The organism is Methanobacteriaceae archaeon, from assembly GCA_030656015.1.
GTDB lineage: Archaea > Methanobacteriota > Methanobacteria > Methanobacteriales > Methanobacteriaceae > UBA349.
Genome location: JAUSNX010000014.1, coordinates 230686 through 346028, shown reverse-complemented (window position 1 = coordinate 346028; position 115343 = coordinate 230686). Strand labels below are relative to the sequence as shown.

Sequence of the window (115343 nt, the reverse complement as noted above, 5' to 3'; positions counted from 1 at the left end):
GGGTTTTCACTCATGCTCCCGCTAACTTTAAAGCTAGCATCATATCCCAGGGCAGTCAAAACTCCCAAAGCCGTGGTTGTTCCAGCAGGAGTGCTTTCACCAATTATTAAGTGCTCCGTGAGCTTTGAAAGTGTTTTTCCTAGAATTTTCCCATTTTCAAATATTTTTTGAGGGTTTTCTACAGCCTTTCCGGTACGTATATCTTCTCCAGCTGAATCACCCAGTTTTACATAAGGAACCGACGGTTTTATTGCTGAACCAGCATCGGCCACTAAAAATGGTATATCTGCTATTTGGAGTGCTGCCTTGGTAATAACTGCTGGTGTGGGGGCGGCACCCCCTTCTACAATCGTCTGAGGAATTTCATCCAGACATAAAGGTTTATCATGGATAATTAATTCTACATCTGCTGCCGGAGTATATTCCGTTAATTCCGGGCTGACACCCGCCCCAGTAATTCCAGGGATTTTTGAAGTGGCCGTGGTAGCTATCGTGCAAACAAATAGAGATTTCTTCTCCACTACCTTACCTAAAAATTCTGTTGAACCATAAATATTCAAACCATCACACATTATTTCACCTATAATTATACAATAGAATTAGTATTAACTAGTATATTATTGTTTAAAAAAATGCACTAAATATTTAATGATATTATATTAAATAAACCTTCAAAGAATTTAAAATTAAGTTTACAAACGTTTAAAACCTTTCCCCAGGTAATAAATAATAATATAAATAGAGGTACATTTCAACTGTAAAAAAAAACTTTTATATAAAAAAAAATTTTATATTAAGATTTTTAAATATTTAAAAATTAAATTAAAGCATACAAATAATTAATAAAAAAATATTCTAATCACGAGGAAACTTAATGTCAAATTTTATTTGTTTAGGAATCGAGGGTACAGCTGAAAAAACTGGAGTAGGTTTAGTTGATAAAGAAGGTCAAATTTTAGCCTCTGTTGGTAAACCCCTAATTCCAGAATCAGGAGGAATCCATCCTCGAGAAGCAGCAGAACATCACACCCAATGGATACCAATTCTAATTAAAAAAGCACTGGAAGATTCAAATCTAGATTTAGAAGATATAAATCTAATTGCTTTTTCTCGTGGCCCAGGATTAGGTCCTGCGCTGCGTACTGTAGCCACCGCTGCTAGAACTTTAGCATTATCTCTCAAAATACCAATTGTAGGAGTAAACCACTGCTTGGGACACGTAGAAATTGGCCGGCTAACTACTGGGGCAAAAGATCCGGTTTCATTATATGCTAGTGGTGGTAACACTCAAGTCATTGCCTTTGAGGGAGGTCGTTACCGAGTATTTGGAGAAACCCTGGACATTGCCGTGGGAAATATGCTGGACCAATTCAGCAGAGAAGTAGATTTAGGCCATCCCGGAGGTCCTGTTGTAGAAAAACTGGCCCGAAAATCTCGAAATTATTTAAAACTCCCGTATGCCGTTAAAGGAATGGATCTTTCATTTTCAGGTCTTTTAACAGCTTCTCAAAGGAAGTATGAAAAGAGAGTTTCCATGGAAGATCTGTGTTACAGTTTGCAAGAAACTGCTTTTTCCATGATGGTGGAAGTAACTGAAAGAGCATTAGCTCATACCCAGAAAAAAGAGGTTATGTTGTGTGGGGGAGTGGCAGCCAATACCCGTTTAAGAGATATGCTGTCACGAATGGCCGAAGAACATTATGCTGGGTTTTTTATGCCTCCAGTAGAATATTGTGGGGATAATGGGGCCATGATTGCCTGGATGGGTCAAAAGGTTTACGCAGAAAGTGGTGGTCATCCTATAGGAAAAACCACCGTCATTCAGCGCTATCGGACAGATCAAGTGGATGTACCTTGGATGAAGAGTACCGAACACTTTTTAAAACTTCCTGATGAATTAAGGGCCAAAGGGGCGGAGGCCAATATTTACGATGGCCAGTGGTTAGGGGAAGACGTAGTTGTAAAGAAAAGAGTTCCTAAAGGTTACCGCATAAGCGAAATAGACCAGCGCCTTCGAATATCCAGAACCAAAAAAGAAGCCCGTTTGCTGTCCCAGGCCAAGCGTTATGGTGTGAGAACCCCAGTCCTTTGGGACATAGATCTAGAAAATGCTTCACTGGTAATGGAAAAAATTAATGGGCCTCAAATTAAAGACGTTTTAAGTAAGGTAAGTGAAAAATCTCGGGAAAATATATGTAAAAAATTGGGAGAAAACATAGCACGACTTCACGAAGGTGGGATAATTCATGGAGATTTAACCACATCAAATCTTATTTTAAAAGATGATGAAATTTTTTTCATAGATTTTGGCCTTGGAAAATCATCAGACCTAGCAGAAGACAAAGGTGTAGATCTTTTAGTTCTTAAAAAGGCCCTGCAGAGCATACACTACCAGATTGCAGAGGTATGTTTCCAGTGTATCTTGGAGGGCTATGAAGAATTTTCAGGAAATGATAAAATTAGGGGTAAAATAAGTGAAATACATGCCCGGGGCCGTTATATTTAAAATTATACTTTTAATAACCCAAGAATGAATAAAGAAATGAAAAGAAATAAAAAAATGAAATTGGGTAAAATTATTTCAAATAATAAAATTAAAATTTCGATAATGAAGTGTATAAAATGAAGGTAACATTTATAACTGGTAACCAACACAAAGTAGAAGAAGCAGAAAAAATATTCGAGAAGTTTGGCATACAACTAAAACATGTTGACCTGGGCTATCCAGAACTTCAGGGAACCCTGGAGGAAGTGGCCCGGTACGGCGCACAACATGTTGCCAATCGTCTGGGAGAACCCGTTATTGTTGAAGATGCGGGACTGTTCATAAAATCTTTGAAATGGTTTCCAGGACCATATTCTGCCCATGTGCAGGATACAATTGGAAATTCTGGTATTTTAAAGCTAATGGAAAATGTTAAAGACCGATATGCCGAGTTCAGGTCGGTGGTTGGGTACAGTGCCCCCAATGCCGAGCCCGAGATTTTTTTAGGTGCGGTTAAAGGACATATTTCTACAAAAGAGAAAGGAAATTACGGTTTTGCTTTCGATCCACTGTTCTATTCAGAAGAGAAACGAAAGACCTTTGGTGAACTTACTACTCTCGAAAAAAATGAGTTTTCTCATCGTAGAAGATCATTAGAGCAGTTTGCTATATGGTACAAGTCTCAGAAATAAGAAATAGTTATTTGATGTATTTGAGTATTAAAAAGTAATCTAATTTAGATATATAATTTCTCAAAATTGATTTAATTCACTCGAATCAAATAATATATCAAAAGACAGTCATTGATCGAATATTATAATTTTAGTAATTTTAATTAAATTCTAGTCGAAAAAGAATAAAATCGACAAATATTTTTAAAAATAAATAATAGAGGTATGATTAAATGGCAAATAAACCTGATTGGGTAGAATACTCCAATGAAGAAATTGAAGAATTAATATTAAAACTGACTAAAGAAGGAAACTCCACCAGTAAAATTGGTATCATCTTAAGAGACCAATACGGTATCCCTAATGTTAAATTAGTCACCGGTGATAAAATTACTCAAATTTTGGAAAAACACGGCCAAAAGCCAGAATATCCAGAAGACATAATGAACCTCATTAGAAAAGCAGTTAACATAAGGGACCACTTACAAGAAAACCATAAAGATTTGCACACCAAACGTGGATTACAGATTATTGAATCCCAAATCCGACGTCTTGGAAGGTACTATGTCCGAGAAGGCGTAATGCCAGAAGGATGGAGATATGACCCACAAAAAGCAGCACTCCTTGTTAAATAAAGGTGATGAAGCCTGCCAGGTCCTCAAAGAGCATCTGGAAAAAGGAAGCATTATTAGGATCATATCCCACAATGATGCAGACGGCATATCTGCCGCGGGAGTGGCAGCCAATGCCATATCCCAAGAAGATGGCCAGTACCACATTAGTATCGTTCCCCGTTTAAGGGACAGTTTTATTCAAAAACTGACCAAGGAACGATACCAGCTTTTCTTTTTTTGTGATATGGGTAGTGCCTATTTAGATTCAATTTCTCGGATAAAAGGAGATATAATCATTGCCGACCATCACCAGCCCATGGAATTTGAAACTAAAGAAAATATAACCCATGTTAACCCCCACTTATTCGGAGTAGATGGTAGTAAAGAAGTTAGTGCTTCTGGAGTTACTTATTTAACTGTTCGAGGAATGGAAAAACAATCCCTGGCCCCCATGGCCTTAGCCGGTGCTTTTGGTGACATGCAGTACTATGATGGTTTTTTAGGTATTAATAAGTTCATACTGGATGAAGGATTAGAATATGGTTCTGTAGAAATGCATAAAGATTTAAAAATTGCTTCTAAAAATGAAGAACCACTTTACAAAGCTCTAGCTTATAGTTTCAGTCCAATTCTTCCCGGATTATCCGGAGATTTAGAAGCGTCCATGGCATTTTTAGAAAAACTGGGAGTTTCTTATGGAGTTAAATTTTCTGATTTAGGCCCTGAAGAGCGAGATATCCTTAAAGATGAATTATTGCGTATCAATCCTGAAATTTTCTCTGATGTCTATAGTAATCCTAAAGAAAAACCAACTTTAAGAGACATTGAGGATTATTCGAGGATTTTAGATGCTTGTGGAAAAAACAAGAAGTATGGTCTTGGTTTGGGAATTTGTCTGGGTGAAAAGAGCGATGCACTGGATGTAGCCCTTGATCTACAGCGAAAATACCGGCAAAATCTAGTTAATGGATTGAGCTGGATAAAGAGAGAAGGCTCCAATGTAATGGAGAACATCCAATATCTTTACGCTGAAGAAAAAGCTCGAAAAAGTGTTATGGGAACCATTGCCAGTATAGCACTATCAATGGAAACTTTAGACCCTGAGCTACCAATTCTGGCATTCTCCCGAATGGATAACTTGGTCAAAGTATCTAGTAGAACTACTCGTCCCATGGTAGAAAAAGGTGTAGACCTTGGACAGGCCTTAAAAGATGCTTCTAGTAGCTTTGGTGGTACTGGAGGCGGACACGACATAGCGGCAGGAGCTATGGTTTCTTTCAAGGAAATGGATAATTTTTTGAATCTAGTTGATGAAATAGTTGGTTATCAGCTGGCACAGTGAATAAATCCATTTTGAATATTTTTTATTTTTTTAATTAATTCTGTTTGAATTTAATTTCTTAATGATTTTGCTGATTTATGGTTTCTTTAACCATTTAATCTAAAAATCCGATGAATTTAAAATTGCTATATTAAAAAATAATTTATTTAGTTGAATAAAGAAATTAATTATTATAATAAATTCAATTCTAATATGAATTATGATATCTAATAAAAAAATTATAAATTATATAATTATTTAAAAAGGGATTAAAATGCACCTTACCAAAAAAGAAGAAAAAATGTGCCAGGGAGAGTATGGAGAAACCATTAGAAAAAGTATGGAAATTCTAGTGGCCCTAGGCGACATATATGAAGCTGAAAAACTGGTGAATATCACCTCGGCCCAGGTTTCAGGGGTTTCCTACAAAACTATTGGTGATGCTGGGCTAGAGTATCTAGAAGATCTGGCCCAAGATCCTCAGGCCCGTACCAAAATCCCATCCACATTGAATCCTGCTGGAGTAGACCTTGATCAATGGGAAGAGTTAGGATTTTCACCTGAATTCACCACCAGACAGAAGAGAATCGTGGAAGCCTATGGAAAAATGGATGTTATGACTACCTGTACTTGTACACCATACCTTATTGGAAACGTGCCTCTGCAGGGATCACATATCGCCTGGTCAGAATCATCGGCCGTGGCCTATGGAAATTCTGTTCTAGGAGCTAAAACCAATCGGGAAGGAGGGCCTGGAGCCCTGGCCGCAGCCATATGTGGAAAAACACCTGCTTATGGTTATCATCTGGAAGAAAATCGTAAGACCAACTTGATAGTAGATGTGCAGTGTGAACTTAAGGGAGCAGATTACGGTGCTTTAGGATATTTAGTAGGTCAAAAAGTAGGTGATGGAATACCTTACTTTAAAATGAGCAATAGGCCCTTAGTTGATAATCTTAAAGGAATGGGTGCTGCTTTGGCATCTTCAGGAGCAGTAGCTTTGTACCATATAGAAAATATTACTCCAGAATATCAAAATGCTGCTCTTGAAGACGCTAATGATAATATAACCGTTGGTCGTGAAGAAATACAAGAAGTTCGGGAAAAACTTTCCACCAGCAGCGAAAAAGCCGATTTAATATGTTTAGGGTGTCCGCACGCCTCTTTGGACGAGATAAGAGATATAGCAGAGACTTTACATGGTAAAAAATTGAAAAATAAACTCTGGTTATGTACATCTATTAATATGAAGGCTGCAGCTGAGAGAATGGGTTATACCAAAATGATTGAGAATGCAGGAGGTAAACTGGTCTGTGACACTTGTATGGTAGTTTCTCCCATAGAAGAGCTTGGATTTGAAGTAATTGGAGTTGATTCAGCAAAAGCAGCTAATTATGTGCCCAGTATGTGTGGCTTAGAGGTAGTATTTGATGATTTCAAGAATTTGATTGTTGAAAAGTAGTTCATTTCTATTAAAAACATTTTCCAATTAATTCATTACTTATAAACTATTTCTTATAAATTAACTTTAAATTCTTTAAAAAAATTTCCAAAATTTTATCTTTTGGGCGAATTCTAATTTTCAAAAACACATTTTTTATATGTTTCCTTTTTAATATACAAAATCATGGAAAAGTATATCAGCCATTTCCTTGTCCATCCTAACAAGGTTGAGGCCCGTCTTTATCAGCAGTTACTGGCTGCAGATGTTTTAAAAAAAGGGAATACTATGATAGTGGCCCCCACAGCCCTAGGGAAAACTATTGTGGCCGCTTTAGTGGCCGCGGATAGGCTGGAAAAGATCCCTAACTCCAAAGTACTGGTAGTGGCACCTAGTAAACCACTGGTAGTCCAGCATGAGGAAAGCTTCCGGGAGTTCTTAACTGTTAGCTCCACATCCATTACAGGAGCCATAAAACCCGAAGAAAGGACGAAAAGATGGGATGAATCTCAAATAATCTGTGCAACACCACAAACAGTAGAATCCGACCTTATTAATAATCGATACTCCTTAAAAGATGTTTCTTTAATGGTATTTGACGAGTGCCATCGGGGTGTGGGATCATATGCATATGTATACTTGGCCTCTCGCTATTTACCTGATGCACAAAATCCCTTGATTTTAGGTTTAACCGCGTCTCCGGGTTCTGATAAAGATAAAATAAAATGTGTTTGTGAAAATCTCTTCATTCAGGAAGTAATTATTAAAAATGAAGAAGATCCTGATGTATCTCCTTATTTCAACCCCATTGAAGTGGAATGGGTAAGTGTGGAAATGGGAGAAGAGCAAAAAAGGATAAAAGAACATTTAAATAAAGCTCTTAAACAGCGTTTAAAATTACTCAAGAGTATGGAAGTACTGCCTACCATTTCAGTCGGCAAAAAAGATCTATTAATGGCCCGTGGAAAAGTTCAAAACCGTATTGCTCGTAGTACTACTCCACCCAAAGAGTGTTTCCGGGCCATTTCATTGATTGCTGCCTCCATAAATGTGCAACATGCGCTAGAACTTTTGGAAACCCAGGGAATTAGTACCTTACAGCATTATTTCATCAGGCTGGGGAAAAAGAATACTAAAGCTGCCAAAGGATTAATTGTGGATGCAGATTTTGCTCCGGCCATGATTCTCACCAAAAAAGCATATGAAATGGGAGTAGAACATCCTAAATTAAATAAACTTATAAAAATTCTTCAAAAGGAACTAAAAAATAAATCAAAGGTAATTGTATTTACCCAATATCGTGATACACTAGAACAGATTTACCAATGTTGCGAAAAAGAAAATATTAATGCTGTTAAATTCTTTGGACAGGGAAAAAGTAATGGTGAGAAGGGTCTCACTCAAAAAGAGCAAAAAAAAATCATTAAATCTTTTAGAATAGGCACCTATGATGTTTTACTATCAACCAGTGTGGCCGAAGAAGGTATTGACATACCTGCAGTAGATCTAGTGGTGCTTTATGAACCTGTTCCTTCAGAAATTAGAATGATACAACGAAGGGGACGTACTGGAAGGAAAAATACTGGTAAAATGAAAGTTCTTATTACCAAAGGGACTAGGGACGAAGGATATTACTGGTCAAGTATTCATAAAGAGAAAAAAATGAAGGAACAATTAGGAGATGCTTCAGCTTTAAGCAATCTAAAAATAAAACCTTTCCATGGAAATTCTGCTTCATTGAGTTCATTGCAAACTGACGAAAATGATAATACTAAAAATAATTCTAAGATCACAAATTTAGAACTAGAAAAAACTGAAGCCTTAGATAATAATGGAAATGATGGAAATATTGAAGATCTTCCTCCTAAAATACCTTTAAAATCCACTCAATCTCTTAAACCGTTAATATATGCTGATTCTAGAGAAGGAAATTCACGTGTTTTAAGAGAATTGACAAAATTAGGTGTGGATATTGAAATTAAAACTATGGCTGTGGCAGATTATCAAATAACAGATGAGGTAGGAATAGAGAGAAAAACTGCCTCCGATTTTATAAGTTCTATTGCAGATAAAAGATTATATAAACAGGCCAAAGAGATGGTGGAAGAATTTAAAAAGCCTGTACTCATATTAGAAGGGGATAACCTTTATTCTGGATTTATGAATCCCAATGCTATTCGGGGAGCTTTATCAGCTATAGCTGTTGATTTTGGAATACCAATAATTCCCACTCGTTCTTCGGATGATACTGCTGCTATGATAAGGCGTATTGCTATTAGGGAACAGGGCCAAAACAGACCACCAGTTCAAGTACGAACAGAAAAAAAACCATTAACATTTTTAGAACAACAACTTTTTATTGTGGAATCCTTACCTAATGTAGGGCCAGTTAATGCCCGTAAACTTCTTGAAGAATTTGGCTCTATAAAAAAAATAATCAATGCCACGGAAGATGATCTTCAGAAAGTAGATGGGATTGGGAAAAAAATTGCAAAAACCATTAAAAAAGTTGTTGAGGGAGAGCTAAAAAGAATCAAAGTTACTGAAGAAAAGAAACTCATTGATTAGATTAAAGTATTGATTCATGATTAAAATGTTTATAATAAATATATTAATTTAACAAGGTGATAATTTGCTTATTTTAATAGATGAAAGAGGGAAGAAATACATACTTAATTTAGAACAGGATTTTCAGAATGATTTAGGAATAATAAAAAAAGAAGATCTTCAAGATTGTATTCCAGGAGATACTCTAGAAACCCATATGGGAAAACATATCAAAGTAGTTAAGGCCGATGTAAATGATTTAATTGAACTCATGCAACGCAGATGTTCTATTTTACTTCCTAAAGATATAGGGATAGTGATTTCATACACTGGTTTAGGCTGTGGAGATCGTGTAGTAGATGCCGGTACTGGTGCCGGGGCCATAGCTCTTCATTTTGCTAATGTAGTAGGAAATGAGGGAAAAGTTTATAGTTATGAAATTAGAGAGGATTTTGCTCAAATAGCTCAGTCCAATATTGACCAATTTCAATTAAAAAATGTTGAAATTAAAAATAAAGATATTAAAGAGGGTATTGATGAGGAAAATGTTGATTTAGTATTTTTAGATCTTCCAAAGCCATATGAATTACTGGAATCAGTATATGAAAGCTTAAAAACAGGTGGTTGGCTGGCAGTATATGCACCATATATAGAACAAGTACAAATTCTTCATAAAATCTCTAAAAAAGTTGGATTTTCTGAAATAAATACTATTGAATGTATTTTAAGAGAAATTGAGGTTAAAGTTAAAGGAACTAGGCCAAAAACTCGTATGGTTGGTCATACAGGCTATTTAAGTTTTTCTAGGAAGTTATAATTAAAATAAATAGAAATAAATATATTTTTTACTAATTTAATTTTTATTTTTGATTCTAATTTAATGTTAATAATAATTATTTATTTATTTTAGTTTATCACAACTAAAATTAAAAAATTGATTTTAGTGAAATAATATGTTACTAAAATAGAAAATAAAAAATAAATATTTGGATTTTTGATTTTACTGTTTTTTACTGTAAATGATTCCAGACAGCGTACTTAGTAATCCTACAATTAATACTCCTATAGGAACTCCTGTTTTTTGCATAGGAAGTGTTTCAGCATTTACATTAGTACTAAAATTTTTAGATGGCTCTTCTACAGATATATGGAGGTTATCAATGAATAAAGCACTGTCTACTACTCCATCATTCTCGTCAGCTACCCAAAAATCCAATTCTATTTCCTTACCAGCCCATTGAGACACATCAAAGGTAACATGGTAAACACCAGGAGTTGTTGTACCAGTTACATAACCATACTTAACATCATTAGGTGTAAAATTACCAAATACTGTGTTTGAGTATGGTATTGTGCTGTTTACATCTACTGCTTTTCCATCAGGCAATAATAGAATATTATAAGTTTGACCAGCGTAGTTTATCACTACTCGAGCCCAGTCCTGGTAAAATAGTTTTTCAGTCCCATTTTCTGCTGTAGCAAATTTCCAGTCAAAACTGAGAGTTTTAGCGCCTTTAGGTAATTTAATTTTAAAAAAAACATTGGCAATATCATAGGAAAAGTTGTTTCGATTACTGTACTGGCCATTAGTACTGGAATTTCCACTCCCCACATACAAAGATCTGCCTGAAGGAGTTCCATTTATTCCAGATGCGTTTCCAGAACTTATAACTACAAAACTAGATCCATTAGTTGGAAAGCCTTGTAAATTCTGAGTATAGACCTGAAATTGAGTATTATTACCACTTTTACTTCCAGCTTCAGTTATGTATTGCTGACTATCAGGAGTAACTATGGCATCCGAAACTTCTTGAGGACTAGATGCAGAACAAGGCCCTAAAAGGAAAAATATTAGGACCAACAAGCCCATTAAATATTTTTTCAAGTATTCACCCCCTAATAATATTATAAATTTTATTTGATAAATTATTTTCAGTATTAATAATAATAAATTTATCGAGCTATACAACCTTATTTAACACCTGAAACATTTTTACATAAATTAATGAATAAAGTATAATAAATAAAATAAATAAAATAAAAAAATAAAAAAATAAATCGTAAATGGAGGGTATAATGTCCTTTTCACTTAAAAATATTATTTCTATTAAAGATTTTAGTAAAGATGACATAAATTTCATTTTAAAGCAGGCTGAAAAGCTAGAACCCGTGGCCCGGTCTCAGGAAATGTCTCAAAATATGGGGGGTAAAATCCTGGGAATGATGTTTTATGAACCATCCACCAGAACTCGATTATCATTTGAAACATCAATGAAAAGATTAGGTGGTGGAGTAATAGGTTTTGCAGAAACTGGGGCTAGTTCTGTCACAAAAGGAGAAAATTTAGCTGATACTGCTCGTATGGTTGCAGAATATGCTGATGCATTAGTAATAAGACATAATTTAGAAGGTGCAGCACGCTATGTTTCAGATATAGTAGATGTTCCTATTATTAATGCAGGAGATGGTGCAGGTCAGCATCCTACACAAACTTTGCTGGATCTTTATACTATGAAAAGAGTTTTTGGGAAAATAAAAGGCCTCAATGTAGCTTTAATTGGCGATTTAAAATATGGGAGAACTGTGCACTCTCTTTCTTATGCTTTAGGAATGTTCGGGGCAAAAATGAGTTTTGTTTCTCCACCCGAACTTAAAATGCCACAAGAAACTCTTCATGATTTGAAAGGGGCTAAAGCAGTAACCAGAGAAACAGATAATATTCATGATGTTTTAGATGAAGTAGATGTATTATATGTTACTAGAATACAAAAAGAAAGATTCCCAGATCCAGAAGAGTATTCAAGAATTAAAGGAGCTTATCTTATCAATTCTGAACTTTTAAATGGAAAAGATTTGATTGTAATGCATCCATTGCCCAGGGTTGATGAAATATCACCTGATGTTGATGATACCAAATATGGAAAATATTTTGAACAGGCATTTTATGGCGTTCCAGTGCGTATGGCCATTTTAAATGCCTTAATAAAGTCATTTTAGTTATATAGTTACATAGTATAATCTAAAATAATTTTAATTTTTATTATATTATGTTATGTTATGAGAATTTAAAATAAAATAATAAATTAGATATTATTAAGAAATAAAATATCTACATTCCCCAAATAGCCTCTTCAAGAACTGCAGTATCACATTGAAGATCAATTATATTAGTTCTTCCTTTTGCACGTCCTCTAGAAACTGTATTGGTTGAAATTAGACCTAACATCTCTAATTCATTTATAAAGTCAAAAATTCTTCTGTAAGAAACCGTGTCTCCACGAGCAATGTCTTTATAAACCTCATAAAGTCTCCCAGAAGTTATTTCTTCTTTTCTTTTAGTTAGATAAAGTATTGACTCCAAAACACGTTGTTGCTGACTTGGTAAAGTCATTATGATGTCAGTGACTTTATTATGTTCAATATAATCTTTTGCTTCCCTTACGTACTCACCAAGAACAAGTTCTGAATCTTTTTCATCAGCCAACTCACCAGATGTTCTTAAAAGATCTAAAGCATATCTAGCATCTCCTTCTTCCTTAGCAGCCAGTGCAGCACACAATGGTATTACATCATCTTTAAGTGATTCTCCATTAAAAGACAAATTAGAACGTTCTTCAAGGATATCTACAAGTTGTTGAGCACCATAGGGTGGGAATACAATTTCTCTATCCCTTAAACTACTTCGAACACGAGGTTTTATAAATTTTTTAAAATCAACATAATTACTAATGGATAATATTGCTACATTATCAGTACGAGTAAGTGTGTAAAGAAGTCCATCACCATCGTTTCTAAGAAGAATATCTATTTCATCCAATACAACTAATAAAATCAAGTCTTTACCAAAAGCATTCTTTTTAAATAAATTTCTAAAAGTATTTATAACTTCAGCTTTGGTCCATCCTCTATAAGGAACATCACGCCCCATTTGTTGACATAAACGAGCAATAACTTGATATTCAGTTGTATAATCAGTGCATCGAATGTATTCTGTTTTAATATTAATATCTTGTTCTTTAGCCGCCTCTTTGAGTTGTTTCATTGCAAATTTAGCTACAGCTGTTTTTCCAGTTCCTGTTTTTCCATAAATAGTAATATCTGGAGGAGTAACTTCTTTTAAGGCCTCTATCCAATATTTAGCTATAGATTTTATCTGGTCTTCCCTATGCGGAAGTTTGTCTGGTAAAAATCTGTGATCTAAAAACTTTTTATCTTGAAAAACTGTTTGTTTATCCCCTAACTCATCAAATATATTCATAAAGATCACACATCCGATATAAAATCTTGAGATTTATTTGTTAATACCCCAATTCTAACAAAGACATGTACAAAAAGACATGTATCTCTTAAAAAAATTTAAATGACCATTTTCTAAGGTCTCCTGAATTAAAATACCAATCACTGTTAGAATTAATAATCAATAATTAAATTCTGAATTGAATTAATAGACTTCCTAAATAGAAATTATTTATAACTCATGTGATGGTAAGTTTCAAGTGTAAAAATATTATTTTAACTATCAAATAAAAGTTTTTATTATGAAAGTTTAAAATTGTATGTTTTTGTGTTTTTAAATATATATTTTATCATGAGAGACATCAATTTCAAGTGTAAACAAAAAAAATGTAAACAAAAAAATTCACACAGACATCAATTTCAACTGAAAATTGAATTATATAAATTGAAAAAATAAAAAAATATAAAGGCATTATTAATATAATTGAAAAAATTTAAATAAAATAATTTTTAATATTAATAATAACATTTTATGTTTAATTAATATAATTTAAATTAAAAAATATATAAATTTTCTTTTTTCTTAAAAATATTTAATTTATCAATAAATATTTTATTATTTTGATATTATATATCACTAAAAATCAAATTATTTAAATAGTATTAAAACAAACGTTTCAAGAAATTATAAAATAAATTTAAAAAAATAAATAAAATAAAAAAATTTAACATAAGTTTTAAGTGAAAAAATAAATAAAATCTATTTTAAGATCTAAATTAAATATAATAAATTTAAATTATAATATAATATTCAAATATTTTTTAAAAATAAATTTTTAAATTAAATTATATTTTTAATTTACTATTAAAAAATTAATAATAAATATTTTTTTACAGTTGAAATACATGTCTCACTATTTTTTTTACAAGTATTTTTCATAATTTTACACTTGAAATTCACCTCTCACTTTGATTTTAATTAAAATTATTAGTATTCATTAATTAACATTAAATTTTACACTTGAAATATACCTCTCTTTAAATTTTTATTAGCTTGTTTTAATTTTTACAGTTGAAATATAGGTCTCTCTTGTTAAGGAAATATCAAAATTAATTTTAATTCAATTTAAGAATTTTCAAATGATTTTTTACAGTTGAAATATATGTCTTTGAAAAAAATATAAAAATTTTAATAGGAAAATAATTTGGCCATTTGTAAAAAAGTAATTATAGTGATTTATTTAAGTAAAAAATAAAAAAAAATGAATTATAATTAATATTAAATTTAAAATTATTTTTAGTCAAAAATTAAAATTAATTTAAACAAAAATTTTTAAACGTACATACCATCTGGATGACCAGATTCTTTCTCTACTTCACCAAACTTTTGCTGGATCTTCCATAAGCCCTGAAGTTTAGCTCTAAAAATACTTTTTACACTTGAAATTAATCTATCCTTGGTTAAACCATCTTCATAAATTTCAGAACTTACTACATAACTTTGTAAAACATTTTCAGGATGTTGAATTTGAAAATCAACCATTAAACCATTAAGAGCAAATCTAAATTCCCATATGAATTCTTCTTTTTCATCTGAACTCATTTTTTTTATTAGACTTAAGTGTTCTGGACTTACATTAGTTGCACAGCCAATAACTACCATATCATCTTTCCCTTTTGGCTGAATAACATCAATTACATGACCTTCAGGGTAATTTATAATAAAGTGAAAGTTTGAATTTTCATCAGGAACTTTTTGTCTGAAATAACCTTCATCAGCGAGCCATTTTTGTACTTTATCTTGAATATCTGCCATTTACTCACTTCCTATTTTTATATAATCCTTATTACATTTTATTCATACTACATTTTATATTTTTAACAAGCATAGCATTAATAATTCATGTTTTTATATTGTTTATCATGGATACTTTAATTTTCATGATAATAGCTTTAGCAGTTTTCATAGACCTTTTAATGGGCGAACTCCCTTCAAAAATACATCCTGTAGTGTGGATAGGCCAATCAATTTATTTTTTAAAGCAGTATTTAATTAAAATAAAAAGTAAATGGTCTGGTTTCATATTAACATTTGTATTAACTGTTTTTTTTGCTTTATCAACTATAATAATTCTTTATTATACATCATTTAATTATATAATTTATATTTTGATTTCGGGAATTTTGTTATCTACTACTTTCTCTATAAAAATGCTTATTGAATCTTCAAAAGATGTTGCAACTAATTTATCCTTAAATTCAGAAAAAGCCAGACAAAAAGTTTCTTATCTTGTAAGTCGAGACACTAAAAATTTAGAAGATTCTCAACTGATATCCGCTACAATTGAAAGTTTAACGGAAAATATAACTGATTCTATCACCTCACCTATTTTGTTTGCATTTATATTTGGAGTACCTGGTGCAATGTTTTTCAGAATTGTAAATACTTTAGATGCTATGGTTGGATATAAAAATGAAGAAAATGCACTTATTGGTTGGTTTCCGGCTAAATTAGATGATATTCTTAATTATATTCCAGCAAGAGTCACGGGTTTAATAATTGTCATTGCTGCATTTATTTTAAGAATGAATTGGAGAAATAGTTTCAGAATAATGATGCGAGATGCTAGAAATTCTCCAAGCCCTAATTCTGGTTTTACAATGGCTGCTGCAGCTGGAGCACTGGAAATACAATTAGAAAAACCAAATGTATATTTAATTGGAGATAATAAAAAAAATCTAAACATTGAAACAATTCATGCTGCCATAAAACTTACTAAAATGGCTGTGTTTTTATTTTTAATTATTTCAATAAGTTTTTTTGCTTTAATATATTACCTAATATCAATTTATTTAATTTGTAGTGAAAATAATATACTGTTCAAAATATTTTATTAATACCTTAAAGTAAATTTTAATTTAATTCAAAATGTTTCAATATAGAATTTGAAGGAAAAATAATGAAAATAGCAATATTATCTGTTAGTAAACATGGTAAAGAGCTGGCCAATAAGCTTAAAATAAATCTAGAACAAGATTCTACCATAATCCAGGTTCAAATATTCCATAAGAATGCTAAGAACAATCTAATTAAAGTATTTAATGATTTTGACGCAATTATAGGTGTTATGGCTTTAGGTATCATGGTCAGAATTTCTTGTGGATTAATTTCAAATAAAATTACAGATCCTGCTATCATTGTAATTGATGATTGTGGAAATAATGTTATTAGCCTATTGTCCGGCCATTTAGGCGGTGCCAATAATTTAACTATTAAAATAGCTGATTTAATAGATTCTAATCCAGTTATAACCACTTCAACAGATATTCATGGTTTTGTAGGAATTGATGAAATGGCCCGGAAACTTCACTGGGAAATTATGGATCCTAAATTAATTCTTAATTTTAATTCTTTTATTTTAAAAGGAGAAAAAATTGGCTTATTTTCTAATAAAAATATAGATTATTTGTTATATGATCCAAAAATTAGTAAAACATATCAATATTCATCTGGAATGGATTTAAAAGATAATTTCAATATATCTAATCAAATATCTAATAATTTTCAAGAAAATGATATTTTAGCAGTTAATTGCTCTGAAAAACCATATGATGTGGATTTAAATTCAAATGATTCTAATTTAAAAAACGATTTAAATAAAAGCATTTTAAATGAAGATAAAAATATTAATAACTCTGTTTTTTTGATTTTAAGGCCTAAAAAATTAGTAATCGGTATTGGAAGCCGAAAAGGAGTTTCTAAAGATCAAGTAATAATTTCCATAAAAAAAGCTGCTGAAATATTAAACTTGCCTGTGAATAGATTTGATTTAGTGGCCACGGCTGAAATTAAACAAAATGAAAAAGGAATTTTAGAAGCATCTGATGAGTTAAATATTCCTTTGAAAATTGTTAAAATGGATCAAATAAAAGAATTCGAATCAGAACAGATGCATCCTTCAGAGTTTGTAGAAAATACTTTTGGAGTAAAAGGAGTATGTGAACCTGCAGCTCTTTTAATAGCGGGTAATAATTCCAAATTAATATTTAAAAAGACCTCATTCAATGGTGTTACTATTGCAGTTGCAGTTTCTGATAATTAAATATGGATTTTTAAATTTAAATAAAAATTTAAATATTCCTGAATGGATATTAAAATATATACCAAAACCTTTTTAAATAAAGTAACATAAAGCACATTGAATATAACTATTATCTAAATTTTTTTGGAATTATACTTGGAGGAATTATTATGAGTAAGGATGCATTTAATCGCGTTTCTGATATTTTAAAACATATAACTGAAGATACTAGCGTTCCACGTAATATACGCAGGGCTGCAGAAGAATCAAATGAAATATTGAATAATGAAGGGGAAGACTCTACCGTAAGAGCAAGTACTGTGATTTCAATTCTCGATGAGATTAGTAACGACCCAAATATACCAATTCATGCTAGAACATTAATTTGGGAAATTCTAAGTGAATTAGAATCAATTCGGAACTAAATTATTAAATTTTTATTATTTTAATCTTATTTCATTAATTAAAAAATACAATAACTATTAAATATTATATTAAATTATTTCTAGATTAATTTAATTGTATTAAATATAATAATTACTAATTAATTCTTATTTTTAAATAAATCAACACTGATTTTTGCTTATTTTTAGTTTTTATAAATCAGTTTTTGTAAATTTATTTATTATTTATATTGAGAATATGGGATACAAACTGGGTTTTTGCTATTTCTTCTACAAATTCTGCCAGTGAAGCTGCTTCTTTTACATTAATCCCACTAGCTACTACTCCGTGATTTTTTAATATGATTACATCTTCATCTATCATCTTTTCAGCGGTTTCCTGAGCAAGTTCTGTACTGCCTGGCTTTTTATATTCCAATTCTTCTAAATATGGCTTTTTAATTTTACCAAAACCTTCTAATCTTCTTATTTTTTCATCCGAAAATGAGAAACCAGTTGCATACGGAGAATGGGTGTGCACAATTCCCATAATGTCTGGCCTATTTTTATAAATTTCTAAATGTAATAAAATTTCAGAAGAAGGATTTCCTCGGGATAGAGAATTACCATTTAAATCAACTAAAACCACAGTTTCCTGATTAACATCTGCTAATGAAATGCCAGTGGGTGTTATAGCTACAATATCCATTTTATGGTCTTTAAATCTAGCACTAACGTTTCCTGCCTTACCTGAGACAAGTTTTCTGTTAAAAATATAATTTGAAGCGTCTATTACAGATTCTACCAGATTTTTTCCACTCATTTTAAATATCCCCATATCCTGATTATTAAAACAATATTCTATAAATTTCATTTAAAACTAATAATCTCACACAAAAATTAATTAAAAATATCATTCACTAAATTTTAAAAGCTTGAATTCGCCCCTTTGAATCACTGGAACTTCTCCACAAGTAGGAACTATATTAAGCCGTTTCATGAAATCGGTTTGGGACTGGAATGTTCCGGAGTTTATCATATGAACTCCTTTGTAGTTTTTGTAGGAGTTAATATGGACATGACCAGTATGGAATATATGTGGGATATCTTCCATTACTAAATAATCCTCTATTTCAGAAGCTAACGGAGTTCTTTCACCATATATTGGCGCTAAATGTCTTTTTTCAAGAAGTTCTTTCATAATAATGTCAGATCTCTCTTGACTTAATCCTTTAATACTCATGGTAATGTCAAGAAAACTGTTGCCGTGATAAATAAGAGTTTTTATACCATCAAGACTTACAATGGCCGGGCTACTTACAAATTCAGCATTTTTAAGATTGTAAAGAGCCTTAGCATATTCTTCTGGAACTGCTGGCTGGGGTTCAGCTAATCTTGATGCGTCGTGGTTTCCCGGTGCAAAAATTATTTTTATATCTGACCTGATTTGACCAAATAAGCGGGCTGCTTCTTCATATTGTCGAGTTATGTCTTTTATATTAAGATCATCATCTTGATTTGGGTAAACACCAATTCCATCTACTATATCTCCTGCAACCAAGAGATATTTAACATCTTTAGCTATTTCAATTTGCTCAGGACTTCCAAATTCACAATTAATCCATTTTATAAATTTTTCAAATACATCTTCCAAAAAGTTGAGGCTTCCTATATGAACATCAGATATAAAAACAGCAGAAAAATTCATGGGTTTTTCTTCAATTCTTGGAACTCCCGGATGAATAATTTCTGAAGAAATAAATAAATTTCCTTTTCTAATTCCTATAATGCCAATAACTTCATCCCTAACAATGGTTTCCGACTTTTCAAATAGCTTGTGATTATCATTATGTACTAAAACACTGATTTCACCCGTTTCATCTTCTATTTCCAGTATTTTATGCCCATTTTTAGTAGTTCGGAAATCTTTTACCATTCCAATAATTTTAACTTCATCTTTTGTTTGAAAAATGTCTGTAATTGAGATAGAACCTTTTAATTCCCTTCTTTTTGATAATATGCCTTTAATTTTCTCATATCTACTATTAAAATAAGAAATCATATCCTTAATATCTCCACTGGTGTAAGATTTCTTACTAGTATCTTGAATAATCTCGAAATTAAATTCCACATTACTTGGAATATTTAATGACTGGATATCTGCTTCAGAAACAGATTCAGTAACTAAATCAATTTCCGGTGAATAATTACCTAATGAAGAATATTCTGTGTCAATTTCTGGGTTTTCCAGGTTTTCTATTCTTGATTCCAATTTTAAACTAGAATCGAAGTTTGTGGAGTTAGGTTCCGAACTTGAAATTTTTACTTGGCTTATTATACCTTCTTTTTCTAAAAAACGATCTAACATTTCTCCAGTTAAAATTACAAGATCTCTTTTTTTTATTCCTTTTCCAACTAGATCTGTAATTAATGAAGAAGAAATGTGAACAGGATCGTCTAATAAGTTAATTTTGTCGTAAGCAACTTCATTAACTAAAATTCCGGCATCAGCAAACTTAAGTAGAATATTTTGACTCATAATAATCTTTAAATTAATTTTTAAAATGATAAATAGTTAAATATTTTTAACAATAATATCTTAATTAGTGAACTATAATTTAATGTTAGAAATTCTTATATAAAATACTAGTTACAATCATATAAATAGTAAATCTGAGTAGTAATTTTATAAGATAAATTTATAAATAAATTCTAAACAATTATTCAATAACAATCATTAATTAAATTATTTCAAGCCTCTAAAGAATCCATTTAAAAAATAATTAATCTAAATATTTAATTTAAACGGTTTAAGATGTAAAATACTTATTTAAAGCACATAAAATTATTTATATTAATTTATAATAATCTAAACTCTTCTACATAGCAAAAAGGTGGTTATTTGTCAAGAATTTTGAAATTCATAATTTTTCTAGTATTTTTCATAGTTTTTTTTGAAGTGGGATTAGTTAGCTCATACACTATAGTTACTTCACAACCCCCTGATATTGAAAAGTTAATGAACATGCAAGTTGACAGAATTTCTGCAATTTTTAATGTGGGTGGCGATGTGAATAAAGCATTAACTGGCACTCCGGATATTTTGAATATATCAAATACTAATTTAGTGTCTCAATCACTTCAAATTAAGGCTAAATTAGATGGAGTTGACATAAAAACTCTCAATGCCACAAGTTTTGCTGATCAAAGCAAAAGTCCAGTTCCGGTCAACCTTACTATAATGGGTTATAAAGAAAATAGTACTGGTGGTAACAGTACTGGCGGAGGACAAATTGTAATTACCCCTAGTGCAGATTTCATGATTACAGCCACTGCAAATGCTAATAGTACTAGCAAAGGATTTTTAATAGATTTGAACTCTATTAAGATAGTTTCAATTTCTAGAATGTATACCAATAACTGAATAATTAATTCAGTTTAGAGAAATACGCCAGTTAAAAACCCAATAACAACATTCAGAATCAAAAAAAGAGTGAATTTCATGATTAGTATTATAGGCATAGGACCTTCACCTAAGGATATAACTCTGAGGGCATTGGAATCTATAGAAAAAGCGGAAGTAGTCATTGGATATAAAAAGTACATTGATTCGATTGAAGACTTATTAAATGGAAAAGAAGTTATTAAAAAGGGAATGGGTGATGAAATCGCCCGAGTAGAAATGGCCATTCAAAAGCATCTGGATGGTAAACAAGTAGCATTAATCAGTTCTGGGGATCCTGGAATTTTTGGCATGGCCAATGTTTTCTTTCAATTAGCTGGAAAATATAGTGGTATTCAATTCGAAATCGTTCCTGGGGTTACAGCAGCTAACTATGGTGCTTCTTTATTAGGAGCACCGCTACACGACTTTGCAGTTATTAGCTTGAGTGACATATTAACTCCTTTAAGTGAAATAAAGCGTAAAATTAAGCATGCTGCACTAGGAGGCATGGTTATAGCTTTGTATAACCCTATCAGCAAAACCCGAAAATCACCATTTCGAGAAGCTATTAAAATACTTATGAATACTATAAATCCTGCCACTACGGTTGGATTTGTTAAAAGTAGTTCTCAACCACCTCAAATCACAGTTACAACTCTAGAAAACCTAGAAGAAGATCAAATTGACATGTCAACCATAATAATTATTGGTAATTCTACTACCTATGTAGAAAATGGACAGATGATCACTCCCCGAGGATATGTGGTTAAACAACCAATCCACCCTCTTTCAAAAGAGTTTTATGAGAAATTTCTGAATGGAGAAAATATAGACGGGCATAATAGGTCATGTGAATACTATCCCTGCCATCATCATCCTCAAAACTGCACATTTTGCTACTGTCCTTTCTACCCTTGCGGGGATGCTTCAACAGGAGGCCATTGGATCAAAGACAAGGGTTTATGGAGCTGTCAGGACTGTGAGTGGATTCACCAAGATGCTACAGTTAACTGTATAATGGAAAAACTACCTGAAATCTTAGATGATGTTGAAGACCTTAAAAAGAAGAAAAAAGATCTCTTAAAACTGCGAAGGGAATGTATTTTTAAGACTTCTCAAATATAATAATTAATTAAATAACATTCTTTTTTATTAATTTTTAATAACTGCTAGAATCTTTAATTAGATTCATTATACAAATTTGATGGTATTGGATTTAATCACCTATCCATGTTTTTAAAATAAAACTACATGTCTGTGACTTAAAATATTCTGCTTTTAAATAATTAAAATCAGTATTTTTAGGAACAGCAACTAAATAAACTTTAAAAGAATTAATGGTAGTTTCGGGACCAATTACATGGATCCATAGAGTTACATTCTCTTTTTCCCCCATTAAATTTTTTATTTCATCATTTAATTTTATATTAGTTGATTTAAAAGAGTTATTTAAACTAGAAAGATTATATGCAGTGTCTAAAGTCCAGTAAGAAGATTCTCCAACGATGGGTGATGGATCAGTGAGTAAATAATAATCATTTTTTTTCAAATAATCTGCGCTGGTATTGAAGTGATGGCATTCCCATATTTTAGAGGGGGATGTATTTGTGGGTGAAGCATGGCTTTGACTGTCATTTAATTCTTGATGGGGACAAATATCTGATTGTGAATATTTAAATTTGTTAGATACGTTTTGAGAATTATTTAGTTTGTTTTTATTCCAATCCATAATTATAACAGTGTAATTACTCAAAAAATTGCATTGTACTGTTCGATTGATAACGACTATTTCTGAAGATTTAGATGGTATAGGTTCTTCATGAATGATTATTGGATTTATTCGGGGATCTAGAGGATATATAATAATGTTTGATTTGATATTTTTGGGAAAAATTTTGTTTTCTACCAGTTTATCATAATTTTGAGTGAGATTATTTATTTTTTCCCAAGACAATGTATTAGATATGTTCTTAGTAGAATTATTGTAATTTAATGCCAATCCCGGAGATATTCCCTCACAATTAGGAAGTATTTCCCAATTATCTGGAGATCCTGGGGTTTTAATAAGTATGTCTGCAGCTTCCAATGTGCAACGTTCCAGGATCGCTCTGGAATTCTGATCTCCCATAAAACCATTACTATAATCTATGGCATCAGCGGAAATTCCTATTATCACGGTTATCATGATTATTGAAAGCAACAAATCAGTTGAAAATATAAACCCTTTGGAATCATTCAAAATTGATTGGGGATTAAATTTTTTGAACAGGCTTAAAATCTGGAAATACATTATTCTCACATTTTAATTTTTTTATTTTTCATTATTTATTACAAAAATAAAGTCTAAATGGCACCATATTTGGAAGCATGACCATTATCTAAGAATAATAAATAATTTGTTCCATTTTCAATTTTATAAATTATGGCTTTTCCAGGATATGGTTCTCCACCAAAAATAACATGATCTGAGGAACAAGGACCCTCTAAATTAAGGGAACTGCTATTATTATTATTATTATTATTATTCACGGGGGATGGTTGAATAAAAACTTCAAATCCAAAATGAGCACAAAGGCCTTTTCCTTCTAAACGGCAGAGATAACAAGAACCATCACTACTATCGTGATAAAAACCATTTTCCTGACAATTTTTCATGGTATTTTTAGAACCATGACTTAAGTAAGGATCATAGGGACATTTTTTAATTATGAATGGTGAACTTGCATTTTCATATAAACTCGCATTTTTTACGCTATTGTTCGCCAAGTAATTATTTAAACTACTTCCATAACTGGTTCTGGTATTGTTATGAGTTATATATCCATAAGGACGACATTTAACAAAGGGAAGCGGATCAGGTAATCCTTCAATGGAAATCAATTGGGATAAATGTTCTTCATGCTTTAAATTATCTTGAGTTACAATGATTGTAGTGTTGAATTCAATAAAGAAGGAATCTTGTGGTGATGTTTGAACTGAATCCACTTTAAAAGTCACATTAATGCCTTGTTTCATATATTGTGAGCTTAAATTATTAATTTTTATCTGTAACTGATTTTTTATAGATTCTGGGCTGTTTTCAACTGTTTTGTTATTATCAATTATCTCTAATGATATATTTTCCATAGATTGTCTAGCGAGGGTTGGTATATTTCTTTTAAGATCATCTGATGCAAAATTCAAGGTATCTGATTGAATAGACTGGGTAGTAATTTCGTTTTCACCATGAACATAGTTTAATAAGGTTAGAGCAACTAAAATAGCTGGTAAAATCAGTAAAAAAGAAGTTCCTGTCATTACATAACCTTTTTTATCCATGTTTTCACCAGATCGATTTAAATTGTTTATATTTATGTATTAACTTTATATCAATTAATTATTATTATTTATTATATAAAAGTATTACTATTTTAAAGTATGATAAGAAAAGTAATGAATAAGCAAATTTATTTATTTAATAAATAATACTTCAAAAAAACTAAAAATAATAATTGAATGATTATATTAGAATGATAACTAATAATAGTAAGTATTAAAGATTTAAGACTTATAAATAGCACTTAAAATTATTTTTAAGTATTATAAAACGCATTTACTTTTTTCTTCTACCAAAGAATTTAATTATAATGACTTCCAAGATTAAATGAGTAATTTAGAAGTAAAATTTTTTTACTTTATAGTAATATTTGGCCGATTAATACGGCATTTTTTATATAATATAATTCTTAATTAATGAATAACTTGACAACAAAATCTTTAAATTAATGAAATTAAATTATTAAAATAAGAAAGATATTAAGTAATTTTATATTAAAATTTCGATTTTGAAAATATATTAAAATTTTTGAATTTAATTTTTTTATACAAATTAAATCAAATATTAGGCAAAATCAGATTATGGAGGACTAATATGTCAGATACTGTACGAGCATGGCGTCATATTCCACAGCGTTATAATCTAATAGGTTCTAAATGCGCACAATGCGGCACGGTTTTTTTCCCAAGTCGTATCATATGCCCGGAATGTAGGAGAAAAGGGCAACTGGAAGATATACAATTAACCGGAAAAGGTAAAATTTTTACTTACTCCGTCATTACCACACCCACTGATGAATTCAAGGAAATAGCACCTTATGTGGTAGCTATAGTTGAATTAGAAGAAGGAGCAAAAGTCACTACTCAAATAGTGGATTGCAATCCGGAAGATGTTAAAATCGGCGATGAAGTGGAAATGGTATTTAGACGAATCAGAGAAGAAGGCAAGGATGGAGTGATTTCATATGGATTCAAATTCAAGCTCAAAAAGTAAAATTGGTGTATTATTAGTGGGACACGGAAGTAGACTACCCTATGGGGAAGAAGTAATTAATGGGTTGGCGAATATTTATCGGGAACAGGCAGATTATCCGGTGGGTGTTGGATTCATGAATATGAATAAGCCATCCATACCTTCTGCTATAAATGAATTGTCTCAAGCAGGGGTGGAAAAGATTATTGTCACTCCAGTCTTTTTAGCCCATGGTGTACACACTAAACAGGATATTCCACATATATTGGGTCTAGATAATGGCCAAGAAAATGGTCACGGTCATGGACATGATCACAGCCACCAGAATGAAGAAGAAGAGGAAATAAAATTCCAGGGAGAAATTATTTACACCGAACCATTGGGCTCTGACCCTCGTTTGGTTGAAATACTGAAAGATAGGGTTAATAATTCTCTAAACTAAACTCCTTGAATCATTAATTTTTTTCATTTCTTAAAAATTATTTTTTTTAAAGTTAAATTTTATTTTACTTAATATTAATCAAAAATAATAATCAAAAATTATATTTCTAATAGGGGATATAATAGTCATAATGTCCTCTAAAAAACCTTTAATTTCTGATTTAGGTGAAAAAAAGCTGATTGATTTGATCATACAGAAAGCTCGGCTTTGTCAAAAAGACTATTTCTCAACACATCCCCAGATTAGGGACAGCTTAGGAGATGACGCTGCACTAATGGAAGTTAATTCTAAATATCTAGTAAGCACCTCGGATATGCTATTACAGGAATCTCATTTTCCCCCACAAATGACTCATCGCCAAATGGGCTGGAAGATCGTCACGGTGAATGTCAGTGACCTGGCAGCCATGGGGGCCCATCCCAGAGGTATTTTAATATCAATGGGCTTGCCTAGGGACATGACAATGGAACAATTTAATGAACTGGTGGAAGGTATTTTAGATGCCTGTACCTACTATGAAACTCCTTTAATTGGAGGAGACACCAATGAATCTCCTCAAATAGTTTTAAATGGAACTGCACTGGGTGAAGTAAACAATGAAAAGGTTTTAATGAAGAAAACCCCACAGAAAGGAAATTTAATTGCAGTCACCGGGCCATTGGGGCTGGCCGCTGCAGGATTCGAGGTTTTACTCGCTGAGGATAATGATTCTCTCAAAAAAATAGAATTGCTTAAAGGAGAATTTGTGGAAAAAGCTGTAAATCATGCTCTGGAACCCCGGGCCAGAATTAAAGAGGGAATTATAGCATCGGAATCAAAAATAGTAACTGCCTGCACAGATATAACTGATGGCCTCGCCAGTGAACTTTATGAAATGCTAAAACCAGAGAATACTATTGGAATTAGAATATACGAGGATAAAATACCATCTCACTCCTTAGTGGAAGAAGTGGGAAAGATTACTGGAAAAAAACTCCATCAAATGACTTTGTACTATGGGGAAGATTTTGAACTGCTTTTAACTGTAAAAAAAGATGAAATTGGGGTATTAAAGAATCTAATGAATGTTTATGTGATAGGAGAAGTCACTGATTCTGCTCATGTAGAAATAGTAGATAAAGATGGAAAAACAAGTATTTTACCACCTGGAGGCTATCAGCATTTGGGGGGATAAATAATGAAAATTGAAACTTTACTTTATGATAAGTTAGATGAAAATAAGACACAATGTAATGTATGTCAGCGTAAATGCATTATTTCAGATGGAAATTGCGGTTTTTGTTTAACTCGAGAAAATAATAATGGAAATTTATATAATCTTACCTACGGGTCCGTCTCTTCTTCGGGAGTAGATCCCATTGAAAAAAAACCATTATTCCATTTTCTTCCTGGTTCGCAGGTTTATTCTCTGGGAACGGTAGGTTGCAATTTAGGTTGCAAGCACTGTCAAAACTGGAGAATTGCCCGGGCCACGGTGGAAAGTATTTATACTCAGGAAATCTCCCCAGAAACTTCTATAAAACTAGCCCAAGAATATCGGTGCAAATCCATTGCCTGGACCTACAATGAACCAACTATGTGGCTGGAATACACCATAGATTCTGCTAAACTGGCCCAGAAAGAGAATTTAAACACGATTTATGTCACCAATGGATATATGACTCCGGAATCTCTGGAACTTATTGGCCCACATCTTGATGCGGCCAATGTGGATTTAAAGGGTATGTCTGATAAATTCTACCGTGAAATATGTAATGCTCGACTTAATCCAGTACTGGAGAATATTATGTGGATGCATGATAAGGGAATTCATCTGGAAGTTACCAATTTAATAATTCCAGGATATAATGATTCAGAAGAAGATTTAAAATCTTTAATTAAGTTTATGGTCGAAGAAGTAGGTTCAGAGGTTCCTATCCACTTTACCAGATTTTTTCCACACTATAAAATGGAAAATGTGGCCCCTACACCAATTGAAACTCTAATAAAGGCCCGAAAAATAGCCAAGGATGCGGGAATTAAATATGTATATGTGGGCAATGCTCCCGGCCTTGATGGAGAGAATACTTATTGCTATAATTGTGGAAAATTACTGATTGAGAGAAATGGCTATGGATTAGGCCCTATTAGAATTGATGAGAATAAAAAATGTTCTGAATGTGGAGCAAAAATCAACATAAAAATTTAAATTCTAAAATAGAATCTTAATTAAGATATTAATTTTCTAAATATAATAAAAAAAATTGTTTTTAGAAATTTATTTAAAAATAATTTATTTAAAAAATAATATTTGAGTTAATTATTCAGACAAACTAACCCTTTCAAACTTCTCTTTCTTGTCTAAAGGCTTGGTAGCATCTACCCCTACCTTTGTAGTAGTTCCATCGGGTAATGCAGCCGGATCTAAAGAAGAACCACGAGCCTTAGGAACAATAAGAATATCATCATCTCCTTTTACACGAGTGGCCATAGCATATTCCAAATCTTCCGGGTCAAAAATATCAATATCCTCATCAACTACCACTACGTGTTTTAAAGATGGATGGGCGGCTAAAGCAGCCATAATAACATTTTTACCATCGCCTTGTGTCTGTTTTTGAATGGATACTGCTGCATGCAACCAACAGCAACCTCCTTCAGTTAAAACCACATTTTTAACTGTAGGAACAGTATTTTGCACAGCCTGGTAAATTCTTGGCTCTTGAGGAAGGCCTTGTAGTAAGCGGTGCTCAAATCCAGCAGGTAAAATGGCGTGATACATAGCATCATCTTTTATATGCATTTTATCAAGTTCTATAACTGGTTCCTGCCGTATAACATCATAAGTATCTGTTAAATCAACAAATGGTCCTTCATTTGCTCTTTTATTAGCCAAAAGTTTTCCTTCCAATATTATTTCTGCTTCTGGAACTTCTAAATCAGAATTTTCACATTTTACCAGTTTCATATTTCCATTGTGGAAACTGTTGGCCACTTCCATTTCATCAGCAGTAATGGGTATGGATGTAGTAGTGGCCAGTAAAGTCGCTGGATTCATTCCAATGGCAATAGCAATATCCAGATCTTTTCCTAAGGCCTCGGCCCGCTGGTGATAGGTGTATAAATGCCGAGGTACTATTCGAACGGTGAGATGATTATCATCCAGTACCAGCATCCGGTGAATAGAAGCATTTCTAGTTTTACTTTCAGGATCTCGGGCAAAAATAACACCTGCTGTGATATATGGGCCACCATCACGCTGATAATGGGTGATTATAGGTAATTTACTTAAATTGGCCATTGAAGTACTATAATTTTCAGAAATTTTTCCAATATTCTGTACTGCTTTTGGAGTTTCCATTCCCTGAATGATTCTGTGGGTGATTCCTGCTACATCAGTATTTAAAGCCCTAGCAATTTTGTCTCTGGTGTTACAAATACCTGAAATGACCGGAATATCTGATTCTTTCACATTTTCAAGTATAACTGCTTCTTTAGGATGCTCTCTTAATATTTTAGCAGCTTCAAATACGCTAGAAACTTCATTATCTATTCTCACTACTCCAAAATCCTTTTCAATAATTTTTAAAAATTCTTTCATTATATCACCAGAGCTATTAAATTTATAATTTTAATATATTGGATATAATCTCAAATTCTGTTATCATATTATTTAAGAGATTATTTTAAGTAATTAATCATCCAAAGTCAGATGACTTACTTTTTAAGCGTTTAACTCTATTTTCAAGTTTCTGATCCCCTATTCCTAGCATCTCAGCAGCTAAAACTGCAGCATTACCTCCATTTGCCACACCTACCGTACCCACGGGAACACCTGGTGGCATATTTACCATAGATAACAATGCATCTAGTCCACCCATCCTCATAGGACAAGGAACGCCAATAACTGGTTTTTCGCTTAAGGCCACTACTGCCCCAGTAACATGTGCAGAAAGTCCACTTATAGCTATAAATAGTTTAACGTCAGCCATTCTTTCCATATACTCTTCAAATCGACCAGGATATCTTACTGGGGAGATGACGTTCATATCGTAGGATATTCCCATTCTCTCCAAAAACATAGTAGTTTTCTTAGCAATTTTCATGTCGGAATAGCTCCCGGGGATCACTGCAACCATAGGAGTCTCTGAATCAGAATTTTCTGGCGATGAAACTGGAAACAAACCTTTATCAATATCTGGCATTTCAATATTGACTGGGGTGTAATAGTTTCCTTCAATGTTATTTAATAACTGGTACTCATCCCTTTGAACTTTCTCATAGAAACCATGTCTAAGGCCAGAAACTCTCTTTCTAACATCTTTGTCATGAATTCCAATAATTTGGGCTGCTAAAAGAGCCCCATTATCTCCCCTATCAATTCCTACAGTAGCTACTGGCGCTGGAAATGGCATTTGTGATGAGGCAAAAAGGGCATCTAAACCACCTATTTTAACATCAACTGGAACTCCCACCACTGGACGATGAGTATTAGCGGCAATCATCCCTGGAAGGTGGGCCGATAGTCCTGCAATTCCAATAAATACTTCAACACCTCTAAGAGTTGATTCCAGTACAATTTGTTTCACTTTTTCATGGGTACGGTGAGCAGAGGCTATTCTAATGTCATAAGGAATCTCTAACTGCTCTAAAATATCCAGAGCTTTTTCTGCTATTTTAAAATCAGATGCGCTTCCTAGTAATATCATAACTTTAGGTTTCAATTTGTTTCACCTGTTTTTGATTTTTAGATTAATTTATTAGATTTGAAATTTAGCTATGCAATTTATAAATTTTTATAGACTTAATGAAGGAATTAGTCAAATTTTTTGAATTATAGTAGCTAATACTAGCTATTTGCTGATTAGTAAACTATAATATATTATAGTGTAACAAATTATTTAAGTAAGTCGAATAACAATTTAATAATTAAATTCTTATTAAATCATTATAAAAATCAATTGATATATTAAATAAAAAGTGGGTATATTAAATAATTTAAGGCTTCTCTATTAAAAGAATTATAATAAATCTATTATATATTTTCAATATACTGTTTTAAGAATTCTAGTAAATTTAATTCAATAAAATCTATTTAATATCATTTAAAAATATTTTATAGTACTTAAAAGGAATAAATATAAAATAATAAAAATTCTAATAAATTCATCAATAAATATATTAAAATTACTAATTAAAACTACTATCAAAAATCGTGTTAAAAAATACATGCCTTGATTGTAGAGATGAGGTGCAAAATTTGTCCTGCTTGATTCTAATCATCGTTTTCCTATTAGCTGCCATAAAGAATAATGGTAATGGGTCCCACTTGCGAGTTTCTGTGGTAATACCTGCATATAATGAAGAAGAAAATGTGGCGCATGTTGTGAAAACTGCTCTTTCCTGTAAATATGTTCAGGAAGTATTGGTTGTAGATGATGGGTCCTTTGATAATACTTATGAAAAGGCAAAAATAGCAGGGGCCAGTATAATAAGACATACTACCAACCAAGGTAAGGGTGCAGCTCTTAAAACGGGTTTTAAACATTCAAATGGTGATATTGTCGCGTTTATAGATGCAGATTTAGAAAATCTAACCATTAATCAGGTTGATAATATGATCAAACCTATTTTAGATGGAAAAGCAGATATCACCAAAACTAAATTTAAAAGAGAAGGTGGAAGGGTAACGGAATTAACTGCCAAACCTCTTTTGAACTTCTTTTTTCCAGAAGTAAAGTTTGATCAGCCCCTCAGTGGACAATTCGCGGCTAAAAGAACGGCCCTGAATAAAATAAGATTTGAAGAGGACTATGGGGTTGATGTGGGTATTGTACTGGATGCAGATGTTCAGGGTCTTCGCATTAAGGAAGTAGACATAGGAGATATTAAGCACCAGATGTCTAATCTAGCAGACCTGAATGTAGTGGCCAATGAAGTGGTGCGAACTATTGTGGATCGGGCTATGGAATATGGTCGGGTGACCATGATGGATTCCATGGGGAAATACATTCGCATGGGCATATTAGGGCTTTCTTTATCATCTTTAGGTGTTTTTGGAGTATTTTTCATTAGAGTAATTCCAGCTACTATCTGGATAATAATATCTCTAGTGGGCATGGTATTGGCGATATATTACATTTTTAAACTGATTAAAAGGTCTATCCACATGCTGATGCGGCATGAAGGAAGAACTCAGTCACTAAAATCTTTTACATATATGCATTTCCCTATACTGGTGTCAGGAATCATTTTGATTGCCATGCTTTCTACACTTTTAGGGGCAGTGCATGTTGATGACGGTAAAATTTCTATAGAACCAAATTCTGGAAATCTAATTATATGGAAGAATTCTTCTGACAATAGAACATTTGATGTTCGTGGCCCTTATACTGTAGATAGTGCTTTGGAAAATGAAAATATTAGTATAAGGATGTCTAGAGAAGCTATAGCTACTTTAGGTCTTAATTATGGGGATAAACTTTATATTGCTGGACAGGGATATGTTTTGAACCAGCCTCGGCCAGGGGAAGATAATATAATTAGAATACCCTTGCAAGCCCGCCAGAGCTTGTATATTGATGTAGGAGATTCCATACAGGATGGAAATCTGCGTAAAGTTTTTAATAATATTTATGCTCAAAAAAATGTTTCTACTGAGGAATCAACTGCCAATAACATTACTCTCCAAGAAGGAATAATAATTCAAAATAATGAAGCAGTTGGTAGAAAGGTTGATATTTATGTGGATAATGAAAAATTGGCCACTACATCTGGTTTAATGGACAATGGATCTTATAATATTTATATCAATGATTTAAAGGTAAAAACTATTCAATTCACCGATAAACGTAGTTTGAATGAATATTTTGTTCAGTGGGGAACTCATGAGATTAAAATTGAAATCGGAGACTATGCAACCACTGATGTAAAATTTGCAACTGCATCAGTGGGTAAATTTTTAAATTTTAATATAAATGGAACCCTTAACTAAAAATTAAAATTTTCTTTTTTTTCGAATTTTATTATGATGGCTCTTTTTATCATTGATATTTTAAATTAATTTAATTTCAATTTGAAAATAAAAATAAAAATATTAAAAAAATTAATGATAATAAATAGTATCATTAATTATTAATAATAGACTTTCACGGCTTCATCCACATCATCATATAATCCTAATGCCGCAAGTGCACCTATTTTTCCATGTGAACCTGTAACTTCAATTAATTCCACCCCTACCTCTTTGGCAACGGATTCCGCTTCTTCAACAGTTATCATAGATTTTTTAGTTCTTTCAGCATATTCTCTTAGAGCCTTAGGAATTGATATACCTTCTAAAACAGCAATAGATGTTTTTTCGGACAATGTTTTTTCTTTTAAAATTTCCTGAGCTTTTTTAACCAACTTATCTTTTTCGCCAGGTTTTACAGCAAAGGTGAGTGCAATAGAAACGCAATTTTGAGTTTTATGGGGATTGTGAGGATATAATTGTACAATAACATGATCTAAATATTGAAAGCCTTGTTTGGCTAAATCCATAGCCATATTATGGGCCATGGTCCAAGTAGCACCTTCATCTTTAGTATCTGTGTCATCCACACCTAAGACTATTTTTTCAAGTTTAGGGGTTATAACTGCAGCTTTTCCCATTTTTGACCCGCCACCTACATCATATAATTCAACTCTTTTTACTCCCTCGGCCATCCCCCGACACATAGCAGCCCCTACTCCTGCACCAGCTAGTCCCGCATGGACCACACGGACTTCATTTCCTTCTACGGCTACTTCTTCTATTCCTGCAGCATTTATGCTGGCCTTTAATTCCAGAGGTGTTTTCCCTATCTTAGTAATAAAAACGTGTTTATTTCCGTCTCGATAAGATTTTAGGATTAATTCACTGGTTCTTTGATATTGGTGAACTATCCAGTGCGAACCAGATACACAGGGATGATATTCTACGATTTCTACCTGCTCTTGATCAACCATGGTGAGAACTTTTTGATAAGGAGCTATCCAGGGGTCGTTGAATTTTTCTTTTAGATCTTGAGGAGTCAAAATTTCCATTAAAATGCCTCTAAAATTCTTTAAGATATTTTAAAAGTTAATAATTGGACAATAATTTGCCATAATCAACTTTTATTAATTATTCTTATTTAAAAATTTTATATTCATATAATTGAGTTTAATAAATTAATGATTAAAAATTAAAAATCCTAATTAATTCCTATTATTTCCTAAAAATAATCAGAACCATGTTAAATAGGAAATTAAAGTTTAATGTATAATCTCATTTATATAATAAAAATATATAATTTGATTTGAATCAAATTATTTTAAACGGTCACACATCTTAACAACAGCTTCAACAGCTCTTTTACCGTATTCAACTCGTTGATGGGCCTCTATACGTGTCATACCTGGGCCAGAAATTCCTAATGAAACTGGTTTGTCATATTCCAAGGCTAAATCTGCAATCTTCCGGGAAGCATGTTGTACTACGATTTGGTCGTGATCGGTTGATCCCTCAATCACTGCGCCTAAGGTGATTACTGCATCAATATTTTCTTGCTTTAAAAGTTTTTTTATGACCAGAGGCATATCAAAAACTCCCGGAACTGTAATTACTTCAGTTATTTCTGAATCTAAAAACTTCGCATGTTCTTTAGCAAGTTCAAGCATCATGTGAGTTATATCATAATTAAATTCTGCTACTACAGCCCCAATTCTTACATTAACCATTTAATCTACCTCCAAATTAGCGAATATTTATTTTTTTTAAACTGATATTTTAAAGATATTTAAATATATTTTATTTTTTGCTAAAAATTCTTTTTCTAATATTCATAGACTTAATCAGGAATTAAATCCAAAGTAGTGCATAAGCTACAGTACTGAATACCATGATAAATATTATAAAAAGAGCTATTGCCTGAGGTCTTTCCATTTTTTACGCTCCAAATGTTTTTGCAATCTCTCCCACGGTTTTAGCTAGTTTCTGGATTTCTTCTGAGGTATTATAATAATGTACAGACGCACGTACAGTTCCCCCCTGTTCATAGGCGCCAATGTGTTTTATAGCAGGAATTGCGCAGTGATAACCACTTCTTACACATATTCCTCCTATTTCATCCAGAATTTTAGCCACGTCATGGGGATGCATATTATTAATGTTAAAGGATACAATACCATAAATATTTTGGGGATTTCCATAGCAAGTTACATTTTCTATACTGGCTAAGGATGAATAAAGCTCTTGAGTGAGATTTATACTATGTTTTTCTATTTTTCCCATCCCTATTCTATTAATATAGTCAATAGAAGCTCCTAAACCTATAAAACCTGCAATATTTGATGTTCCTCCTTCAAATTTAGCTGGAAATGTTTCTAATTCGAAATCATCTTCTGAAACATCCAGCACTGTTCCACCTCCCAAAGAAGTGGGCTCTAACTCAGAAACTCTTTTCTGGTTGCAGTAGAGAAAACCAGTGCCAACTGGACCTAAAGTACCTTTATGCCCCGGAAAAGCTGCAAAATCTGCATTTATGTCATTAATATCTACGTTCATATGGCCTATGGATTGGGCAGCATCTACTAGATATAATAAATCTTTTTCTCTAGCAATTTTGCCAATTTCATGCACTTCCTGCACAGAACCTATGGCATTGGAAACATGGGTGACTGTAATAATCCTAGTAGTTTCGTCTATTGCTTTTTCAATGGAAGAAGGATTAACTATTCCATTAGAATCTGCTTTGACAATTTTTAAATTAACTCCTTTTTTTCTAAGATTTATCCAGGGTAGAAAATTAGAATGATGCTCTATATTGGGCACAATAATTGAATCTCCTTTTTTAAAGCTTAGGCCATTGGCCACAATATTTATAGCTTCCGTGGTGTTTTTTGTAAAAACAATCTCTTTGGGAGAGGCACTTATGAAACTAGCAACTTTCTGTTTAGCATCTTTCATTTTTTGGGTGGCTTTAATTGATAAAGAGTAAGCTCCCCGCCCGGTATTGGCATTGTAATTATAAAAGTAATCGCACATGGCCTCTACCACTGGTTTGGGTGTAGGGGTTGTGCTAGCGGCATCTAAGTAAATGACTTTTTCTAAAAGAGGAATATCGGCCCTTACTTCACTAGTTTCCATTGTAAACTTCTCCATATTGTGGGAATTAACTAATTATCAATTAATTATAGTTTATAATATAAATAGAATCAATCTAGATTCATTTAATCTACTAATTTAATATTTATACAATTTATTCTTTAATTAATTTCACATTATTATTTTCTTTTCCTTTCTTTATATTCTACTATAATAATTAACTATTGTTATATTTAGGTTTGAAAAAAAATTAGAAAGCAGATATAAAATGATTTTATAAGTTTTCTAATTTGGTTTTAACTTCAGCGGCCATGGCCATGGTAGATGAGTTACCACCTAGATCTTGGGTGACTACTTTTCCTTCTGCCAAGGTTTCAACTATAGCATTTTCCATTTTACGAGCTTCTTCAGTTTCATCCAGATAATCAAGCATCAAAACTGCAGATAACATCATGGCTGCAGGATTAGCAGTTCCTTTTCCAGCATGACGTGGAGCAGAGCCGTGTACTGGTTCAAATAACCCCTGATTGTCTCCAATATTGGCGGAAGGTATTAATCCTAGTCCTCCGACCAGTCCTGCACCTTCATCAGATAAAATATCTCCAAATAGGTTGGTGGTGACTATAACATCAAACATTTCAGGCTTAGTTAGGAAATACATGGCAGTAGCATCCACATAGAAATCATTGGATTCTAATTGTGGAAATTCTTCTGAAACTTTGTAAAAGCTGTCTTTAAATACACCATCTGTCTTTTTTAAGACATTGGCCTTGTGCACAGCAGTTACCCTTTTCCTTCCGGTTTTAACCGCGTATTCAAATCCAAATCTGGAAATTCTCTCAGAAGCCTTACGGGTTATAACTCGCTTGGCAATAGCTCCTTCTTCAGTTTCTTCTTCTAGGCCGATGTACATTCCTTCCGTGTTTTCCCGAACAATTACAAAGTCTAAATTATCAAATAAACTTTTTGTTCCAGGATATGATTTCACGGGCCTTAAATTGACATAGAGATCTAATTCTTGCCTCATTTTAACAATTACGTCTGCAGCGGATTCACCTGCAGCTCCAAATAAACAGGATTGAGAATCTTTTACAATATCAATTGTTTCTGGAGGCAGCGGTATTCCACTCACGGCTTCGTATTCATCACCTGCTTCGGCAAATTCATAATCAAAATCAAGGTCAACAGCTTCTAAAATATGAAGGGCTGCTTCCATTACTTCTTTTCCTATTCCGTCTCCGGGAATAACAGATATTTTGTACATAATAACACCAAGTGTTTAATTTTATTATTTAAAGCTTAAATTAGCATTATTTACTAATTTAATCAATCATAATCAATTTATTATTAATTTTTTAATAAATTTAATTCAATTATTAAATTAAAGAAAAAATGGTTTATTCCATTTGTTCTTTAACATAAGGGATTAAACCACCTTTATCAAGAATTTCTAGCATGAATTCAGGCAATTTTTGGAATTTATATTCTTCTCCAGTTTCTACTTTTCGAATAACTCCTTTGTCCATATCCACTTCGATTTTGTCTCCAGTTTCTAAATGTTTAGATATTCCTGGAGCTTCTAAAAGTGGAATTCCTACATTTATAGAGTTTCTGTAGAAAATTCTGGCAAAGGATTCAGCAATAACTGCTGAAACTCCGGCCCCTTTGAAGGCCAGTGGGGCGTGCTCACGAGATGAACCACATCCAAAATTCTTTCCACCTAATATAAAATCTCCTTCATTAACTTTATTGTGGAAATCAGGGTCTAAACCTTCCATAACATGCTTTGCAAGTTCTTTAGGATCTATAACTACTAAATAACGTCCAGGAATTATGATATCAGTATCAATATCATCTCCGAACTTCCATACGTTTCCTTCCATAATAAACACCGCTATTGTTTTTTTGTTTTATTATTCCTACTTTGCCTTTTTATAGCATCAGAGTTTAATTGAGCTGAATTAATAATAGGATTTTATATTAAAATTTATTAATTAAAATTTAATATTTCTAGGATCAGTAATCTTTCCAGTAATTGCAGAGGCTGCAGCCACAGACGCAGAAGATAAATAAACTTCTCCTTCAGGACTTCCCTGCCGACCTCTGAAATTTCGGTTAGAAGTAGATAAACTGACTTCACCAGGCCCTATAAGCCCTACATGGCCTCCTAAACAAGGACCACAGCAGGGATTGGTCACCAGTGCACCGGCATCTACAAAGGTATTCATAAGTCCTTCATCTAAGGCTTTGGTATAAACTTCTCTGGAAGCAGGTATTACTAGCATTCGAACGCTATCTGACACATGATTTCCTTTTAATATTTTGGCGGCATCCCTTAAATCACTTATACGGCCATTAGTACAGGAACCCAAGAATACTTGGTCTATTTCAATTCCATTTACATCACTAACGGGTTTTACATTATCTACGTGATGAGGACAGGCAATTTGTGGTTCCAGTTCATTCACGTCAATGTGCATGGTTTCTAGAGATGGTGCATCTAAATCAGTTTTCATAACTTCGTAGCTTTTATTAGATCGGGCATTGACATATTGCAGGGTTTTTTCATCAGGTTCCACTAATCCCGTCTTTCCACCCATTTCAATGGCCATGTTACAGAGAACCATTCTATCCGATACATTCATCTCTTTAACAGTATTTCCTGCAAATTCACAGGCCTTGTAAGTGGCCCCATCAGCTCTAATTTGACCGATGATGTTTAATACCACATCTTTGGCAGAAACATAATTTCCGAGAGTTCCTTCTATTTCAAATCGAATGGTTTCTGGAACCTTAAACCATAGCTGGCCAGTGGAAAATACCATAGCCATATCTGTTGACCCTATTCCTGTAGAAAATGCTCCTAGTGCTCCATGAGTACATGTATGGGAATCAGTTCCTACAACTACTTCACCCGGAACTATATGTCCTTTTTCAGGTAGCACTTGATGGCATACTCCTTCCCGAACATCGTAAAAATTTTTTATTTTCTGCTCTTTTACAAACTGGCGCATTACCAAGTGATTATTGGCTGCATCTAGGGAATCTGCGGGGACTTGATGATCGAAGACTATAACTATTTTTTCTGGATCCCACACCTTGGGGGTTCCTATTTTTTCAAAAGACTCTACTGATAATGGTCCAGTGAGGTCGTGTGTCATGGCCACGTCAATGTTGGCCATAACAATTTCTCCAGCTTCTGATTCTTTTTTACCGGCGGATTTGGCCAGTATTTTTTCTGCCATGGTCATGGACATTTTACAATCCTCCTTATTTTCATTTTATTTAATATTCTATTGAATCTATTTTCAAGTGTTGATTTTTTTAAAAATTAGATATAAATTGTTAAAAACATTAAAATCAGGCCATAGTTCCATAATATGGATGGCTATTAATTTACAAAATAATAAAAAAGTTTTTCAAGTGCAAAATACGTAAAACCCTGCTTAAAATTCCGTAATGGACATATTCTATTGAAATAGAATTTAAATTTTGATATAGGGCGTTTTCAGTTTTCATATTAAAAGATTTAAAATATTTTTAAACAGCCTAGCTGTTTGTTAATCTATTATATATTGATAGTATATAAATCTTAAAAAATTTTGCTAATTTTAGAATTATTTCCTTATTTTATTGGGGATCATATCCTTTTTTTAGTTATTTTTAATTAAAAAAAATTAATTATATTTCTATACAATTATTCAATAATAATATCTATCTAGATATCCTATTGATATACATATAAAAAATTTAAAATGAAATCTACGATTAACTTGAATTAATTAATATTTCTTAAATCTATAAAAATTATTAATAAAAATAATAATATTTATATATTTGGTAATACTATTCCTTAATAAGGTGTTACCTAGCTAGTGAAATATATGATTGTGTGCAATAGAAATCATTACTTTTCACAAGCTCTCACTAATATATTATAAAGATAGAAATTGAACATCATTATAAGAGAGGGACCTAAATGAATGAGGAAATAATGCAGGAATATCAGAAAATTGAAGATAAATTATCTGAAACAGAGTTCCTGGAAAAAATGGACGAAATGAAGAAGGACTATGAAGATGTAAGCTTTATGAATGATATTGATATTGCGCGCATGATTGTAGGGCAGTTCATTAGTGAAAAAAATACTCCATTATCCGAAAAAAAAGAACATAGTATGGATAAAATTTCAAAAATGGAGGAAGGGGCAGATAAATTAAAAATTAAAGGTCGAGTAATGAGAGTTTCCAATCCAAAGCCTTTTACCAGTCGTAAAGGAAAAAACGGCAAAGTGGCCAATGTGATTTTGGCTGATGAAACAGAAGAGGTAAGGGTTGTTTTCTGGACTGAAAACATAAAACTCCTTAAAAACATAAAAGAAGGAGATGTAATTGAGATTGATAAGGTGGCAGTAAGAGATGGTTACCAGGGAAGAAAAGAAATTCATCTTCAGCCTAGATCCACTCTGGAAAAAATAGAATCTGAGGATAATTTACCCGATTACAGTGAAAAAATTACTGCTATAGGCTCTATTGAAGAAGATCAGGAAGTAAATGTAATTGCTAGAATAATAAGGCTTCCGGGCATAAGAACCTTTGATAAGGATGGCAAAGAAGGTAAGGTAGCTTCCCTAGAACTTCAGGATGAAACTGGAAAGATTAGTTATACTCTTTGGAACAAGGACACAGATTTAATCGAGGAACTGGGCCTTCAGGAAGGAGATTCTATAAAAATATTGGGTGCTCAAAGCCGTAAGAGAAATGATGAAATTTCTCTAACTCATCCCTGGGTGGGGCGGATAATTAAGGGAGATTATGAAGTTCCTGAAGCTGAAGAAAATGTTTTAAAAATAGGAGACGCCCATGAAGTAAAAGATGTCACGGTTATGGGTCTGGTAACTAAAGTACAGGATGCTATAACATTTGAACGATCAAATGGTAAATCTGGAGCAGTAAAATCAATAGAAATTATTGACGATACTGGATCCATCCGGGTAACTCTTTGGAATGATGATACTAACTTAGAAATTAACAAAGGAGATATAGTAAAAATTACTGGTGGAAACGCCGAATTTGATGAATACTCTCCTTCTGGATATCGTTTGAATACCAATTGGAATACTAGTATTGTTATTAATCCAGAATCTGATGGAAATCTACGGGAAGTTCTTCAAGAATATAAAAAACATTTAGAACCCGTTAAAATCGGAACCATAAGTGAAATGGAAGATGATGGGGAAGAAGTAGATATTGTAGGTCGTGTGGTATCTATTAGTGAAGCTCGAGAATTCCAGAGAGAAGACGGAACTTCAGGATTAGTACGTTCTGCAGATATGGCCGACGAGAGTGGCGCGGTTAAAATTTCATTGTGGGATGAAAAGGCCCATACTAACTTGAAATTAGGGGAAGCTCTCAGAATAGAAAATGCCCGAACCAAGTTAGGACTTTATAGTGTGGATCTCAGCGTGGGAAAAACTGCTAGGGTAATGAATCCTCTGCCTGAAGATTTAGAAGGATTGCCTTCATTGGAAGAATTGGAAGAAATGATTTACACAACTAAAAAAGTTGATGATCTGGAAGAAGACGATCGTAATGTGAGGGTAATTGCTCGGGTTATTGATTTATATGATCCTAATGAGTTCCAACGAAGTGATGGAAGCCCGGGAATTGTCCGGTCCATGGAAATTGCTGATGATACTGGTGCTATTAGGGCATCTCTGTGGGATGAAAAAGCAGAAATTCCAATAACCATTGGGGATGCTATGCGTATAGAAAATCCTAGAGTGACTTTCCGTAATGACAATCTGGAATTGAGTATTGGCAGAAACACCCAAATGGTTAAAGCTAAAGATAAAGACTTAGAGGGCCTGGCCACATTTGAAGAACTGGAAGAGATGATTTATCAGTCCCGAAATATTGAGGATCTGGATGAGGAAGATAGAAACATCAAAGTTTCTGGAGAAATCACAGATGCCTTTGGCGGTCGAGTATTATCTTACAGGTGTCCTAATTGTAATAACCGTTTAGAATCAGTAGAAGAAGAGTATGTTTGTGATTTCTGCGGTGAAACCGCGGAAGAGCCAAAATATCTGCTCATGCTTCCTGCAAGAATTGCTGATGACACTGGAGAAATTAGAGTAACCTTCTTTGGAAAACAGGCTGAAAGGCTGTTGGGCATGACCACTCCAGAAGTTGCAGATATAATTGCCAAAAGTGCAGATGAAGGTGCTTTAGAAGACAAAGTAGAAGATTTAAATGGATTGCATATAACGGTTATTGGTGATGCTAAATTTGATGAATATAATGAAGAAATACGCTTAAATCCTAAAAAAATCCTCGAATTTGAATTATAAGTTATAATCATAGAATTATGATTTAACTTAATTTTTAAATTCAATATAAATTCATTAACATAAATTTCATAAACTAACAAAAAATTCAATAAATTAAGATTTAAGGGAGATTAAACATGGTAGAATTAGAAGATTTGCCTAATGTAGGCGAAAAAACTGCCCAAAAACTTCGAGACGCTGGATTCGCGGACATGATGCGACTTGCAACAGCTACAGCTAAAGAATTATCTGTTAAAGCAGAAATTGGTGAAGGTGTTGCTGAGAAAGTAATTGAAGCAGCCAGAAAATCAGAACAAATTGATTTTGAAACAGCTTTAGACGTAATGGAAAGGCGAAAAGAAATTGGTCGTATAAACACGGGAAGTGAAGGATTAAACGAGCTAATAGGTGGTGGAATAGAAACTCAGGCCATCACTGAAGTTTTCGGTGAATTCGGATCTGGTAAAAGTCAAATTTCGCATGAATTAGCTGTTACAATTCAATTACCTCCAGAACAGGGAGGTTTAGATGCGGAATGTGTCTTTATAGATACTGAAAATACTTTTCGTCCAGAAAGAATCGAGCAAATTGCAGCTGGTTTTGAACTGGATATGGAGGAAGTTTTACAAAAAATCCACATTGCGCGTGCATTTAACTCCAGTCACCAGATATTAATGGCTGAAAAAGTTAATGAATTAATTCAAAGTGGAACCAATATCCGTCTGGTTATAGTGGACTCCTTAACTGCTCACTTTCGGGCTGAATATGTTGGAAGGGAAGCTCTAGCATCCAGACAGCAGAAACTGAACCAGCATTTGCACACACTGCAAAATCTTGCTAACACCTATAACACTGCAGTTTTTGTAACTAATCAGGTTCAAGCCAGGCCAGATGCTTTCTTTGGAAGCCCTACTAAAGCTATTGGTGGTCACGTATTAGGTCACGCAGCTACTTATCGAGTATGGTTGAAGAAAGGATTAGCTGGTAAGAGAATTGCTCGTTTGGTGGACAGTCCTCACTTACCTGAAGGTGAAAGTGTCTTTAAGATCACTACGGAAGGTATTGTGGATTAATTCTACAATTTCATTTTTTTTTATAAGAATTTAAATTAATATCCTTAAATCAATTGTAATCCGATTTTATTGTTTTTAATACGTATTTTCAGGCTTTAGTATCATAATTTTGATTTTTCTTGTTTTTTTGATTTAATTTACATGTTGAATTAATCATTAATTAAATTAGATTTTCAAAAAAAGAATTAATATTGATGAAATTCGCAAATTAAATTAATTGCTTTTAATGTTATTCTATATTAAGTGAGTAAAATGGATTTCAAATTAATAGAAACAATTCTGGCCATAATTATAATGATATTTTTAGGATATGGTATGCGAAGGTCAGGATTATTAAAATATGGTGATGCTAAATTTCTAATTCCTTCTTTAATGCACATACTACTAATATGTATTTTAATAGGCATATTTTCTGGCTTAATAGCCTATTTATGGGGTAAAATGAAAGGATACTCCAAACCCGCTGGAGTATAATGCTGCCGGTTATAATGTTAAATTCTGGGTTTTTAGGATATCCCATAGCTCTTGGTGTTTTTAAAGTTAATGGTCTGGTAAGGCCCATATTTTATGATTTAGGATCTATTTTGGTTTTTATTGGCTTGGGAATAATCCTTTTAGCTAGTTTTGGGGGAAGTAAGAGAGATGTTTTAATGAGGGCTCTGCTATTTCCACCATTATACGGCATAATTTTAGGGCTTATGGTCAATTATTTCAATTTCCCTATTGGTTTTGTGCTTTCTGATGTCCTTACTTTTTTATCAGGAGCAGCTATACCACTTATAATGATATCTTTAGGTCTTTCTATAGATTGAAAGGAATTAAAGAACATTTAACTGACGCGGCATTTGTAAGTGTAGTAAGACTGCTAATTTCACCTGCTTTAACCGTTTTAATTGTATCTATTTCTGGTTTAACCGGCTTAGAACGGACAGTAACTATCATAGAGGCAGTTATGCCTTCGGCTATGCTCAGTGTGGTACTGGCTATTACTTATGATTTGGACATAAAACTTACCGCATCATGTGTATTCTTCAGTACAATTCTGAGTTTAATCAGCTTAACTTTGATATTAAGTATTTTATAACTTTAATAATCATTCATTAATCCTAAATGGACCATAATAAATTAAAAAAGCTTATAAAGCCGCCTCTTATGTTATAGTATATAAACTTTACTCAAAATTATGGATAGAAAGCTTTTTATGTGTTAGTGATACACCTAAATTCACCTAAATTATTCAATATTAGACATAAGATTCAACTTGTACAAGGTGATCTAATGGTAGAAGAAAAAAAAGACCAAACTAAGGAAGAACCAAAGGTTGGTGTTTACGTATGTCACTGTGGTATAAACATCGGTGGTGTGGTGGATATACCAGCAGTTGCAGAATACGCTAAGACCTTACCTAATGTAGTTCTCGCTAACGACTATAAATATTATTGTTCTGATCCAGGACAATTAGAGATTCAAAGGGACATTAAAGAACTAGGATTAAACCGAGTAGTTATGGCTGCTTGTTCTCCAAGGCTCCACGAACCTACATTCAGAAGAGCTGTGGAAGAAGCTGGATTAAATCCGTACTTGTTTGAGTTTGCAAACTTACGTGAGCACGACTCCTGGGTACACCAAAGTGAACCAGAAGCTGCTACTCAAAAAGCTAAAGATTTAGTTCGAATGGCTGTAGCAAAAGCTCGATTATTAGAACCTCTAGAAGCTTCTATAGTGGATGTAAATAACAAAGCTATGGTTATTGGTGGAGGAGTAGCTGGTATTCAAGCTGCACTCGATTTAGCTGATATGGGATTCAAAACCTACATGGTAGAAAAACAACCTACCATTGGTGGAAGAATGGGTCAACTGGATAAGACCTTCCCAACTCTCGATTGTTCCATGTGTATCCTCGCTCCAAAAATGGTGGACGTAGGTAAGCACGAAAACATCGAACTCATGACTTATGCAGAAGTTAAAGAAGTACACGGTTACATCGGTAACTTCACTGTAAAAGTAGAGAAAAAACCAAGATTCATAGACGAAGAACTATGTGTTGGATGCGGTTCTTGTGTAGAAGTATGCCCTATCGAAATGCCTAACTACTTTGATGAAGGTATCGGTATGGTTAAAGCAGCATACATTCCATTCCCACAAGCTGTACCACTATGTGCAACCATAGATAAAGACTACTGTATCGAATGTAAACTCTGTGATCAGATCTGTGAACGGGGAGCCGTTAAACACGATCAAGAACCAGAAGAAATTGAACTCGATCTTGGTACTATTATCGTAGCAACTGGTTACGACCCATACGACCCAACTGAAAAGTTAGAATATGGTTACGGTAGCCACGCTAACGTGATTACTGGTATGGAACTAGAAAGACAGATCAATGCATCCGGACCTACTGAAGGAAAAGTTATCAAACCTTCCGACGGTGAAAAACCAAAACGTGTGGCATTTATCCACTGTGTTGGTTCCCGGGATGAGAAGATCGGTAAACCTTACTGTTCCCGTGTGTGCTGTATGTACGCCATGAAGAACGCTCAGTTAATTAAGGATAAAATGCCTGACACTGAAATAGTTCTCTACTACATGGATATTCGTGCATTCGGTAAAGGATTCGAAGAGTTCTACAAACGATCCCAAGAAAAATACGGAATCAAGTTCGTCAGAGGACGGCCTGCTGAAGTACTGGAAAACCAAGATCTCACTCTCACGGTTAGAGCAGAAGACACATTACTCGGCAAAGTAACTGAATACGACTATGATATGGTTGTTTTAGGTGTAGGTTTAGTACCTCCAGAAGGATCCGAAGATTTAAGACAGACCATAGGTCTATCCAAGTCTGCTGACGGTTTCCTCATGGAAGCTCACCCAAAACTAAGGCCAGTTGACACCTTAACTGATGGTGTATATCTTGCTGGTGTTGCCCAAGGTCCTAAGGATATTCCTGATGCTGTAGCTCAAGGATCTGGTGCTGCTGCTCGAGCAGCTATCCCTATGGTTAAAGGAAAAGTGGCCATTGAGCCTATCATTGCTACCACGGACCTTGATGTTTGTGGTGGATGTGAAGTTTGTGTCGAACTATGCCCATACGGTGCTATAGATCGAACAGATGAAGAACAAGTAAGTGTAAATGTAGCTCTATGTAAAGGATGCGGTACCTGTGTAGCAGCCTGCCCATCTGGAGCAATGGACCAACAGCACTTTAAGACTGAGCAAATATTTGCTCAAATTGAAGCTGCTATTAATGAACCATCAAAATAAGTGTGAGATTTAATCTCTCACCTTAAATTTTTCTTTTTTAATATAATTTCAATTAATTCTTAAATTTAAAATAAAACCATTTTATTCTATAATATCATTAATTGCAATTGTTTAAAACGAAATAATTATCAATTCTTCATTTTTTATTTATCACATATTATTAAAATTTAATATATTGAATGCAATTAATTTTTCAAAATATGAATATTTATAACCATCATCTCACCATCATTAAAATGTGAATGAATTATCCCTACTTATAGATTATGGATGCTGATGAAATATGTCTGAAAATCAAAATTACGTTCAAGAAATACGAAATATCATGAAAGAGCACAATCAGTGGATGGAAAATAGTATGAATCTCATTGCCAGTGAGAATATTACTAGTTCTGCTGTTAAAGAGGCCATGGTCTCTGATTTGTCCCACAGATATGCAGAAGGCCTTCCCTGTGATAGACTATATGAAGGGTGTCATCTCATTGATATTATTGAAAACATAACTATAGATCTTTCTAAAAAGCTTTTCAACGCAGAACATGTCAATGTGCAACCAACTTCTGGTGTTGTAGCTAATTTGGCCTGTTTTTTTGCTTTTGCTAAAGTAAATGACCCTATGATGGCCATGGAAGTACCGTACGGTGGCCATATATCTCATGCTAATGTCAGTGCAGCAGGTATAAGGGGATTAAAAGTTTATACTCATCCTTTTAATCAAGAAACCATGAATATTGATGCGGATGCTATGAAAAAGCAAATTTTGGAGATTAAGCCAAAAATTGTTTTATTAGGTGGTAGCTTATTCTTATTCCCTCACCCTGTAGAAGAAGCTCGTGAAGCTGCCGATGAAGTAGGGGCCAAAGTAATGTACGATGGTGCCCATGTACTTGGATTAATTGCTGGAGGATGCTTCCAGGACCCATTAAAAGAAGGTGCAGATCTTCTGGTGGGAAGTACTCATAAAACATTCCCAGGACCTCAAGGTGGAATCATCCTTTGTAAAGAAGAACTAAAGGAAAAAATTGACGAAGCAGTTTTCCCAGGTGTAGTAAGTAATCATCACCTGCACCATGTGGCTGGGTTAGGAATTTCTACCGCAGAAATGCTGGAATTTGGTCAGGATTATGCTCAACAAATTGTCAAAAATGCAAAAGCACTGGCCCAAAACCTTTATGAACTAGGATTCAATGTGCTATGTGAAGATCTTGGATTTACTGAGTCTCACCAAGTGGCTATGGATGTTTCTGATATTGGAAGAGCAGCAGAACTTTCAAAACGCCTGGAAAGTAACAATATAATTCTGAACAAGAATCTACTCCCATGGGATAATGTTAACCGGTCTGATGATCCATCAGGTATTAGAGTCGGAACTCAAGAGCTTACTCGAAGAGGAATGAAAGAATCTGAAATGATTGAAGTGGCTGAATTCATTAAAAAAGTAGCTGTAGATAACTTAAAAGTTAAAGAAGAAGTTACTGATTTCATGAGTAATTACACTAAAGTACATTATGCATTTTCTAATGATGAGGCCTACAAATACATAGAAATATAAAAAGAAATTTAAAACACATTAAATTTCTATTTATTTATTTTAAGTTTATTTTTAACATTAATTTTAATATAAAAAATTAAATACGTACTGAAATCACATTTTAGGTATTTTTAAGCTAATAACTATAAAATGAATATGATATTATTGTTAATAATCTGAATTTTATTAAATTAATTAAAATTATATTATATTATATTTACAGAAACTTAAAATAATTTACAACATCGAGGAAAAAACATGCGTATTGCTTGGGCATTTACCGGAGCGGGACATCTTCTTTTAGAAAGTGTAGAAGCACTGGAAAAAATAGTTTCAAAACACGAAGTCACAATAATGCTTTCTAGGGCTGGTGAAGAAGTATTAAAGATGTATGGCCTTTATGAAAGAGTAATAAATGTTACGGGTGGTTATTATAGGGAATTGGCCATGGAAAAAGACCAGGAATTTAGTTTTCCCATAACGGGCCGTCTTTCTATGGGACGCTACGATATTTTGGTGGTTTCTCCTACTACTTCTAATACTATCTCTAAAATAGTACATGGGATTGCAGATACATTAGTTACCAATGCCGTGGCCCAGGCAGGTAAAGGTGCTGTAAAAACATTAATAGTCCCGGTTGATATGGAAGCAGGAGATGTAGAAACAGTTTTACCTTCCAAATTGGAATTAGAAGAATGTAAGAACTGTCAACCTTGTGAAGCTGCGGCATCTTGTCCTTCAGGTGCTATAATTCCTGGAACTGAAATCAATCTCTTAAAATGCTTGGGATGTGGGGATTGTCAACAGGCCTGCCCTTTCAATGCAGTTTCTGGAGGTAAAATAATTACTATCCATATGAGGCAATTGGACGTGAAAAATACTCATAAATTGATTCATTTAGAAGAAGTTATTGTTTTAAAGAGCCCGGAACAAGTTTTAAATTATATTTAGAATCTTAAAATTTTTTAGCTCTTTATTGATTTAGATGGATGGATTTAATTTAAATTAGTGGACATTTGAAATCCTTTTATAATTACATAATAAATTTTAATAGTAAAATTAATATTAAATGTATCACAGATTATTTATCATGAGGTGTTTCTATGGCTGAAGAAATGAAAAGAATTGATTTTCTCGTTAAAGAACTGGAAAATGGTGAATGGAATGATAGGGAGGATGCAGCAGAGCTTTTAGCTGAAGTTGGAGACCCTAGGGCAATAGATCCACTCATAAAAGCCCTAGAAGATGAAGATTTCCATGTTAGAGAGGCCGCGGCTCTTGCTTTAGGCACCTTTGATGATTCTAAACCTACACCTAACTTGATTAAATTATTAAAAGACGAAAGTCCGGGTGTTAGGTATGCTGGTGCCCTTAGTTTGTCAATGATTGGAGATGAAAGGGCTCTTGAGGAATTGGAAAATTCAAAAGATGATGAAAATGAAGTAGTTCAAAAAGTAGCACGGCTAGCTATTTCAGAAATTATAAAGAAATCCAATTAATTAATTATTTATAATTTATTTATAAATTTATTTTATTATTAATTCTTATTTCATCATATATTTTGAATTAATCCTTCTATTTTATTTAATCTTTATTTTAATCTTATTTTGTTAAATTAATTTATAATAAAAACTTAATTAAATTTGATAGATTATTTTTAGAGCATAAACTTAAATTAATAATTCCATTATTTAATCATTAAACTCAAGCAAATCACCAATTTTGGTTTCTGAATCTTTAATTAAACCTTTTTCGAGTTCAATTACAAATCTAGCTGCCAATTTTGGAGTATATGTTGTCCAGGGGTCTAGTGAAACCACATCCACTACTTTTAGGTCTTCATCTGTGAATATGACGTCCAGAGGAATTCTCATAAAGAACATGTGTATTGCTGAACCTCTTTTGCCTCGTCCGGATGGAATTTTAAGAATCAAACCTGCTTTTAAATCTTTTTTTAACATTAAACCACGAAATCTGGAAAAAAAGCTATCAGCAAATTCTACAGGTCCTAAATTATTATTTTTGCTTTTATTGACTAAATAAGTTTTAGAATTCATTTAACCACCATATTAATGTAAAATTTATTTGAAGAATAGTTTTAGTTAATTTTTATTAAATAATAACTTTTAAAGATAGATTTAATTATTTAATTTAGATATATGGATTTTATTACTAACTATTCTTTCCTAAAATATATGCTGAAGATATAACAATAGTTATATGTCAAGGTTATCATTAAACTATGTATATTTATATATAATCAATTCAAAATCATATCTACTATAAATGCCAATTATGAAAGACCAGCTTAATTACTATAACTCAAGTTATTCATGGTTTATAATTGGGAGGTATTTAAATGAGAAACATAATTGTAGAAACACTCAACCAAACTCCCATAGAGGAGCAAGATATAGAAATTGTTGAGAGAAAGGGTATAGGGCACCCTGACAGCATAAGCGACGGAATAGCTGAATCTGTGAGCCGTGCACTATGTAATGCTTATATAGAAAAATTCGGAGGCATACTCCACCATAACACTGACGAGGTACAGATTACTGCAGGTGAATCTGATCCTAAATTCGGCGGCGGAGAAATAATAAAGCCTATGGATGTCCTTTTAACTGGAAGGGGAGTTCCAGAATATGAGGGAGAAAAAATTGGAATAGATAGAATAGCTATAGCTGCAGCCAAGGAATATTTAAATGAAAATATCATAAACCTTGATGTGGAAACTTGTGCTGTGGTGGAATGTAAGATTGGACACGGTTCTGGGGACCTGGTGGATGTTTTCCGAAGACAAGGAATGCCTGCTTCCAACGACACATCTTTTGGTGTGGGTTTCGGTCCATTTTCTGAAACTGAACATCTGGTAATGACCACTGAAGAATTACTAAATTCCAGATCATTTAAAAAGAAATATCCTGCCGTAGGAGAAGACATAAAGGTCATGGGCCTAAGGGAAAATGATAAAATTACCCTAACCGTCGCAGCTGCTATGGTATCCAAATATGTGGATGATAAAGATAGCTATATTGCAGTTAAGGATGATTTAAAAAACATAGTATCTGATCTGGCAGCTAAAAATACTGACCGTGATGTGGAAATATTTGTTAACACTGCAGATGATCCTACTTGTGAATCTGAAAAAGGATATTACCTCACTGTAACTGGAACTTCGGCTGAGATGGGAGATGATGGTTCGGTAGGTCGAGGAAATAGAGCTAATGGTTTAATAACTCCTAACCGGCCAATGTCTATGGAAGCAACTTCTGGTAAAAACCCATTAAACCACGTGGGTAAGATATACAACCTTTTATCCAATAAAATGGCAGAAGAAATTGTAAGTTCTGTGGAAGGAGTGGACCAGATTCATATCATGCTTTTAAGTCAAATCGGAAAACCTATTGACCAACCTAAAGCAGCATCCTCTCAGATAATTGTTCAGAATGGATACAAATTGGAAGATGTGCAGAAAAAAGTGGAAAATGTCATGAATACTCAGCTCGAAGAGATATCTAGCATAACAGAACTGCTAGTAAAAGGTGAACTTAGAACCTTCTAAAAACTGGGCTTTATTTAAGCATTAGTAAACATGTTGATGTGGTGATTAAGAACTCATTCTTTTATTTAAAGTGGGGTTTTCATTAAAGAATATTACCACATATTTCTATTTTTAAAAAGTTTTTAGAATCTTTTAAATTAATTATTTTCTTTAATCGTTTTTTTATTTTAGAATTTTTTTGAATTTATATATAAATAATCACAACCTAAGTATAACTATAATTAATTCTAATTATTTTAATGAATTTTAATTATTCAAATAATTAAGAAATTACTTTAAAAATGTTGAATAACATAACTAATTAATAATAACAACATAAATTTATTAATAAATTTCAGGAGCGTTTGTATGCCAATTCAGGAGGCAGAAAAGTCATATCAATCTAAAAAAATAGAAGAACAGGTCCAGAAGTTCTGGGAAGACCGGGATATATATCAGAGGACCAATCAGCTAAGAAAAAATAAGCCAAAATACTCATTTTTAGATGGTCCACCTTATTGCAGTGGCCGTATACACTTGGGAACTGCCTGGAATAAGATTATAAAAGATACCCATTTACGTTTTAAAAGTATGAATGGTTTCAGCATCCGTCGACAGGCAGGATGGGATACCCACGGACTTCCAATTGAACACAAGGTAGAAGGACTTTTAGGCCTCACCAGCAAAAAGCAGATTGAAACTGAAATCGGAATTGAAAATTTTATAAACCAGTGTCGCCAGTTTGCTGTGGAAAATAAGGGCGTAATGACGGAACAATTCCAGAAAATTGGAATATGGATGGATTGGGATGATCCATATGTAACCTTTGATCCTAAATACATGGAATCTTGCTGGTGGACTTTAAAAAAGGCCAATGAAAAGGATTTATTAGTAAATGACCTTCGGGTAATTACTTGGTGTCCTAGATGTGAAACAGCACTGGCCATGGCGGAAATTGATTACGAAAATAAGGATGATCCTTCTATTTATGTGAAATTCCCGTTGGAAACTCCTGAGCTTGCTGAAAATGGAAAAGAATTTGTTCTAGTATGGACTACTACTCCCTGGACTTTACCCGCCAACATGGCCATTTGTGTACATCCTGATTTTGATTATGCCTATGTTAAAGTGGGTGATGAAGTTTATGTAATGGCCGAAGCACTGGTGGATTCTTTATTTGGATCCAGTGAATGCAATTGTGATCATGGGGATAATGCACATTCGGAAGAAGTTCAAGGTGATTCTGATTGTTGTGGTGGGGAAGGAGAAAAGCCCTATGAAATACTTAAAATTGTAAAAGGATCTGAATTACAAGGAAAAGCATATAAACATCCTTTAACTGATGAAATACCTCAACAAAAAGTATTTGAACATAAAATACTCCCTGGTGACCATGTAACTCTTACTGATGGTACTGGTTGTGTTCACACCGCCCCTGGGCACGGTCCAGAGGATTTTGAAATAGGAAAAGAATATGGATTACCTATATTCTGTCCGGTGGATGAAACGGGATTATTTAAAGACGAGGCCGGAAAATACGAGGGCCAGTTTGTGAAAGATGCTGACCAAGGTATAGTTGCTGATCTGGACACGCATGGACTTCTTTTAAAAGCAAGTATTATAAACCACCGGTATGGATTCTGCTGGAGATGTAAAACTCCTATTATTTATCTGGCTACTCAACAGTGGTTCTTAAAAATCACCCAAATAAAAGACCAGATGCTCTCTGAACTGGATAAAGTTAAATGGGTGCCTTCTTGGGCAGGGGAAAGTCGATTTAGAAACTGGGTTGAAAATGCCAGGGACTGGACCATTTCCCGACAGAGATACTGGGGAATACCTATCCCTATCTGGTCCTGTGAAGGCTGTGGAGAAATTACTGTGGTAGGTTCGGTGGCCGAACTTAAAGAAAAAGCCGTAGAAGACACTCTACAAGGAGATTTTATCCACAGGCCTCATGTGGATGACATAATCATCCCCTGCAAGTGTGGCGAAAACATGAAACGTACTCCTGACGTTTTAGATGTTTGGATTGACTCTGGAGTTGCGGGATGGGCTTCTCTTCATTATCCTCAGGAAAAAGAACTCTTTGAAGAATGGTTCCCCTATGATTTCATTACTGAAGGCCACGACCAGACCAGAGGATGGTTTTACTCCCAGCTAGGTACTGGAGTAATTGCCCTGAATCAAACCCCGTATCAAAAGGTTTTAATGCATGGATTTACTCTTGATGAAGATGGAAGAAAAATGAGTAAATCACTGGGTAATGTGGTGGAACCCGGAGAAGTAATAGAACTGTATGGTGCAGATATCATGCGTTTCTATCTCCTATGGGCCAACAAGCCATGGGATGATTTAAAATTCGTGTGGGACGAGTTAAAGAATGTCAGTAAAATGTTTAACATTTTATGGAATGTTTATGTGTTCTCCACTACCTACATGGCCCTGGATAACTTCAGTCCAGAATTTTACACCGAAAAAGATATAAAACTCCGGGATGAGGATTACTGGATACTATCTAGAATTAATTCGGTGGCCCAGGAAGTCAGTGAAGCATTAGATAACCTTTTCTTCCACAAAGCAACCCGAAGTATTAATCACTTCATCTTAGAAGACTTGAGCCGATGGTATGTAAGATTAATCAGGGGCAGGACCTGGGTGGAAAAAGACGATCCTGATAAGTTAGGTGCCTACCATACGCTTTACACTGTTTTAGAGCTTTTAATTACTTTGATGGCTCCAATTGCTCCACATATAACGGAAGACATTTATCAAAATCTGGTAAGGTCTGTGAGAATGAAACATCCAGAGAGTATACACATGCTAGACTGGAATTACTCACCTGAGCTTATTAATCCTGAACTGGAATCTGAAATGGATGTGGCCCGTGAAATTATTGAGGCCTGTGCCCGAGCCAGGGATGTGGCCCGTTACAAGCTTCGATGGCCAGTAAGTGAAATAATTGTGGTTTCTGAAGATGAAAAAGCCCTCCAGGCTGCAAAATCATTAGAAGCAGTACTCAAGGAACAGGCCAACACCAAAACAGTAGTAACTGCATCTGAATTCCCTCAATTAAAATTAAATCCCACTCCTAACCGCAAGACTCTGGGCCCGCGATTAAGGCAAGACGTACCTTTAGTTGGAAAAGAACTGGAAAAAGCCGATGGAATGGAACTAAAGCATAAACTGGATAGTGAGGGCTCAATTACCATTCAGCTGGCTGATAAATCTGTGAAATTGTCTCCAGAAGATGTTATATTTGAAACTGAACTTCCAGAGGATGTGGTGAGTGCTGAATTTGAGGGTGGCAGTGTATTTGTCAATACTCAGCTTACTCCTGAAATTCTCTCAGAATCCATGGCCCGGGAACTTATTCGGAGGATCCAGGACATGAGAAAAGATATGGACTTGGATGTGGAAGCCCATATTAAAGTTTCTGTGGATTGCAGCAGTGAATTTGAAGCTTTGGTGGAAAAACAAATGGAATTTGTTGGCCATGAGGTTCGTGCGGAAAAAATATCATTTAATACAGAAGAAGGGGAATATACAAAAGAATGGAAAATAGAGGAGCATGAACTCAAGGTGTCTATTTTTAAGACATAGGTTTTCCATATTTTTTGTTTTATTCTTTAATTTTATTTTTTTAAATAAACTAAAATAAGTTTTCAAAATATTTCATAAAAAGATTAATTAATCTATTTATTAAACTAAATTATAGGATGAATATTTTATAGAATTTATAGAATTTATATTTAAAATTTAGTTTGGATAGTGAATACAAAGATATTAATTTAAGTAAATATTATTTCATAATCTAATTTAGTCAAGGGTGGTAAAATGGCATTAACTGATTCAGAAATGGATTTTATAAGAGAAAAACTTGGCAGGGAACCTAACTCCCTGGAACACGGTATGTTGGATATTATGTTCTCAGAGCACTGTTCCTACAAGAGCAGCCGACCAGTACTGGGACTATTTCCCACTGAAGGTGAGAATATAATAATGGGGCCTGGAGATGATGCGGGAGTGGTATCCATAACTGATAAGCTGGCTTTGACTGTGGGAATTGAAAGTCACAACCACCCTTCAGCCATAGAACCTTATGGTGGGGCAGGAACTGGTATTGGTGGTATATTAAGGGATATTATTTCTATGGGTGCTATGCCCATAGCTCTTTTAGATTCTCTTCGTTTTGGTCCGCTGGAAGATCAAAAATCATGCTACCTCTTTGAACATGTGGTAAAAGGAATTTCAGATTATGGTAACCGGGTGGGAATACCTACGGTAGGGGGAGAAGTAGAATTTGATGAAAATTTCCGATCTAATCCTCTGGTTAATGTGATGTGTGCCGGTATTGTACCTAAAAAAGACCTGGTAAAAGGAATCGCTCCTAATATAGGTGATGTTTTCTTACTTATGGGTGGCAGAACTGGCCGGGACGGTATTCATGGTGTTACCTTTGCCTCAGAAGAACTTACCACAGCTTCTGAAATAGAGGATCGCCCGGCAGTGCAAATTGGTGATCCATTCACTAAGAAAAAGGTTTTAGAAGCTAGTTTAGAGATTATGGAAAAGCTTCCAGTTACTGGAGTTAAGGATCTTGGTGGTGGGGGCTTGACCTGCTGTATCAGTGAACTGGCCGATAAATGTGGCAACGGGGCCCTGGTGGAACTGACTAAGATACCTCTTCGTGAGGAAGGAATGACTCCTTATGAGATTATGCTTTCTGAATCTCAGGAAAGGATGGTTTTTGTTATTAATCCTGCTCAAACTGATGCGGTACTGGAGATATGTGAAAAATACGAACTTCCGGCAGCAGTAATTGGTGAAGTAACCAATACCAAATTAATGGTAGTGGAAGAAGAAGGGGAAATAATAGCTGATCTACCAGCTAACCTTTTGGCAGATCCTCCAACAGTAGAAAGAGAAGCCATAGCACCAGTGAAAAATGAGGAATATGTGGAAGTAGAGCATCCTTCTGCTGAAGAAGCTCTTTTAAAACTATTGTCTTCTCAGAATATGGCCAGCAAGCGCTGGGTGTACCGTCAGTACGACCACGAAGTTCAAGTTCGAACCATGGTTAAACCAGGAGACGATGCTGCGGTTTTAAGAGTAGATGATGAAAAGGCTGTGGCTTTAACTGCAGATTGTAATAGTATACACACTAAATTGGATCCTTATCATGGTGGAGCAGGATCAGTGGCCGAGGCCATAAGAAATGTGGTATCTATGGGTGCTGAGCCATTATGTGTAGTGGACTGTTTGAACTTTGGAAATCCAGAAAAACCAGAAGTATTCTGGCAATTTAGGGAATGTGTTAAAGGAATGTCTGACATAGCAGGAAAGTTTAAAACTCCAGTTATTAGTGGAAATGTAAGTTTTTACAATGAAACTGAAGGAATCACGGTCAATCCATCTCCCGTAGTGGGCGTAGTGGGAGTGGCCAATATTGGTGATGTGCGGACTATGGACTTCAAAGAAGAAGGGGACCAGATTATTGTAATTGGATGGACCTATAATGAGCTGGATGGCTCTGAATATCAGAGAACTGTGCATGGCCTGGTTCAAGGGTCTGCTCCACAGATAAGGATTGATGATGAAATCCAATCTACCCATAGCATTCTTGATTTATTGAAAGATGATGTGGAAGGTAATATTACGGCTATCCATGACTGTTCTGCTGGAGGAATAGGCATTGCTTTATCTGAAATGGCTATTAAAAGCGGCTTAGGGGCCAATGTGGATATTTCTTTAGCTCCACGGGAAGATATGTCTGAATTTGAGACTTTACTTTCTGAATCACACGCCCGATACATAATCACCGTTAAAAATGATGCGGTTGATGCAATTTTGGAAAAAATTGACGCACCATGTTCGGTCATTGGGGAAGTTAAAGGTAATGTATTAGTTATTGATGAACTTGCCCAAATGAAAGTTGAAAAACTTCAAGAAGCTTATCATGGAGTAATTGAAAAATTCATGGCTTAAAAACCTTTAAAGAGAAAATTGAGGGACTAAGGAGATCATTTTTTAGTCTATTAATTTTTTTATTTTATTTCTTTCTTTATTTATTTTAATTTAATACTCAAAAATAGAATCAGGTGCTAATTATTCATGCAAAAAGAGACTTTAAGACAACTAGTACACGCATCTGGCCTTTTATTTATTTTTCTGGAGCCTTTTTTATCGCTTCCCTATTTAATTGCATTGACCATTTTCGCCACGGTAATGGGGGAAATAATCTATAAAATAGATAAAAAAAGAGATATTTTCCTTTTTTCCATGCTTTTAAACAGTTGTAGAAGAAATGACAATGAAAAAGGGTTTATTTATTTTTTTGCTGGTTTGTCCCTGACCTTGATAATTTTTGGACAAAACCTGGCTGTGGCCAATGCTGCTATATTGACTCTGGCATTGGGTGATTCTCTTTCTACCCTTGTGGGAACGCGATGGGGTAAACATCCTTTGATTTTTAATCCAAAAAAGACATGGGAGGGTTCTTTAACTTTCATAGCAGCAGCCTTTTTAGGGGCCCTAACTCAAGTCTCCCTACTGGCAGCTTTGGCAGGAGCTATCGCTGGTGCAATAACTGAGGCCTACAGCCCTATTGATGATAATTTAACCATTCCTTTGGTAGTGGGGACAGTTATAACTATTTTCATGTATTTTATGTAATTGGAAATTTAAAAAAGAAAATTTTGACTACTTTTTCCATATTATTTCCTAGAATTAATTTTTTTTAAGCCCATTCCAATCCCTTTTCCATTTTCAATTACCAATTCCCTTCTCATTGAAAATTTTCAATACCCTATTAAAATCATATTTTTATAGCCTTATAGCTCCTTCTTTTTTAAAGAAATAAACTGAAAGGCCAAATATTCCTATAGCAATTGCTATGGTTGGTAAAAATGATAGAATAATTAGAGGGTCCAGAACCGGTGTGGATGTCATTCGAACCATAATTATGGTGGGTATCAAGTTTAAAATTCCTTGTAGGGCTGGCATGTCCATGAAAAGCGGCACAAACAGCACAAATGTGGCAAAGAAAAGCAATAGGGTTATGGCTGAATTTGCTTCCTTGGTACTATCCACCAACATGGAAATTATAACTCCTAATCCGATAAAAATTAATCCTACAAAAAATAAGAGCACCAAAAGCAGCAAACTATGGTAAATTGGCACCTTAAGCAGTTCTAATAGTAATATCCATGCCGCGCTCTGCACTAGCGAAAATAAAAGTATAGGCAATATTTTACCAACAACCACCATGGTACTGGACAATGGTGTCATTAAAAGTACTTCAAAGGTTTTTCTCTCTTTTTCACCCACTACACTGTCAGTAACAATATTACTGGCCAAGAAAAATGGTAAAAGTACTATAAATGGTATAATAAATCCATACATTATCTCCACAAAATAAGAACTGTCCAGGGCCAGTGGTGAAGTGGAATTAGCATTAATGGGAACTTCTTTTAAAACCACAGGATTCTCAATAGCGGCAATTTGTGACGTGGAGAGACCTTGTTTAGATAGTTTTTGCTGTAGGCGATATGAATCAAGTGCCTTGGTGATTTTACTGGCCACCACAGAATAAAAAACATTAGCCGTATTGGCATCCAGGCCAATATCTCCTTTGGAGTTTGTTAGATAAATCATGGCCACCATACGCGTCCCCAAAGCATTTTTACCCTCTTGAGCAGTTTTAAAGTAAACTAAATTCAGATTTTGAGCTTTAAGACTTTTTTCAAGGGCAGATCCATTTAAATCCTCGGTTATTCCCACTTTAATTGCTGAGCTGCCCTGCCATTGGTCTATTAAATTAGGGTCACTAATCATGGAGCTTATAAATGCCAGACCAAAGGCCCCCAGTATTATAAAAAGCTGGACAACTACAACAAGCAAGTAAATTTTATTTGAAAGAATGTCCTCAGATTCTTTTTTGGATAAAGCTAATATTCTCATAATTTCCACCCGTATGTGGGATTATATACTTTAAAATGATAAATATGGGCATAAATATGTCTGTAAATTGTTTCTACTAACATTAAGATCCCCTTATCCTTTTCATAATTTTGCTAAATCCAATAAAAGCGATTAAAAGTTTGAATAATCCTGGACGGGGCCCAAATACAATATCATCTCTTCTAAATAACCATATTGCTGCCCAATAGGAAATGGCACTTATTATGAGGATAAATATTAGGGGAATTACAATATCTCCCCAGCCCATAGGGGATCCAGAAAATATCTTTATAATCAAGGTCATAGTGGATAAACTAACGGACTTGCCTTGTTGGGCGACATAAGCCAGTGCTGGAACTATTAAAAATCCAATTATGGCAATGTAGGCAAAGGTTATTCCAATTCCGGCCTCTTTATAATTTTTAGCATAAGCTGCTATAATGGAGGTGAGGCCTACAATGGGTACTGCGGTGATTACTACAATAAGGTAAACCAGCAAGGGATTACCAAGTGTAAAACCTGCTAAAATCATCAATATCATCCACAAAGCCACCTGTACGGCCATTGTCAATACAACAGCCATACTTTTGCCTAAAATGATGTATGTTCTGGATATAGGCATGGCTATTAGTATCTCTCCGGTTTTACGTTCCTTTTCACCAACTATGCTGTCCACTACCAGATTTCCAAAGAGGAACAATGGTAAGAATAATAAAACTGCAGTCATTATTTTGGTTATAAGTTGTAGGGGGAGTGATTCTCCGGTAGATTCTTGTTGAACTTGTGGTTCTGGGGATGATTGTGAAAAATTAGGACTTATACTATTAATTAACTGCTGTGAAATGATTGCTGAAGTTTTATTACCTGCTAATTGGACTTCATCTCTTACCACACTTCTTTTAGGGTCACTATAATCAATAAAAATCTCGCTTTTGAGTGGAGATATGGTATTATTCGATAAACTGACATTTTTTGAAACTAAAAGCAGACCAGTTAATTTTCCCTGGCTGATAAGTTGCAGGGAACTATTTGATACCGGCCCTATTTCAAGTATCTGCGGATTTAGATTATTTTTGAAAATTCCTTGAGAATCAGCCACATCTAATGAGGCAAACCCATTTAAAGAAGGGGTAAGTCCTACTCCTTGCTGAGATTCAATATTGCTCATGAAACCATTAAAAAACAGCACCATCATTAATAGCACTGCTAACTGGAAAAAGAATATTAAAATAAATTTACGGCTTTGAAGCGTGTTCTTCAGTTCCCATCGGGTTATTGTCCAGGATCCCATATTTAAAACCTTTTTATTATAATTAAACAAATAATTATATAAATTGTAAAAGATGTAGCTATGATGTGTTTAATATATTGAATATCTTGAAGTTATGCCCTATTCTCTAATTTCTCTTAATATTACTGACGGTTTGAATAAAAACATCTTCTAAAGTAGGTTCTTTAGTATTCACAGCCATAAGATTGGAACCTATGTGCTTAACAATATCAGAAATATCTTTTCGACTATTTAATGAAATATCTAAATCTTTTCCATTCAAAACAATATTTTCAACACTGGAATAAGATTCTATTGATTTAAAATCACTCTTAGAAAACTGAGAGGGCTCCTTTAAGTTTATTTTCAAAATCAAATTCCCGTGAATTTTTGATTTTAATTCTCCAGGGCTGCCCATATCCAGTATCTGGCCCTGATTTAAAATAGCTACTCTATCACACAATAAATCGGCTTCATCCATGTAATGAGTACATAAAATAATGGTCTTCTCTCCTTTCAAGCCACCAATAAATTCTCGGATGGATATGGCAGTGGCCGGATCCAGGCCCATGGTTGGTTCATCGAATATAATTATTTCTGGATCGTGAACCAGTGCTCGAGCAATCCCAATCCTTTGGCGCAGCCCTTTAGAGAAAGTATTGATTCTGTGATGGGCTCGGTCACTCATTCCTACCAGTTCCAATAATTCCTCAATCCTGGCGTCTAAACGATCTTTAGGAACACCATAAAGTTCACCAAAATATTTTAAAAGATCGTATGCCTTAAAACGCTCGTATAAATTAGGTTCTTCAGGTAAATAGCCAATCATGCTCTTTATTTCTAGGGGATTTTTCATTACGTTGTAACCACCCACCATGACCTTGCCCTGGTCAGGGTGGAGGATGCAGGAAATAATCCGGATAGCAGTGGTTTTACCGGCCCCATTAGGACCAATTATTCCTAAAAGTTCTCCTTTTTTTATATTGAGACTGAGCTCGTTTAAGGCAGTAATCTTACCAAATCTCTTGCTAAGTGAACTTATTTCAATCATGTTTTTTTCATGAGTCAAGAGATAAACCTCTTAAATTTTTTAAAAATGATTAAATTGAATTATTCTAAATAAATATATTTATAATTTATATTCTATTCCATAATTCTATTCCATAATAATTAGCTATTTGCTACAATTTATTATAGTATATATTTTAAAACTAATAAAGTTGTTTCAGGATTTAGAATTAACATAAAATAGAAATTAACATAGATATAAGTGGTTTTGAATAGATACATGATTTTAATAACTCTAATAAAATCAATAAAAACCTTTTCAACAAATTAAAACCAAATTAAATTAATTATTAACTTATATTTATCCATTAAAACACCTTAAAGAGCAAGATAAAATGTTTCTTTCCAAGCTCATTCCTGTAGAAAAAGCCCGGCAAATTATAGAAGAAAATCAGAAAATAATGTCTGAAGAGATAATAAAACTAGAAAAGGCCCATAATCGGGTTAACTGTAGTGAATTCATATCTCAGCATAATTCTCCTCCATTTGATAGATCGGCCATGGATGGCTACGCCCTTCAGGCCCAAGATACCTTTACTTCATCTCCTTCAAATCCAGCCCATCTGACCATTATTGATAGAATTGGTGCTGGGGACTCTTCTTCTGTAGAGATAATATCTGGCCAAGCAGTTAAAATTGCTACGGGCGCGCCCATACCTGCCGGTGCTGATGCGGTGGTCATGGAAGAATACACCTATGAAAAAGGTGATCAACTGGAAGTTCTTGCCACTCTAAGTCCGGGAGAAAACGTTTCTTATGTAGGAGAAGATATTAGTAAAGGCGATAAGATTCTGGGTTCTGGAAGGCTTTTAAGACCTCAAGAGTTGGCCCTCATTGCTTCAGCAGGATATGGTGATGTAGAAGTATATAAAAAACCTAAAGTGGGCGTAATTGTAACTGGTAATGAACTGGTTGATCCTACATTTCACTTAAAAGGAGCAGAAGTAATTAATTCCAATCAATATGCTTTAAGAGCACTGGTGGAGAGTGCTATGGCAGAATGTGAAATAAGTCACTGCAGAGACGATGCACAACTCATGGAAAAGGCCATTTCAGAGGCAGCTGAGAAATATGATGTAATCATTACTACTGGAGGAACGGCCATAAGCAAAGGCGATGTGGTGGTGGATACGGTGGATAAGCTGGGCGAGGTCTTGATTCATGGAGTAGCTGTGAGGCCTGGAAAACCGGTAGGTTTTGGAATAGTCAACGAAAAATCCATATTTATGCTTTCTGGCTATCCGGTGGCAGCTATGGTTTTGTTTGATGTATTTGTAAGAACCTATCTTTTAAAAATGCAGAATATAAATTATGAGCACCAACCCGTGAAAAAAGTGGCCCAGAAAAAAATTCCCTCTAATTTAGGCCGTACTGACTATATTAGAGCTTTTGTAGATGTCAATGGGGTCAGGCCAGTAATGAGTAAGGGCTCTGGTGTTATTAGGGCCATGGTTGATTCTAATGCTTACGTGTTTATTGAAGAGAATCAAGAAGGTGTAGGAGAAGGAGAAGAATGTGATGTGATTCTTTTTGATTCTTTTAAGGTTTAATTAATGATATTTTAATTAATGATATAACTTTAAATTCATGAATTTTAAAAATTTATTCTAAAATCAATTAAGTTCAAGTACTTATGAACTGAATATAAATATGATTTAATACATTCTTATAATTAATAATCTGGTTATTAGTATTTATAAATAGTAATTCGAGTATGATTTAAAGTCAAAAGATATTAATCTCATATATTTAAATTTATAATAAGTAAATGAAAATATTATTTAATTATTCAACGGTGAACTAATGGATGTTTTACAGTTTTATGCTGCGTTATTCATAATTATATGGGTAGTTGCATTTCTTTTCAAAGATAAACTCAAAATTGAGATTCACGGCCCCATATTAATGAGACGGACCACCCGAATGAGAGGCCTTATTGATAGAATTGCCCAAAGACATAAGAAGTTCTGGAGATGGACCATGAATATTGGAATAGTAGTGGCCTTCTTTTTCATGGCAGTAATGTTGTATTTCTTGTTCACTTCACTTCAGAGCTTTTTCACAGCGCCCCAAGCTTCTTTGATATTACCGGGAGTAGATTTACCAGGATCTCAGATATTTGTACCTTTAGGATACGGGATATTGGCCCTGATCACGGTAATGTTTGTTCATGAATTTGGTCATGGGATTATGGCCCGTGTGGAAGGAATAAGCATCAAATCCATTGGAGTGCTTATGTTAGCCATACTTCCCGGAGCATTTGTGGAACCTGATGAAGAAGAAATAAAAAAATCAAAAAGATCTTCAAAACTTAGGATTTATGCTGCGGGATCTGTATTTAATCTCATGTTGGCGGCACTAACTTTCATTGCATTTGTTTGTATTTTGAATTTTGCGGTACCTGCTGCATTTGACGCAGATGGTATTCAGATAAACAGTGTTGTTCCTGGAAGCCCGGCAGTTGGAGTGTTAAAAGAGGGAATGGTAATTGAAAGTATTAATGGTGTTCCCACCAGTAATTTGACCAATTATCAAGAAGAACTATCTAACCTAAAAATCGGCGAAACAGTTGTCCTGGTAACGGATCAGGGGAAATTCAACATTAAAACGGAAAAAAATCCCAATAACTCCTCCCGAGCTTACATTGGTATAAGAAGTTCTGTTAATATGGAAGTAACTGAGAAAGTAGCCAAAAACTATGGGGAACAACTACCTTGGGTGTGGTTGTATCTTCAAGATCTTTTCTACTGGATTTTCTTACTTAATTTTGCAGTAGGTACCTTTAATTTACTTCCTTTTAAGCCACTGGATGGAGGACTCATGCTGGAAGAAGTTCTTAGGTATAAACTTTCAGAAGACCAGATTAAGCCTATTATAATGACTATTTCGGCATTCCTTATATTTATAATAGCTATTAGTGTAATATGGGGAACTGGAAGGGGATTATTAATGATGTTCAAGTAAAAAAGATTAATTTCTTTTTCTTTTTTTAAATAAATATTATACAAAATAGATTAAAATAAAAATAATTTTAACGTTATCTTAAAAACTAGCGAGACTTTTTCTGACAATCAAAACAAGTTCTTCTATCCCTATTAGTTTTGTAAACCTTTCCGCAGGAAGGGCACTGCACGACTTGAGCAGTTTTCTTCTCAATAGGGAATGGCCTATCCTGGCACTGACATTTAATTCCCACCATTTTCTTAGATGAACGTCTTTTTTTCATTTTATCACTATAAAATACATTTAAAGACTATTTATTAAATATTAACAGCTAAATTTACTAAAAACTAAACACTTGATCCATTTCTTCCATTAAATCCACTACTAAATCATCATAATCGTGGAAGAGTTTCGCTCCAGGAATTAAATTCTCTCCCAAGCCCCGGGCCTTTAAATCATTTTCAGATACTGAAACTGAGTGATTTTCAGCCAGGAAATGGATTAAATCGGTATGGACATGCCCATGAACTCCTCCATAAACTCCATTTCCAATTAAATAAATGATTATTTCCGCATGAGCCCGGTAAATGTTTAATAATGTGATAAAATTATTAAAACTTTCTTCCTGAGGAGTTTTAGTTATTATAAATCCAATTTTCATTTTTTTCTCCAGTTATATCTGTTTAGAAGAATTTTTAATCAATATCCTTCCCAGCCCAAGGTATTCATCATTTCTGGACCCAGTAACTTTTCCAGACACTCCACCTGGGCCTGATGCCATGGTTCTTGTAGGGGAAGACACTCATTCAGCGGCTTGTCTCCTGAAAGTACTTTAAAAGAGAAGGCCATGCAAGTTTTTTCACCACATTCTTCACAATCGGTCTGAGGAAGACATTTATAAATATCCATGGGCCCTACTTGTGAAATATTTGGAATATCTAATTTTTCTATAGTTTTAGAATCATTTGAAGATTCTAAATTATCATATGCTTGATTTATGGCTTTCATAACGTCAGTTATTATTTCTACAGCATCTTCTTTATCCAGAGTCTTGTTCATGGTAACTTTACCAGACGGATAAAGTGTAACTAGGCGGCCATATATGGATAGTGTCAATATTTTTTTCTTTTCCACGTAATTAACTTTTCCTGGGGGGTACATGGGAACTAAACTACTAATAATATCTTCTAATGGAGCATCTAACTGCATTAAAACTCTGACCTTACCTTCAGTTGCAATACAGGGTCTTATATTTTTAATGCTAACTTCACTAACCAGAGAACCATTTTCCAGCACTTTATATTTTAATTCTTTCATTTCCAATTCCAGACCTCCTAGAAAGCTGAAATAACGTTTGAAATATTTATTTTATTGGGGAATGATTTTAAATTCTCAAAAATGTAGTATTTTTTGATTTTACAGCCATAATTTCGTATAATTCCTGATCATTTATAATTTCGGCGGCTTCCACCAGATCTTTTTCTTTAAATCCTCGATCTTGCAATGATTTTTCATGAACAAATAGACTTCCTTCTGGAAAAATAAGGTAAGTCAGCTCTTCCACACAAGGGAAATTCAAACGACTCTCACTCTGCTGTCCTCCCAGGGCAGCATAGACTCCGTCACCAATTAAAAGAACATCCGAATCTAATTCTTTGTTTAAGCAGGCAATTGAAACATAAAATCCACTAAAAGCATCTTCATAACCGTAAGGGGCCTTATCAATTATGATGAATGATGATTCCATATTAAACCCCCAAACTAATTACTTGGTGGCTTTCTTTTATCCAACCTGCTAGATCATAAACATTGGTGATTGCCACGCCTTTGATATATGGTTTTTTGGCACAACTATGGCCTCGAGCTGTGGAACATCGCACACAAGCCCTCACATCAGCCCCTTTATTTATGAGATTCCGGAATTTTGCGGCTACATTGGGAAATGAATGGGGATTCTGTTCTTTTTTTGGAATGTGGGTAGCATCCATATATAAAAATAAATTTACCCTGTATTTTTTATTAAGTGCACTCAGTGCTATTTCATAGGCCATATCTGCATACTGGGAGCGATAAGGGCCCTCAGTAAGGACTATGGTTAGAACTTTAGGGGAGTTCTCTATCATAGTATTTATTATGTTTTTTTCAAGATAAATAATTGTCCATGAATAATAATGAGAAATTATTTAATTTATAAGCTGGGGGTTATTTTAAAAATAAAAAAATAATTTAAAAAATTAAATTCATGAAAAATAAGGCCTTTAAAAACCACTTTTCACAAAATACTTTTTCTGGAACCAAAGTGCCACATTAACCAGACCTATAAGTATGGGAACTTCAATTAAGGGCCCTATTACTGTTGCAAATGCCACACTAGAACCAATTCCAAAAACAGCTATGGCCACTGCAATGGCCAGTTCAAAATTATTGCTGGCGGAAGTGAAGGAAATGGCAGTTGTTTTAGAGTAGTCTGCACCTATTCTACGCCCTAAATAGAATGTTACAAAGAACATCACCACAAAGTAAATTAAAAGGGGAATGGCAATTATTATAACATCAAATGGTATCTGCACTATATAATTTCCTTTTAGGCTGAACATGACCACAATAGTAAATAAAAGAGCTATGAGGGTTATAGGACTAATTTTAGGTATGAATTGCTCATGATACCAGATCTTACCTTTTCTTTTAACCAGAATAAATCTGGTTAGCATACCCGCCAGGAAAGGAATGCCCAGATAAATAAAAACACTTTGGGCAATTTCCAAAATGCTTAAATCGATGCTGGTCCCATTTATCCTAAACAGGGCAACAAAACCATGATAAAGAACCAGGCATAAACGCTGTAGAATAAAACCTGAAATACACTGTTAAAAGCGACTAAACTGGCAGCGTACTCATTATTTCCCTGGGCCAGTTCATTCCATACTAAAACCATGGCTATGCAGGGAGCAATACCAATTAATATTAAACATACCACGTACTCTGGATAGTTGGATAAGAATATCACGGCCAGAACAAACATAAAAATGGGCGCTCCTATCCAGTTTTGGAACATGGCCAGTCCCAGCACTTTACAGTCGCGAAAAACATCAGGCAGTTCCCACGAAAAATTGATTTAAGAAAGAATCACATCCAGTTATAAAGTAACCGATGGAAACTCCTAAGATCATGGCCAGGAATATCCATAGTGTAAGATAACGATCCAGAAAACTGAGCCCAGTGGAGTCGCATCTTTTTGAATTATTTATAATTTCTTTAGATTTCATTTAAATACCCTATTGAAACATAATATATTCTTAATTGATTATTGCATGGTTAATAAGAAAATAAGAAGCGAATAAATCACTCTTTTTTAGATTCTTCCAGGCCTCTTTCAAAGGCGTCACGGTGCATATTAGCAGCCATTTCTTTTTTACACTCATCGTCACTTAATAATCGCATTTTAGGTGCCCTGCAGGGGTAGTGTTGAATCCTCAATCCGGCCCGACTGGCCAGCCCTTCAGTATTCCTTCCAATAACGTCTTTGGCCACAAAATCAGTTGCTCCACAGGGAGATCCCCTTATGACTTTCACATCCAAGACTTTATCGCTCTGACAATTAATTTTGACTATGGGTTGGCCAAATTTAGCCACGAATTCATCAAATACTGGATTTCCATTTTCCTCCAGATCGCACATGTTTTCTGGAGCAGTAATATTTCCAAATCGGGTTAACTGCTGTTTGAAACCTTTTCCTCTCCAGGCCCCAACGATTATCCAGTCCACCTTATCGTGGAGATGCTCTACCAGTTCCAGGGTGAGGTCTGGGTGGATTACATAGGTTAAAATAACATTGGCTTCTGTTAATTTTTCTAAAGCATCCTCTGGAACTTCTATTTCATCAATAAATGCACCAACTGGTGGTTCAAGCTCGATAAAATCTGTTTCAAACTCTTCTTTGATGTTTTCATAGGCCCGATCTCCATAAGGCCCGTCAGTTACTATGGCTATTTTAATCATAATGGCCCTCCACTAACTTAAAATCTATTAAAATCATTTTTTAACTATTTTAAATTTCTCTACTAAATTCTTTTTTTATCCATTCCTGGATATTATCTCTTAAATTTCTTAAAGAATTTAACTGGGTGTTATCATCACCTTTAAATTCACGAGGGTCGGGAAATCCCTGATGGATATGGCTTTTACCTCCAATAAAAACCGGACAGGCCCCTTCATCACATAGGGATACCACATAATCAAATTCATGGCCTTGGAATTTTTCCAGACTTTTTGATTTATTTTGAGAGATATCAATACCTATTTCCCTTAGAACTTCTATGGTAAGGGGATTAATTTCCAGAGGTTCTGATCCGGCAGAGTAAACTTCATAATGATTGCTATAGGTATTTTTTAGTAAAGCTTCCGCCAACTGGGACCGTCCTGAATTATTTTTACATATGAAAATGACTTTTTTCTTATTTGATTCCATTTAAACACCTTTTGAAGTGGATAAGTAAATATTAATTTTTTAATTATTTATTCAACACGATCTTTAATTATCTTTTTAATTTCCATCACGCATTTTTCACCAGATTCACCTAAGCGGGCCACGCCACCTGGTTTCAAGTCATTTTCTTGCAGGGGAGTCATTACATTCATACTGTCTGCAACTTTAACTCCTTTACTGGCTAATATCATATCCACACAAGAGTGTTCGCAGCCATTCACGGCCATTATGGGATATTTTTTTATAATTTCCTTAAAACCTTCTTTATCTGCCGATGTAGCAGTAATACAGACTGATATGACATCTGGTGATTCTTCTACAACATCTGAACATGAAGCTCGGGCCACGAGGCCGTAGGGACTCATTCCATTACAGGGACACAGGGCAATTTTTTCTTTTTCCATTCTGATTTCTCCTAATTCGAATAATTATTTATAAGACTCTGGCCACGATTTTTAAATTAAATCACTTAAATTTTCAATTAATTCCAGTAATTGGTCATTGGTGAGCTGGTAATGGATCCATAGTCCTTCTTTACGGCCCTGAATAAAACCAGCTTTTTTTAAAACATTTAAATGATGTGAAATGGTTGATTGAGGTTTTTCCAGAACGTCAGTAATTTCACAAACACACAGCTCACCATCTTGAAGCAAATACAATATTTTAATCCGGGTGGGATCAGAAATTGCCTTGAATATCTCTGACTTATCTTGTAATTGCTTATCCTCTGGAATTTTAGCTATGGTTTCTTTTAATCTTTTAATCTGGCCATTATAATGGTCTCCTTCGCCAGTAATTTCACATGTTTTCAAATAAATCACCTTTAGCTTTCAACTTTTATTTTGGCAATCAGGACAAATATATTCCTCTTTATCAGTTTTATATACCTTATCACATTTTTCACATATGGCATCTTTAAGATGAGATTCTTTTTGCACGTTTATCCCCCATTTACATGAAATGCCACCTCTGCTGTGGGTGTTTTTCATTCTCACCTTTTCATTTTCTTCTTTAACCATCAAATCACACATGTTAAGATTAATAGCACTTATTTTTGTTTTTTTCTCTTAATTTAGCCGTCATTTTGTCAAATTTAATTTTAAGGTGGTCATAACCTTTACTGTGGAAGGGACAATCTTCTATACAGTATGTACAACCCTGGCTACAACCTATACAGAGTTTTTGCACCAGTTTCGTTTCAGTATTTCCACAGCAAGCTTCTTTTTCTAGCAGTGCTTTTTCAGGGCAGGCCTTAACACAGTTGCTGCATCTATTACAGTAATCATTTATCCAGGAATGCTCATTTTCGTTTTTCACAGGTAAATTTGCTATACTGACGAATATAGCAGAAATTTTCAGTCGAGGGCCAAGTTAAGGGGTTATGAGAAGGCCAATTTTTCCTATCTGTACTAATCCTGCTTTTTGAGCCAGCGGGGAGAAATTAATATTACCTTCGTAAGTATGGGCCACCTGGGTGGCGTAACCATTTTTTCGAAGATAATCTGAAATTTTATAGCTTATTTCACCTAATTTAGCATAGGCAGCATTATTTAACTCCTGAGCTTCCTCCCCGGGGGCAGTAGCAATGATATCTTCACCCATGGGCATGGTCAATACAATGGTGTGGGGATAAGGGATGAATTTATCTTTAATTAACAAATCAGAAGTAATTTGGCTGTATCCTATACTACTAATTCCCAGTGATTTAGTATAGCTCTCAAATTCTTTGATAAACTCTTCAGATGCCAGAAATTCTGCATTTTCTGGATTATTAACTTGTGATTGGTCGGGATATTCTACATCTCCACATCCACATCCGGAGTCATTGTTTCTGCTAGTGATTCATCACAACCACATCCACTATTTTCAGGAGATTCTGCCTCGTTTTCTGAGGATTTTTCACTACACAAGCATTCTTCATTTTCTTTAAGTGCATCAAATTTATTTTCTTCTGATTCTGTAGAATATTCATTATTCTCGGACTCGCATCCATATTTATTATTATTATCCATAGTTTAACCTCGTAAATATTTTTAGTTTCAAAATTGTAAATTATTCTTATTTCATGGCTTTGAGTTGTATGCTGGTGATTTTTCCTATAAGACGTTCGTCCATATTAGTTTCGGTGAAAAAATGTTGTTCTATTATTTCCACTTCTTTAAAACCGGCTTTTTTAATGGTACTTAAATAATCTTGCTTCTCCATGGCTCCACCAATACATTCAGACCAGGCCTGGAAGTTTTTTCGTATCTCATGGGGAATATGGCCTTCAGTAACTAGATCCGAGACTAAAATTCTTCCTCCCGGTTTTAAAACCCGATAAACTTCTTGATAGGCCTTATTTTTATCAGGGGTGAGATTTATGACACAGTTACTGATTATAACATCAATAGTGCTCTCTTCAATAGGCAAATTTTCTATTTCACCTAATTTGAATTCTACATTGGTGTATCCACCTTTTTGGGCATTTTTAACGGCAGTTTCAATCATGTCCGGAGTCATGTCCAATCCAATGACTTTTCCTCCATCTCCCACTTTATTGGATGCCAGGAAAACATCTATACCTCCACCGGAACCTAAATCCAGTACGGTCTCCCCATCCTGAATTTCGGCAAGTGCAGTGGGGTTTCCACATCCTAAACCAAATACTGCCTCTTCAGGAATACTTTTAAGTTCTTCGGTACTGTATCCTACTGCCTGAGCCTGTTCAGTAACTGAATCTGCTCCTGAACAGCATGAACAAGAGGAATTTTCTTTTTTTGCTATTTTGGAGTACCTGTCTTTTACGAATTCCTTGATTTCTTTTTCCTGCATTTTAAAACCCTCAAAATTTTAATTTAATCAATTTATGGTGAAATTTTTATTCAACTTATTTCCATATATCCAAATTCATGGATATAATCACTATATCTAAATATATGGATATAGTATATAAATGTTCTGTTGATTCTTAAGAGACAATTATAAGAATTAAATTAAAATCGACCAATTATTATCTTAAATTTAATGGGAACCATTATGGGCTGTTTTATCTAGCTAATTTTTTATTCTTTTAGGCATCCTGAGGATATAATTCCCATAACTTATAAGGCAAAATTTACAGAAATTATATCAAATTTTAATTTCCTACAGGAGAAAAAAACAAAATGAAAGTAGTAGTAATTGGTGGAGGGGCCGGTGGGCTTTCCACAGCTTCCAACATACGTAAATACGACGAAAATGCTGAAATAACCGTTATAACTCGGGAAGAGCACATAGCATACTCTCCATGTGCAATACCCTACGTATTGTGCGGGGAAGTAGATTGCTTTGAAAATATAATCATGCATGAACCAGAGGATTATCTGGAGCGGAATATCGATGTTATAATTCAAGCAGAGGTAGTTGAGGTAAAAGAAGCGGAAAATACTATTAAATACCATCTACAAGAAGGCCAAAATGATGTTGAAAAGGAATTAAAATATGATTATCTAGTAATTGCCACAGGAGGTTCTCCTTTTATTCCACCTATGGAAGGGTGTTACCTGGATGGAGTTTTCAAAATCCGAACAATTAAAGATGGAAAACAAATAATGAGATGGGCTGAAAAAAGCAAAAAAGCTATTGTGGTAGGTGCTGGATTAATTGGCCTGGAAATTGCTTTTGGCCTTAAAAATATGGGCTTGGATGTCACCGTGACCGAAATGCTTCCTCAAATCGTTCCTCGCTCACTGGATCCAGACATGGCCAAAATAGTCCAAAATTACATTGAGAAAAAGGGAATAAATGTAATTTTAGGAACACCTATTGAAAAAATCACTGGGGAAACACAAGTGGAAGGTGCCATATTTGGTGATGAAGAAGAAATAAGAACCGATATGGTTATTTTAGCTACTGGGGTGCGCCCGGAAACCACCATGGCTAAAATGGCGGGTTGTGATTTGGGAAGATGGGCCATCGAAGTAAACGAGAAGATGCAAACCTCGGTTCCCAATATATATGCTGTAGGGGACTGTGTTGAGGTATATGATGCCATAACTGGCCATAATACTCAATCTCCTTTAGGTTCCACTGCAGTAAGACAGGCTAAAATTGCGGCCCGGAATATTGTGGGGATTGATGCTAAATTTAACCCGGTTTTGAACTCCATGGTATCTCAGGTAGGTAATCTGGAATTTGGAGCGGTTGGTTTGACCAAAACATCTGCCTTGCAGAATGGAATAAAAGTAATTTCTGGCAAAAGTAAGGCCCTTACCAAGGCCCGTTATTATCCTGGGGCAAAAAGAATTGATGTAAAAATGATCTGTGATATGAAAGGACGAATCATAGGTTGCCAAATCATCGCTGAAGAGCGAGTGGCCGAAAGAGTGGACACCATGTCTCTGGCCATTGCCCAGGAAATGACTTGTGCAGAATTGGCCAATACAGAATTTTCATATGCTCCTCCAGTTTCTATGGTTATAGATCCTATTATTCTAGCAGCAGAGGATGCTTGCGCTAAACTGCAACGTATGCATAAAAGAAAGGAAAATAAAAAAGATTCAAACCACAATATCTCGAATAATCTTAAATCTTGATTATTTTGGAGATATTTTGAAAATTAAAACCTTTTTACCTTTTTTCTTATTTTTTCCTGTTTATTTTATTTAGCAACAATTTCTTTCTCTTTAGAGCTTAATCCCATTAAATATCCTCCAAATCCAATCAACCACAGCACTATGGGGTAAGCGACCCATCTTTCAACTCCGCCCCCTCCCATAATTGGTATAAAAATAATGGCGGTAAATAAGAAAAACAGGCCAGTAATTCCAAATAAAACGGATAAATATTTAAATGGCGAATTGATCAAGCGGTAGGAGTAAATAGCAGATACTCCTCCGCTGATGAAAGTGGTCAGAGCAAATAGAGGGTGCTGAGGATTCACATTTCCTGGAAATATTCCCACACCTAAAGCTCCTAATCCTAATAATCCTATTAGAATTGTCGCTATTTTATCATTTAAGGCCCTAAATAAGAAATAAGTACCTAAAAGAACTAAAATACCCACTATAATCATGCTAAAATTGAATATGGTGGCGGATGGCTGGGTTATGATACTGTTTGGTGGTTCGGTGGCCCCCAGATCACTAATCATACTATCTGAAGTGGTGTAAGTATATTTTTCAGGATAGAAAGTCTCAGCGGTAATAATCCCCATCAAAATTATAGAACCTACCAGGAAAAAAAGAAGCCCGGAACGGGTGAGATTTAATTTATTAGAATTTTTTATTTTTTCGGTCATAGAATCACAATTTTATATAAAATCTGATTAAAATTATTTTGTAAATTCAATTATTTTTATTTTACAATTTATAAACTAACGTTCGTTAGTAGCAGTGTTTTTCAACCTATATAAAACTAACGTTAGTTCTAAACAACTAGATTTGAATATATGATTAATTTTTTATTATAACCAAAAAATTAAGATAAATTCTGGAATTTAAATTTTTAAAGATAAAAAAAGAATTATAAAAAAATTAAAGGAAATGGAGAGAATTAGATGATTCCTTGGAGGCGGCACATCTTATTAAAAATTAATTGAATGGATTTCAATTAAAAGTATCTCTCCAGTAATCCCTGTAACATTTTGGCGTGTCTTCCTTCATCTCTAGAGCTTTCATCAAAGAAATCATGGGCAGGATCAATATCACATTCTTTAGCCAGTTTGGCTGCCGCCTTTTTCTCATTGTTGGCCATGGTTTCGCCTTCCAACATCATTTCCAGGTTTTCTCTTAAGGAAGTTTTGATAACACCGTTTAATTCAGCAAAATGCGATGCATGTTCTGCTTCTTCCCCGGCAATGGTTTTCAAGGTTTCAGCAATTTCTGGAAGTCCTTCTCTTTGGGCTAATCGGGCCATGGCCAGGTACATTCCCACTTCTTGACATTCACCATTAAAATTGGCTGCTACAGCTTTTTCTAAGTCAGTTCCTTTACAAATTCCAATTTCGTGTTCGTTTATAATTTCCATATTTTATTCCTCCAAATGGTTTATTTTATTTTTGTGAGTTTAATGCCCGGTTCCCCGGGACATTTTATTTTTATATTATTTCGCAAGGTTAGGGGGTTTTAGCGAATATAAAATTAAATTAAATAATTGAATGCTGGTGTTTAACTTATTGATTAAAAAACCAGATTCATCATTTACAATGTTTTAACTTTCTGGGCCAGTTTTTTACCCACTTCAAAGATGGCATCCAGCTCGTCCTGGTCAGGAACATATAATATTTCGTATTGTTCCCTGACATTGAATCCGCAGTCAGTTAAATCCTTGGACAGGCTGGCCGGTGCTCCTCCTTGGCCACCCATGGATCCAAAGGTGACTGCCAATCTTTCTCTTCCAGTACGGTCGAATTTCAATCCTCGGAGATAGTAAATAAGGTCTCCCACACTAGGGAATGGTTCATCATAAATGGTTGGTGCACCCAAGGCGATAGCTTTACTGTCCAGTATAGACTTAACAATCTCACTTCGCTCATCTTCGTGGAGGTAGTAGATTTCCACGTTAATTCCCTCACTCATTACACCTTCAGCCAGTGAATGTGCCAGTTTCTGTGTGGAGGAATGCATGGTATCGTATATGATGGTGACCTTGTCCTCGCACTTTCCAGTGGCCCATTCACTGTAGGCCCCAATAACTTTCATAGGGTCGGTCCAGATTTGACCGTGTGATGGTGCAATCATTTTTATTTGTTCTAATAATCCTAGATCGGTGACTTCCTGGAATTTTTTCAACACTAATTTGGATAATGGTGTAATCAGGTTGGCATAGAACTTTTTAGTGGCATCCATTAGAATGTATTCTGGAATTTGATGATCGTATCTTTGTGGGAAGCACAGATGCTGTCCAAATGCATCATTTGGGAATAATATGCCGTCTTCCACCAGTAAGGTGAACATGCTGTCTGGCCAGTGCAAGAGGAAAGCTTCTAAAAAGGCCAGAGTTTTTCCTCCCAGTTCCAGAGCTTCTCCAGTACCTACTTTCACGAATTCTGCTCCTTCCAGAGCAGGGAAATGCTTTAAAAGACCAGGAATTGCAATTTCTGTGCAGTAAATAGGGGCTTGTGGGAATTTCTTATGTAATTCTACCAGTAATCCACTGTGATCTTTTTCCACGTGGTTTTGAACAATAACATCAATATTAACTTCTCTTCCCTCTTGCTGGAAGGCGTTTTCGATTCTAGCATAGAGTTCTGGGAATTTTCCAGGGTAGGCATTGTCAATTAAGGCCACTTTTTTCTCACCGAAAACCAGGTAGGCATTGTAGCTAGTTCCATTCAAGGTGTATCCATGGTAAGTTCTCAAATCCCAATCTAATACTCCTACCCAGTATACTCCATCAGTAATCTTTGTTGCTTCTGCTTTCATATTTTCACCGTTATAAAACTTTATTATTCTATTTAAATTATTTTAACAATTCAATGAACTCATTGAACAACGATTTCGTGTTATTTATTGATAATTTATTTATTATGTCATTATTTATTGTCATTGTTCAACTTGTTTGTCTTTCCTAGAATATACTATACTATACGAACTAATATATAATATTTTCTGTTCGCTTCTCCTCGAACATTCTATATTGGGCGAACTATTATATACTAAAACCAGCATATCATTATTCAGGTAGATCAAATGGAAACCCCAAAGAACGTGCAGAAAAATATAATGTCGGAAAATAATAATAAAAGCCCTATAAAGATTTTTTCAACTCCAAAAGGACTAAATGTAGTTAAAAGCCCTGTAAAATCCATTATACTTTCTGCTTTAAGAGAAAAGGAACTGAGTTTCGACGAGATAGTGAAGGTGACTGGAAAATCTAAATCCACCGTTTCGGTCCATCTCAAGGCCCTATCTCAAGACGGGGTAATTGGATCTAAAACTCATCCTGCAGATCAACGTAAAAAGATATTTTTCATTAATTCTCGTTATATTGGTGAATTAAACCAGCAAGAAGTCCAGGAAAGAGAAGAAGAAAAAGTAGAATTTCTTATAAAGAATTTAATAAATAATGGGGATCCTTTTGAATTTTTCCGGCTCATGTTCCACACCTTAAGGGTGGCAATGATTAAAGAAGGCATAAATCTGGACCCTATACTTAATCAGACTGGGATGCGCATCGGGGAGGTATTTTATCGACAACTGGAAAATAAAAAAACCAGCGAGCTATTAAAAAATCTGGCCGATTTCTGGGTATCCAATGGCCTGGGTAGGTTGGAGATAGAAAATTTAAATCCTATTACGGTACGGGCCTATGACTGTTTTGAATGTGGCCTTCTTCCTAATGTGGGTGAATCTGCATGTGCAATGGATGCTGGAATATTGGAAGCTGTCTTTTCGGCTCATTTATCTCAGAAAATTATTGTTAATGAAATTAAGTGCTATGCTAAAGGAGATAAGTACTGTTGTTTTGTTATTGGATCTTTGGATGAGCTTTCTGAAGAGTTGTCTCCTGATTAACTTTTTGAATATTAGTTGAATAATAATCTGATTTTGTAGAAAAATTAACTTTATTAATATTTTTTGTTAAATAAGTCAATTTTTATATTTAAAAATTCAAATATTATAATAATAATAATAATAATCGGAACATTTTTCTGATTTTAAATCCATTAAGGAATTTTAAAAGGGGGAATAAATATGGAAAATCAGCAATTTTCAATAGTAATTAATGCTCCAAAAGAAAAGGTCTGGCGCACCATGCTTGATCTGGATACTTACAAAATATGGGCCGAGCCATTTATGCCGGGTTCTTTCTATGAAGGGGACTGGAATCAAGGCAGTAAAATGCTTTTTCTGGCACCGGACGAGAAAGGGAAGATGTCTGGAATGGTGACCCAGATTAAAGAAAGCAGGCCTTATGAGTTCGTTTCTATTGAACCTACAGGTGTGGTGGAAGATAGAAAAGAAAATACTACAGGTGAAGAGGCCAAAGAATGGGCCGGATCACATGAAAATTATACCTTTAAAGAGATTGATGGCAAAACTGAGGTAATAGTGGATTTATCAGCGCCTGAAGAAATAGATGAAGAATTAAAGCAATATCTTCTGGATGCCTGGACAAAAGCTCTACAAATACTAAAAGAACTGGCAGAAAAATAGAAAGAGCTTGATTTGATAGTAAAAAAGGCATCTAATATCTAAAATAAATTAAAATAATTAAATAAATATTTAATTAAATTAAGTTTTTTAAGATTTAATCGATTTTAATCACGGGAAAACTTCACCAGGGTGGTGGAGAGATATTTCTTATTTTTAACAAAACCTTGCACCACTTCTTCATTCTCCATGGTACAGTTCTGCACGGAAATAATTTCTTTATTCCGCTCATCGGCCTCAATAGTGTTCTCTAGCAATTCACCATGGCGGGAAGTTTTCATTATAACGAAGGTATCTCCATCGTCTAGAATGTTTTCCAGTCTATTATCCACTTTAGGAACAATAACTAGTATCTCATCCTTTTCTACCAGTGGAATACCTGCTGCTGAGGCACAACCTGTAAAAGATGTTATGCCTGGAACCATTTCTACATCATATCCTTTCTCCAGGATCCTCTTTTGAAGGTAGGAGAAGGTACTGAATATGGAAGGATCTCCTAAGGTCACAAAGGCCACGTCATCTCCATTTTCTAAATGAATGGCCACCATGTCTGCGGCCTGGTCCCAGTGTTCTTCCAGAGACTTTTTATCCTCAGTCATAGGAAAAACAGGTTCCAGTGTTTCATAATCATCTTTTCTATTACTTAATGTGGGCTGAACAATGGCTAGAGCTATGCTGGGCTTTTCAGGGGCTGATCGAGGGGCACATATCACTGCTACTTCGCTTAAAATTTTTCCGGCCTTGATAGTTAGAAGTTCAGGGTCACCAGGCCCCACTCCCACTCCTATTAATTTTCCTTTTGACATAAAATACACCTAAGGTCCTTATTATTTAAATTAGTTAGTAAATTTTTTGTAAATTAAAAATCATTGATAATTAATATTATATCTGAATTAAACAGTTAATTACTCTAATTAATTCTAATATAGAATAAAATAATGAATTTTAAACTTTAGAATAAGCGTTTAGAATATTAATTTCTATTTTATACACATTGCTTATATTTATTTATTTATAATTTAATTTAATAATTTCAGATTTTTTTTAATCTATTTGCTTAATTAACCATTATAAAATGGAATTTTTAAAGTTTTACAAAGACCAACTGCTTAATACCTCTGGAGAAGAGCTTATTAATACTTTTCAAATGGTCTCTTTAAACTTATTTATAACATCAAAACTAATATATGTGGCATGGCAAACCCTCTTTTTTGTCCTGATTGTGGAATGATGAGAAATCGTTGTATATGCAGTGATAGGAATAAAACTAAAAGTACAAACTCTTTTAAAAGTAAAATAGAATCTTACGTTAGGCCTGAGAGCACAAAACAGGAGAAATCCAGAGATATACTTTATAACAAATCCTATAGAAATTCTTCTCCAAAACCCTCTACCTATACTCCAAAAAAACCTTCCAACAGCACTATTCTTTCATCTTCCCGACGGAACGAAATAAAAAGTAGATTCCCGGACATCGACGAGGAAATTATTAACAATTTCCCTTTTCCAGATCCGAGAGAAGGGCAGCTGGACATTATATCGGATATTAAAAATGCTATTGACGAAGGATTTCGCTACATTGTCCTGGAAGCAGGAACAGGAACTGGTAAATCTGCTATAGCCACCACCTTGGCCAGAATATATGAACCGGCCTATATTTTGACCATGACTAAACAGTTACAGAATCAATATGCGTATGAATTTGATTTTGGCCAGGTAAAAGGTAGGGGCAACTTTTCCTGCAAGACAGATGATCTGGAATCTGGTTGTGACATTGGGACCTGTCAAACCACTCCCAGCTCTAAAAAATTCCATTGTCGCTATGGGGTGAGCAAATCACCAACTATTGGAGCCATTGAAGCATTCGAGGATTCTTTTGGCAATCCAGTATTTTTCCAATCATCAGACCACTGTCATTACTGGGATCAAAAAGCGGATGCAGTTAATAGTGACATCACCCTCATGAATTATGATTATGCCCTTCTGGAACTGAATTACGTGGGGCATTTCGGAGCAAGGGACCTCATGATATTGGATGAGGCCCACAACATTGAAGATAAGCTCATGAGGAGATTAGAAGTGATCGTTTCCAATCAGAGACTGGAAAAAGATATTAAAAAGGTTATTCCTCCAAAAATGGCCACATTCACCGACCCTAACGATTGGATATTGCAGGTGGAGTTTTTAAGAGATTCCTACCAGGATATAAATGTTAAAGACATGCCTAAAAATAAGGCAGATAGAATAAACCATACCGTTTCTCGACTGGGAGATCTGGCTGAAAATCTGGAGAAAGAACCTAAAAATTGGGTAGTAGATCCTAATCAGGGCGGAGTTTCATTTAAGCCACTTAGAGTTCATCATTATGCTGAAGAGAATTTATTCAAACATGCAAAAACCTGTATATTCATGAGTGCTACTATTCTTTCTCATCAGATGTTTTGCAAGTGGTTAGGCCTGGATCCCCGGGAAGTATATTTCGTCAAAGTGGACAGCCCATTTCCCGCATCTAAACGGCCTATTGAATTCAAATTAGCAGGTAAGATGTCTAAAAACCGTATTAAACGGACTGCTCCTGATACTTTACCTATTTTAAACAAGATTCTTAAAAGGCACCAGCACGATAAGGGGCTGATTCATACTCACAATTACCAGTGTCAAAATTATATCATGCAAAAAATTCCTAACTCTCGTTTAACACCCCACAATTCTATGAACCGGGAGCGAGTTTTAAAGCAATTTGAAAATAGTTTATCGCCTCTGGTCCTGGTGAGCCCTTCCATGAGTGAAGGGGTGGATTTGCCCTATGATAAGTGCCGTTTTCAGGTTATTTACAAGGTTCCATTCCCTTATCTGGGCGATAGACAGGTAAACATGCGCCGAAAACGTGACCAGAAATGGTATGCCTATAAAACTGTAATGACTCTTATGCAGGCCTATGGGCGGGGAATGAGGGCCCAGGACGATGAGTGTTACACCTATGTGCTGGATGAGAATATAAAAATGCTATTTAAAAGTCCATTGTACCGTTCTCTGGTACCTGAATTCTTTAAAGAGGCCGTTATTGAGGATGAATGAACTGATTAATGTGTTTTAGATAAATATCCTGAATTACATAAATGGCTTATATAATGGCCAGGATATATTAAAATGGCTTTTCGTTCTTTTCTACAGCTTTTATAACTTTTTTAATTCTTCTTTTCCGGGTATCTGGCCTTTTAGCACTTACAATTAACCACAAAACCTGTTTTTTCACAGAATTTGAAAAATTGTTATAATTTGAGCGGGCCTCTTTATTTTTTTTAAATTCAATTTCTAGATTATTGGGAACAATTAAATCTTCCACATCATCCATTATGCTCCAGGAACCATTTTTCTTGGCAATTTCAATTTTCTTCAGACCAGCAGGGGTCATGGTACCTAGTTTTATAAGTTTTTCCACCCGTTGCTTGTTTATACGCGACCAGGTACTGTTTGGCTTGCGGGGAGTAAATAATTGCATATATCGCTCTTCATCTAGAGCATGGGCCGTGCTGTCAATCCAGCCAAAACTAAGGGCCTCTTCCACAGCATCATCATAGGATACCCTTGGTTTTTGGCTTCCTTTTTTATAATAAATGATCCATATGCCTGCTGAGGTTTTATGGTTATCTTTTAGCCACTGCTTCCATTCTTGGCGGGTGGCCGGATAATAACGGCCTAAGTGGGAGCTGGGAGATTTCATCATGTTTGATATTATGGTGGTGATATTAATTAAAAAATTTCTAATTGAATTTAAAAATTAATTAAGAAAATTAAACTGAAATTTGTGATAAAACTAAATTTAATGTCAAAATAAAATCTGAAAATAAAGTCAAAAACATAAAGAATTAATAACTATTTTAAATTACCAGTAATGATTAAAAAAGCAGAATTAACAAATGGTAGTTCTCTAGAGGCCATAGAGAGCGAAAGGTGATTTTTCAAGTCAATTGAAAATCGGCCTCTGTCAACGAACTATAAAAGTAATAGTATAGCGGACCTGGGGGGATTTGAACCCCCGACCTTGGGATCCGAAGTCCCACGTCATATTCCAGGCTAGACTACAGGCCCTTAATTATAAATTTAGTCTTAATATAAGCAAATTAGTTGTTAGATGGTTTTCCCTTATAAACTATTCTGTTAAAAATAAAAAAAATATTTAGAATTATTCTAACAAAATTATATTTCAGAACCACCATCCGGCGCTTCTTTTTCTATAATTTCATTCTCAGGTGATAATTCTGTTTTCATATGGCAATATAATAGTCCAAAAAATCTGTACTGGTACATTAAACTGTAACTACTGATTAATAATGATACTAGGAGACCTATCAATAACCCGGCCAATCCAAAAAATTCTATTGAAGAGAATAGATCAGATATTAAAGACAATAAACCAGCTATGATACCCGCTATGAGGACATAAGCAAAGTAGTTTAACCAGCCCATATTTTTTATGATTCCTAATATTTTTTTAAAGTCAAAAGCGGCTTCTAATTTCTTTTCATAGGCCATATTGTTCACAGCGGTAATATAGATCAGGTTGATTATTATAAAAACCAGAAGTCCTATAATCAGCAAAACAATAGAACTTGCTGAAATACTCATCATAACCACAGATAGGATAATGAGGATAGCTGGAATCAAAAAGTAGACTATTGAGATTAAAATCAGCTTTAAACCATCTATATACATCCTACCCCATTCCACAAATTCCGGCAACTCATTTTTGCCCTGAGTGGTTGCTTCAATAATTCGCAGGGAATAACCCATAGTCAGAGGAAACAAGAATATTGTAATGCTACTTAAATATAAAAGAAAAAGTCCTAAAAATCTTTTCATATCACTAAAAGGGAATTTAATTGAATTTGAAATCATATCTCCAAGGTTCATGCATATTACTCCAGTAAAGTTCTTTGTTTTAATTAATTTAGCTAATTCTTAATATTACATTTTCTGAATTTATCTTTTAGATTTTTTAATATTTGAATGAATTTTCAATTCTTGCATGTGTTTATAAAAAAATAAAAAGTTATATTTAATTTTCATTGTTCTGGGCAAACCGAGGCTGCTTTTCTGCCAATTTTTCATGGTCATCTTCATTTTCTACTTCAACTGGATAAACAAGGCCCATAAATCTTCCTTGGAAGGCATATTCAAATGAACTGACTACTAAACCTATTATTATCAGGCTTAGGATGTAACCACCGACTCCAAAACTTTTAAGAAGATCAGGCAAAATCAGGCCAATGGTGGTGGTTAAAAAGATAACGCACACGAAGAAAATTCCGCAAATCAGATATTTTCCCCAGCCCAGCATTTTAATCTCTTTATAAATCTCTTTAATTTCAAAAGCGGCCCCAAATTTATTTTTGTAAACCATGCGGGGTAGGGCAATCATTTGTATCAGATAACTCAGGGCCAGGAGTATTATTCCAATTCCCAACAATACTAGGGGCAAGGTACCGTCAAACATTTGAAGATTCAAGGAATAGGCGGAACCAGAGTACATGGCCATAGTTTGATCACTGATCTGACCGGTTGCCAGTATGTTTTTACTAAAAGAGGTATATATTGATATCATAATTGCTAAAATTATGAATATTCCTGCGGGAATAGAATATACAAGATTCACCAGCAGAAATTTTAATCCATCAATAAACATATCGACGAAATCTTCAAAAGGGGGCATTTCATGAATTCCCTGAGAAGTATTTTTTATTATTCTCAGTAAATATCCTCCGGCCAGTATCATGGGCAGTATGAGGGAACTGAATATCAGTATAAATCCCAGGGTGAGGAATCTAACTGGATTGGAAAATGGAAAGGTAATTGAGTCGGATATTATTTCTTTAATTTTCATTTTATGTCTCCTTTTTTAATTATTTCATCAATTTCAGTTGTTTTTAAATACACTAAACCTGCAAATCTGCTTTGGAATATTTGTAAATAACTTAAGGCAAATAAAATCAGGAACATATATTCTAAAGCTCCTAATTTAGGCCAAACTACGATTACCGTAATTATAGTTTCCATTAAGGTGAATATTAACACAAAAATGAAATATTTGCCATTTCCCAGTTTTTTTATTAATCCAAATATTTTTCTAACATCAAAAAAGGCCTTAAATTGTTTTGTATGGGCCATATTGCTCAAGGCCATGATGAAGAAATAATAAAGAACTAAATTGACTAAAGTAAGGATAATAAGAGATAATATGTTATTTCCTTCTAAATTAACACCCATGACCATTAAAAAACCGCCGGGAATCATCAAGATCATAAAGCCGCCTATGATATATTTCAGGCCGTCTTTAAACATTAATTTCCATTCATTAAATTTAGGGGCCTCATTTGAGCCATTAGAACTTGATTCTACGATTCTTAATAGATATCCCATTCCTAGAATAAAGGGCAATACTAAAGGACTTCCTATAAATAAGATTATTAAAATTAACCATTGTTTCAAGTTGATAACTGGAAATTTTAATGAATCAACAAATACTTCCTTAAAATTCATTTTTTAACCTCTATCACTTTCATTATTCAATTATTCGTCTTGTTTTCTGGATAAATCAAACCTGTAAATCTGCTGGCAAATATTATTATATAGCTTAAAATCACCAGACTAAACAATATAAAACTTATATTTCCCCAGATTCCGTTAAAGCTTATAAGATTTTTCATTATCCCTATCGGAACCTCGTTTATGAATTCAGCCACCAAGGTAAAAATAACTAATAAAAACGTGTATTTTTTTATTCCCACTTTTTTTATTAAATTAAATATTTTCTTAATGTTAAAAGCAGATATAAAACGTTTTTCATGGGCCATATGGGCCAGAGACATGACAAAAAACATGTTGAAGGCAATGGTGAAAACGGCGGTTATAATATAAGTTTCTGGACTATTTAATGTAGTAAAATTGATTAAAAGTTTTTCTAAAGCCCATAGAATGCCATAAAAAATTGTTCCAAATATTAGGAACATGCCCAGGAATTTCGCACCATCCAACAACAGATTTCTCTTAGTATCATAGGCCCATAATTCTTTAGAACCTTGAGTTGTCTTCCCGATTAATTGAAGTAAGTAACCGCAGGCCATAATTCCGGGAATTATTAAAAAACTGGTTAAAAATAGAATAAATATGGTTAGAGTTTTTTTCAAATCCAGAAATGGATAAATAAGGGAATCTTTAATGATTTCTTTAGATCTCATGTCTTATCATCTACTTTCTCATATCTATGCTTCATTATTAGTTTTATTTTCACTTTTAAGAGATTTAATAGGATAAATTAATCCCCTGAATCGGCTACCAAATATCAATATGTAAGTGCTTATTATCCCATTGAATATCACATAAGCAAGGAATGAGTAAGAAATATGATTTTCCCAGACCATAGGAATATCTAGGGGACTAATGAAAATGACAGTTGAACTGATGACTAATGTGATAAGATCAACACCCTCTACCATCAATGTAAAGAAAAGCAGATAAATCAAGTATTTTTTCCAACTGACCTCATTAATTAAGCTAATAATTTTTCTGAATTGAAATGCGCCGAAAATGGTTTTTTCATAGACCATATTGCTCAGACCCATTAAAAAAATGATATTCACACCGAAACCAACAATTAGTGAGATTAAAAAGGATGCATAATTCATTGAATTTGGATCAACGGTTAAGAATGCCAATGAAATGAATGAGGCAACTAATAATGGGATTGCATAAATCATGCTAACTATAATAAACTTTATACCATCTATTATCAGTTTTTTGAGGTCATTAAAAGCAGGAAATTCATCTGAGCCTTCTAAGGTACTTTCAATAATCCGAATTAAATAACCATTTAATATTATACCAATGGGAATGATTATTAGAATAAATTGGCCCAGGAATATGGTACTTGAAACCATAATTAACAAAATTAAAAGTTTTCTCCAATCACTAAAAGGATAACGAAGGGAATCTACAAATACATCACTAAAATTCATGTTTATTATCTCCTATCAGTGTAAATATTATTAGATTAATACGATATGTTATAAATTTATTGAAAAAAGTCTCTTAGGGATAAATTATATACATCTTTTAAAAAACTAAATTCATTACTTTATAATTATTAAGGAGATTATCCATGCTTGCCAAAAGAATCATTCCTTGCCTGGACTGCGATTTGCAGGTACCCCACGGCCGGGTAGTAAAAGGAGTAGAATTTAAACAAATCCGCTATGCCGGGGAACCAGTAGAACTGGCCACCAAATACTATGAAGGCGGGGCCGACGAAATAGTATTCTTGGACATCACTGCTTCTCACGAGAGAAGGGAAACCATGGCCGACGTCATAAAGGCCACCACCGAGAACGTATTTGTGCCTATATGTGTAGGTGGGGGCATAAGGAAACCAGAGGACTACGTAAACATGCTCAAAGCTGGAGCAGATAAATGCTCCACCAATACAGCGGCCATTCACAATCCAGACCTCATCAGTGAAGCTTCCAAGATAGTGGGATCCCAGGCCTGTGTCATAGGCATAGATGCCAAGAGAAGGTACATTGAGGACGAGAGCGAGGCTAAGGATAAGATAATTGTAGAAACTAAAAAGGGCCTGGCCTGGTTTGATTGTAGTATCTATGGTGGCCGTGAGTTTACTGGTATGGATGCCATTGCCTGGGCTATGGAATGTGAGGACCGGGGAGCTGGAGAGATTCTACTCACTTCCATGGATAGGGACGGCACCAAGGATGGCTATGACCTGGAACTGACCCGGGCCATAAGTGAAAGTGTGGACATTCCCGTAATTGCCTCGGGTGGTGTAGGTACTCCGCAACATGTTCTGGAAGCTTTCACCCTGGGCAAAGCAGATGCCGCTTTGGCCGCCAGTATCTTCCACTTTAATGAGTATCCTGTGGATGTGGTGAAGGCCTTCTTAAAGGATAATGGTGTTGTGGTTCGGGAGTGAATTAATTATTTTTTTCATATATTTGGGGTGAATTCATGAAAAAAACAACTAAACAAAAAAATGAAGAAGCAGAAAACATGGTACTGGCCAAGATCGCCGAGATGCCCGAACCAGATCGGGCCATGGGACAGCGAATCCACGAGATCATCAAGGCCACTGCACCAGACCTCACACCGAGACTCTGGTACGGAATGCCGGCCTATTCCAAGGACAGCAAGGTCATCTGCTTTTTCCAAAACTCGCAGAAGTTCAAAACAAGGTACTCCACCTTAGGCTTCAATGAAAATGCCAACCTCGATGAAGGCCATATGTGGCCCACGGCCTTTGCTATTATGGAATTGGGGGCCGAGGAAGAGGCCAGGGTTATTGAGTTGGTTAAGAGGGCTGTTAATTAGGGTGTTTCATTTTTGCGAGTATTTTGGCGTTATATTCTACTAGTGATTCCGAATGAACTACTCCTATTAGATTGAGCATTTGAATAGTTTTATTTCCTAAATAATGAATCCAATTATTGCTACAATTTCTTATTATCAAGATTTAAACCCCACCAGAAAATTATTTTATTATAGAAAAATATTATGATATTAAGGGGATATTATGAAAAAAGATGATAAAAAATTAGAAAATAGTGATGAAACTGAGTTAGAATCCTCATTTTGGAGACATAATAACACTGTAAGTTTTATAACGATTTTAATGATTTTAATTCCATTAATATTAATAATTATCAATGTTTTAGTTTATTTTAGCGTAATTAAAAATGAATATAATCCTGGGTTTAATTTAGCTAATTCAATAGCACTATTCACGGCAAGTATTGCTATTTCAGGAACATTTTATTCAAACTATAGAAATGATATACGGAGCATAAATCAAATACGCTCAGCGAATGAAAGACTGACAGTACAGTTATATGATCAAAAAAATCAAATGATGCAACAATCATCAGTGCAATATAAAAATTCTATTGAACAATTAAGAAAACAATTCAAACATAATGAGCAACAATCAAAAAAACAATTAGAACATAGTGAAAAACAATTAGAGAAACAATTAATATTTGATCGGGAACGAGATGTAATGCTTGAAATTTATGAGTTATTATACCGAAATAGTGGATCTATTTATTATGATTATGACAGAATTCAAAGCTCAGATGCATATATTTTAGATTTTAGAATGAATATTTTTTATGGATTAGAAAAAATTCAAGACGATATTAAAAAATTTTATTTTATTCCGGAGAATATTAGAACTGTAATATCCGAATTTATAAAATATATTAATTCTATTAATGAATTTGAAGCAAATATCAAACCAGAAATATTATTTTATGAGAAATCTGATATCTATCTTAGAAAAATATATGAATTAACTGAAAAATATACCAAAATTGAAATAAATAGAAATTAGATATCCAAAACATCACCCATATCACACACCACCCCAGCAGGGGCCCTATCTAAATATCTAACGGCCTTCATGGCCCCAGTCACAAATGACTGTCGGCTGTGGGCCCGGTGAGTTATTTCTATCCGTTCCCCTTCTCCGGCAAAGAGTACGGTGTGATCGCCTATGATGTCTCCACCACGGACGGCATGTATTCCTATTTCTCCAGGAGTTCGCTCCCCTACCATTCCCTGCCTACCAGGGACAAAAGTATCATCTTTATCTCTTCCCAGTGCCTGGGCCATGATTTCATAAGCTTTAAGGGCAGTTCCTGATGGTGCATCTGCTTTATGCTGGTGGTGGGCTTCTATTATTTCCATATCATAATCATTTAGAATCTTGGCCAGATCTTCAATGACTTTAAAGAATACATTCACCCCTATGGCCATGTTAGGTGAGATGACTGCTTTTATCCTATTTTTTTCTACAGCTTCCCTTATTTCAGCTAATTGTTCATCTGATAATCCAGTGGTGCCTACCACTACATTAACTCCGCATTCTGCTGAAATTTTAATGTTGTGAGTGGCGATATGGGCCCTGGTGAAATCAAGGAGAACATCAGGCCTTTTTTCCTTTAAAACCTCGAAAAGTTTTTGGGCACCATTTATAGGAACACCTATATTTCCTACACCTATTACTTCCCCCACATCTTTTCCTTCCAGTGGAGTGTCTGGTGATCCCAGGGCCGCCACCAGTTCCATATCGTCCTGTTTTAGAATGTTTTTAATTATTTTAGTGCCCATTCTTCCATTAGCACCAGTTACTGCTATTTTAATCATCTTGTTCTATCTCCATTTACAAATTTAAGGGCCATGCTCAGTTATTATACTAAATTAAAAATTAAAATAATTATTCTGCTTTCTCTACCAGCCCGTCAGGAACTTCCTCCTGAGATACCGGTGAATCTTCACCTAAAGGTATTTCTTTAAGGAAGAAGGCCACTATTAATCCTACCAGGGCCAGTATAATGGCCAAGAAGAAAATATTCTGGATAGAAGTCACCAGAGCTTGAGTTTTACCTAAAGTAGCGGCCGAACTCATCAGGGTGAGGTTCATAATGTATCCAAATATGGGAACAAACACAATAGTCCCAATATTTCTGAAAAACCGCATGGAAGCAGTCACAATACCGATATCTCGCAGGGTAAATGCATTCTGGGCAGTTATATTGAATAAAGGATAGGCCATTCCAGAACCAATACCCAGAATAGTGGAATATGCTACCAGTAGATAATACGGCGTATCAGCATTCATGGTAGAGAGAAGCACCACTCCTATTCCAATTATAATAAATTCAGCAATGACCAGGTTTTTATATTTCCCTCTCCAGGATATGATTTGCCCGGTGATTATAGAGGCCAGGGTAAGACTAAAAAGCATGGGAATCATTAAAAGCCCGGAATCTGTAGCACTCATGCCTAAAACGCCCTGGGCAAATAAGGGGACGTAAATTACTCCACTGAACATCAATGCGGCGGACAATAAACTTTCTATTGATGAAATGCTGAATATTGAATTTTTAAATAACCTCAGTGGTAAAATCGGTTCCACCGCTTTTTTCTCAGCCCGGATAAACAATACAAACATGGCCAATGAAAATAAAAAGAGCCCTACTATCTCAAATAAGGGATGGGCATTTAGATCTCCCACAAAGGTTAAGGCCAGGAACATGGAACTTAAAGCTAAAGTAAAGGTAATGATTCCTGAATAATCAATGACTTTTTTAATATCTGGTAATTTGAAATTGGGAATTGAATAGAGAATCAGGCCCACGGCCATGATTCCAATGGGAACATTTACAAAAAACACTCCTCTCCAGCCAAAATTATCCGTAATTACGCCTCCCAGAACAGGTCCTAAAACATCGGCCAGGGCAAATACAGTGGCCATTATTCCCAGGTACTTGGCCCTTTTTCGGGCACTGAAAATTTCTCCCACTATGATAAAGGGGAGAGATATTAAAATTCCGCCTCCAATTCCTTGAATTCCTCTAAATAATATCAATTGAAATATATTAGTGGAAAAACCACACAGGATGGAACTTATAACAAAGATGATGATTCCCGTAATTAAAATATGTTTTCTACCATAAATATCTGATAATTTACCAAAAATGATTATAGCAATGGTGGAGGTTAACATGTAAGTGCTAAAGGGCCATACATAATATTCCATGCCCTGCAGACTGCTAATGACCCGGGGCATAGCCGTGGCCATGATGGAGTAATCAAAGGCCGCTACCAAAAGACCAACCATTAGTCCGGCCATGATCATAATTATTTTATCTTTAGCAAGGTTATAGGGGGTTTCATAAGTCATTGTTATCACGGGTGGCCTATTTTTACAGATACGGTTTTTATCGTTTTTTACGATTCTTGGTGAGCTTTAATTCTTTAATCACGTTATTCAAAAAGATAAAATAAATTTTATTTGTTGAGTTATCATTCTTCCTTAAATAAGACTTTAGTCCGCATTTCTTCTAAATTAGAGACTATACGAGATAAATCGCTGGCAGGAATACTAACCATGATTTCTTCTGGAGTGAGGCCCATACTCTGCCTGGCGGCCACATCACCGAACCCATAAGTGACTTTTCCAGCCATATACGGGGTGGCCGCCATGGAACTGCACATGGGAACTGCATCGGCGCCCAGTCCGTGTTCTCCAGAATCATAGGTATTGGCGTGAAGTATTTCCATGCCTTGCTTGGCATTGCAGAGTATAAATATCACATCTACTTCAAATTCAGCTTTTTTTAAAGGAGCAAAAACCACGGAACTAAAAATTCCAGGTTCTATGTAGGTTTCATTTTGTCTGGAGCGCTGCACCGCAGGAATGTTTTTATATAAACCGCGGGGAACCATAAAAGCACCACTTTGTACATTGGCCGGGTATTCGGCCATGTCTTTAAGCCCGGAATATCTAGCACCACCCATACATTCTTCCTCTTCCAGTGTGGAATAGAATATTTCGCCCTGCATGGCTTTTCTAAGTTTTGCACAGAATCGGGATTTTCCTTCTTCCTTTTCCACGTTTCGGGGCTCTTTCACAGACCATCCTATGGCCACTGGTTCATTCTCTAATTTCAACATTTCACTTAAATTCTCACCTAATTCATTGTAATCCATTTTAACACCTCTTTACTGAATAAACAACTTTAATTTACTTAATTCACCAATGCCATGAATTTTAATATAAGTATCTCAATATATTCTCTATTTCATTAACATGTGGAGAAATAAATCTCCTACATCGTTGTTAAATTTCTCTCCATCGATTCCCTTGCTTTCCAGGATATCTTTGCTCCAGTCGCCCATATTCACCATACCATTAAAGATTATGGATAGGAGAATCATGGCTTCAGTTGGATCCACCTCTGGCCTTATTTCACCTTCATCGATTCCTTTTTGTATGGAATCTATTCCTATGAACATTATTTCTTTGAATAATGCCTGTACTTCCTGGAAATCCTCACTACTGTTCATTTTATCCATATCAAATTGTTTTTTAATGGATGTGGGTGAATACAGGAGCCTGAAATAATCTGGATATTGATTAGAAAACTCTCTATTTGCTTTTCCATATAACACAAACTTTTCAAAACCACTATTTCCTTTTTTAACCTCTTCTTTAATCATTTTGGACCAAATACGAATACCACGTAAGACTATGGCAAAGTACAATGATTCCTTATTTTTAAAATAAATATAAAGCGTACTTTTTCCAAGGCCGACCTCTCTGGCTATTTCATTCATTGAAATTTTATCAAAGTCCTTATCCGTAATTATTTTCCTAGCAGCATCAATAATATCGCTCTGACGCTGTTCTCTTTCTCTTTCCTTCCATTTTGCAAGTGACATGATTTCACCTAAATGCCATAACTTAACATCATATGACTCACCAATCTTATCTATGACTCATGGGTCAGTTACATAAACTGTGGTCATGATAACTTATAAAGATTTTGGTTAAAATTAAAATTTTAATACTATTCAAAGAAAAATTATATAAAAAATAGAAAAAATCAGCTTTAATCAATCAACAATCTCAAATTCATCTACTTCCTCATAACTAATGGCCACGGTAAGCACTGGTTCATTGAACTCAAATCCTACAAAATAGGGGTTAATCCAAACGTGAATGGCCTTACCAACAGTATCAATGGAAACTACAGGTCCTATACTAACTTTATTAACTATCAAGGTCACGGGGTCATTATTCACATTAAATGTTTTTCCATCCAGGTTTTCTTCGGGGTATTCAACTTCTTCAAAACATTTACATTCTTCTATTTTTGCTATAATTTCTTCTTTAATCATTTTTTCAACCCTTTTTAATCATGGCTTCCATCAATATCCTGTTTTTCATGGTTATGGTCTCCTCAAGGCCATTACCAATTATAGCTATTAATGTGTTTTTCACCATGATTTTAACACTCATCAAAACCATAATAACATTATACTATTACTTTGTTCTAAGGTGTAATTAATTTTTTATTTCTCACCAAAAACCATTATAAACCACCTCCACCATAAGGAACTAAACACAGAACACTGAAGGCCCATAAATGCAAAAACGAAAACACATATTCTTCGACGATAATGTAAAAGTCGAGGTAATGGCCAATAAAATACGCAAATACGAGAAATACAAGCCTCACAGTATGAAGACTTCTGATGAGGATTTCCGTCTGCAGGAAAAATTGGCCATGCTCTCTATAGTAGCCAGTAATTTCATGATGACCGGCCACAGCCCTACCTTAGTCATGACCAAGAGAGAAGAAGGAGACGAAGTCCTGTTACCAGTAGGTGGAGGCCAGAAGGACCGGGCCCGGGAGATAATATCTAAAGTGGATTTCAGGAAACTCTATCGTGGGGGAAAGGGTAGAAAAACAGATCCTTTAATGATAGTAACGGCCATATGTATGTATGTTATGCGCCAGGATAACCCTAAAAGAGGAGATATTCGATATTCCAACGATTTTATTAGCAAAGTTGGGGTAACCAAGGATATTTACCAGCATGTTAGCCAAAAACTGGATGATTATCAGAATTCATGAAAAATTTATTTTTAGCTTTTTCATTCAGCTTGGTGCTTACCTTTAGAATTTACTTTGTCATGATATCTTGCACATCATTTCGTACCACCTATGGTATTTTTTTCATCTTTTACATTCAAAATAGATTATTAACTCATTTTTTATTTTAACCATAATTTTTAATTTTATTAGTCCATTAAATAACTTTAAAATCACTTTAATATTATTAGAATTCTTTAATTAACTTTTAATCGGTTAATAATTATTATAATTAGAAAATAAACTCAAATATTCTTATATCTGAATACAAAAATATAAGTATTTTTGATAATATAATACTTTTATTTATGCTGAATAAAAGGAGGTTGTAAATGTGTTTAAAGAGAAAGAAGGCTTCAAGTATGCTATGCCAGCTCACTTCGGAGGGGGGAAATTTGATCCTGACGCAAAAATCATTCAAAAAGCGACAGGCCTGGCCATGAGCTATGAAACCGACAGAGATCTTCTTGAAAATTTTATTCCCGAAGGATTTGAACTGCTTAAACCACAGATTGATGTGGCTTTCAATAAATTTACACAAATTAACTGGATGTATGGTGGGCAATACAATCTGATAAATGTCTCTGCACCAGTAAAGTTCCATGGAAAGAAAGATGAACTTGATGGGGACTATACGCTGGTAGTATGGGAAAATCGAACTGCACCTATATTAGGGGGGAGAGAAGAGACCGGAATTCCCAAAATTTTCGCGGATATAGAAGATCTGCACATTTTAAAACCTCATTATGCCACTACTGTTAGTTATGAAGGGAACACTTTTTTAAACATGAATTTTGAAGCAATGGAAAATGTAGAAGGGGATGATTTAGAACTTTTAAAATCTCAATTTAAAACCATGAATACTCTAGGTTGGAGATATATCCCTAAAGTGGGGGCTCCTGGGGCAGATTTAAGTCAGTTTATTTTATATCCTCAGGGTTTAGAACTTGAAAAAGCACAAATTGGAAAAGGAGATCTAAAATGGACGGAATTAACTCCTATGCAAAATCCAGCCCAATATCATATTATTAACAGTCTAGCGGCTCTGCCTAAAAAGAAGATAATTCAAGCAGCATTAATTGAGGGAAAAGCTATTCTTCGGGCCATGGGGTCTAAAGTAATTGAATGAAAGATCGGGGTGATATTATGAGTAATTTAGATTACTATGATGGTAAAGTATGTTTGGTAACTGGTGCAAACTCGGGTATTGGATATGCAATTAGTGAAGAACTCTTAAAGAGAGGAGCTATTGTATACCTGCTCGGGCGTAATCCTAAAAAGGTTGAAGAAGCTGCTGAACAATTGCCAGAATACAAAGATAGGATTCACACCATAATTGCGGATGTAACCAATCAAGAACAGGTTGAAAAAGCAATTAAAGATACGGCAAAAGAAGCAGGTAGTTTGGATTTTTTATTCAATAATGCTGGAATTGGTGGCACTTTACAATTTGAAACGGCCACTCTTGAGGATTGGAAAAATATAATTGATGTAAATTTATGGAGTGTAATATATGGGGTTAACATAGCCGTTCCTATAATGTTAAAACAGGGATCGGGCCATATTATTAACACGAGTTCTATTGCAGGGATTGTTCCGTTTCCATTTCAAGCACTTTATTCCCTTACAAAATTTGGGGTTACTGGCTTGACCGAATCTTTAAGATATGAATACGCTGATAAAAACCTCTATTTTTCGACCATCTGCCCATCTAACATTGCAACACCCATCTTTAAGAAATCAATTGATGGTACCGTTCATGATCAAATTAAAATCCCGGATGATGCACATCCTGCTGATAAAGCAGCAGAACTAATTTTAGATAGGGTTTCTGAGCATAAGGGAATCATCGTTGTGCCTGAAGATGAACAAATTGACATGTGGCATAAATATGCCTTAGGTGATCAGGAAGCAGAAAATGCTCTGTTACAATTGGCAGCACAGCGCCGAGATGCATATGAAAAAGGCGGAAATTACTACTGATATTACCCTAAAGGGGAATAATTAATTTGTCACCTGTAAAACAGAATTATACTAAAATTAGTGATGAATCGGATCTTCCCATGGAAGTTGTACTTTTAATTGTCCTGGGAGTATTCATGTTCCTCTTTGGATTACTCCTATTTAAAATCAGTACGGGGGAGTTACCATACACTCCCGATAGTACATACGGACTCTTTCTGGTCATTGTCTCTTTTCAAATAATAACCATGGGGAAAACGCCTTTTGGTGATTTAAATCGATCTTGGGCCCTTATTATAATGGGGGTGTTGGCGGCAATTCTGGGAATGGTTTCTTGTTTTATTCCTGGCTATTTATCAGAATTAGTTCGTATATTGGTGGGAATAATTCTTTTTGCTGGGGGAATTGCTCTTCTAATACAACTATTTCTTTCAAAAGAAAAGGCAAAATCGTGGATTAAGATACCCGGAACACTGAGACAATTAATCGCTGCTTGTGCTTTGGTATATGGAATTACAATTATATCGGGTCTAATAACTCTCATACCGGGGATAACTACCAACCTTCAAACGGCAATGGTCTTATTTATATATGGATTTAGCTTTTTTTATCTGGCGTGGTGCATTCAAAAAGTATCAAGGATCTATCCTGAAGAAGAAAAGGCGGATGATTTAAAAACTTCTTCTAAACACTTTAGTTTTTTTCAAGAAACATCTCTACCCCTTTCCAGTGCGATAATAATTTTAGTAGGGACTCTTCTCATACTTTTAGGGGTTCTGCTTTTCCCGGTGACTTTTGGATTAGTTCCATTCTCTCCAGATGGTCAGTTGGGGCTCTTACTGGTTATTGTAGCCATACAAATGATGGCACTGGGAGAAACTCCTATGGGTCAATATAAAAGATCATGGCTGCTCATAATAATTGGAATTATTTTTGCAGCATTAGGAATTGTCTCTTGTATCGTGCCTGGAATTTTGACGGGCTTAATTCAGATACTTATAGGAGTTTTGAATATCTTCGGAGGAGCATTACTTCTTATAAAACGGTTTTTCCCGGTATTTGATGGAATAAAAAATCAGGATTCTAAAAAAGATCAGGGCCCTGAAACTATCGTTGTTCCACCAGTTGTAAAAAAAATGATAGTTACTCAGACCGTGCTCAATATTGTATCTATAATTTTTGGATTATCCATGATTTGGGGAGGCATCATACCGGGATTAATTGTGGCGGGGGTCTTGGTGATTAATGGAATTCTCTTATTTGTATTAGTTATTTTACTCCAGAAAATAGCTCAAATTGAAATTGAAACGAAAAAAACAGATGCTCCAGTGGCTTAATACAACATTATTCTTTTATTTTTTAATATATTTTTTTATTTAATTTATTTATAGAAAAATAATCTAAGAGTATAATGATATCAAAAATATTGACTTCTTTTTTAAGATTTATTTTATTCAAAATTAAAAACTAATTAATCTATATTTTATTTAATTAACACTACTATAAGGCCCGTATGTTCTTTTAGAATGGCTCGGGCCTTTTTTATTATACGGTTTGCAACAGTGATTGATTTTTAATGTTTCTATTCTTCTTCCATGGCAGCCAAATTCCAGATTACGCCGAATTTGTCACGAAGAATCCCATAAGACGGACTGAAAAAAGTTTGCTGTAAGGGCATAATTGCAGTGCCCTCTTCTTTTAAGACCTTAAAGGCCTGTTCTACTACTTCTGCACTGCTTTCCACCACAACAGCTATTCTATCGGTGATATCCTCATTTATTTCCAGGGGACTGTCCGATAATCTAATAAAATTGTTTCCAAATGGTAAAGTGGCCTGTAAAATCCAGTCCTTTTGCTTATCAGATATTGGCATAGAATTCTGGACTTTCAGGCATATCTCTAAACCGCATAATCTCAGATTTTTCTATATTAATGCTTTTGTATAAAGTTCGATTGCTTCTTGACATTCACCATGAAAGCTAAGATAGGGCCTAATTTGCATTTTTTCCCTCTTTTTAGAGCAATAAATTATTAATATATTTGTTATTTATCCATTTAATAATTTTCAATGTGGGGCTGGAAGATGCAATTTAAATCTCTAATTTTAAATAAAAATGATTATTTTCCATTATTAAGTTTAAAAATTAATAAATTTACTGATTTAAAGATTTGGCAGAGAAAAAAAGGTTTAAATTGAATTAATGATTAATAAATAAAAAGAGTTTGTTTTACATAAGAAAAGAAATGGATAGTACACTATTTTAAAAATAAGAATTAATAATGCTCAATTAGTGCTATTAGGACCCCATTTGGATCTTCTAAGAAGGCCAGGGTCCCCACTGTTATTTTCATAGGTTCCATAGTGATTTTGGCGCCTTAGATTTGAGTTCTTTAATGGTATTATTCAAGTCTTCCACTCCCATTCCTATGGAAATAGCCCTGGTTCATCTACTGGATTTTTAATGATCTCCACCATCGTTTCCCCTTCACCTTTCAATAAAGTGATGTTTCCGGCTGGCCCGAGATCGTATTGGCTACCTATTTCAAATCCCATAACTTCGGTGTAGAATTTGATGGACTCTTCCATATCATTAACTATCAGGGTAGTGTATTTAATTTTCATAGAATTTTAACCTCTTTTTGCACAATTATCTGGTTTTAAATTCTTTTTTTGTAAATGATGATGGCCTAGATGATATATCAGACTAAAAAAATCTTTATATGTTATAATTACTTCATAGATTTAATTAATTATTTCTTTAAAACATAAGCTTTAAAGGATAAAGATTCATTTTTTGATAGGTCTTTAAAAGTTTGAAACTTTAAACTTTTCAGGAGTTCAAAATCATATTCCTGGATTAATTTTGCTATATATTCCTCAGAATGCCCATAAATTGTCAAATTATATTCTTCATCTACATCACAGGATATAAATGTGTCAGAATCTTTAACTGTGAAACTAAAGATGCCCTGTTCTTTAAGAATCCGGTGGGATTCCTTAAAAAATCGTTCCAAGTCTTTGAAAAAGTGGAAAACTCCCACAGCAATAACTTGATCAAATAATTGGTTATCATATGGAATGGTGCTTTTTTTTAAGTCAAATAATTTAAGATCATAGGCTAGGTTTTTGTTCCGACAAATATTCAGCATTTCTTTGGAATTATCCAGCCCATAAATCTTTAAACCCGCTTTATGAAATAATGATGAGGCCAGGCCAGTTCCAATTCCTAGATCCAGCAGCTTTTCTCCTTTATTAATATATTCGAAAACCAATCCAAAAATTAATTCATGGGCATGGTTTTCCAATTCACAGGATAGATAATCGTAATCTCCAGCCCACTTATCATGATCTGCAATGGATTTTGAAGGAATTTTGTTCATGATTCACCTTATTGTCGTGTATATACTATTAATGGCAGGAAGTTTTAACTTTTTTTCATCAAGTTTTCTTTTACCCGAAAAATAACAATCTTCTCCACCAGATCATAAGGGATTGGTTCATCCAGGGGGAATTGCACAGCACCTTTTGAGCTTTTATATTCGGATATCTCTTCTTTAAATGCTTCAATCCCAGAAGGCGCTGGACAAAATCCTATATGCTTTTTGTAGGCCGCAAAATGCACCAGGTTGCCATAAAGCTTGAAAGTGGGCATACCGTAATTTATGGTCTCTTTTGCTTCAGGGACTGCTTTCTGGATGACTTTTCGCATATTTTCTAAGATTTCCTGTATATCTTCGGGAAATTCTGCAATATATTCATCTATAGTTTTGAATTTTTTTCTGGGGGGCATAATTTTTCACTAGTATTATATTTAAATTAGTTTAATAATATTTTTAACGAAATTCGCCTGATTATTAATTTATGAATATGGGGAGATTTAGTATGGAATCATTAAGGGAACAAATGTTTGAATATAGAAAACAGTTAGAAAAGGGCCACGTACAGGGAGCATATAGGGGATTAATGAGTTATATCATGGATTTAAGAACTTATTTAAAAAATAAATATCCGGAATATTCTGTATCGGGGATTTATCAGGGGTATATGGATATGACTTATTTTTCATTCACTCCCGACTCATTAAAAAGTCTTAAATTGAAAATAGCTGTGGTTTTTATTTATGATACCTTTAAATTTGAAGTATGGTTGGCAGGATCTAATAAAAATGTTCAGAAAGAGTACTGGGAACTATTTACTAAAAAGAGCCTGGAAAAGTACCACATTCCCTCATCTATAAAAGGAAGAGATTCCATTGTTGAAAATGTTTTAGTGGAAAATCCAGATTTTGGTGATTTAGATAGTTTAACCCAAGAAATTGAGGAGAGTACCTTAAGATTTATGGAGGATGTGGTGGAAGCCCTATAAACTAAATGATTTATTGAAATTGTAATCTTCCCCAAAGGAGAAAAACTTCCGGAAAAGTTCAGTAACTATTTTTCAGGTACGGTTTGGCTTAATATGCTGCTAATCGGTGGTAATGAATTCAATTGTCCCATAATTAATGTAAACTTTGAACCCGAGCCATCCCAACCTTGTATAAGCACCCTGGTGGACATAATCTGTAGCGACTGGTGAACTCGGCTACTATTCTGAGGAAGGAAGCCGACACAAGAACTTCATGCAAGGGATGGTAAAGATCTTCTCTAACGTAAAAAGCTGGCATGGCTTAGCACATGACAGTTGGGTTGTACATATTTTTCATTGAAAATATGCTAATGAAGCCCAGCAGAATGACTGGAACCGGTAATTGATGAAGTATATAATAAATTTAAATAATTATAATATGGATGTTAGAGATAATTATTAAAAAAGACTTGGAAGGATTGCAGACCATTTGTGTGCTTGCCAAGAATATGGATTGGTTTTTAAAGTGCCAAGAGGCAGGAGTGAAGGCTGGGGTACTGCTCCCTGAGAAGGAAGAAACTATCCACACCAATTTTAACAGGGAATAATCAAATAACAGCCACAATAACACATTTCCAAGCAGATATTATTTAGAACTCCTAAAAGATTAAGCAAGATAATGTGGGGCAAGAAATATGAATTTAAAAGAAGAAAAATCTTTGATAGCCTATTTTTCACATGCAGGCAATAACTATATTGGTGGAAAGATTGTGAATCTGCCCATTGGTAACACTGAAATATTGGCCAATATGATTCAGGAAATAACTGGGGCTGATCTTTTCCATATTGATCCTGTAAATCCTTATCCAGAAGATTATACCGAAACCACAGAGGTGGCACAAAAAGAACTGCATGAGGATGCCAGGCCCGAGATTTCTAATCATGTAGAAAATATGGATGATTATGGTGTGATATTCTTGTGTTATCCTAACTGGTGGGGAACCATGCCTCTGCCAGTTTTTACATTCCTGGAAGAATATGACTTTTCTGGGAAAACCATTATTCCTTTTTGTACACATGAAGGGAGTGGTTTAGGCCACAGTGCAAAAGATATTGCAAAACTTTGCCCCAAAACAACGATTTTAGATGGATTGGCACTACATGGTGCTCGTGTAAGTGATGCAAAAAACAATCTTATGAACTGGTTGAGTAAATTGGGATAGAATAATTGTGTTGGGAATTAAAATACAAAATGTTTCAGAAGAAAGAATGCAAATTTTAGAAATGGAATAGTATTTTTTTAAAACTATTCTTGTTTTTTTATCTGCAGATTTAGACCATTAAGTCGATAAATTAAAATGCTAAAGGTGTGGAATTAACTCGCGGCCCCCTTGGCCCACCGGAAGGTCCTAAAGTGGTCTTTTTAGAGGGTCCTGATGGGGTGGAAATTGAATTAATTCAGCCATAAATTGACCTAAAAAAGTAGCTTTAAAGATATTTCCTACCATTTAATAACTACTAATTCTTTTTTTAATTCTTAAAAATAATTTTAAAGTATTTTTTAAGCAAATTTTTTAAAAATAACTATTATAAAAATTTATTTAATAGAAATAAGATTAATTACCTCGGTTCGTGTTTTCTGATAGGTCGCTCTATATAGTGATATCAAAAATATCGACTATTTTTTCTGATTATAAAAATCTTATTTATCCATATTCTTGTTCTGTTTTATCTTCACTGCAAAGTCTTCTGCATTTATAAGATCGCTAGCATTAGGCCTGCCTTTATTCATTCCCCCAAAGAGCCTGAGAAAACTATTGGTGTTGAATCCTTTACATTGAAATTCATCAATGATTATGTGGCCTTTGGATTGCAGTTTTGCCCTGAGTTCGTCATGAAATTTCGATGTTATTTTAACCATCCTGAACCCATTCTTGCACCACTGGTGGAAAATATGAATGCATTTTTACCTTCAACTTCAGGTAGTCTATCAGCGAGAGTAAGAATGATTTTATGGTGTTTATAAGCAGATATACCTGATCCAAACCCTACCAGATCATACTCTTGAAGCTCTTCAGGGCGTATTTGCTGTGGCGTTTTTATTTCCGCTTCAAGAACTTTCTCGAAGACTTTATCTATTTTTCCGTATTATTGTGATGATATGAATACAAAACTAAGAGAGATTTCATTTCCTTTATTTTCCATTTTTCCACCTTTTTTATTATTATGTTATAATTACGATTTTCTTTATGCCATTTAAGAATAAACAAGCTAACCATCAAAAGTGACTCAAAGCCTTTCACATACTCAGTGATAACATGTGGCGGATCCATTGGAAATACAGATAAATGCTTAAAAAGTTGTTAGAAAAGAGAAACCTCGAATTAAATAGTTCATTTTTAGTGCTTATGCCCAGTAACTACACTATAATGTATGATGTACCCACCAAGGAAGAACAAAAATTAGTTCTTCAAGATGCTGAAAAGGAAATTGAAATGATATCAAAACGTCTTGATGCAGGATAAAAAGGTAATTTCGCATTTCATGGTTATCTTTTCCTATTTACTCTAATATTATACCCTATTTATGGGATTTATCGCAAAAATAAAAAGTTTTATGCCACAGAAGATTGCAATAACTGCGGATTATGTGAGGAAATGTGCCCTTCAGAAGTGATCCAGAAAGAAAATGGTAAACCAGTATGGATAGAAGAAAAATGGAGCCATTGCAGTGGGTGTATAAATCGCTGCTCAACCAAAGCAATTCAATATGGTAACTCAACCATCAAAAGGGGACGTTATTTGAATCCAAATGTGAAATTTAGTTAGAACTAATATAACCTAGTAAATAATTCTTTAATTCTTTCTTTTTCCGAATGGTCATCAAATTAACACTGTTCAATCCATTTTAACATAGTTTCCAGCGCCAGTTCTGTGTTACCTACCTGGCAGTGATTTTGAGCCCGATCTTCTTTTGTAAAAATCTTACCAGTAACCGATCTTGCATTAGTTAATGCATTAACTTGTTTTTGGTGTAGTTTAACTCCAATAAAGTGATCGTCCTTTCCGGATAATATCAATACATCCTGTTTAATCATTTCTGAATGAATATTCTCCTGGTTCATCTGGAAAGCGTACTTCATGGCATCTACGGGCACATTTTTATCTGTGATGTACATCAGGTTACTGGTACTCCACATCCCCATATTTCCTTTTTTTATATTTTTTAAGGTCATTTTATTTACAGAACCCGGGAAAATTTTAAGAAAGCAAGTCATCATCCATTGAGCCAGGATATTTGGAACCTTAAAATAATCAATAGCATGTCCCTGGGCAATAACTCTTTTTATTCTTGGTTCAAATGCTGCTGCTCTAAGACAAAACCATCCTCCCATTGATAATCCAATTAAAGTAACGTCATCTAAATTTAAATAGTCCAGAACTGCTTGGGTGGGTTTTTCCCATTGGATATCCAGGGGAATTCCATATTTTTTCAGAGCCGCTCCCTGCCCAGGGCCTTCAAAACCAATGACCTCATATCCATGGCTGGAAAAATATCTCATCCAGGAATAGAATTCCTCGATATAAGAATCAAATCCCCCATGCAGAACTATAGTGCCTTTATTCTCCCCACTTGGTGATATTTTTATTACTGGTAAAAATCCGTCTTCATAGGGTACTTTAAATCTTTTTAATCCCTCATTTTCAAACAAACTATAGAAAAGATCACTGAACTTATCATATAATATTTCTTTATCATGATCATCGACAAAAGTGTAGAATTCCGCTGCTCGATAATAAAACGCTGCATTTATCAACCTATCTTCCTGAAGGGCTCTTTCAGCCAGTTTTACCATTTCATTTTTCCAATCTTCAACATTATTTATCTTTGGACCAACCTTTACCATATCTTCTAACCTGGCGTACCCCCATGAATACCAGCGGTTCAACTGATAATTAAATAATGGATCTTTGTGAAAGTTATGGTACCCTACTGGGAATTTAAAGTCTGTTATTTCCATTTATATCACCTTATATCTTACCAAATATTTTAAAAGTATAGAAAACTTTTTTCACGAAAAGCATTGATGATAACCCCACTTTCTGTGCCCAAAATTCGTTCAGTAAAATCGAAAATTGCCATAAATTTCCTTCTGAATTCCTCTGAATTATGATCAGCACTATCTATTCCCTGCAGAACCATGGCTGAAATTCCATTAAATGCTTTGGCCGCATCTTCTGGGTATGGGGTGTTGAAAATCCCCTCCCCAACACCCTGTTTAAATATACGAGCTAATGGTCCTACTGTTTGAAGAGGAATCCTTTGCTCGAATTTACGATGAAATTGAACGTTCTTTTCCTCATGAACATACTGCATTATACTTCTCGTATCATTTCTAAAGGAAAATGAAAACTGAAATATTTTAACCAGTTTTTCTAGGGCGTTTAAATCCTCCTCTTTTGATATTTTTTCCATAGATTCAACGATTATATTGATATATTTATCAGTTATTTCATCCAGAATTGCTTCTTTAGATTTGAAATAATAGTAGAAAGTACCCTGAGCCACACCCGCTTTTTTAACAATGTCTCTGACCATGGTATTCTCGTAGCCTTTCTCGAGAAATAATTGTTCAGCTATATCGATAAGTTCCTGGCTTCTTTTGTCTGGATTTTTAGTAACACGAATAGAATCATTCCTCCTTTTAAATGGTGACTATTCTGACGATTATTTTCCAGTTTTATTTATTATAGATTTTATTGCCCTTACTGAACTATTCAAACCATCTTCTTCGCGTATTTTAAGGGCTAAATTCTCAGCATTTTCAATTATAGATGAATTATCCAGAGTTTCTGTAATTGCCTTAGACATTTTTTCCACAGTAAGCTCCTTTCTAGGCATAGGGCGCGTTGCAACCCCCAGAGAATGAATCCTCTCGGCCCAGGCAAACTGGTCAAGCATATATGGCACTGGAATAGAAGGAAGGCCTGCTTTTAGAACTTCAGAAGTTGTTCCCAGACCGCAATGATGAACAACGCACGAAACATGGTTAAATAACCAATCATATGGAATCTCTTGAACCAAATAAATATGATCTGGTATTTCCCCAGCATAACTTTCTGTATTCAAAATAATAGCCCTTTCTTCTGCTTCCTTGACAGCTTCAAAAAGAAGCTTCATAAAAGAAATACTATCTTCTTCACTCCAACCTGCAGATCCAAAGCTAATGAATACAGGTTTTTTGCCCTTTTGAATGAATTTCTGAAGTTCTTTCGGTGGAGAATAGCTGGAAGATGTGTTCAAGTACCAATAACCAGAAATTAAGTTTCTGACTGTCCAGTTATCATTTTTCTTAATTACATGCTGACTCATTGGTAAAAGTATCAATTGAGGGTTTCTTGATTGGCTGGAGGGAGGAGCACCGATTTCTTTCCTGAATTGTTCATATTTTCTCCCCATCAGGAAATACAGGGCGATTTTTTCGGCAATTAATCCCATGTTTAATCTCATGTTTTTGGAAAATTTCTTCTCCGCCATGGTGGGATCGATAACCACGCTGATAAAAGGTTTGTTGGCTTTATCAGCTTCAGCTAAACCAAAACTACCATAGCCAACAATCAAATCATGACCTGGGCATAGATCCTGTAGTATTTTTGTTTGCTCTCTAACTCCTTTGAAAAAAAAGTTCGTCCCCAGTTTTGCTGCTTCCATGGTGGTTTTTGCCCTCATTATCTCCTGCAATTCATTTACTCCGTCATCAAGTTTGCCTTCAAGAGAATAACAATTAAGCCCATAAGATTTAGCTAATTGCTCGAATTGCTTATTTAGAGCTACTGTTACTTGATTTCCCTCATTACTTAGTGCTTTTGCCAGAGCAAGAAAGACTTGTACGTCACCTCGCACACCAATAACTGGTAAGAGTATCTTCATTTTTAAACCCCCTAAAGTCATTAAAATTACTCACGATTTTCTGGAAATCATTCAATGCACATATTATCTGAAACGATTGTTATTCCATGCTTATGAGTACTTTGAGTCTAATTTGTGAACTTTTGCTAACGCGAATTAATTCATCCCACTATTTGACTGATGTCAGTCAATTTGTTGAAATTTGTATATATAGTTTCTGGAAATAGATTAAAAAAATAACAAAAATATAAAAATTTTTATAGGATAACAAAAATATCGAATTCTTTTTTCCTGATAGATTAAAATCTTATTTATTAATTATTGTTCTACGTTATCTTCACCGCAAATTCTTCTGCATTTTTAAGGTCTTTGGCATTAGGCCTGCCTTTATTCATTCCCCCAAAGAGCTTGAGAAAACTATTGGTGTTGAATCCTTTACATTGAAATTCATCAACAATGGTGTAACCTTTTGATTCCAGTTTTTCCCTAATAGTGCGGTGATCTTTGGTTTTTTTGGATTTTCCCGTAATACCTGCAGTTGAAAAAAGGAATGCTTTCTTATCCATGACTTGGGGTAGCGAATCTGCAAGCTCAAGCAGAGATTCGTCATGTTTTGCACTGTAAATACCTGAGCCAAAACCCACCAGATCATATTCTTGAAGTTCTTCAGGGTTAATTTGCTGCGGCGTTTTTATTTCTGCATCAAGAACTTCTGAAAAGACTTTAGCTATCTGTTCGGTGTTTTGATGATGGTACGAATACAATACCAGTAGAACTTTCTTCGGCAAAGAATCTTTTATTTCATTATCATTTTTTTCCATTTTTACACCCATTTTATTCTATATTTATTACAACATTTCCCTTTTTGTGTCCTTGATCCACGTACCGGTGGGCCTCTACAATTTGTTCCATAGGATAGGTTCTATCAATGACTGGTTGTATATCTCCATTTTCAATAAGTTCTTGGAGGAAAATTAAGTTTTCAGTCTGGGGAATTGCTGTGCCACCAATCAGTGTCTTTTTGCTGGTTAATCCAGTTAATCGCATTCTAATACTGGTGGCCGGTGCAGCCACAACTTGAAGATAAGTTCCTTTCTTCTTTAAGGATCCCATACAACCAGAAAACGAAGCCATACCCACTGCGTCAAGAATCACATCATATTTTTCACCTTTTTGGGTGAAATCCTCTTTAGTGTAATCAATCACCTTATTGGCTCCCAATGATTTCATCAAATCAATATTTGCCGTACTGCACACTCCAGTAACCTCTGCCCCGAAGTACTTGGCCAGTTGAACTGCGAAAGTACCTACGCTGCTGAAGCACCGTAAATAAGGACTTTTTGTCCTTTCTGGATGTTAGCCTGTTTTATAAAATGCAAGGCAGTATTGCCTCCAAATGGAACGGCGGCTGCTTTTTCATAGGTCAAATTCACTGGTTTGATTGCCACGGCCATATCTTCATTTAGGCATACATACTCAGCATATGCACCACCAATATGGCCCGGATATGCAATAACCTGGTTCCCTTCCTTAAAACGTTTTACATCTTTACCTACCGATTCAATTTCACCTGCTAAGTCTGCCCCAAGTATATTTTTTCGGGGTCCTCGAAAACCAAGGGCTATTTTTGCAAGAAGCCAGAAAGAGAGAGGAACCCTGAAACCCCGCACCCGGGAATCCCCTGATGTAACTGTTGTTGCTTTTACTTTTATCAGTAATTCATTATCCCTGGGAACTGGTTTTTCTACTTCTTTAATCTTTAAAACTTCCGGTGGCCCGTATTTTGTGCATATGGCTGCTTTCATAATTTCCCCCTAATTTACTTAGATAATTTAATGAATCCATTTTTTCACCTTTTTTAAACTTTTTAATCATTTTTAATTATCATGTTCCACAGTTATGACCACATTCCCCTTTTTATGTCCTTTATCAACATACCGATGGGCTTCGATAATTTCATCTAGAATATATCGTTTATCAATAACTGCTTTTATCTTTCCCGCTTCAATAAGCTCTTTAAGGTCTTTGAGAAGGTGTATTGCATCTTTAGTCTTTATTTTTTCTGAAGAAGTATGAACATTGAGATAGATTCCGGTTTTCTTCAGAGATTTTTTAGCCTGTTTAGGAGGAATCTTAGCTACAGTATCAAATATAACATCATATTTCTCACTATTTTGGGTAAAATCCTCTTTAGTGTAATCAATTACCTTATCAGCTCCCATGAATTTTACCATTTCTAAATTAGTGGTACTGCAAACCCCGGTAACTTCTGCTCCCAGGGACTTGGCAATCTGTACGGCAAATGTTCCCACGCTACCTGAAGCACCATAAATAAGAACTTTCTGTCCATTCTGGATATTTGCCATTCGAATAATGCCCAAGCTTGTAATTCCCCCAGAAGGAATGGTGGCAGCTTCCTCAAAGGTCATATTGATAGGTTTTATGGCCAGTGCTCCGTCTTCAGGCATACATTTGTACTCGGCATATCCTCCAAAACCAGACCAAACTGTTGATGCAAAAATTTCGTCTCCTTCTTTAAAGAGGGTCACATTTTTTCCAACAGCTTCAATTTTCCCAGATAACTCCATCCCCAATATTGCTCTTTTTGGTTTTCTAATCCCCAAAAATATCCGTGCAAAGATTAATTGCCAGTGAGGGCCAGGAATATTTAAACTACGCATTCTGGTATCCCCTCGGTGTACTGTTGTGGCATGAACTTTTATTAGCACTTCATTATCATTAGGAATAGGTTTTTCTACCTCTGACAGTTCAAGAACATCCGGTGGCCCATATTTTGTGTATAAGATAGCTTTCATAGTCCTCTTGACCCCATATTTTAATCATTTAAAAAAAATAATAATCTAGAACTTAATTATTCTAGATTTAATTTAATTGAGCCAATCTTAGGTGCCAGGTAGTTGTATAAAAGTGCGATTAACGCGGTTCCTATGAAATACTGCACAAAGTTAGTTATGAAATCTGTGTAGTTTCCCGATAGAATGCCTAATAATCCTAATAATGCATATGTAATTGCTACAGCCAGAGCGGTTGGAATTACTGGTATATTTTTAATTTCATGTAAGTTTCCAGTGATTTGACTGAATTCTAACTGGATTTTAGATGCTCTAGTGGCTATATGGTTGTAGAATAGTGCAAACAAAGCGTTCCAAATAAAACCGAATACAAAGACCATGATTGGTAGTCCGATTATTAACATCAGGGACACTACGATACCCGCGGTTCCAAATGCTACACCTGTGGGCATGGCTGCTCCAGTAGCGTTGGTGAAATTAGCTGCTATTTGGCTTGCTTCAGGCAAGGTACTGAGGGTACTCAGTAATGAGAATACTGGTGAAATTACTGCTGCCAGAACTAATCCTGCAATAAAAGCCCATACTGCTCCAATAGCTGATAGTATCAGAGCATATGAAATAACCGGAATTTTCACTACATCTTTACCTTCTAATTCTAATTTGATACCGCCTAACCTAGGTACTAATGCATTGTAAAGCATTACTGAGAAAAAACTTATTACTATAGTACTGAAAAACGCACCTATGGGAAAGAGTATAATTATTGGTATTCCAATTCCAGTTACCACATTAAAATGCCCTAATTGGGGCATAATACCTGCAACTTGTATGATGCTGAGCGTTATTAACATCAATATTGCTGCAATTAATCCTAAAACTCCATATATTGAAGCTGACATCTTGGTAAAAGGTGTCAGTTTAACTGATTTAATTTCTTTTGCATCGATCATTTCTTAACCTCCATTTTAATCATTTCTCGATTAATTAATTCTTGTTTAACTCCTTAAAAGTAATTTTTCCAAAATTTCCTAAGATTTTCCTACGTTTTCCCTCCAAATTCATTCCTAATTATTCGTAGGTGGAATAGTATATGAATAAATAAAAACGAATTTAGACACTTATTTAAAATAAATAATTTAGTAAAAGAACCTTAAATAGAAAAATAACTAAATTAAAAAAGAACTAAGTACAAAAGGTAAATTAGATAGAAATATTATTTAATTTAAGATTTATTCTCTGGTTATCATTAAAAGTAAAGCCAGAGCTGTAAATTCAAGCCCTAAAAATATTAAAGGAAAAACAGCACTGATAATGGTTTCGGGAAGGTTGTATATGAAATAAACTGAAAATAATATGTTTTGAGCCAGGAAAAGCAATGAGAATAAAACTAAAGTTGTGGTGAATTTGGATTTTACTTTGAAGTATCGTTCTAAGTATACATATAGCATACCCACTAAAAGGCAGATATTAGCAATACTGGTTATTAAAGCTGAATACTTAACCAATATAAACAAAGTAGATATTATATTTGACAGCCCAAATAGATTAATTTCCATTAACATGTTTACACTTTTTCCGTTTTGATAAGATCGAATAACTATTCTTTAAATTCTATTCCTTAAATTCTTCCCAAATATCCAGGAAGAGATTATAATTTTTTTCCATCTCATCAGAGAGGAAATATAATGCACCATACTTTTCTCCCGTTGATTCAACCAATTTGTTTTCATTCAAAACATCTATATGGTGCCGGATAGTTTTATAGTCTAGTGAAAGTTTTTCTGCGAGTTTATTAGCATTATATGGTCTATTATTAAGTTCTAGTATTATTCTGCCGCGGTTTTCCCCACCTTTACTCCCGGCAATTAACCACCATAAAAACACTTTCTTCATAAGAACTCCTACTAAATGGATAGATGTTTAAATCTCAAATATTGTGATAAATTAATACCTTTCTCGTTATCCTATTCTGTTAGACTATTATTAAATATTTGTGCAGAATATCCACTCATAATCCTGTTTAACAAGGGATGAGAAAATCTTTTATTTTCCCTAGGCATACGTTTAAACCTATTATGTGATTGCAATTTCTAAGAATAAACCGGAATATTTTTAATTATATGGCTCAAAATAGGTGGGTTATTTAATATAATAGCTTTGGATAGGTGTTCTATATAGATATCAAATATCGACTTCTTTTTCATGAAATATTTAAAAAAATAATTTAAGAAGGATTTTCTTCATTCTCAACTTCCTCTTTTTTTTCTTCATCATCGGTGGTCATGAGTAAAGCTAACCAGCGGGTTTCCTCAAAATTATCCAGATACTTTATAACTACTATAGTCAAAGGCACGGCCAGAAACATTCCTATTAATCCCATAAGCCAGCCCCAGATGAATAAGGAGATAAATACTATGTAAACAGATATTTGAAGTCCTTTACCTGTGAGTTTAGGGAATACAAAACTTTCGGCAATGGTGTTAATTATCACGAACAGGATGGTGATACCCAATGCACCCCATATTCCATATTTGGCCCAGGCTATAAGAATAGGTGGTATGGCTGCTAGCATAATTCCAATATAGGGGATAAATCCCAAGACAAAGGTTAATATTCCCCAGAGGATGGCAAAATTTATATCAAAGAGTAAAAAAACACCGAAAAAGCCCACAGCTGCGAATAGGTTCACTTTTATCCGAATTACAAAGTATTCAATAAAGTCCCTAATCAGGTCAAAAGTGTTCTTTAAGGAGGGACTATCTTTACCAAACCCTTTTATAAGCCTGGATTTTACATAAGGCAGCTCATATATTAGAAATATAATGGCAAATAGTAAAAAGAACCCTATCTCTATAATACCAGCTATATCTTCAAAGGGTATATTGGAGAGGAGGAATTGGATGATTTGATTGGCATAAGTGGCCAGGATAGAATCAGGATCGATGGTTATGTTAGGTGCTGCTGCTGCCAACTGACTTAAACTATCCACTAGAATTGCCAATAGGCCCGCTCCTAGTACAAAGGTGGCCACTATGGTTATAAGAATAGATATATTGTAAGAAAATCCTTTCTTTTTAAGCCACATTAGAAACGGATAAATGAGTATGGCAATGAAAATAGAAATGAGCACTGGCCCCATGATTGGAGCAATGTATTTCATTCCTATAAAAGCTAATATAACCACGGCTATGATAACAATCTGATTCAAAAAAGGCGGTATTTTATATTCTTCAGTCATATTCTTCCCCCTATTTTTTAGATTCATATTTAATTAGTTATATTATTGATTGAAGTCTCAAATATATTTATTCTAACGCTTTTCAAAGGAATGTTTTCGAAAATCAGTAAATTTAGAATATTAGTGATGAAAATAAGCTTATTAATTCAGAATACTATTTTTTTTATATGTCGATTTATATTGTGATAGCAAAAATATCGAACTTATTTTTTCTGATTATTTTCAGAGGTTGATTTCAACTGTAATTTTTATAAAATTATTTCAAAAATAATATACAATTTAATCTAAGGCTTATGCCATAACGTATGGTCTTTGGGGTACCGGTCAGGAAAAATCATCAGAAAATGCATAATAAATGGTATAAATCTATATATTTTATTTTTTAATATTCAAAATTAAATTTAGTCAATAATTTTATTATAATTTTAAAGGATTTTCTAAGGAAGATTTTTAAAAATAAGTCAATTTAGAATTATATATGGGAATATAAGTATTAATATTCAATATTTTATTTTCTGATAGGTCGCTCTATATAGTGATAGCAAAAATATCGAACTTATTTTTTTCTGATTATTTTTCTAGTTAGTATTCTAAATATTTTTCCTAAATTAATTATCAATTTTAATTTAATGAATTATTAAATTCAATTTTATTATTTAAATTTTCTATAAAATTATAATATAACGTGTATTTTAATTTTATAGCAATCTAAGGCCCGGCCATTTTTTTCAGAAGTGGTTTGGGCCTTTTTTATTTTTAAATTCGTTATTTCCATTTTTATTTTAAGAATCATTAAATGTCCTTAAACAGATAAAAAATCTTAAATTATAGATTAATTCATTATATCCTGTGAAATTTTGATTCTTAAATTAATATTTTATCAAGGTGATTTTTTAAAATTATCAGTTTATTTAAAAAATAAGTATTTAATCATGCTTATTAAGTTCATTTTTTATTATTGCATCTGGATTTTTCAAATTTCGATACTTTACATATCCATAGAACCATCTTATGGACCATATCCAGTGAAAAGCGCTCCACCATAATACTCCAAGGTGAATGAATTCAATAGTCCCTAAAATAATGTTGAGAAGTGCTATAAGTAGAAATATTATTGGATTTCTAATAAAAAATGAGAATGTTCCAATAAAACTCTGGATACCGGAGGAATAGATTAATGTGGGCGGAACACCTAAAAATAGCCATAATAAGAGAGCAAAAAACCCGACTATTAATCTTAAGACAGCCCGAGTGGGAGATAATTGTTTATTCATCTTAGAAGATAATTCCATCTCCTTTTCCAATTCAGAGGAATATTTTTTTTCTTTCATAAATTATCTCATATAAATTGGAAATAGATAAATTCGGAAGAATAGTGAGCCCCATTCTTCCAATTAAAAATAAATTTCATATCCCTTATTCTTCAGGGGTTTCTAATTTTTCCAGTCTTTCCTCAATTTTTTCGAGTTTGTTATTGGTGGATCCCCGGTATGCATGGAATCTTTTTTCCAGATCGCTGATATTTTGTGTCGCAGTTTCAAATCTTTTTTCCAGTCCAGTAATATCATTTTTGGTGGCCAGTTCCCAGTCTTCTATCATTTGGTCACTTTTTTCACTCATAAACAGATCAATACGTTCTGATAAATCGTCGGTGGAACTAGAAGTGCTTACTTTGTCTTTAATTTTTCCACCCATATCTGAGACTTTTTCACCGACTCCAGAAACCTTTTCTGATACCCCAGAAACATTTAATTTTTCACTCATTCCCGACATTGTACCTTCTCCAGACACTTTTTCCCCTAAATTACTTGCTCCGCCTTGAACTTTTCCCCCGAAATCACTGGCCTCACCATATACTCTTTGTCCTAAACCCGTAGCATCGCTTCTAACCCTGCCCAGATTCAGTTCGCGGTTATTTTGTAAATAGGAATATAAAAGGACAGCCAGCACAGCTACTAAGGCCAGAATCACTAAAAATTCTAATGGTGTCATAAACTATTTTCCCCCTTATTTTTTAATGTATTCAAGTTTTTTATTCTTCTATTTCCCAAAGTAGTTTTTGGAATTTTTTGTTCCTAGTGCTTGATTCGAGACGTTTAAACCTGCTATCTACCTGTTTTGGAAGGCATCCCTTTTCATACATCAAATTAGAGATTATTTGCATTATTTGGGCCAGATTTTTTTCTTGGGCATTAGGTAAAGCTATGCTTGGGGATTCTTGAGGGTCCTGACCACTTCTAAAAAGCTCTTCTTTTCTTTGTTTGGTCAAGCTGTCAATGAATTCAACTTCTTTATTTAATTTTCTTACCCTTCTCCATTGTATAATGGCAATAATTACTCCAACAAGTACTATGATTGCTATTATTATGTAGAACATGTTTTGTGAAATTTCCATACTACCTATTAGTATATCTGTCCAAACTTTTTTAAATACTTATCTTTGTTTATTTTTTTATTAATCTGGTATTTGAGGATAGATCTGAGCTAGTTAAAACTATACAATTGTATTTGCTGAAACTCAATCTTAAATTGCCACTAACTTGACTTTATTTCATAAGAAGTTTTTCATCTGATAGAATATTCAAATAAAAGCCTATATTGTCTATTATAGGTTTTGTAATTCACCGTTTGATAGTGGATGAAAAATACAAAAATGATGAACTACAGTCGGCTATAGACATTATTGAGTCAAGTAAAGATGGTTTAGATAGTTCTATAAGCTTATTTGAACTGAAAAAACAATAAAATGCATTATTTTTATGCAAAATTAAGATTAAATTTGACTTTAGGGCCAATAACTTAATCTCCATTCCAGGCCTTATAACCCCCAATTAAATTATAAAGGTTATTAAATCCAATATTTTTCATGGTTTCTAGGGCCATGGCTCCTCTGCGGCCTGTTTTACAATAAACCAGGTATTTTTTATTTTTATCCAGTT

General features: G+C 34.4%; 122 protein-coding genes, 1 tRNA gene and 1 pseudogene (2 of these 124 only partly in view). 51 read left to right on the top strand and 73 right to left on the bottom strand.

Annotated elements, in window-relative coordinates:
• A protein-coding gene (locus tag Q7I96_11475; GenBank protein ID MDO9628223.1) for a TIGR00303 family protein crosses the window boundary here: on the bottom strand, nucleotides 1-572 show its 5' portion. 499 nt of this gene lie to the left of the window's left edge; 572 of the gene's 1071 nt are visible here — the first part of the coding sequence; its start codon is at nucleotides 570-572; its stop codon lies off the left edge, out of view.
• A 302-nt stretch (nucleotides 573-874) separates the two neighbouring features.
• On the opposite strand from Q7I96_11475, the gene Q7I96_11470 reads away from it, so the two are divergent.
• The 7 genes from Q7I96_11470 to Q7I96_11440 all read left to right on the top strand — a co-directional run bounded on the left by Q7I96_11470 (nucleotide 875) and on the right by Q7I96_11440 (nucleotide 9896).
• Nucleotides 875-2506 (top strand): bifunctional N(6)-L-threonylcarbamoyladenine synthase/serine/threonine protein kinase, encoded by a 1632-nt coding sequence (locus Q7I96_11470; GenBank protein ID MDO9628222.1) that lies wholly within the window; start codon nucleotides 875-877, stop codon nucleotides 2504-2506.
• A gap of 116 nt (nucleotides 2507-2622) precedes the next feature.
• Nucleotides 2623-3177 (top strand): XTP/dITP diphosphatase, encoded by a 555-nt coding sequence (locus tag Q7I96_11465; GenBank protein ID MDO9628221.1) that lies wholly within the window; start codon nucleotides 2623-2625, stop codon nucleotides 3175-3177.
• Between the two features lie 212 nt (nucleotides 3178-3389).
• Nucleotides 3390-3791: a 30S ribosomal protein S15 gene (locus Q7I96_11460; protein ID MDO9628220.1), complete on the top strand. Its 402-nt coding sequence runs from the start codon at nucleotides 3390-3392 to the stop codon at nucleotides 3789-3791.
• Nucleotides 3781-5112 carry a DHH family phosphoesterase gene (locus Q7I96_11455; GenBank protein ID MDO9628219.1) on the top strand — a complete coding sequence of 444 codons (1332 nt, stop codon included), beginning with the start codon at nucleotides 3781-3783 and terminating at the stop codon, nucleotides 5110-5112. Before Q7I96_11460 ends, Q7I96_11455 begins: the two co-directional genes overlap by 11 nt.
• A gap of 253 nt (nucleotides 5113-5365) precedes the next feature.
• Entirely contained in the window at nucleotides 5366-6553 is a 1188-nt protein-coding gene (locus tag Q7I96_11450; protein ID MDO9628218.1) for an aconitase X catalytic domain-containing protein, read from the top strand.
• A 165-nt stretch (nucleotides 6554-6718) separates the two neighbouring features.
• Complete coding sequence (locus tag Q7I96_11445; protein ID MDO9628217.1) at nucleotides 6719-9100, top strand: DEAD/DEAH box helicase; 2382 nt, start codon at nucleotides 6719-6721, stop codon at nucleotides 9098-9100.
• Nucleotides 9101-9164: 64 nt separating this feature from the next.
• On the top strand, nucleotides 9165-9896 hold the full coding sequence (locus Q7I96_11440) for a tRNA (adenine-N1)-methyltransferase (protein ID MDO9628216.1): 732 nt from the start codon (nucleotides 9165-9167) through the stop codon (nucleotides 9894-9896).
• A 183-nt stretch (nucleotides 9897-10079) separates the two neighbouring features.
• Here Q7I96_11440 and Q7I96_11435 read toward each other — a convergent pair whose 3' ends face one another.
• A complete protein-coding gene (locus tag Q7I96_11435; GenBank protein MDO9628215.1) occupies nucleotides 10080-10964 on the bottom strand; it encodes a choice-of-anchor L domain-containing protein in 885 nt (294 codons plus the stop codon).
• A gap of 191 nt (nucleotides 10965-11155) precedes the next feature.
• Between Q7I96_11435 and pyrB the strand changes: the two genes are divergently transcribed.
• Nucleotides 11156-12076 (top strand): aspartate carbamoyltransferase, encoded by a 921-nt coding sequence (gene pyrB / locus Q7I96_11430; GenBank protein ID MDO9628214.1) that lies wholly within the window; start codon nucleotides 11156-11158, stop codon nucleotides 12074-12076.
• 112 nt (nucleotides 12077-12188) lie between these two features.
• Here pyrB and Q7I96_11425 read toward each other — a convergent pair whose 3' ends face one another.
• Together Q7I96_11425 and Q7I96_11420 are read right to left on the bottom strand one after the other, a co-directional pair.
• Nucleotides 12189-13337 carry an orc1/cdc6 family replication initiation protein gene (locus Q7I96_11425; GenBank protein MDO9628213.1) on the bottom strand — a complete coding sequence of 383 codons (1149 nt, stop codon included), beginning with the start codon at nucleotides 13335-13337 and terminating at the stop codon, nucleotides 12189-12191.
• A 1311-nt stretch (nucleotides 13338-14648) separates the two neighbouring features.
• Complete coding sequence (locus Q7I96_11420; protein MDO9628212.1) at nucleotides 14649-15131, bottom strand: DUF2299 family protein; 483 nt, start codon at nucleotides 15129-15131, stop codon at nucleotides 14649-14651.
• 107 nt (nucleotides 15132-15238) lie between these two features.
• Between Q7I96_11420 and Q7I96_11415 the strand changes: the two genes are divergently transcribed.
• The 3 genes from Q7I96_11415 to Q7I96_11405 all read left to right on the top strand — a co-directional run bounded on the left by Q7I96_11415 (nucleotide 15239) and on the right by Q7I96_11405 (nucleotide 17822).
• On the top strand, nucleotides 15239-16213 hold the full coding sequence (locus tag Q7I96_11415) for a cobalamin biosynthesis protein (GenBank protein MDO9628211.1): 975 nt from the start codon (nucleotides 15239-15241) through the stop codon (nucleotides 16211-16213).
• A 62-nt stretch (nucleotides 16214-16275) separates the two neighbouring features.
• A complete protein-coding gene (locus tag Q7I96_11410) occupies nucleotides 16276-17418 on the top strand; it encodes a cobalt-precorrin 5A hydrolase (protein ID MDO9628210.1) in 1143 nt (380 codons plus the stop codon).
• 149 nt (nucleotides 17419-17567) lie between these two features.
• A complete protein-coding gene (locus Q7I96_11405; GenBank protein MDO9628209.1) occupies nucleotides 17568-17822 on the top strand; it encodes a UPF0147 family protein in 255 nt (84 codons plus the stop codon).
• A gap of 193 nt (nucleotides 17823-18015) precedes the next feature.
• Here the strand turns inward: Q7I96_11405 and Q7I96_11400 are convergent, their stop codons facing one another.
• Both Q7I96_11400 and Q7I96_11395 read right to left on the bottom strand, forming a co-directional pair.
• Complete coding sequence (locus Q7I96_11400; protein MDO9628208.1) at nucleotides 18016-18603, bottom strand: class II aldolase/adducin family protein; 588 nt, start codon at nucleotides 18601-18603, stop codon at nucleotides 18016-18018.
• 90 nt (nucleotides 18604-18693) lie between these two features.
• Complete coding sequence (locus Q7I96_11395; protein ID MDO9628207.1) at nucleotides 18694-20319, bottom strand: DNA-directed DNA polymerase II small subunit; 1626 nt, start codon at nucleotides 20317-20319, stop codon at nucleotides 18694-18696.
• Nucleotides 20320-20682: 363 nt separating this feature from the next.
• Between Q7I96_11395 and Q7I96_11390 the strand changes: the two genes are divergently transcribed.
• On the top strand, nucleotides 20683-21204 hold the full coding sequence (locus Q7I96_11390) for a hypothetical protein (GenBank protein ID MDO9628206.1): 522 nt from the start codon (nucleotides 20683-20685) through the stop codon (nucleotides 21202-21204).
• A gap of 78 nt (nucleotides 21205-21282) precedes the next feature.
• On the top strand, nucleotides 21283-22350 hold the full coding sequence (gene cobJ / locus Q7I96_11385) for a precorrin-3B C(17)-methyltransferase (GenBank protein MDO9628205.1): 1068 nt from the start codon (nucleotides 21283-21285) through the stop codon (nucleotides 22348-22350).
• 91 nt (nucleotides 22351-22441) lie between these two features.
• Here the strand turns inward: cobJ and Q7I96_11380 are convergent, their stop codons facing one another.
• Both Q7I96_11380 and Q7I96_11375 read right to left on the bottom strand, forming a co-directional pair.
• Nucleotides 22442-23425 carry a hypothetical protein gene (locus Q7I96_11380; protein ID MDO9628204.1) on the bottom strand — a complete coding sequence of 328 codons (984 nt, stop codon included), beginning with the start codon at nucleotides 23423-23425 and terminating at the stop codon, nucleotides 22442-22444.
• Between the two features lie 143 nt (nucleotides 23426-23568).
• A complete protein-coding gene (locus Q7I96_11375) occupies nucleotides 23569-24543 on the bottom strand; it encodes a hypothetical protein (protein MDO9628203.1) in 975 nt (324 codons plus the stop codon).
• A 592-nt stretch (nucleotides 24544-25135) separates the two neighbouring features.
• On the opposite strand from Q7I96_11375, the gene Q7I96_11370 reads away from it, so the two are divergent.
• From Q7I96_11370 to amrS, 4 genes are all read left to right on the top strand, one after another.
• Nucleotides 25136-25534, top strand: a complete 399-nt coding sequence (locus Q7I96_11370) for a Zn-ribbon domain-containing OB-fold protein (GenBank protein ID MDO9628202.1) — start codon at nucleotides 25136-25138, stop codon at nucleotides 25532-25534.
• A complete protein-coding gene (cfbA, locus tag Q7I96_11365) occupies nucleotides 25506-25955 on the top strand; it encodes a sirohydrochlorin nickelochelatase (protein ID MDO9628201.1) in 450 nt (149 codons plus the stop codon). The genes Q7I96_11370 and cfbA overlap by 29 nt, the downstream gene beginning before the upstream one ends.
• 130 nt (nucleotides 25956-26085) lie before the next feature.
• Nucleotides 26086-27129, top strand: a complete 1044-nt coding sequence (gene thiL / locus Q7I96_11360; protein ID MDO9628200.1) for a thiamine-phosphate kinase — start codon at nucleotides 26086-26088, stop codon at nucleotides 27127-27129.
• Between the two features lie 3 nt (nucleotides 27130-27132).
• Nucleotides 27133-28143 carry an AmmeMemoRadiSam system radical SAM enzyme gene (amrS, locus tag Q7I96_11355; GenBank protein ID MDO9628199.1) on the top strand — a complete coding sequence of 337 codons (1011 nt, stop codon included), beginning with the start codon at nucleotides 27133-27135 and terminating at the stop codon, nucleotides 28141-28143.
• Between the two features lie 111 nt (nucleotides 28144-28254).
• Here amrS and Q7I96_11350 read toward each other — a convergent pair whose 3' ends face one another.
• Together Q7I96_11350 and purE are read right to left on the bottom strand one after the other, a co-directional pair.
• Nucleotides 28255-29535, bottom strand: coding sequence for a UbiD family decarboxylase (locus tag Q7I96_11350; GenBank protein MDO9628198.1), 1281 nt, complete (start codon nucleotides 29533-29535; stop codon nucleotides 28255-28257).
• A gap of 97 nt (nucleotides 29536-29632) precedes the next feature.
• A complete protein-coding gene (gene purE / locus Q7I96_11345) occupies nucleotides 29633-30658 on the bottom strand; it encodes a 5-(carboxyamino)imidazole ribonucleotide mutase (protein ID MDO9628197.1) in 1026 nt (341 codons plus the stop codon).
• A gap of 527 nt (nucleotides 30659-31185) precedes the next feature.
• Between purE and Q7I96_11340 the strand changes: the two genes are divergently transcribed.
• Nucleotides 31186-32928: a glycosyltransferase gene (locus Q7I96_11340; GenBank protein ID MDO9628196.1), complete on the top strand. Its 1743-nt coding sequence runs from the start codon at nucleotides 31186-31188 to the stop codon at nucleotides 32926-32928.
• Between the two features lie 140 nt (nucleotides 32929-33068).
• Here the strand turns inward: Q7I96_11340 and Q7I96_11335 are convergent, their stop codons facing one another.
• The 6 genes from Q7I96_11335 to hacA all read right to left on the bottom strand — a co-directional run bounded on the left by Q7I96_11335 (nucleotide 33069) and on the right by hacA (nucleotide 39299).
• The gene (locus Q7I96_11335) at nucleotides 33069-34001 is read right to left on the bottom strand and encodes a DUF1743 domain-containing protein (protein MDO9628195.1); all 933 of its coding nucleotides are present in this window, start codon (nucleotides 33999-34001) and stop codon (nucleotides 33069-33071) included.
• 264 nt (nucleotides 34002-34265) lie between these two features.
• Complete coding sequence (gene ribH / locus Q7I96_11330) at nucleotides 34266-34676, bottom strand: 6,7-dimethyl-8-ribityllumazine synthase (protein MDO9628194.1); 411 nt, start codon at nucleotides 34674-34676, stop codon at nucleotides 34266-34268.
• Between the two features lie 208 nt (nucleotides 34677-34884).
• The gene (locus Q7I96_11325; GenBank protein ID MDO9628193.1) at nucleotides 34885-36084 is read right to left on the bottom strand and encodes a cysteine desulfurase; all 1200 of its coding nucleotides are present in this window, start codon (nucleotides 36082-36084) and stop codon (nucleotides 34885-34887) included.
• 232 nt (nucleotides 36085-36316) lie between these two features.
• Nucleotides 36317-37306 carry an isocitrate/isopropylmalate family dehydrogenase gene (locus Q7I96_11320; GenBank protein MDO9628192.1) on the bottom strand — a complete coding sequence of 330 codons (990 nt, stop codon included), beginning with the start codon at nucleotides 37304-37306 and terminating at the stop codon, nucleotides 36317-36319.
• 133 nt (nucleotides 37307-37439) lie between these two features.
• Nucleotides 37440-37925: a 3-isopropylmalate dehydratase small subunit gene (locus Q7I96_11315; protein MDO9628191.1), complete on the bottom strand. Its 486-nt coding sequence runs from the start codon at nucleotides 37923-37925 to the stop codon at nucleotides 37440-37442.
• A 111-nt stretch (nucleotides 37926-38036) separates the two neighbouring features.
• Nucleotides 38037-39299 (bottom strand): homoaconitase large subunit, encoded by a 1263-nt coding sequence (gene hacA, locus Q7I96_11310; protein ID MDO9628190.1) that lies wholly within the window; start codon nucleotides 39297-39299, stop codon nucleotides 38037-38039.
• 722 nt (nucleotides 39300-40021) lie between these two features.
• Here hacA and Q7I96_11305 point away from each other — a divergent pair.
• From Q7I96_11305 to Q7I96_11265, 9 genes are all read left to right on the top strand, one after another.
• A complete protein-coding gene (locus tag Q7I96_11305; GenBank protein ID MDO9628189.1) occupies nucleotides 40022-42394 on the top strand; it encodes an OB-fold nucleic acid binding domain-containing protein in 2373 nt (790 codons plus the stop codon).
• A gap of 116 nt (nucleotides 42395-42510) precedes the next feature.
• Nucleotides 42511-43446, top strand: coding sequence for a DNA repair and recombination protein RadA (radA, locus tag Q7I96_11300; GenBank protein MDO9628188.1), 936 nt, complete (start codon nucleotides 42511-42513; stop codon nucleotides 43444-43446).
• Nucleotides 43447-43698: 252 nt separating this feature from the next.
• Nucleotides 43699-43920 (top strand): hypothetical protein, encoded by a 222-nt coding sequence (locus Q7I96_11295; protein ID MDO9628187.1) that lies wholly within the window; start codon nucleotides 43699-43701, stop codon nucleotides 43918-43920.
• Nucleotides 43920-44258, top strand: coding sequence for an AEC family transporter (locus Q7I96_11290; GenBank protein MDO9628186.1), 339 nt, complete (start codon nucleotides 43920-43922; stop codon nucleotides 44256-44258). The genes Q7I96_11295 and Q7I96_11290 overlap by 1 nt, the downstream gene beginning before the upstream one ends.
• Nucleotides 44255-44530, top strand: coding sequence for an AEC family transporter (locus Q7I96_11285; GenBank protein MDO9628185.1), 276 nt, complete (start codon nucleotides 44255-44257; stop codon nucleotides 44528-44530). Before Q7I96_11290 ends, Q7I96_11285 begins: the two co-directional genes overlap by 4 nt.
• Nucleotides 44531-44724: 194 nt before the next feature.
• A complete protein-coding gene (locus Q7I96_11280; GenBank protein MDO9628184.1) occupies nucleotides 44725-46707 on the top strand; it encodes a CoB--CoM heterodisulfide reductase iron-sulfur subunit A family protein in 1983 nt (660 codons plus the stop codon).
• Nucleotides 46708-46990: 283 nt separating this feature from the next.
• Complete coding sequence (gene glyA / locus Q7I96_11275) at nucleotides 46991-48259, top strand: serine hydroxymethyltransferase (GenBank protein MDO9628183.1); 1269 nt, start codon at nucleotides 46991-46993, stop codon at nucleotides 48257-48259.
• A gap of 237 nt (nucleotides 48260-48496) precedes the next feature.
• Entirely contained in the window at nucleotides 48497-49189 is a 693-nt protein-coding gene (locus Q7I96_11270; GenBank protein MDO9628182.1) for a dihydromethanopterin reductase (acceptor), read from the top strand.
• 152 nt (nucleotides 49190-49341) lie between these two features.
• On the top strand, nucleotides 49342-49737 hold the full coding sequence (locus Q7I96_11265) for a HEAT repeat domain-containing protein (GenBank protein MDO9628181.1): 396 nt from the start codon (nucleotides 49342-49344) through the stop codon (nucleotides 49735-49737).
• Nucleotides 49738-49929: 192 nt separating this feature from the next.
• Here Q7I96_11265 and Q7I96_11260 read toward each other — a convergent pair whose 3' ends face one another.
• Complete coding sequence (locus tag Q7I96_11260) at nucleotides 49930-50295, bottom strand: DUF192 domain-containing protein (GenBank protein ID MDO9628180.1); 366 nt, start codon at nucleotides 50293-50295, stop codon at nucleotides 49930-49932.
• Nucleotides 50296-50597: 302 nt separating this feature from the next.
• Between Q7I96_11260 and Q7I96_11255 the strand changes: the two genes are divergently transcribed.
• The 4 genes from Q7I96_11255 (at nucleotide 50598) to Q7I96_11240 (ending at nucleotide 58457) form a co-directional block, all read left to right on the top strand.
• Nucleotides 50598-51803 carry a methionine adenosyltransferase gene (locus Q7I96_11255; protein ID MDO9628179.1) on the top strand — a complete coding sequence of 402 codons (1206 nt, stop codon included), beginning with the start codon at nucleotides 50598-50600 and terminating at the stop codon, nucleotides 51801-51803.
• Between the two features lie 348 nt (nucleotides 51804-52151).
• A complete protein-coding gene (gene ileS / locus Q7I96_11250; GenBank protein ID MDO9628178.1) occupies nucleotides 52152-55385 on the top strand; it encodes an isoleucine--tRNA ligase in 3234 nt (1077 codons plus the stop codon).
• A gap of 234 nt (nucleotides 55386-55619) precedes the next feature.
• Entirely contained in the window at nucleotides 55620-57770 is a 2151-nt protein-coding gene (gene purL, locus Q7I96_11245; GenBank protein ID MDO9628177.1) for a phosphoribosylformylglycinamidine synthase subunit PurL, read from the top strand.
• A 126-nt stretch (nucleotides 57771-57896) separates the two neighbouring features.
• The gene (locus tag Q7I96_11240) at nucleotides 57897-58457 is read left to right on the top strand and encodes an SEC59/DGK1/VTE5 family protein (protein MDO9628176.1); all 561 of its coding nucleotides are present in this window, start codon (nucleotides 57897-57899) and stop codon (nucleotides 58455-58457) included.
• Between the two features lie 150 nt (nucleotides 58458-58607).
• On the opposite strand, the gene Q7I96_11235 is transcribed toward Q7I96_11240, so the two are convergent.
• The 3 genes from Q7I96_11235 to Q7I96_11225 all read right to left on the bottom strand — a co-directional run bounded on the left by Q7I96_11235 (nucleotide 58608) and on the right by Q7I96_11225 (nucleotide 62065).
• Nucleotides 58608-59744, bottom strand: a complete 1137-nt coding sequence (locus Q7I96_11235) for an ABC transporter permease (protein MDO9628175.1) — start codon at nucleotides 59742-59744, stop codon at nucleotides 58608-58610.
• Nucleotides 59745-59826: 82 nt separating this feature from the next.
• A complete protein-coding gene (locus tag Q7I96_11230; protein ID MDO9628174.1) occupies nucleotides 59827-61035 on the bottom strand; it encodes an ABC transporter permease subunit in 1209 nt (402 codons plus the stop codon).
• A 106-nt stretch (nucleotides 61036-61141) separates the two neighbouring features.
• Complete coding sequence (locus Q7I96_11225) at nucleotides 61142-62065, bottom strand: ABC transporter ATP-binding protein (protein MDO9628173.1); 924 nt, start codon at nucleotides 62063-62065, stop codon at nucleotides 61142-61144.
• 352 nt (nucleotides 62066-62417) lie between these two features.
• On the opposite strand from Q7I96_11225, the gene Q7I96_11220 reads away from it, so the two are divergent.
• Together Q7I96_11220 and Q7I96_11215 are read left to right on the top strand one after the other, a co-directional pair.
• Nucleotides 62418-63632, top strand: coding sequence for a molybdopterin molybdotransferase MoeA (locus Q7I96_11220; GenBank protein MDO9628172.1), 1215 nt, complete (start codon nucleotides 62418-62420; stop codon nucleotides 63630-63632).
• A 253-nt stretch (nucleotides 63633-63885) separates the two neighbouring features.
• The gene (locus tag Q7I96_11215) at nucleotides 63886-65046 is read left to right on the top strand and encodes a site-2 protease family protein (protein ID MDO9628171.1); all 1161 of its coding nucleotides are present in this window, start codon (nucleotides 63886-63888) and stop codon (nucleotides 65044-65046) included.
• An 85-nt stretch (nucleotides 65047-65131) separates the two neighbouring features.
• Here the strand turns inward: Q7I96_11215 and Q7I96_11210 are convergent, their stop codons facing one another.
• From Q7I96_11210 to arsM, 17 genes are all read right to left on the bottom strand, one after another.
• Entirely contained in the window at nucleotides 65132-65308 is a 177-nt protein-coding gene (locus tag Q7I96_11210) for a hypothetical protein (GenBank protein ID MDO9628170.1), read from the bottom strand.
• A 57-nt stretch (nucleotides 65309-65365) separates the two neighbouring features.
• Complete coding sequence (locus tag Q7I96_11205) at nucleotides 65366-65686, bottom strand: DsrH/TusB family sulfur metabolism protein (protein MDO9628169.1); 321 nt, start codon at nucleotides 65684-65686, stop codon at nucleotides 65366-65368.
• Nucleotides 65687-65724: 38 nt separating this feature from the next.
• Nucleotides 65725-66342 (bottom strand): (Fe-S)-binding protein, encoded by a 618-nt coding sequence (locus tag Q7I96_11200; protein MDO9628168.1) that lies wholly within the window; start codon nucleotides 66340-66342, stop codon nucleotides 65725-65727.
• 67 nt (nucleotides 66343-66409) lie between these two features.
• Nucleotides 66410-66772 (bottom strand): DsrE family protein, encoded by a 363-nt coding sequence (locus Q7I96_11195; protein MDO9628167.1) that lies wholly within the window; start codon nucleotides 66770-66772, stop codon nucleotides 66410-66412.
• A gap of 1 nt (nucleotide 66773) precedes the next feature.
• Nucleotides 66774-67148 (bottom strand): DsrE family protein, encoded by a 375-nt coding sequence (locus tag Q7I96_11190; GenBank protein MDO9628166.1) that lies wholly within the window; start codon nucleotides 67146-67148, stop codon nucleotides 66774-66776.
• 135 nt (nucleotides 67149-67283) lie between these two features.
• Complete coding sequence (locus Q7I96_11185) at nucleotides 67284-67790, bottom strand: hypothetical protein (GenBank protein MDO9628165.1); 507 nt, start codon at nucleotides 67788-67790, stop codon at nucleotides 67284-67286.
• A 26-nt stretch (nucleotides 67791-67816) separates the two neighbouring features.
• Nucleotides 67817-68095: a hypothetical protein gene (locus Q7I96_11180; protein ID MDO9628164.1), complete on the bottom strand. Its 279-nt coding sequence runs from the start codon at nucleotides 68093-68095 to the stop codon at nucleotides 67817-67819.
• Nucleotides 68096-68114: 19 nt separating this feature from the next.
• On the bottom strand, nucleotides 68115-68291 hold the full coding sequence (locus Q7I96_11175; protein MDO9628163.1) for a hypothetical protein: 177 nt from the start codon (nucleotides 68289-68291) through the stop codon (nucleotides 68115-68117).
• Between the two features lie 76 nt (nucleotides 68292-68367).
• Nucleotides 68368-69024, bottom strand: coding sequence for a DUF166 family protein (locus tag Q7I96_11170; GenBank protein ID MDO9628162.1), 657 nt, complete (start codon nucleotides 69022-69024; stop codon nucleotides 68368-68370).
• A gap of 49 nt (nucleotides 69025-69073) precedes the next feature.
• Nucleotides 69074-69493, bottom strand: coding sequence for an arsenate reductase ArsC (locus Q7I96_11165; protein ID MDO9628161.1), 420 nt, complete (start codon nucleotides 69491-69493; stop codon nucleotides 69074-69076).
• A 47-nt stretch (nucleotides 69494-69540) separates the two neighbouring features.
• A complete protein-coding gene (locus tag Q7I96_11160) occupies nucleotides 69541-69915 on the bottom strand; it encodes a putative zinc-binding protein (GenBank protein MDO9628160.1) in 375 nt (124 codons plus the stop codon).
• A 51-nt stretch (nucleotides 69916-69966) separates the two neighbouring features.
• Nucleotides 69967-70323 (bottom strand): metalloregulator ArsR/SmtB family transcription factor, encoded by a 357-nt coding sequence (locus Q7I96_11155; protein ID MDO9628159.1) that lies wholly within the window; start codon nucleotides 70321-70323, stop codon nucleotides 69967-69969.
• Nucleotides 70324-70341: 18 nt separating this feature from the next.
• Nucleotides 70342-70542 carry a hypothetical protein gene (locus Q7I96_11150; protein ID MDO9628158.1) on the bottom strand — a complete coding sequence of 67 codons (201 nt, stop codon included), beginning with the start codon at nucleotides 70540-70542 and terminating at the stop codon, nucleotides 70342-70344.
• Between the two features lie 7 nt (nucleotides 70543-70549).
• On the bottom strand, nucleotides 70550-70828 hold the full coding sequence (locus tag Q7I96_11145) for a 4Fe-4S binding protein (protein MDO9628157.1): 279 nt from the start codon (nucleotides 70826-70828) through the stop codon (nucleotides 70550-70552).
• Nucleotides 70829-70882: 54 nt separating this feature from the next.
• On the bottom strand, nucleotides 70883-71170 hold the full coding sequence (locus tag Q7I96_11140; protein MDO9628156.1) for a hypothetical protein: 288 nt from the start codon (nucleotides 71168-71170) through the stop codon (nucleotides 70883-70885).
• 137 nt (nucleotides 71171-71307) lie between these two features.
• Nucleotides 71308-71523, bottom strand: coding sequence for a hypothetical protein (locus Q7I96_11135; protein ID MDO9628155.1), 216 nt, complete (start codon nucleotides 71521-71523; stop codon nucleotides 71308-71310).
• A gap of 46 nt (nucleotides 71524-71569) precedes the next feature.
• Nucleotides 71570-72325: an arsenite methyltransferase gene (gene arsM, locus Q7I96_11130; GenBank protein MDO9628154.1), complete on the bottom strand. Its 756-nt coding sequence runs from the start codon at nucleotides 72323-72325 to the stop codon at nucleotides 71570-71572.
• A 332-nt stretch (nucleotides 72326-72657) separates the two neighbouring features.
• Between arsM and Q7I96_11125 the strand changes: the two genes are divergently transcribed.
• Nucleotides 72658-74067, top strand: coding sequence for an FAD-dependent oxidoreductase (locus Q7I96_11125; GenBank protein MDO9628153.1), 1410 nt, complete (start codon nucleotides 72658-72660; stop codon nucleotides 74065-74067).
• A gap of 65 nt (nucleotides 74068-74132) precedes the next feature.
• On the opposite strand, the gene Q7I96_11120 is transcribed toward Q7I96_11125, so the two are convergent.
• The 4 genes from Q7I96_11120 to Q7I96_11105 all read right to left on the bottom strand — a co-directional run bounded on the left by Q7I96_11120 (nucleotide 74133) and on the right by Q7I96_11105 (nucleotide 77163).
• The gene (locus Q7I96_11120; GenBank protein ID MDO9628152.1) at nucleotides 74133-74771 is read right to left on the bottom strand and encodes a DUF998 domain-containing protein; all 639 of its coding nucleotides are present in this window, start codon (nucleotides 74769-74771) and stop codon (nucleotides 74133-74135) included.
• 311 nt (nucleotides 74772-75082) lie between these two features.
• The gene (locus Q7I96_11115) at nucleotides 75083-75499 is read right to left on the bottom strand and encodes a ferritin family protein (GenBank protein MDO9628151.1); all 417 of its coding nucleotides are present in this window, start codon (nucleotides 75497-75499) and stop codon (nucleotides 75083-75085) included.
• A gap of 173 nt (nucleotides 75500-75672) precedes the next feature.
• The gene (locus Q7I96_11110; GenBank protein MDO9628150.1) at nucleotides 75673-76896 is read right to left on the bottom strand and encodes an FprA family A-type flavoprotein; all 1224 of its coding nucleotides are present in this window, start codon (nucleotides 76894-76896) and stop codon (nucleotides 75673-75675) included.
• A 120-nt stretch (nucleotides 76897-77016) separates the two neighbouring features.
• The gene (locus Q7I96_11105; protein ID MDO9628149.1) at nucleotides 77017-77163 is read right to left on the bottom strand and encodes a hypothetical protein; all 147 of its coding nucleotides are present in this window, start codon (nucleotides 77161-77163) and stop codon (nucleotides 77017-77019) included.
• Between Q7I96_11105 and Q7I96_11100 the strand changes: the two genes are divergently transcribed.
• Nucleotides 77164-77988 carry a V4R domain-containing protein gene (locus tag Q7I96_11100; protein MDO9628148.1) on the top strand — a complete coding sequence of 275 codons (825 nt, stop codon included), beginning with the start codon at nucleotides 77164-77166 and terminating at the stop codon, nucleotides 77986-77988. It begins immediately after the preceding gene.
• A 180-nt stretch (nucleotides 77989-78168) separates the two neighbouring features.
• Nucleotides 78169-78630, top strand: a complete 462-nt coding sequence (locus Q7I96_11095) for an SRPBCC domain-containing protein (GenBank protein MDO9628147.1) — start codon at nucleotides 78169-78171, stop codon at nucleotides 78628-78630.
• A gap of 104 nt (nucleotides 78631-78734) precedes the next feature.
• Here the strand turns inward: Q7I96_11095 and cobI are convergent, their stop codons facing one another.
• A complete protein-coding gene (gene cobI / locus Q7I96_11090) occupies nucleotides 78735-79433 on the bottom strand; it encodes a precorrin-2 C(20)-methyltransferase (GenBank protein MDO9628146.1) in 699 nt (232 codons plus the stop codon).
• 388 nt (nucleotides 79434-79821) lie between these two features.
• Between cobI and Q7I96_11085 the strand changes: the two genes are divergently transcribed.
• The gene (locus tag Q7I96_11085) at nucleotides 79822-81705 is read left to right on the top strand and encodes an ATP-dependent DNA helicase (protein MDO9628145.1); all 1884 of its coding nucleotides are present in this window, start codon (nucleotides 79822-79824) and stop codon (nucleotides 81703-81705) included.
• 67 nt (nucleotides 81706-81772) lie between these two features.
• On the opposite strand, the gene Q7I96_11080 is transcribed toward Q7I96_11085, so the two are convergent.
• The 7 genes from Q7I96_11080 to Q7I96_11050 form a co-directional block, all read right to left on the bottom strand.
• Nucleotides 81773-82354: a YdeI/OmpD-associated family protein gene (locus tag Q7I96_11080; protein ID MDO9628144.1), complete on the bottom strand. Its 582-nt coding sequence runs from the start codon at nucleotides 82352-82354 to the stop codon at nucleotides 81773-81775.
• 289 nt (nucleotides 82355-82643) lie between these two features.
• Nucleotides 82644-82719 (bottom strand) — tRNA-Arg (locus tag Q7I96_11075).
• Nucleotides 82720-82827: 108 nt separating this feature from the next.
• Complete coding sequence (locus tag Q7I96_11070; protein ID MDO9628143.1) at nucleotides 82828-83541, bottom strand: DUF4013 domain-containing protein; 714 nt, start codon at nucleotides 83539-83541, stop codon at nucleotides 82828-82830.
• A 145-nt stretch (nucleotides 83542-83686) separates the two neighbouring features.
• Nucleotides 83687-84511 (bottom strand): DUF4013 domain-containing protein, encoded by an 825-nt coding sequence (locus Q7I96_11065; GenBank protein MDO9628142.1) that lies wholly within the window; start codon nucleotides 84509-84511, stop codon nucleotides 83687-83689.
• Nucleotides 84508-85167, bottom strand: a complete 660-nt coding sequence (locus Q7I96_11060) for a DUF4013 domain-containing protein (protein MDO9628141.1) — start codon at nucleotides 85165-85167, stop codon at nucleotides 84508-84510. Before Q7I96_11060 ends, Q7I96_11065 begins: the two co-directional genes overlap by 4 nt.
• Before the next feature lie 26 nt (nucleotides 85168-85193).
• On the bottom strand, nucleotides 85194-85865 hold the full coding sequence (locus Q7I96_11055) for a DUF4013 domain-containing protein (protein MDO9628140.1): 672 nt from the start codon (nucleotides 85863-85865) through the stop codon (nucleotides 85194-85196).
• 24 nt (nucleotides 85866-85889) lie between these two features.
• Nucleotides 85890-86642: a DUF4013 domain-containing protein gene (locus Q7I96_11050; protein MDO9628139.1), complete on the bottom strand. Its 753-nt coding sequence runs from the start codon at nucleotides 86640-86642 to the stop codon at nucleotides 85890-85892.
• Between the two features lie 143 nt (nucleotides 86643-86785).
• On the opposite strand from Q7I96_11050, the gene hisF reads away from it, so the two are divergent.
• The 3 genes from hisF to Q7I96_11035 all read left to right on the top strand — a co-directional run bounded on the left by hisF (nucleotide 86786) and on the right by Q7I96_11035 (nucleotide 89023).
• Nucleotides 86786-87610, top strand: coding sequence for an imidazole glycerol phosphate synthase subunit HisF (gene hisF, locus Q7I96_11045; GenBank protein MDO9628138.1), 825 nt, complete (start codon nucleotides 86786-86788; stop codon nucleotides 87608-87610).
• A 35-nt stretch (nucleotides 87611-87645) separates the two neighbouring features.
• Nucleotides 87646-88005, top strand: a complete 360-nt coding sequence (locus Q7I96_11040) for a DUF1801 domain-containing protein (GenBank protein ID MDO9628137.1) — start codon at nucleotides 87646-87648, stop codon at nucleotides 88003-88005.
• Between the two features lie 202 nt (nucleotides 88006-88207).
• Nucleotides 88208-89023, top strand: a complete 816-nt coding sequence (locus Q7I96_11035) for a hypothetical protein (protein ID MDO9628136.1) — start codon at nucleotides 88208-88210, stop codon at nucleotides 89021-89023.
• Here the strand turns inward: Q7I96_11035 and dapB are convergent.
• The 5 genes from dapB to Q7I96_11010 form a co-directional block, all read right to left on the bottom strand.
• Nucleotides 89020-89838, bottom strand: a complete 819-nt coding sequence (gene dapB, locus Q7I96_11030; GenBank protein MDO9628135.1) for a 4-hydroxy-tetrahydrodipicolinate reductase — start codon at nucleotides 89836-89838, stop codon at nucleotides 89020-89022. The genes Q7I96_11035 and dapB overlap by 4 nt on opposite strands.
• A gap of 70 nt (nucleotides 89839-89908) precedes the next feature.
• Entirely contained in the window at nucleotides 89909-91378 is a 1470-nt protein-coding gene (locus tag Q7I96_11025; protein MDO9628134.1) for an MFS transporter, read from the bottom strand.
• A gap of 122 nt (nucleotides 91379-91500) precedes the next feature.
• Nucleotides 91501-92187 carry a DUF169 domain-containing protein gene (locus Q7I96_11020; GenBank protein ID MDO9628133.1) on the bottom strand — a complete coding sequence of 229 codons (687 nt, stop codon included), beginning with the start codon at nucleotides 92185-92187 and terminating at the stop codon, nucleotides 91501-91503.
• A gap of 87 nt (nucleotides 92188-92274) precedes the next feature.
• Nucleotides 92275-92919, bottom strand: coding sequence for a TetR/AcrR family transcriptional regulator (locus Q7I96_11015; GenBank protein ID MDO9628132.1), 645 nt, complete (start codon nucleotides 92917-92919; stop codon nucleotides 92275-92277).
• Nucleotides 92920-93093: 174 nt separating this feature from the next.
• Entirely contained in the window at nucleotides 93094-93378 is a 285-nt protein-coding gene (locus Q7I96_11010) for a hypothetical protein (protein ID MDO9628131.1), read from the bottom strand.
• Nucleotides 93379-93626: 248 nt separating this feature from the next.
• On the opposite strand from Q7I96_11010, the gene Q7I96_11005 reads away from it, so the two are divergent.
• The 4 genes from Q7I96_11005 (at nucleotide 93627) to Q7I96_10990 (ending at nucleotide 97435) form a co-directional block, all read left to right on the top strand.
• Entirely contained in the window at nucleotides 93627-94118 is a 492-nt protein-coding gene (locus Q7I96_11005; protein ID MDO9628130.1) for a hypothetical protein, read from the top strand.
• A 352-nt stretch (nucleotides 94119-94470) separates the two neighbouring features.
• Entirely contained in the window at nucleotides 94471-95265 is a 795-nt protein-coding gene (locus tag Q7I96_11000; protein ID MDO9628129.1) for an acetoacetate decarboxylase family protein, read from the top strand.
• Between the two features lie 17 nt (nucleotides 95266-95282).
• Nucleotides 95283-96119: an SDR family oxidoreductase gene (locus Q7I96_10995; GenBank protein ID MDO9628128.1), complete on the top strand. Its 837-nt coding sequence runs from the start codon at nucleotides 95283-95285 to the stop codon at nucleotides 96117-96119.
• Between the two features lie 26 nt (nucleotides 96120-96145).
• Entirely contained in the window at nucleotides 96146-97435 is a 1290-nt protein-coding gene (locus Q7I96_10990; GenBank protein ID MDO9628127.1) for a DUF308 domain-containing protein, read from the top strand.
• A 245-nt stretch (nucleotides 97436-97680) separates the two neighbouring features.
• On the opposite strand, the gene Q7I96_10985 is transcribed toward Q7I96_10990, so the two are convergent.
• The 4 genes and pseudogenes from Q7I96_10985 to Q7I96_10970 form a co-directional block, all read right to left on the bottom strand.
• Nucleotides 97681-97971 (bottom strand): hypothetical protein, encoded by a 291-nt coding sequence (locus Q7I96_10985; GenBank protein MDO9628126.1) that lies wholly within the window; start codon nucleotides 97969-97971, stop codon nucleotides 97681-97683.
• A 401-nt stretch (nucleotides 97972-98372) separates the two neighbouring features.
• Nucleotides 98373-98721 (bottom strand): annotated as a pseudogene (locus tag Q7I96_10980) (VOC family protein).
• A gap of 128 nt (nucleotides 98722-98849) precedes the next feature.
• Nucleotides 98850-99479 (bottom strand): class I SAM-dependent methyltransferase, encoded by a 630-nt coding sequence (locus Q7I96_10975; GenBank protein MDO9628125.1) that lies wholly within the window; start codon nucleotides 99477-99479, stop codon nucleotides 98850-98852.
• A 44-nt stretch (nucleotides 99480-99523) separates the two neighbouring features.
• Nucleotides 99524-99889 carry a DUF1801 domain-containing protein gene (locus tag Q7I96_10970; protein ID MDO9628124.1) on the bottom strand — a complete coding sequence of 122 codons (366 nt, stop codon included), beginning with the start codon at nucleotides 99887-99889 and terminating at the stop codon, nucleotides 99524-99526.
• Between the two features lie 92 nt (nucleotides 99890-99981).
• Here Q7I96_10970 and Q7I96_10965 point away from each other — a divergent pair, with 92 nt between their 5' ends.
• The 6 genes from Q7I96_10965 (at nucleotide 99982) to Q7I96_10940 (ending at nucleotide 103271) form a co-directional block, all read left to right on the top strand.
• Nucleotides 99982-100464, top strand: a complete 483-nt coding sequence (locus Q7I96_10965; protein MDO9628123.1) for a hypothetical protein — start codon at nucleotides 99982-99984, stop codon at nucleotides 100462-100464.
• A 422-nt stretch (nucleotides 100465-100886) separates the two neighbouring features.
• On the top strand, nucleotides 100887-101051 hold the full coding sequence (locus Q7I96_10960) for a hypothetical protein (GenBank protein MDO9628122.1): 165 nt from the start codon (nucleotides 100887-100889) through the stop codon (nucleotides 101049-101051).
• Nucleotides 101052-101138: 87 nt separating this feature from the next.
• Nucleotides 101139-101666 carry a flavodoxin gene (locus Q7I96_10955; GenBank protein MDO9628121.1) on the top strand — a complete coding sequence of 176 codons (528 nt, stop codon included), beginning with the start codon at nucleotides 101139-101141 and terminating at the stop codon, nucleotides 101664-101666.
• A 614-nt stretch (nucleotides 101667-102280) separates the two neighbouring features.
• The gene (locus Q7I96_10950; protein ID MDO9628120.1) at nucleotides 102281-102469 is read left to right on the top strand and encodes a hypothetical protein; all 189 of its coding nucleotides are present in this window, start codon (nucleotides 102281-102283) and stop codon (nucleotides 102467-102469) included.
• 322 nt (nucleotides 102470-102791) lie between these two features.
• Nucleotides 102792-102968: a hypothetical protein gene (locus Q7I96_10945; GenBank protein MDO9628119.1), complete on the top strand. Its 177-nt coding sequence runs from the start codon at nucleotides 102792-102794 to the stop codon at nucleotides 102966-102968.
• Nucleotides 102969-103034: 66 nt separating this feature from the next.
• Entirely contained in the window at nucleotides 103035-103271 is a 237-nt protein-coding gene (locus tag Q7I96_10940) for an EFR1 family ferrodoxin (GenBank protein ID MDO9628118.1), read from the top strand.
• A gap of 59 nt (nucleotides 103272-103330) precedes the next feature.
• Here Q7I96_10940 and Q7I96_10935 read toward each other — a convergent pair whose 3' ends face one another.
• The 14 genes from Q7I96_10935 to Q7I96_10870 all read right to left on the bottom strand — a co-directional run bounded on the left by Q7I96_10935 (nucleotide 103331) and on the right by Q7I96_10870 (nucleotide 114799).
• Nucleotides 103331-104464: an alpha/beta fold hydrolase gene (locus tag Q7I96_10935; GenBank protein ID MDO9628117.1), complete on the bottom strand. Its 1134-nt coding sequence runs from the start codon at nucleotides 104462-104464 to the stop codon at nucleotides 103331-103333.
• 29 nt (nucleotides 104465-104493) lie between these two features.
• Nucleotides 104494-105084 carry a TetR/AcrR family transcriptional regulator gene (locus Q7I96_10930; protein MDO9628116.1) on the bottom strand — a complete coding sequence of 197 codons (591 nt, stop codon included), beginning with the start codon at nucleotides 105082-105084 and terminating at the stop codon, nucleotides 104494-104496.
• An 87-nt stretch (nucleotides 105085-105171) separates the two neighbouring features.
• The gene (locus Q7I96_10925; protein ID MDO9628115.1) at nucleotides 105172-106374 is read right to left on the bottom strand and encodes a glycosyltransferase; all 1203 of its coding nucleotides are present in this window, start codon (nucleotides 106372-106374) and stop codon (nucleotides 105172-105174) included.
• A gap of 305 nt (nucleotides 106375-106679) precedes the next feature.
• Nucleotides 106680-107174 (bottom strand): flavodoxin family protein, encoded by a 495-nt coding sequence (locus tag Q7I96_10920; protein MDO9628114.1) that lies wholly within the window; start codon nucleotides 107172-107174, stop codon nucleotides 106680-106682.
• Nucleotides 107175-107187: 13 nt separating this feature from the next.
• Nucleotides 107188-107610, bottom strand: coding sequence for a zinc-binding dehydrogenase (locus Q7I96_10915; protein MDO9628113.1), 423 nt, complete (start codon nucleotides 107608-107610; stop codon nucleotides 107188-107190).
• A gap of 50 nt (nucleotides 107611-107660) precedes the next feature.
• On the bottom strand, nucleotides 107661-108158 hold the full coding sequence (locus Q7I96_10910) for an alcohol dehydrogenase catalytic domain-containing protein (GenBank protein MDO9628112.1): 498 nt from the start codon (nucleotides 108156-108158) through the stop codon (nucleotides 107661-107663).
• A gap of 72 nt (nucleotides 108159-108230) precedes the next feature.
• Complete coding sequence (locus Q7I96_10905; GenBank protein MDO9628111.1) at nucleotides 108231-109169, bottom strand: NAD(P)-dependent alcohol dehydrogenase; 939 nt, start codon at nucleotides 109167-109169, stop codon at nucleotides 108231-108233.
• Between the two features lie 56 nt (nucleotides 109170-109225).
• On the bottom strand, nucleotides 109226-110116 hold the full coding sequence (locus Q7I96_10900) for a hypothetical protein (GenBank protein ID MDO9628110.1): 891 nt from the start codon (nucleotides 110114-110116) through the stop codon (nucleotides 109226-109228).
• 279 nt (nucleotides 110117-110395) lie between these two features.
• Nucleotides 110396-110728: a hypothetical protein gene (locus Q7I96_10895; GenBank protein MDO9628109.1), complete on the bottom strand. Its 333-nt coding sequence runs from the start codon at nucleotides 110726-110728 to the stop codon at nucleotides 110396-110398.
• Nucleotides 110729-110777: 49 nt separating this feature from the next.
• A complete protein-coding gene (locus Q7I96_10890; GenBank protein ID MDO9628108.1) occupies nucleotides 110778-111059 on the bottom strand; it encodes a winged helix-turn-helix domain-containing protein in 282 nt (93 codons plus the stop codon).
• Nucleotides 111060-111390: 331 nt separating this feature from the next.
• Nucleotides 111391-112404 (bottom strand): AI-2E family transporter, encoded by a 1014-nt coding sequence (locus Q7I96_10885; GenBank protein ID MDO9628107.1) that lies wholly within the window; start codon nucleotides 112402-112404, stop codon nucleotides 111391-111393.
• A 926-nt stretch (nucleotides 112405-113330) separates the two neighbouring features.
• Nucleotides 113331-113735 carry a hypothetical protein gene (locus Q7I96_10880; protein MDO9628106.1) on the bottom strand — a complete coding sequence of 135 codons (405 nt, stop codon included), beginning with the start codon at nucleotides 113733-113735 and terminating at the stop codon, nucleotides 113331-113333.
• Nucleotides 113736-113820: 85 nt separating this feature from the next.
• Nucleotides 113821-114396: a hypothetical protein gene (locus Q7I96_10875; protein ID MDO9628105.1), complete on the bottom strand. Its 576-nt coding sequence runs from the start codon at nucleotides 114394-114396 to the stop codon at nucleotides 113821-113823.
• A gap of 40 nt (nucleotides 114397-114436) precedes the next feature.
• Entirely contained in the window at nucleotides 114437-114799 is a 363-nt protein-coding gene (locus tag Q7I96_10870) for a hypothetical protein (GenBank protein MDO9628104.1), read from the bottom strand.
• Between the two features lie 203 nt (nucleotides 114800-115002).
• On the opposite strand from Q7I96_10870, the gene Q7I96_10865 reads away from it, so the two are divergent.
• On the top strand, nucleotides 115003-115149 hold the full coding sequence (locus tag Q7I96_10865) for a hypothetical protein (GenBank protein MDO9628103.1): 147 nt from the start codon (nucleotides 115003-115005) through the stop codon (nucleotides 115147-115149).
• 54 nt (nucleotides 115150-115203) lie between these two features.
• On the opposite strand, the gene Q7I96_10860 is transcribed toward Q7I96_10865, so the two are convergent.
• Nucleotides 115204-115343: the 3' portion of a rhodanese-like domain-containing protein gene (locus tag Q7I96_10860; GenBank protein ID MDO9628102.1), read on the bottom strand. Its footprint extends 166 nt past the window's final position; 140 of the gene's 306 nt are visible here — the last part of the coding sequence; the start codon falls outside the window, past its right edge; it ends in the stop codon at nucleotides 115204-115206.

Excerpts from the sequence above, each read along its gene's own strand:
- Q7I96_11265 (MDO9628181.1), top strand. The coding sequence starts at position 49,342 with ATGGCTGAAGAAATGAAAAGAATTGATTTTCTCGTTAAAGAACTGGAA.
- Q7I96_11420 (MDO9628212.1), bottom strand. The coding sequence starts at position 15,131 with ATGGCAGATATTCAAGATAAAGTACAAAAATGGCTCGCTGATGAAGGT.
- Q7I96_11320 (MDO9628192.1), bottom strand. The coding sequence starts at position 37,306 with ATGTACAAAATATCTGTTATTCCCGGAGACGGAATAGGAAAAGAAGTA.
- ileS (MDO9628178.1), top strand. The coding sequence starts at position 52,152 with ATGCCAATTCAGGAGGCAGAAAAGTCATATCAATCTAAAAAAATAGAA.
- Q7I96_11070 (MDO9628143.1), bottom strand. The coding sequence starts at position 83,541 with ATGAACCTTGGAGATATGATTTCAAATTCAATTAAATTCCCTTTTAGT.
- Q7I96_11470 (MDO9628222.1), top strand. The coding sequence starts at position 875 with ATGTCAAATTTTATTTGTTTAGGAATCGAGGGTACAGCTGAAAAAACT.
- Q7I96_11060 (MDO9628141.1), bottom strand. The coding sequence starts at position 85,167 with ATGAATTTTAAGGAAGTATTTGTTGATTCATTAAAATTTCCAGTTATC.
- ribH (MDO9628194.1), bottom strand. The coding sequence starts at position 34,676 with ATGGTTAATGTAAGAATTGGGGCTGTAGTAGCAGAATTTAATTATGAT.
- Q7I96_11335 (MDO9628195.1), bottom strand. The coding sequence starts at position 34,001 with ATGGAAATTTTGACTCCTCAAGATCTAAAAGAAAAATTCAACGACCCC.
- Q7I96_11445 (MDO9628217.1), top strand. The coding sequence starts at position 6,719 with ATGGAAAAGTATATCAGCCATTTCCTTGTCCATCCTAACAAGGTTGAG.
- Q7I96_11085 (MDO9628145.1), top strand. The coding sequence starts at position 79,822 with ATGGCAAACCCTCTTTTTTGTCCTGATTGTGGAATGATGAGAAATCGT.
- Q7I96_11110 (MDO9628150.1), bottom strand. The coding sequence starts at position 76,896 with ATGAAAGCAGAAGCAACAAAGATTACTGATGGAGTATACTGGGTAGGA.
- Q7I96_11305 (MDO9628189.1), top strand. The coding sequence starts at position 40,022 with ATGAATGAGGAAATAATGCAGGAATATCAGAAAATTGAAGATAAATTA.
- Q7I96_11050 (MDO9628139.1), bottom strand. The coding sequence starts at position 86,642 with ATGAATTTTAGTGATGTATTTGTAGATTCCCTTCGTTATCCTTTTAGT.
- Q7I96_10965 (MDO9628123.1), top strand. The coding sequence starts at position 99,982 with ATGGAATCATTAAGGGAACAAATGTTTGAATATAGAAAACAGTTAGAA.
- Q7I96_11450 (MDO9628218.1), top strand. The coding sequence starts at position 5,366 with ATGCACCTTACCAAAAAAGAAGAAAAAATGTGCCAGGGAGAGTATGGA.
- Q7I96_11280 (MDO9628184.1), top strand. The coding sequence starts at position 44,725 with ATGGTAGAAGAAAAAAAAGACCAAACTAAGGAAGAACCAAAGGTTGGT.
- Q7I96_11235 (MDO9628175.1), bottom strand. The coding sequence starts at position 59,744 with ATGAGAATATTAGCTTTATCCAAAAAAGAATCTGAGGACATTCTTTCA.
- radA (MDO9628188.1), top strand. The coding sequence starts at position 42,511 with ATGGTAGAATTAGAAGATTTGCCTAATGTAGGCGAAAAAACTGCCCAA.
- Q7I96_10880 (MDO9628106.1), bottom strand. The coding sequence starts at position 113,735 with ATGAAAGAAAAAAAATATTCCTCTGAATTGGAAAAGGAGATGGAATTA.
- purL (MDO9628177.1), top strand. The coding sequence starts at position 55,620 with ATGGCATTAACTGATTCAGAAATGGATTTTATAAGAGAAAAACTTGGC.
- Q7I96_11190 (MDO9628166.1), bottom strand. The coding sequence starts at position 67,148 with ATGATAGAGAACTCCCCTAAAGTTCTAACCATAGTCCTTACTGAGGGC.
- Q7I96_10955 (MDO9628121.1), top strand. The coding sequence starts at position 101,139 with ATGAATTTAAAAGAAGAAAAATCTTTGATAGCCTATTTTTCACATGCA.
- Q7I96_11260 (MDO9628180.1), bottom strand. The coding sequence starts at position 50,295 with ATGAATTCTAAAACTTATTTAGTCAATAAAAGCAAAAATAATAATTTA.
- Q7I96_11200 (MDO9628168.1), bottom strand. The coding sequence starts at position 66,342 with ATGAAAGAATTAAAATATAAAGTGCTGGAAAATGGTTCTCTGGTTAGT.
- Q7I96_11115 (MDO9628151.1), bottom strand. The coding sequence starts at position 75,499 with ATGGAAATTATAAACGAACACGAAATTGGAATTTGTAAAGGAACTGAC.
- Q7I96_11095 (MDO9628147.1), top strand. The coding sequence starts at position 78,169 with ATGGAAAATCAGCAATTTTCAATAGTAATTAATGCTCCAAAAGAAAAG.
- Q7I96_11015 (MDO9628132.1), bottom strand. The coding sequence starts at position 92,919 with ATGTCACTTGCAAAATGGAAGGAAAGAGAAAGAGAACAGCGTCAGAGC.
- Q7I96_11225 (MDO9628173.1), bottom strand. The coding sequence starts at position 62,065 with ATGATTGAAATAAGTTCACTTAGCAAGAGATTTGGTAAGATTACTGCC.
- Q7I96_11350 (MDO9628198.1), bottom strand. The coding sequence starts at position 29,535 with ATGAAAGAATTTTTAAAAATTATTGAAAAGGATTTTGGAGTAGTGAGA.
- Q7I96_11315 (MDO9628191.1), bottom strand. The coding sequence starts at position 37,925 with ATGGAAGGAAACGTATGGAAGTTCGGAGATGATATTGATACTGATATC.
- Q7I96_11020 (MDO9628133.1), bottom strand. The coding sequence starts at position 92,187 with ATGGATTACAATGAATTAGGTGAGAATTTAAGTGAAATGTTGAAATTA.
- Q7I96_11400 (MDO9628208.1), bottom strand. The coding sequence starts at position 18,603 with ATGAGTGGAAAAAATCTGGTAGAATCTGTAATAGACGCTTCAAATTAT.
- Q7I96_10970 (MDO9628124.1), bottom strand. The coding sequence starts at position 99,889 with ATGCCCCCCAGAAAAAAATTCAAAACTATAGATGAATATATTGCAGAA.
- Q7I96_11205 (MDO9628169.1), bottom strand. The coding sequence starts at position 65,686 with ATGAAAATTGGATTTATAATAACTAAAACTCCTCAGGAAGAAAGTTTT.
- Q7I96_11195 (MDO9628167.1), bottom strand. The coding sequence starts at position 66,772 with ATGGAATCATCATTCATCATAATTGATAAGGCCCCTTACGGTTATGAA.
- Q7I96_11370 (MDO9628202.1), top strand. The coding sequence starts at position 25,136 with ATGTCAGATACTGTACGAGCATGGCGTCATATTCCACAGCGTTATAAT.
- Q7I96_11230 (MDO9628174.1), bottom strand. The coding sequence starts at position 61,035 with ATGGGATCCTGGACAATAACCCGATGGGAACTGAAGAACACGCTTCAA.
- Q7I96_10920 (MDO9628114.1), bottom strand. The coding sequence starts at position 107,174 with ATGGAAAAAAATGATAATGAAATAAAAGATTCTTTGCCGAAGAAAGTT.
- Q7I96_10985 (MDO9628126.1), bottom strand. The coding sequence starts at position 97,971 with ATGCCAATATCTGATAAGCAAAAGGACTGGATTTTACAGGCCACTTTA.
- Q7I96_11120 (MDO9628152.1), bottom strand. The coding sequence starts at position 74,771 with ATGACCGAAAAAATAAAAAATTCTAATAAATTAAATCTCACCCGTTCC.
- Q7I96_10885 (MDO9628107.1), bottom strand. The coding sequence starts at position 112,404 with ATGACTGAAGAATATAAAATACCGCCTTTTTTGAATCAGATTGTTATC.
- Q7I96_11005 (MDO9628130.1), top strand. The coding sequence starts at position 93,627 with ATGCAAAAACGAAAACACATATTCTTCGACGATAATGTAAAAGTCGAG.
- Q7I96_11150 (MDO9628158.1), bottom strand. The coding sequence starts at position 70,542 with ATGTGTGATTTGATGGTTAAAGAAGAAAATGAAAAGGTGAGAATGAAA.
- Q7I96_10925 (MDO9628115.1), bottom strand. The coding sequence starts at position 106,374 with ATGAAGATACTCTTACCAGTTATTGGTGTGCGAGGTGACGTACAAGTC.
- cobJ (MDO9628205.1), top strand. The coding sequence starts at position 21,283 with ATGATTAGTATTATAGGCATAGGACCTTCACCTAAGGATATAACTCTG.
- Q7I96_11165 (MDO9628161.1), bottom strand. The coding sequence starts at position 69,493 with ATGGAATCAAATAAGAAAAAAGTCATTTTCATATGTAAAAATAATTCA.
- Q7I96_10900 (MDO9628110.1), bottom strand. The coding sequence starts at position 110,116 with ATGATCGATGCAAAAGAAATTAAATCAGTTAAACTGACACCTTTTACC.
- hisF (MDO9628138.1), top strand. The coding sequence starts at position 86,786 with ATGCTTGCCAAAAGAATCATTCCTTGCCTGGACTGCGATTTGCAGGTA.
- Q7I96_11065 (MDO9628142.1), bottom strand. The coding sequence starts at position 84,511 with ATGAAAATTAAAGAAATAATATCCGACTCAATTACCTTTCCATTTTCC.
- Q7I96_10995 (MDO9628128.1), top strand. The coding sequence starts at position 95,283 with ATGAGTAATTTAGATTACTATGATGGTAAAGTATGTTTGGTAACTGGT.
- cobI (MDO9628146.1), bottom strand. The coding sequence starts at position 79,433 with ATGTCAAAAGGAAAATTAATAGGAGTGGGAGTGGGGCCTGGTGACCCT.
- Q7I96_11375 (MDO9628203.1), bottom strand. The coding sequence starts at position 24,543 with ATGGATAAAAAAGGTTATGTAATGACAGGAACTTCTTTTTTACTGATT.
- Q7I96_11035 (MDO9628136.1), top strand. The coding sequence starts at position 88,208 with ATGAAAAAAGATGATAAAAAATTAGAAAATAGTGATGAAACTGAGTTA.
- Q7I96_11405 (MDO9628209.1), top strand. The coding sequence starts at position 17,568 with ATGAGTAAGGATGCATTTAATCGCGTTTCTGATATTTTAAAACATATA.
- Q7I96_11460 (MDO9628220.1), top strand. The coding sequence starts at position 3,390 with ATGGCAAATAAACCTGATTGGGTAGAATACTCCAATGAAGAAATTGAA.
- Q7I96_11255 (MDO9628179.1), top strand. The coding sequence starts at position 50,598 with ATGAGAAACATAATTGTAGAAACACTCAACCAAACTCCCATAGAGGAG.
- Q7I96_11170 (MDO9628162.1), bottom strand. The coding sequence starts at position 69,024 with ATGATTAAAATAGCCATAGTAACTGACGGGCCTTATGGAGATCGGGCC.
- Q7I96_11290 (MDO9628186.1), top strand. The coding sequence starts at position 43,920 with ATGCTGCCGGTTATAATGTTAAATTCTGGGTTTTTAGGATATCCCATA.
- Q7I96_11210 (MDO9628170.1), bottom strand. The coding sequence starts at position 65,308 with ATGAAAAAAAGACGTTCATCTAAGAAAATGGTGGGAATTAAATGTCAG.
- Q7I96_11295 (MDO9628187.1), top strand. The coding sequence starts at position 43,699 with ATGGATTTCAAATTAATAGAAACAATTCTGGCCATAATTATAATGATA.
- amrS (MDO9628199.1), top strand. The coding sequence starts at position 27,133 with ATGAAAATTGAAACTTTACTTTATGATAAGTTAGATGAAAATAAGACA.
- Q7I96_10895 (MDO9628109.1), bottom strand. The coding sequence starts at position 110,728 with ATGTTAATGGAAATTAATCTATTTGGGCTGTCAAATATAATATCTACT.
- Q7I96_11240 (MDO9628176.1), top strand. The coding sequence starts at position 57,897 with ATGCAAAAAGAGACTTTAAGACAACTAGTACACGCATCTGGCCTTTTA.
- thiL (MDO9628200.1), top strand. The coding sequence starts at position 26,086 with ATGTCCTCTAAAAAACCTTTAATTTCTGATTTAGGTGAAAAAAAGCTG.
- arsM (MDO9628154.1), bottom strand. The coding sequence starts at position 72,325 with ATGCAGGAAAAAGAAATCAAGGAATTCGTAAAAGACAGGTACTCCAAA.
- Q7I96_11125 (MDO9628153.1), top strand. The coding sequence starts at position 72,658 with ATGAAAGTAGTAGTAATTGGTGGAGGGGCCGGTGGGCTTTCCACAGCT.
- Q7I96_11325 (MDO9628193.1), bottom strand. The coding sequence starts at position 36,084 with ATGGAAACTAGTGAAGTAAGGGCCGATATTCCTCTTTTAGAAAAAGTC.
- Q7I96_10960 (MDO9628122.1), top strand. The coding sequence starts at position 100,887 with ATGTTAGAGATAATTATTAAAAAAGACTTGGAAGGATTGCAGACCATT.
- Q7I96_11425 (MDO9628213.1), bottom strand. The coding sequence starts at position 13,337 with ATGAATATATTTGATGAGTTAGGGGATAAACAAACAGTTTTTCAAGAT.
- Q7I96_11025 (MDO9628134.1), bottom strand. The coding sequence starts at position 91,378 with ATGACTTATGAAACCCCCTATAACCTTGCTAAAGATAAAATAATTATG.
- glyA (MDO9628183.1), top strand. The coding sequence starts at position 46,991 with ATGTCTGAAAATCAAAATTACGTTCAAGAAATACGAAATATCATGAAA.
- Q7I96_11100 (MDO9628148.1), top strand. The coding sequence starts at position 77,164 with ATGGAAACCCCAAAGAACGTGCAGAAAAATATAATGTCGGAAAATAAT.
- Q7I96_11175 (MDO9628163.1), bottom strand. The coding sequence starts at position 68,291 with ATGAAATCTAAAGAAATTATAAATAATTCAAAAAGATGCGACTCCACT.
- Q7I96_11215 (MDO9628171.1), top strand. The coding sequence starts at position 63,886 with ATGGATGTTTTACAGTTTTATGCTGCGTTATTCATAATTATATGGGTA.
- pyrB (MDO9628214.1), top strand. The coding sequence starts at position 11,156 with ATGTCCTTTTCACTTAAAAATATTATTTCTATTAAAGATTTTAGTAAA.
- Q7I96_11010 (MDO9628131.1), bottom strand. The coding sequence starts at position 93,378 with ATGATTAAAGAAGAAATTATAGCAAAAATAGAAGAATGTAAATGTTTT.
- Q7I96_10910 (MDO9628112.1), bottom strand. The coding sequence starts at position 108,158 with ATGAAAGCAGCCATATGCACAAAATACGGGCCACCGGAAGTTTTAAAG.
- Q7I96_10935 (MDO9628117.1), bottom strand. The coding sequence starts at position 104,464 with ATGGAAATAACAGACTTTAAATTCCCAGTAGGGTACCATAACTTTCAC.
- Q7I96_10875 (MDO9628105.1), bottom strand. The coding sequence starts at position 114,396 with ATGACACCATTAGAATTTTTAGTGATTCTGGCCTTAGTAGCTGTGCTG.
- Q7I96_11465 (MDO9628221.1), top strand. The coding sequence starts at position 2,623 with ATGAAGGTAACATTTATAACTGGTAACCAACACAAAGTAGAAGAAGCA.
- hacA (MDO9628190.1), bottom strand. The coding sequence starts at position 39,299 with ATGTCCATGACCATGGCAGAAAAAATACTGGCCAAATCCGCCGGTAAA.
- Q7I96_11410 (MDO9628210.1), top strand. The coding sequence starts at position 16,276 with ATGAAAATAGCAATATTATCTGTTAGTAAACATGGTAAAGAGCTGGCC.
- Q7I96_10945 (MDO9628119.1), top strand. The coding sequence starts at position 102,792 with ATGCTTAAAAAGTTGTTAGAAAAGAGAAACCTCGAATTAAATAGTTCA.
- cfbA (MDO9628201.1), top strand. The coding sequence starts at position 25,506 with ATGGATTCAAATTCAAGCTCAAAAAGTAAAATTGGTGTATTATTAGTG.
- Q7I96_11395 (MDO9628207.1), bottom strand. The coding sequence starts at position 20,319 with ATGAGTCAAAATATTCTACTTAAGTTTGCTGATGCCGGAATTTTAGTT.
- Q7I96_11135 (MDO9628155.1), bottom strand. The coding sequence starts at position 71,523 with ATGGATAATAATAATAAATATGGATGCGAGTCCGAGAATAATGAATAT.
- Q7I96_11415 (MDO9628211.1), top strand. The coding sequence starts at position 15,239 with ATGGATACTTTAATTTTCATGATAATAGCTTTAGCAGTTTTCATAGAC.
- Q7I96_11160 (MDO9628160.1), bottom strand. The coding sequence starts at position 69,915 with ATGGAAAAAGAAAAAATTGCCCTGTGTCCCTGTAATGGAATGAGTCCC.
- Q7I96_11220 (MDO9628172.1), top strand. The coding sequence starts at position 62,418 with ATGTTTCTTTCCAAGCTCATTCCTGTAGAAAAAGCCCGGCAAATTATA.
- Q7I96_10890 (MDO9628108.1), bottom strand. The coding sequence starts at position 111,059 with ATGAAGAAAGTGTTTTTATGGTGGTTAATTGCCGGGAGTAAAGGTGGG.
- Q7I96_10905 (MDO9628111.1), bottom strand. The coding sequence starts at position 109,169 with ATGAAAGCTATCTTATACACAAAATATGGGCCACCGGATGTTCTTGAA.
- Q7I96_11270 (MDO9628182.1), top strand. The coding sequence starts at position 48,497 with ATGCGTATTGCTTGGGCATTTACCGGAGCGGGACATCTTCTTTTAGAA.
- Q7I96_10975 (MDO9628125.1), bottom strand. The coding sequence starts at position 99,479 with ATGAACAAAATTCCTTCAAAATCCATTGCAGATCATGATAAGTGGGCT.
- Q7I96_11040 (MDO9628137.1), top strand. The coding sequence starts at position 87,646 with ATGAAAAAAACAACTAAACAAAAAAATGAAGAAGCAGAAAACATGGTA.
- dapB (MDO9628135.1), bottom strand. The coding sequence starts at position 89,838 with ATGATTAAAATAGCAGTAACTGGTGCTAATGGAAGAATGGGCACTAAA.
- Q7I96_11080 (MDO9628144.1), bottom strand. The coding sequence starts at position 82,354 with ATGATGAAATCTCCCAGCTCCCACTTAGGCCGTTATTATCCGGCCACC.
- Q7I96_11055 (MDO9628140.1), bottom strand. The coding sequence starts at position 85,865 with ATGAGATCTAAAGAAATCATTAAAGATTCCCTTATTTATCCATTTCTG.
- Q7I96_10870 (MDO9628104.1), bottom strand. The coding sequence starts at position 114,799 with ATGGAAATTTCACAAAACATGTTCTACATAATAATAGCAATCATAGTA.